The sequence below is a fragment of the Nostoc sp. JL34 genome (genome assembly GCF_017114945.1).
Taxonomy (GTDB): Bacteria; Cyanobacteriota; Cyanobacteriia; order Cyanobacteriales; family Nostocaceae; genus Nostoc.
The window spans coordinates 1-113,027 of the sequence record NZ_JABXKQ010000156.1; the positions used below are offsets into that span (position 1 = coordinate 1).

The 113,027-nt window shown below is 42.0% G+C and carries 123 protein-coding genes, 2 tRNA genes and 5 pseudogenes; 50 read left to right on the forward strand and 80 right to left on the reverse strand.

Annotation, left to right across the window (positions count from 1 at the left end; genetic code table 11):
• Positions 1-907: IS4 family transposase (locus tag HWQ44_RS28190; protein WP_292725285.1), on the forward strand; the 907-nt coding region annotated here is incomplete at its 5' end.
• 329 nt (positions 908-1,236) lie between these two features.
• Here HWQ44_RS28190 and HWQ44_RS28195 read toward each other — a convergent pair.
• The 6 genes from HWQ44_RS28195 to HWQ44_RS28220 all read right to left on the reverse strand — a co-directional run bounded on the left by HWQ44_RS28195 (position 1,237) and on the right by HWQ44_RS28220 (position 6,939).
• A complete protein-coding gene (locus HWQ44_RS28195; protein WP_292725286.1) occupies positions 1,237-2,694 on the reverse strand; it encodes a YcjF family protein in 1,458 nt (485 codons plus the stop codon).
• A gap of 103 nt (positions 2,695-2,797) precedes the next feature.
• Positions 2,798-2,874: transfer RNA gene (locus HWQ44_RS28200), tRNA-Met, on the reverse strand.
• Between the two features lie 46 nt (positions 2,875-2,920).
• Complete coding sequence (locus tag HWQ44_RS28205; RefSeq protein WP_292725287.1) at positions 2,921-3,874, reverse strand: asparaginase; 954 nt, start codon at positions 3,872-3,874, stop codon at positions 2,921-2,923.
• Positions 3,875-3,968: 94 nt separating this feature from the next.
• Positions 3,969-4,469 carry a CGLD27 family protein gene (locus tag HWQ44_RS28210; RefSeq protein WP_292725288.1) on the reverse strand — a complete coding sequence of 167 codons (501 nt, stop codon included), beginning with the start codon at positions 4,467-4,469 and terminating at the stop codon, positions 3,969-3,971.
• Positions 4,466-4,924, reverse strand: a complete 459-nt coding sequence (gene rsfS, locus HWQ44_RS28215; RefSeq protein ID WP_181928677.1) for a ribosome silencing factor — start codon at positions 4,922-4,924, stop codon at positions 4,466-4,468. The genes HWQ44_RS28210 and rsfS overlap by 4 nt, the downstream gene beginning before the upstream one ends.
• Before the next feature lie 740 nt (positions 4,925-5,664).
• Positions 5,665-6,939, reverse strand: coding sequence for a glycosyltransferase family 4 protein (locus HWQ44_RS28220; RefSeq protein WP_292725289.1), 1,275 nt, complete (start codon positions 6,937-6,939; stop codon positions 5,665-5,667).
• Between the two features lie 375 nt (positions 6,940-7,314).
• On the opposite strand from HWQ44_RS28220, the gene HWQ44_RS28225 reads away from it, so the two are divergent.
• From HWQ44_RS28225 to HWQ44_RS28250, 6 genes are all read left to right on the forward strand, one after another.
• Positions 7,315-8,493, forward strand: coding sequence for a DNA cytosine methyltransferase (locus HWQ44_RS28225; protein WP_292725290.1), 1,179 nt, complete (start codon positions 7,315-7,317; stop codon positions 8,491-8,493).
• A 170-nt stretch (positions 8,494-8,663) separates the two neighbouring features.
• Positions 8,664-9,344, forward strand: coding sequence for a deoxyribose-phosphate aldolase (deoC, locus tag HWQ44_RS28230; protein ID WP_292725291.1), 681 nt, complete (start codon positions 8,664-8,666; stop codon positions 9,342-9,344).
• A 76-nt stretch (positions 9,345-9,420) separates the two neighbouring features.
• Positions 9,421-10,413, forward strand: coding sequence for a DNA repair protein RecO (gene recO, locus HWQ44_RS28235; RefSeq protein ID WP_292725292.1), 993 nt, complete (start codon positions 9,421-9,423; stop codon positions 10,411-10,413).
• The gene (locus HWQ44_RS28240; RefSeq protein ID WP_292725374.1) at positions 10,400-12,052 is read left to right on the forward strand and encodes an MFS transporter; all 1,653 of its coding nucleotides are present in this window, start codon (positions 10,400-10,402) and stop codon (positions 12,050-12,052) included. Before recO ends, HWQ44_RS28240 begins: the two co-directional genes overlap by 14 nt.
• A gap of 356 nt (positions 12,053-12,408) precedes the next feature.
• On the forward strand, positions 12,409-13,557 hold the full coding sequence (locus HWQ44_RS28245) for a glycosyltransferase family 4 protein (protein ID WP_292725293.1): 1,149 nt from the start codon (positions 12,409-12,411) through the stop codon (positions 13,555-13,557).
• A 125-nt stretch (positions 13,558-13,682) separates the two neighbouring features.
• Positions 13,683-14,078, forward strand: coding sequence for a hypothetical protein (locus HWQ44_RS28250; protein WP_292725294.1), 396 nt, complete (start codon positions 13,683-13,685; stop codon positions 14,076-14,078).
• 15 nt (positions 14,079-14,093) lie between these two features.
• On the opposite strand, the gene HWQ44_RS28255 is transcribed toward HWQ44_RS28250, so the two are convergent.
• From HWQ44_RS28255 to HWQ44_RS28280, 6 genes are all read right to left on the reverse strand, one after another.
• The gene (locus HWQ44_RS28255) at positions 14,094-14,906 is read right to left on the reverse strand and encodes a peptidase (RefSeq protein ID WP_292725295.1); all 813 of its coding nucleotides are present in this window, start codon (positions 14,904-14,906) and stop codon (positions 14,094-14,096) included.
• Positions 14,907-14,916: 10 nt separating this feature from the next.
• Positions 14,917-15,150, reverse strand: coding sequence for a preprotein translocase subunit SecG (gene secG / locus HWQ44_RS28260; protein WP_109011945.1), 234 nt, complete (start codon positions 15,148-15,150; stop codon positions 14,917-14,919).
• Positions 15,151-15,262: 112 nt separating this feature from the next.
• The gene (gene gpmI, locus HWQ44_RS28265; RefSeq protein WP_292725296.1) at positions 15,263-16,861 is read right to left on the reverse strand and encodes a 2,3-bisphosphoglycerate-independent phosphoglycerate mutase; all 1,599 of its coding nucleotides are present in this window, start codon (positions 16,859-16,861) and stop codon (positions 15,263-15,265) included.
• Positions 16,862-17,082: 221 nt separating this feature from the next.
• On the reverse strand, positions 17,083-18,768 hold the full coding sequence (locus HWQ44_RS28270; RefSeq protein ID WP_292725297.1) for an ABC-F family ATP-binding cassette domain-containing protein: 1,686 nt from the start codon (positions 18,766-18,768) through the stop codon (positions 17,083-17,085).
• 167 nt (positions 18,769-18,935) lie between these two features.
• Positions 18,936-19,742, reverse strand: a complete 807-nt coding sequence (locus HWQ44_RS28275; RefSeq protein WP_292725298.1) for an Rpn family recombination-promoting nuclease/putative transposase — start codon at positions 19,740-19,742, stop codon at positions 18,936-18,938.
• Between the two features lie 34 nt (positions 19,743-19,776).
• On the reverse strand, positions 19,777-20,319 hold the full coding sequence (locus HWQ44_RS28280) for a hypothetical protein (RefSeq protein ID WP_334728243.1): 543 nt from the start codon (positions 20,317-20,319) through the stop codon (positions 19,777-19,779).
• Positions 20,320-20,600: 281 nt separating this feature from the next.
• Here HWQ44_RS28280 and HWQ44_RS28285 point away from each other — a divergent pair, with 281 nt between their 5' ends.
• On the forward strand, positions 20,601-21,614 hold the full coding sequence (locus HWQ44_RS28285; protein ID WP_292725299.1) for a HEPN domain-containing protein: 1,014 nt from the start codon (positions 20,601-20,603) through the stop codon (positions 21,612-21,614).
• Between the two features lie 161 nt (positions 21,615-21,775).
• Here the strand turns inward: HWQ44_RS28285 and HWQ44_RS28290 are convergent, their stop codons facing one another.
• Positions 21,776-22,234, reverse strand: coding sequence for a DUF29 domain-containing protein (locus tag HWQ44_RS28290; protein ID WP_292725300.1), 459 nt, complete (start codon positions 22,232-22,234; stop codon positions 21,776-21,778).
• 97 nt (positions 22,235-22,331) lie between these two features.
• Positions 22,332-22,694 (reverse strand): helix-turn-helix transcriptional regulator, encoded by a 363-nt coding sequence (locus tag HWQ44_RS28295; RefSeq protein ID WP_012410694.1) that lies wholly within the window; start codon positions 22,692-22,694, stop codon positions 22,332-22,334.
• 240 nt (positions 22,695-22,934) lie between these two features.
• On the opposite strand from HWQ44_RS28295, the gene HWQ44_RS28300 reads away from it, so the two are divergent.
• On the forward strand, positions 22,935-23,381 hold the full coding sequence (locus HWQ44_RS28300) for a hypothetical protein (protein ID WP_292725301.1): 447 nt from the start codon (positions 22,935-22,937) through the stop codon (positions 23,379-23,381).
• A gap of 106 nt (positions 23,382-23,487) precedes the next feature.
• Here the strand turns inward: HWQ44_RS28300 and prfA are convergent, their stop codons facing one another.
• From prfA to rplC, 32 genes are all read right to left on the reverse strand, one after another.
• Positions 23,488-24,585, reverse strand: a complete 1,098-nt coding sequence (gene prfA, locus HWQ44_RS28305) for a peptide chain release factor 1 (protein ID WP_292725302.1) — start codon at positions 24,583-24,585, stop codon at positions 23,488-23,490.
• A 104-nt stretch (positions 24,586-24,689) separates the two neighbouring features.
• Positions 24,690-24,932, reverse strand: coding sequence for a 50S ribosomal protein L31 (gene rpmE, locus HWQ44_RS28310; protein WP_109011936.1), 243 nt, complete (start codon positions 24,930-24,932; stop codon positions 24,690-24,692).
• Positions 24,933-25,070: 138 nt separating this feature from the next.
• Entirely contained in the window at positions 25,071-25,487 is a 417-nt protein-coding gene (gene rpsI, locus HWQ44_RS28315; RefSeq protein WP_229554269.1) for a 30S ribosomal protein S9, read from the reverse strand.
• The gene (gene rplM / locus HWQ44_RS28320) at positions 25,487-25,948 is read right to left on the reverse strand and encodes a 50S ribosomal protein L13 (protein ID WP_229497708.1); all 462 of its coding nucleotides are present in this window, start codon (positions 25,946-25,948) and stop codon (positions 25,487-25,489) included. Before rplM ends, rpsI begins: the two co-directional genes overlap by 1 nt.
• Before the next feature lie 109 nt (positions 25,949-26,057).
• Positions 26,058-26,906: a tRNA pseudouridine(38-40) synthase TruA gene (truA, locus tag HWQ44_RS28325; RefSeq protein ID WP_292725376.1), complete on the reverse strand. Its 849-nt coding sequence runs from the start codon at positions 26,904-26,906 to the stop codon at positions 26,058-26,060.
• An 88-nt stretch (positions 26,907-26,994) separates the two neighbouring features.
• Positions 26,995-27,345 carry a 50S ribosomal protein L17 gene (rplQ, locus tag HWQ44_RS28330; protein ID WP_094349105.1) on the reverse strand — a complete coding sequence of 117 codons (351 nt, stop codon included), beginning with the start codon at positions 27,343-27,345 and terminating at the stop codon, positions 26,995-26,997.
• A gap of 31 nt (positions 27,346-27,376) precedes the next feature.
• Complete coding sequence (locus tag HWQ44_RS28335) at positions 27,377-28,324, reverse strand: DNA-directed RNA polymerase subunit alpha (RefSeq protein WP_292725303.1); 948 nt, start codon at positions 28,322-28,324, stop codon at positions 27,377-27,379.
• On the reverse strand, positions 28,305-28,439 hold the full coding sequence (locus HWQ44_RS28340) for a hypothetical protein (RefSeq protein ID WP_292725304.1): 135 nt from the start codon (positions 28,437-28,439) through the stop codon (positions 28,305-28,307). The genes HWQ44_RS28335 and HWQ44_RS28340 overlap by 20 nt, the downstream gene beginning before the upstream one ends.
• A 278-nt stretch (positions 28,440-28,717) precedes the next feature.
• Complete coding sequence (gene rpsK, locus HWQ44_RS28345) at positions 28,718-29,113, reverse strand: 30S ribosomal protein S11 (protein ID WP_012410703.1); 396 nt, start codon at positions 29,111-29,113, stop codon at positions 28,718-28,720.
• A 54-nt stretch (positions 29,114-29,167) separates the two neighbouring features.
• Positions 29,168-29,548, reverse strand: a complete 381-nt coding sequence (gene rpsM / locus HWQ44_RS28350; RefSeq protein WP_069070762.1) for a 30S ribosomal protein S13 — start codon at positions 29,546-29,548, stop codon at positions 29,168-29,170.
• A gap of 115 nt (positions 29,549-29,663) precedes the next feature.
• Positions 29,664-29,777 carry a 50S ribosomal protein L36 gene (gene rpmJ, locus HWQ44_RS28355; protein ID WP_015129703.1) on the reverse strand — a complete coding sequence of 38 codons (114 nt, stop codon included), beginning with the start codon at positions 29,775-29,777 and terminating at the stop codon, positions 29,664-29,666.
• Between the two features lie 117 nt (positions 29,778-29,894).
• Positions 29,895-30,119, reverse strand: coding sequence for a translation initiation factor IF-1 (infA, locus tag HWQ44_RS28360; protein WP_006276978.1), 225 nt, complete (start codon positions 30,117-30,119; stop codon positions 29,895-29,897).
• A 206-nt stretch (positions 30,120-30,325) separates the two neighbouring features.
• Complete coding sequence (locus HWQ44_RS28365) at positions 30,326-30,880, reverse strand: adenylate kinase (RefSeq protein ID WP_292725305.1); 555 nt, start codon at positions 30,878-30,880, stop codon at positions 30,326-30,328.
• A gap of 2 nt (positions 30,881-30,882) precedes the next feature.
• Positions 30,883-32,193, reverse strand: coding sequence for a preprotein translocase subunit SecY (gene secY / locus HWQ44_RS28370; RefSeq protein ID WP_292725306.1), 1,311 nt, complete (start codon positions 32,191-32,193; stop codon positions 30,883-30,885).
• Between the two features lie 74 nt (positions 32,194-32,267).
• Positions 32,268-32,711, reverse strand: coding sequence for a 50S ribosomal protein L15 (gene rplO, locus HWQ44_RS28375; protein ID WP_069070765.1), 444 nt, complete (start codon positions 32,709-32,711; stop codon positions 32,268-32,270).
• An 89-nt stretch (positions 32,712-32,800) separates the two neighbouring features.
• Positions 32,801-33,328, reverse strand: a complete 528-nt coding sequence (rpsE, locus tag HWQ44_RS28380) for a 30S ribosomal protein S5 (protein ID WP_012410709.1) — start codon at positions 33,326-33,328, stop codon at positions 32,801-32,803.
• Positions 33,329-33,456: 128 nt separating this feature from the next.
• Positions 33,457-33,819: a 50S ribosomal protein L18 gene (rplR, locus tag HWQ44_RS28385; RefSeq protein ID WP_292725307.1), complete on the reverse strand. Its 363-nt coding sequence runs from the start codon at positions 33,817-33,819 to the stop codon at positions 33,457-33,459.
• Between the two features lie 2 nt (positions 33,820-33,821).
• Positions 33,822-34,370 carry a 50S ribosomal protein L6 gene (rplF, locus tag HWQ44_RS28390; RefSeq protein WP_292725308.1) on the reverse strand — a complete coding sequence of 183 codons (549 nt, stop codon included), beginning with the start codon at positions 34,368-34,370 and terminating at the stop codon, positions 33,822-33,824.
• An 86-nt stretch (positions 34,371-34,456) separates the two neighbouring features.
• On the reverse strand, positions 34,457-34,858 hold the full coding sequence (rpsH, locus tag HWQ44_RS28395; protein ID WP_012410712.1) for a 30S ribosomal protein S8: 402 nt from the start codon (positions 34,856-34,858) through the stop codon (positions 34,457-34,459).
• 20 nt (positions 34,859-34,878) lie between these two features.
• Complete coding sequence (rplE, locus tag HWQ44_RS28400) at positions 34,879-35,427, reverse strand: 50S ribosomal protein L5 (RefSeq protein ID WP_094349095.1); 549 nt, start codon at positions 35,425-35,427, stop codon at positions 34,879-34,881.
• 103 nt (positions 35,428-35,530) lie between these two features.
• Complete coding sequence (gene rplX / locus HWQ44_RS28405) at positions 35,531-35,884, reverse strand: 50S ribosomal protein L24 (RefSeq protein ID WP_179068335.1); 354 nt, start codon at positions 35,882-35,884, stop codon at positions 35,531-35,533.
• A complete protein-coding gene (gene rplN, locus HWQ44_RS28410) occupies positions 35,884-36,252 on the reverse strand; it encodes a 50S ribosomal protein L14 (RefSeq protein WP_069070772.1) in 369 nt (122 codons plus the stop codon). Before rplN ends, rplX begins: the two co-directional genes overlap by 1 nt.
• A gap of 46 nt (positions 36,253-36,298) precedes the next feature.
• Complete coding sequence (rpsQ, locus tag HWQ44_RS28415) at positions 36,299-36,547, reverse strand: 30S ribosomal protein S17 (RefSeq protein WP_069070773.1); 249 nt, start codon at positions 36,545-36,547, stop codon at positions 36,299-36,301.
• 6 nt (positions 36,548-36,553) lie between these two features.
• Positions 36,554-36,781: a 50S ribosomal protein L29 gene (gene rpmC / locus HWQ44_RS28420; RefSeq protein ID WP_179068334.1), complete on the reverse strand. Its 228-nt coding sequence runs from the start codon at positions 36,779-36,781 to the stop codon at positions 36,554-36,556.
• A 3-nt stretch (positions 36,782-36,784) separates the two neighbouring features.
• A complete protein-coding gene (gene rplP, locus HWQ44_RS28425) occupies positions 36,785-37,210 on the reverse strand; it encodes a 50S ribosomal protein L16 (protein ID WP_012410718.1) in 426 nt (141 codons plus the stop codon).
• Between the two features lie 104 nt (positions 37,211-37,314).
• Positions 37,315-38,094 (reverse strand): 30S ribosomal protein S3, encoded by a 780-nt coding sequence (gene rpsC, locus HWQ44_RS28430; protein WP_292725309.1) that lies wholly within the window; start codon positions 38,092-38,094, stop codon positions 37,315-37,317.
• Positions 38,095-38,147: 53 nt separating this feature from the next.
• Positions 38,148-38,504 (reverse strand): 50S ribosomal protein L22, encoded by a 357-nt coding sequence (gene rplV, locus HWQ44_RS28435; RefSeq protein WP_292725310.1) that lies wholly within the window; start codon positions 38,502-38,504, stop codon positions 38,148-38,150.
• Between the two features lie 196 nt (positions 38,505-38,700).
• The gene (rpsS, locus tag HWQ44_RS28440; protein WP_012410721.1) at positions 38,701-38,979 is read right to left on the reverse strand and encodes a 30S ribosomal protein S19; all 279 of its coding nucleotides are present in this window, start codon (positions 38,977-38,979) and stop codon (positions 38,701-38,703) included.
• A 142-nt stretch (positions 38,980-39,121) separates the two neighbouring features.
• Positions 39,122-39,985 carry a 50S ribosomal protein L2 gene (gene rplB / locus HWQ44_RS28445; protein WP_094349090.1) on the reverse strand — a complete coding sequence of 288 codons (864 nt, stop codon included), beginning with the start codon at positions 39,983-39,985 and terminating at the stop codon, positions 39,122-39,124.
• Between the two features lie 85 nt (positions 39,986-40,070).
• A complete protein-coding gene (locus HWQ44_RS28450; protein ID WP_094349089.1) occupies positions 40,071-40,385 on the reverse strand; it encodes a 50S ribosomal protein L23 in 315 nt (104 codons plus the stop codon).
• Positions 40,378-41,016: a 50S ribosomal protein L4 gene (gene rplD, locus HWQ44_RS28455; RefSeq protein WP_292725377.1), complete on the reverse strand. Its 639-nt coding sequence runs from the start codon at positions 41,014-41,016 to the stop codon at positions 40,378-40,380. Before rplD ends, HWQ44_RS28450 begins: the two co-directional genes overlap by 8 nt.
• Positions 41,017-41,119: 103 nt before the next feature.
• Positions 41,120-41,752, reverse strand: a complete 633-nt coding sequence (rplC, locus tag HWQ44_RS28460; protein WP_292725311.1) for a 50S ribosomal protein L3 — start codon at positions 41,750-41,752, stop codon at positions 41,120-41,122.
• A 284-nt stretch (positions 41,753-42,036) separates the two neighbouring features.
• On the opposite strand from rplC, the gene HWQ44_RS28465 reads away from it, so the two are divergent.
• Together HWQ44_RS28465 and HWQ44_RS28470 are read left to right on the forward strand one after the other, a co-directional pair.
• Positions 42,037-42,192 carry a hypothetical protein gene (locus HWQ44_RS28465; protein WP_292725312.1) on the forward strand — a complete coding sequence of 52 codons (156 nt, stop codon included), beginning with the start codon at positions 42,037-42,039 and terminating at the stop codon, positions 42,190-42,192.
• A gap of 527 nt (positions 42,193-42,719) precedes the next feature.
• Positions 42,720-43,196 carry an NAD(P)H-quinone oxidoreductase subunit N gene (locus tag HWQ44_RS28470; RefSeq protein WP_292725313.1) on the forward strand — a complete coding sequence of 159 codons (477 nt, stop codon included), beginning with the start codon at positions 42,720-42,722 and terminating at the stop codon, positions 43,194-43,196.
• Positions 43,197-43,261: 65 nt separating this feature from the next.
• Here the strand turns inward: HWQ44_RS28470 and HWQ44_RS28475 are convergent, their stop codons facing one another.
• Both HWQ44_RS28475 and HWQ44_RS28480 read right to left on the reverse strand, forming a co-directional pair.
• A complete protein-coding gene (locus tag HWQ44_RS28475; RefSeq protein WP_292725314.1) occupies positions 43,262-46,579 on the reverse strand; it encodes an efflux RND transporter permease subunit in 3,318 nt (1,105 codons plus the stop codon).
• Positions 46,580-46,653: 74 nt separating this feature from the next.
• Positions 46,654-48,168, reverse strand: a complete 1,515-nt coding sequence (locus HWQ44_RS28480; protein WP_292725315.1) for an efflux RND transporter periplasmic adaptor subunit — start codon at positions 48,166-48,168, stop codon at positions 46,654-46,656.
• A 527-nt stretch (positions 48,169-48,695) separates the two neighbouring features.
• On the opposite strand from HWQ44_RS28480, the gene HWQ44_RS28485 reads away from it, so the two are divergent.
• Positions 48,696-49,235: a phycobiliprotein lyase gene (locus tag HWQ44_RS28485; protein ID WP_292725316.1), complete on the forward strand. Its 540-nt coding sequence runs from the start codon at positions 48,696-48,698 to the stop codon at positions 49,233-49,235.
• A 264-nt stretch (positions 49,236-49,499) separates the two neighbouring features.
• Positions 49,500-49,820: an RNA-binding protein gene (locus tag HWQ44_RS28490; RefSeq protein WP_292725317.1), complete on the forward strand. Its 321-nt coding sequence runs from the start codon at positions 49,500-49,502 to the stop codon at positions 49,818-49,820.
• A gap of 755 nt (positions 49,821-50,575) precedes the next feature.
• Here HWQ44_RS28490 and HWQ44_RS28495 read toward each other — a convergent pair.
• The 9 genes and pseudogenes from HWQ44_RS28495 to HWQ44_RS28535 form a co-directional block, all read right to left on the reverse strand.
• On the reverse strand, positions 50,576-50,959 hold the full coding sequence (locus tag HWQ44_RS28495) for a DUF4440 domain-containing protein (RefSeq protein WP_292725318.1): 384 nt from the start codon (positions 50,957-50,959) through the stop codon (positions 50,576-50,578).
• 295 nt (positions 50,960-51,254) lie between these two features.
• Positions 51,255-51,434, reverse strand: a complete 180-nt coding sequence (locus HWQ44_RS28500) for a hypothetical protein (RefSeq protein WP_292725319.1) — start codon at positions 51,432-51,434, stop codon at positions 51,255-51,257.
• Positions 51,435-51,659: 225 nt separating this feature from the next.
• Entirely contained in the window at positions 51,660-52,418 is a 759-nt protein-coding gene (locus HWQ44_RS28505) for a YebC/PmpR family DNA-binding transcriptional regulator (protein WP_292725320.1), read from the reverse strand.
• Between the two features lie 330 nt (positions 52,419-52,748).
• The gene (locus tag HWQ44_RS28510; RefSeq protein WP_292725321.1) at positions 52,749-54,335 is read right to left on the reverse strand and encodes a metallophosphoesterase; all 1,587 of its coding nucleotides are present in this window, start codon (positions 54,333-54,335) and stop codon (positions 52,749-52,751) included.
• Positions 54,336-54,434: 99 nt separating this feature from the next.
• Positions 54,435-54,860, reverse strand: coding sequence for a type II toxin-antitoxin system VapC family toxin (locus tag HWQ44_RS28515; protein ID WP_292725322.1), 426 nt, complete (start codon positions 54,858-54,860; stop codon positions 54,435-54,437).
• 7 nt (positions 54,861-54,867) lie between these two features.
• Positions 54,868-55,083 carry a hypothetical protein gene (locus HWQ44_RS28520; protein ID WP_292725323.1) on the reverse strand — a complete coding sequence of 72 codons (216 nt, stop codon included), beginning with the start codon at positions 55,081-55,083 and terminating at the stop codon, positions 54,868-54,870.
• A gap of 302 nt (positions 55,084-55,385) precedes the next feature.
• A pseudogene (locus HWQ44_RS28525) lies at positions 55,386-55,670 on the reverse strand (ARMT1-like domain-containing protein); the annotation flags it as partial.
• A 331-nt stretch (positions 55,671-56,001) separates the two neighbouring features.
• Complete coding sequence (locus HWQ44_RS28530) at positions 56,002-56,406, reverse strand: hypothetical protein (protein ID WP_292725324.1); 405 nt, start codon at positions 56,404-56,406, stop codon at positions 56,002-56,004.
• 91 nt (positions 56,407-56,497) lie between these two features.
• A complete protein-coding gene (locus HWQ44_RS28535) occupies positions 56,498-56,719 on the reverse strand; it encodes a hypothetical protein (RefSeq protein ID WP_292725325.1) in 222 nt (73 codons plus the stop codon).
• A gap of 549 nt (positions 56,720-57,268) precedes the next feature.
• Between HWQ44_RS28535 and HWQ44_RS28540 the strand changes: the two genes are divergently transcribed.
• Complete coding sequence (locus tag HWQ44_RS28540) at positions 57,269-57,553, forward strand: DUF427 domain-containing protein (RefSeq protein WP_292725326.1); 285 nt, start codon at positions 57,269-57,271, stop codon at positions 57,551-57,553.
• A 128-nt stretch (positions 57,554-57,681) separates the two neighbouring features.
• Here HWQ44_RS28540 and HWQ44_RS28545 read toward each other — a convergent pair whose 3' ends face one another.
• The 6 genes from HWQ44_RS28545 to HWQ44_RS28570 all read right to left on the reverse strand — a co-directional run bounded on the left by HWQ44_RS28545 (position 57,682) and on the right by HWQ44_RS28570 (position 66,399).
• A complete protein-coding gene (locus HWQ44_RS28545) occupies positions 57,682-57,927 on the reverse strand; it encodes a PEP-CTERM sorting domain-containing protein (protein ID WP_292725327.1) in 246 nt (81 codons plus the stop codon).
• 270 nt (positions 57,928-58,197) lie between these two features.
• Positions 58,198-61,299, reverse strand: a complete 3,102-nt coding sequence (locus tag HWQ44_RS28550) for a hybrid sensor histidine kinase/response regulator (protein WP_292725328.1) — start codon at positions 61,297-61,299, stop codon at positions 58,198-58,200.
• A gap of 194 nt (positions 61,300-61,493) precedes the next feature.
• Positions 61,494-64,328: a methyl-accepting chemotaxis protein gene (locus tag HWQ44_RS28555; RefSeq protein ID WP_292725329.1), complete on the reverse strand. Its 2,835-nt coding sequence runs from the start codon at positions 64,326-64,328 to the stop codon at positions 61,494-61,496.
• A gap of 61 nt (positions 64,329-64,389) precedes the next feature.
• Positions 64,390-64,887, reverse strand: coding sequence for a chemotaxis protein CheW (locus HWQ44_RS28560; RefSeq protein ID WP_292725330.1), 498 nt, complete (start codon positions 64,885-64,887; stop codon positions 64,390-64,392).
• 4 nt (positions 64,888-64,891) lie between these two features.
• Complete coding sequence (locus HWQ44_RS28565; RefSeq protein ID WP_292725331.1) at positions 64,892-65,269, reverse strand: response regulator; 378 nt, start codon at positions 65,267-65,269, stop codon at positions 64,892-64,894.
• Between the two features lie 62 nt (positions 65,270-65,331).
• Positions 65,332-66,399, reverse strand: a complete 1,068-nt coding sequence (locus HWQ44_RS28570) for a response regulator (protein WP_292725332.1) — start codon at positions 66,397-66,399, stop codon at positions 65,332-65,334.
• A 523-nt stretch (positions 66,400-66,922) separates the two neighbouring features.
• Between HWQ44_RS28570 and HWQ44_RS28575 the strand changes: the two genes are divergently transcribed.
• Positions 66,923-67,084 (forward strand): hypothetical protein, encoded by a 162-nt coding sequence (locus tag HWQ44_RS28575; RefSeq protein ID WP_292725333.1) that lies wholly within the window; start codon positions 66,923-66,925, stop codon positions 67,082-67,084.
• A 109-nt stretch (positions 67,085-67,193) separates the two neighbouring features.
• Positions 67,194-67,877: an HAD family hydrolase gene (locus HWQ44_RS28580; RefSeq protein WP_292725334.1), complete on the forward strand. Its 684-nt coding sequence runs from the start codon at positions 67,194-67,196 to the stop codon at positions 67,875-67,877.
• An 85-nt stretch (positions 67,878-67,962) separates the two neighbouring features.
• Here the strand turns inward: HWQ44_RS28580 and HWQ44_RS28585 are convergent, their stop codons facing one another.
• The 3 genes from HWQ44_RS28585 to alr all read right to left on the reverse strand — a co-directional run bounded on the left by HWQ44_RS28585 (position 67,963) and on the right by alr (position 70,237).
• Positions 67,963-68,277 carry a hypothetical protein gene (locus HWQ44_RS28585; RefSeq protein ID WP_292725335.1) on the reverse strand — a complete coding sequence of 105 codons (315 nt, stop codon included), beginning with the start codon at positions 68,275-68,277 and terminating at the stop codon, positions 67,963-67,965.
• Positions 68,278-68,855: 578 nt separating this feature from the next.
• Positions 68,856-68,937, reverse strand: a tRNA-Leu gene (locus HWQ44_RS28590).
• 112 nt (positions 68,938-69,049) lie between these two features.
• Positions 69,050-70,237, reverse strand: a complete 1,188-nt coding sequence (gene alr / locus HWQ44_RS28595; RefSeq protein ID WP_292725336.1) for an alanine racemase — start codon at positions 70,235-70,237, stop codon at positions 69,050-69,052.
• 492 nt (positions 70,238-70,729) lie between these two features.
• Here alr and HWQ44_RS28600 point away from each other — a divergent pair, with 492 nt between their 5' ends.
• On the forward strand, positions 70,730-71,227 hold the full coding sequence (locus tag HWQ44_RS28600) for an HNH endonuclease (RefSeq protein WP_181928621.1): 498 nt from the start codon (positions 70,730-70,732) through the stop codon (positions 71,225-71,227).
• Between the two features lie 157 nt (positions 71,228-71,384).
• Here HWQ44_RS28600 and HWQ44_RS28605 read toward each other — a convergent pair whose 3' ends face one another.
• The gene (locus HWQ44_RS28605; RefSeq protein ID WP_292725337.1) at positions 71,385-71,549 is read right to left on the reverse strand and encodes a hypothetical protein; all 165 of its coding nucleotides are present in this window, start codon (positions 71,547-71,549) and stop codon (positions 71,385-71,387) included.
• Between the two features lie 344 nt (positions 71,550-71,893).
• Between HWQ44_RS28605 and HWQ44_RS28610 the strand changes: the two genes are divergently transcribed.
• The 13 genes and pseudogenes from HWQ44_RS28610 to HWQ44_RS28670 all read left to right on the forward strand — a co-directional run bounded on the left by HWQ44_RS28610 (position 71,894) and on the right by HWQ44_RS28670 (position 82,903).
• Positions 71,894-73,177, forward strand: a complete 1,284-nt coding sequence (locus HWQ44_RS28610) for a bifunctional oligoribonuclease/PAP phosphatase NrnA (RefSeq protein ID WP_292725338.1) — start codon at positions 71,894-71,896, stop codon at positions 73,175-73,177.
• A gap of 175 nt (positions 73,178-73,352) precedes the next feature.
• Positions 73,353-73,823 carry a DUF29 domain-containing protein gene (locus tag HWQ44_RS28615; RefSeq protein WP_292725339.1) on the forward strand — a complete coding sequence of 157 codons (471 nt, stop codon included), beginning with the start codon at positions 73,353-73,355 and terminating at the stop codon, positions 73,821-73,823.
• 240 nt (positions 73,824-74,063) lie between these two features.
• Positions 74,064-74,339, forward strand: a complete 276-nt coding sequence (locus tag HWQ44_RS28620) for a RusA family crossover junction endodeoxyribonuclease (protein WP_334728371.1) — start codon at positions 74,064-74,066, stop codon at positions 74,337-74,339.
• Positions 74,336-75,382 (forward strand): hypothetical protein, encoded by a 1,047-nt coding sequence (locus HWQ44_RS28625; protein ID WP_292725340.1) that lies wholly within the window; start codon positions 74,336-74,338, stop codon positions 75,380-75,382. The genes HWQ44_RS28620 and HWQ44_RS28625 overlap by 4 nt, the downstream gene beginning before the upstream one ends.
• Positions 75,379-75,635, forward strand: a pseudogene (locus HWQ44_RS28630) (hypothetical protein). Before HWQ44_RS28625 ends, HWQ44_RS28630 begins: the two are co-directional and overlap by 4 nt.
• Positions 75,636-75,686: 51 nt before the next feature.
• Positions 75,687-76,181 (forward strand): phosphohistidine phosphatase SixA, encoded by a 495-nt coding sequence (gene sixA / locus HWQ44_RS28635; RefSeq protein ID WP_292725341.1) that lies wholly within the window; start codon positions 75,687-75,689, stop codon positions 76,179-76,181.
• A gap of 108 nt (positions 76,182-76,289) precedes the next feature.
• Positions 76,290-77,426 (forward strand): citrate synthase, encoded by a 1,137-nt coding sequence (locus tag HWQ44_RS28640; RefSeq protein WP_292725342.1) that lies wholly within the window; start codon positions 76,290-76,292, stop codon positions 77,424-77,426.
• A gap of 348 nt (positions 77,427-77,774) precedes the next feature.
• On the forward strand, positions 77,775-78,893 hold the full coding sequence (gene nuoH, locus HWQ44_RS28645) for an NADH-quinone oxidoreductase subunit NuoH (protein ID WP_292725343.1): 1,119 nt from the start codon (positions 77,775-77,777) through the stop codon (positions 78,891-78,893).
• Positions 78,894-78,998: 105 nt separating this feature from the next.
• Positions 78,999-79,583, forward strand: coding sequence for an NAD(P)H-quinone oxidoreductase subunit I (gene ndhI, locus HWQ44_RS28650; RefSeq protein ID WP_179068289.1), 585 nt, complete (start codon positions 78,999-79,001; stop codon positions 79,581-79,583).
• A 261-nt stretch (positions 79,584-79,844) separates the two neighbouring features.
• Positions 79,845-80,462, forward strand: a complete 618-nt coding sequence (locus HWQ44_RS28655; protein ID WP_292725344.1) for an NADH-quinone oxidoreductase subunit J — start codon at positions 79,845-79,847, stop codon at positions 80,460-80,462.
• Positions 80,463-80,521: 59 nt separating this feature from the next.
• Positions 80,522-80,827: an NADH-quinone oxidoreductase subunit NuoK gene (gene nuoK, locus HWQ44_RS28660; RefSeq protein WP_006199065.1), complete on the forward strand. Its 306-nt coding sequence runs from the start codon at positions 80,522-80,524 to the stop codon at positions 80,825-80,827.
• Between the two features lie 6 nt (positions 80,828-80,833).
• The gene (locus tag HWQ44_RS28665) at positions 80,834-81,754 is read left to right on the forward strand and encodes an NAD(+) kinase (protein ID WP_292725345.1); all 921 of its coding nucleotides are present in this window, start codon (positions 80,834-80,836) and stop codon (positions 81,752-81,754) included.
• Positions 81,755-82,108: 354 nt separating this feature from the next.
• Positions 82,109-82,903, forward strand: a complete 795-nt coding sequence (locus tag HWQ44_RS28670) for a GNAT family N-acyltransferase (RefSeq protein ID WP_292725346.1) — start codon at positions 82,109-82,111, stop codon at positions 82,901-82,903.
• 62 nt (positions 82,904-82,965) lie between these two features.
• Here the strand turns inward: HWQ44_RS28670 and HWQ44_RS28675 are convergent, their stop codons facing one another.
• On the reverse strand, positions 82,966-83,364 hold the full coding sequence (locus tag HWQ44_RS28675; RefSeq protein WP_292725347.1) for a RidA family protein: 399 nt from the start codon (positions 83,362-83,364) through the stop codon (positions 82,966-82,968).
• Positions 83,365-83,647: 283 nt separating this feature from the next.
• On the opposite strand from HWQ44_RS28675, the gene HWQ44_RS28680 reads away from it, so the two are divergent.
• The 3 genes and pseudogenes from HWQ44_RS28680 (at position 83,648) to HWQ44_RS28690 (ending at position 88,175) form a co-directional block, all read left to right on the forward strand.
• Positions 83,648-85,303 carry a glycosyltransferase family 39 protein gene (locus HWQ44_RS28680; RefSeq protein ID WP_292725348.1) on the forward strand — a complete coding sequence of 552 codons (1,656 nt, stop codon included), beginning with the start codon at positions 83,648-83,650 and terminating at the stop codon, positions 85,301-85,303.
• A gap of 143 nt (positions 85,304-85,446) precedes the next feature.
• A complete protein-coding gene (locus HWQ44_RS28685; protein ID WP_292725349.1) occupies positions 85,447-87,039 on the forward strand; it encodes a glycosyltransferase family 39 protein in 1,593 nt (530 codons plus the stop codon).
• 416 nt (positions 87,040-87,455) lie between these two features.
• Positions 87,456-88,175 (forward strand): annotated as a pseudogene (locus HWQ44_RS28690) (DUF4079 domain-containing protein).
• A 97-nt stretch (positions 88,176-88,272) separates the two neighbouring features.
• Here HWQ44_RS28690 and HWQ44_RS28695 read toward each other — a convergent pair.
• The 5 genes and pseudogenes from HWQ44_RS28695 to HWQ44_RS28710 form a co-directional block, all read right to left on the reverse strand.
• The gene (locus HWQ44_RS28695) at positions 88,273-89,451 is read right to left on the reverse strand and encodes a hybrid sensor histidine kinase/response regulator (protein WP_292725350.1); all 1,179 of its coding nucleotides are present in this window, start codon (positions 89,449-89,451) and stop codon (positions 88,273-88,275) included.
• A 105-nt stretch (positions 89,452-89,556) separates the two neighbouring features.
• Entirely contained in the window at positions 89,557-90,003 is a 447-nt protein-coding gene (locus HWQ44_RS28700) for a response regulator (RefSeq protein WP_292725351.1), read from the reverse strand.
• 54 nt (positions 90,004-90,057) lie between these two features.
• A pseudogene (locus HWQ44_RS28705) lies at positions 90,058-90,267 on the reverse strand (ATP-binding protein); the annotation flags it as partial.
• A gap of 33 nt (positions 90,268-90,300) precedes the next feature.
• On the reverse strand, positions 90,301-90,417 hold the full coding sequence (locus HWQ44_RS33685) for a hypothetical protein (RefSeq protein ID WP_334852689.1): 117 nt from the start codon (positions 90,415-90,417) through the stop codon (positions 90,301-90,303).
• A 424-nt stretch (positions 90,418-90,841) separates the two neighbouring features.
• Positions 90,842-91,042, reverse strand: a complete 201-nt coding sequence (locus tag HWQ44_RS28710; protein ID WP_292725352.1) for a hypothetical protein — start codon at positions 91,040-91,042, stop codon at positions 90,842-90,844.
• Positions 91,043-91,364: 322 nt separating this feature from the next.
• On the opposite strand from HWQ44_RS28710, the gene HWQ44_RS28715 reads away from it, so the two are divergent.
• A complete protein-coding gene (locus HWQ44_RS28715; RefSeq protein WP_292725353.1) occupies positions 91,365-91,862 on the forward strand; it encodes a GNAT family N-acetyltransferase in 498 nt (165 codons plus the stop codon).
• Positions 91,863-92,000: 138 nt separating this feature from the next.
• Here the strand turns inward: HWQ44_RS28715 and HWQ44_RS28720 are convergent, their stop codons facing one another.
• Positions 92,001-92,618, reverse strand: a complete 618-nt coding sequence (locus HWQ44_RS28720) for a class I SAM-dependent methyltransferase (RefSeq protein ID WP_292725354.1) — start codon at positions 92,616-92,618, stop codon at positions 92,001-92,003.
• Positions 92,619-93,071: 453 nt separating this feature from the next.
• On the opposite strand from HWQ44_RS28720, the gene HWQ44_RS28725 reads away from it, so the two are divergent.
• The 10 genes from HWQ44_RS28725 to HWQ44_RS28770 all read left to right on the forward strand — a co-directional run bounded on the left by HWQ44_RS28725 (position 93,072) and on the right by HWQ44_RS28770 (position 101,545).
• Positions 93,072-93,359, forward strand: coding sequence for a Mo-dependent nitrogenase C-terminal domain-containing protein (locus tag HWQ44_RS28725; protein ID WP_292725355.1), 288 nt, complete (start codon positions 93,072-93,074; stop codon positions 93,357-93,359).
• Positions 93,360-93,552: 193 nt separating this feature from the next.
• On the forward strand, positions 93,553-94,227 hold the full coding sequence (locus HWQ44_RS28730) for a response regulator transcription factor (RefSeq protein WP_292725356.1): 675 nt from the start codon (positions 93,553-93,555) through the stop codon (positions 94,225-94,227).
• A gap of 183 nt (positions 94,228-94,410) precedes the next feature.
• Positions 94,411-95,379: an arsenosugar biosynthesis arsenite methyltransferase ArsM gene (arsM, locus tag HWQ44_RS28735; RefSeq protein WP_292725357.1), complete on the forward strand. Its 969-nt coding sequence runs from the start codon at positions 94,411-94,413 to the stop codon at positions 95,377-95,379.
• 15 nt (positions 95,380-95,394) lie between these two features.
• Complete coding sequence (locus tag HWQ44_RS28740; RefSeq protein WP_292725358.1) at positions 95,395-96,360, forward strand: inorganic phosphate transporter; 966 nt, start codon at positions 95,395-95,397, stop codon at positions 96,358-96,360.
• A gap of 42 nt (positions 96,361-96,402) precedes the next feature.
• Positions 96,403-97,410: an arsenosugar biosynthesis radical SAM (seleno)protein ArsS gene (gene arsS / locus HWQ44_RS28745; protein ID WP_292725359.1), complete on the forward strand. Its 1,008-nt coding sequence runs from the start codon at positions 96,403-96,405 to the stop codon at positions 97,408-97,410.
• 272 nt (positions 97,411-97,682) lie between these two features.
• A complete protein-coding gene (locus tag HWQ44_RS28750) occupies positions 97,683-98,453 on the forward strand; it encodes an SDR family NAD(P)-dependent oxidoreductase (RefSeq protein WP_292725360.1) in 771 nt (256 codons plus the stop codon).
• A 50-nt stretch (positions 98,454-98,503) separates the two neighbouring features.
• Positions 98,504-98,833: a hypothetical protein gene (locus HWQ44_RS28755; RefSeq protein ID WP_292725361.1), complete on the forward strand. Its 330-nt coding sequence runs from the start codon at positions 98,504-98,506 to the stop codon at positions 98,831-98,833.
• 69 nt (positions 98,834-98,902) lie between these two features.
• Complete coding sequence (locus HWQ44_RS28760) at positions 98,903-99,217, forward strand: hypothetical protein (RefSeq protein ID WP_292725362.1); 315 nt, start codon at positions 98,903-98,905, stop codon at positions 99,215-99,217.
• 2 nt (positions 99,218-99,219) lie between these two features.
• The gene (locus HWQ44_RS28765) at positions 99,220-99,663 is read left to right on the forward strand and encodes a type II toxin-antitoxin system VapC family toxin (RefSeq protein ID WP_292725363.1); all 444 of its coding nucleotides are present in this window, start codon (positions 99,220-99,222) and stop codon (positions 99,661-99,663) included.
• Between the two features lie 40 nt (positions 99,664-99,703).
• Positions 99,704-101,545 carry an RNA-binding domain-containing protein gene (locus HWQ44_RS28770; protein WP_292725364.1) on the forward strand — a complete coding sequence of 614 codons (1,842 nt, stop codon included), beginning with the start codon at positions 99,704-99,706 and terminating at the stop codon, positions 101,543-101,545.
• Between the two features lie 259 nt (positions 101,546-101,804).
• Here the strand turns inward: HWQ44_RS28770 and HWQ44_RS28775 are convergent, their stop codons facing one another.
• The 4 genes from HWQ44_RS28775 to HWQ44_RS28790 all read right to left on the reverse strand — a co-directional run bounded on the left by HWQ44_RS28775 (position 101,805) and on the right by HWQ44_RS28790 (position 106,226).
• Entirely contained in the window at positions 101,805-102,725 is a 921-nt protein-coding gene (locus tag HWQ44_RS28775; RefSeq protein ID WP_292725365.1) for an alpha/beta hydrolase, read from the reverse strand.
• A gap of 59 nt (positions 102,726-102,784) precedes the next feature.
• Complete coding sequence (locus HWQ44_RS28780) at positions 102,785-103,753, reverse strand: bifunctional 2-polyprenyl-6-hydroxyphenol methylase/3-demethylubiquinol 3-O-methyltransferase UbiG (protein WP_292725366.1); 969 nt, start codon at positions 103,751-103,753, stop codon at positions 102,785-102,787.
• A gap of 343 nt (positions 103,754-104,096) precedes the next feature.
• Positions 104,097-104,393: a hypothetical protein gene (locus HWQ44_RS28785; protein WP_292725367.1), complete on the reverse strand. Its 297-nt coding sequence runs from the start codon at positions 104,391-104,393 to the stop codon at positions 104,097-104,099.
• A gap of 174 nt (positions 104,394-104,567) precedes the next feature.
• A complete protein-coding gene (locus HWQ44_RS28790; RefSeq protein WP_292725368.1) occupies positions 104,568-106,226 on the reverse strand; it encodes a hypothetical protein in 1,659 nt (552 codons plus the stop codon).
• A gap of 87 nt (positions 106,227-106,313) precedes the next feature.
• Between HWQ44_RS28790 and HWQ44_RS28795 the strand changes: the two genes are divergently transcribed.
• Positions 106,314-109,673 carry an alpha-mannosidase gene (locus tag HWQ44_RS28795; protein WP_292725369.1) on the forward strand — a complete coding sequence of 1,120 codons (3,360 nt, stop codon included), beginning with the start codon at positions 106,314-106,316 and terminating at the stop codon, positions 109,671-109,673.
• Positions 109,674-109,770: 97 nt separating this feature from the next.
• On the opposite strand, the gene psbN is transcribed toward HWQ44_RS28795, so the two are convergent.
• Entirely contained in the window at positions 109,771-109,902 is a 132-nt protein-coding gene (gene psbN, locus HWQ44_RS28800) for a photosystem II reaction center protein PsbN (protein ID WP_094341799.1), read from the reverse strand.
• 85 nt (positions 109,903-109,987) lie between these two features.
• Here psbN and psbH point away from each other — a divergent pair, with 85 nt between their 5' ends.
• The 5 genes and pseudogenes from psbH (at position 109,988) to pth (ending at position 112,060) form a co-directional block, all read left to right on the forward strand.
• On the forward strand, positions 109,988-110,191 hold the full coding sequence (psbH, locus tag HWQ44_RS28805; protein WP_292725370.1) for a photosystem II reaction center protein PsbH: 204 nt from the start codon (positions 109,988-109,990) through the stop codon (positions 110,189-110,191).
• A 570-nt stretch (positions 110,192-110,761) separates the two neighbouring features.
• A pseudogene (locus tag HWQ44_RS28810) lies at positions 110,762-110,869 on the forward strand (formylglycine-generating enzyme family protein); the annotation flags it as partial.
• Between the two features lie 24 nt (positions 110,870-110,893).
• Positions 110,894-111,076, forward strand: coding sequence for a hypothetical protein (locus HWQ44_RS28815; RefSeq protein WP_292725371.1), 183 nt, complete (start codon positions 110,894-110,896; stop codon positions 111,074-111,076).
• Between the two features lie 36 nt (positions 111,077-111,112).
• Positions 111,113-111,385 carry a TatA/E family twin arginine-targeting protein translocase gene (locus HWQ44_RS28820; RefSeq protein WP_292725372.1) on the forward strand — a complete coding sequence of 91 codons (273 nt, stop codon included), beginning with the start codon at positions 111,113-111,115 and terminating at the stop codon, positions 111,383-111,385.
• Positions 111,386-111,418: 33 nt separating this feature from the next.
• Positions 111,419-112,060 (forward strand): aminoacyl-tRNA hydrolase, encoded by a 642-nt coding sequence (pth, locus tag HWQ44_RS28825; RefSeq protein ID WP_292725373.1) that lies wholly within the window; start codon positions 111,419-111,421, stop codon positions 112,058-112,060.
• Between the two features lie 270 nt (positions 112,061-112,330).
• On the opposite strand, the gene rpsU is transcribed toward pth, so the two are convergent.
• Positions 112,331-112,510, reverse strand: coding sequence for a 30S ribosomal protein S21 (gene rpsU, locus HWQ44_RS28830; RefSeq protein ID WP_069073049.1), 180 nt, complete (start codon positions 112,508-112,510; stop codon positions 112,331-112,333).
• Positions 112,511-113,027: the final 517 nt, after the last annotated feature.

The window sequence follows — 113,027 nt, forward strand, 5'->3', positions numbered from 1 at the left end:
GTGGGCATCTGTGGCATCATCGTTCGGTGCAGTCTGGATTGCAGATGCATCGACATTAGAAGCAGTCAAAAAACATTTGGGGCAACTTCAAGAAAAAACAGGTGCAGTATTGGGAGGGAAGATGTTGATGGTAGTGGAAGCATTTAGCCATCGCCCAGTTGCAGCATTTTTCGATGCCGATGCCAAACGCAATGAAACCAAGTGGTGGCAAGAACTACAAATGCGCTTACCAGTGGGTGGTTTACTGATAACAGATATGGGCTTCTACGGGTTTGAGTGGTTTGATACCCTGACTGAGCAAGGGAAATATGTCTTAACTAGACAGAAAGCCAAGGTACGCTATCAAGTAGTGCGTGTACTTTCGAGTAGTTCTCACTATAAAGACGAAATTATTAAAATGGGACTTCACCATACTGACCCATGTCATCATCAGATGCGACAAGTCTCTGTATTATGGGGTCAAACTTGGTATCATTACTTGACTAATGTTCTTGACCCACAACAACTTTCACCACAACAAGTTTGTGATTTGTATCGCCGACGTTGGCAAATCGAAGATGCATTTTTACTAACTAAACGCTTACTGGGTTTATCTTATCTGTGGGTCGGTGGCACTAATGGCGTACAGATGCAAGTGTATGCTACTTGGATTTTTTACACAGTACTCAATGATTTATGCGCTGATGTCGCTGTCGCTTTGCAACAGCCTATTGAACGTATTTCGGTGGAAATGGTTTTTCGTAGCTTGTATTTTTTCCAGCGCGCACTCCTACAAAACCCACAACTACAACTTATCTCTTGGTTGGTTGAGTATCAAGGCTCTATGGGCTTGGTCAAAGCCGTGCGTCGGCGACACCGACGCAACGCTGCAACCTCACTTGACATTTGGGCATCTGCCTTAACTTGACACCAATGGCAAGATGCCCACCCCACAAGATTGGATAATTTATTTCTTGGAAGTTCCTTATAATATCTGTAGTAGCACGTCAACCTTAAAACATTGGGTTTAAAAAAACTTAGAAAGTCCCAAATAAAACTATTCTATGATTACTCAACCCAACAAATTAAGCTTGCCGCGCTAGTAGGTTGGGTTGAGGAACGAAACCCAACATTTGATGTTAATGTTGAGTTTCACTCCCGTACCCCTAGGAGGAAGCGTTTAAATTTTGGATTTTGAATCATTCAATCCAAAATCCAAAATCCAAAATCTAAAATTTGGTAATTCTGTGTATGAGATTATCCCACTGCCCTTTGAATGCCAACGACTTCAACTTGTTGTAATTCTGGCAACAAACGCTTCACGCCTTGCTTAACAAACCCCTGCAAAAAACCAATCTGCTGATTTTGCTGAAATACCTTTTGCAATGTTTGCCGCAAATTATCCAAATTCAAACCAGTTCCAGAATCTATAGCTATTTCCTGCTGTTGGAAATACTCAACTAGACTTAACCCTGCGACTCTAGTCAGATAAGCTGCACTTACTCCCTGCACTACGCCACCAGCAACAAAGGTAAGGGCATTACTTTTCAGAACAGTACTAATCGCTTTTGTAGAAAGTTCAACTAAACCGAGTTTCAGCATCAAACTTCCCATTGTTCCAGCTACGGTTTGTGCCTGTTCTAGGGAGAATTTCTGCTGATAAATATTACCCAAATCCATTACCATTTGAGCATTAATTGCCGCAGTTGCCAGAATATCAAGGGCTGGTACTGGGTTAGCAAAGGCAGTAGCAGCAGCTATCCATTGATATTGTTCAATAATTGGGGTGGCGCGATCGCGTCTAGTTCCATTCAGCCAATTTTTCGCCTCAGCTTTCAACAATCCAGCTTTCCTCATGGTTGTCAACCAAACTAGCCGTTGTCCTTGCTGTGCCAAAACTTCACCCAACTGCTGAGTTAACTGCTGAATATCAGCTGCTGGTTGTTCCATCCACTCTTGCACAGAACCATCAGCCTCATGCTTTCGGACTTTGATGGCAACGGGAGAGGCCGCAGTTGCAACTACATTTCCCTGCATCCGCTGTTTCAATTGACTAAAGATGCTGGCGCTTTCATCGGTTAAATACTGGTCTTGTTTGTTGAAAACCAGCATATTAGGCTGATTTGCTGCTTTTAGCTGTTGTAAGGTTTGAAATTCTGAGTCTGTCAAATCACCGTTTGTGATAAATAGAACAAAATCAGATTTTGCTACTTCTGCCAAAATAGCCGCATCTGAATTTTCATCCACTTCTCTAAACAAAGGTGCTGTCTCTTGTAGAGATACCAAATTTGGTGTCTCTACATTTTGCTTTAGCACTTGAATTAAAGTGCTTTTACCTACGGATTTCCCGCCAGTCACAGCCACTTTTATTTCTTGTCTGTCTAATTCCAACAATAATTGGGCAACTTGTTCTCTGAGTGTCTCTAAGGCTGGATGGTTTTCTGATTCTTGTGCCAGTTGATTAATTACAGTTTCAGTTTTAGCGATCGCACTTTCCACTGTTGTCCGATCGACCAGCATACCATCTAGCTGCTCTAAACTATTTTTGGGGCGATTTTGCTGCAATAACCACAAACCACCGCCTACAGCTAAGGCACTCAACAAACCAAACTCACCCACCTGCACTATAGAATCGTGCCAACTGTCCAACATCCACAGGGAAAAGGAAAGTCCCAATCCTCCCACTAAAATTGGTCGCTGCAACTTCACAACCATGATTCTCCGCGCTTTTTGGATGGCTATTTCTTCCAGAATAGATCAAAATAAAACAAAACCCTGCAATCTTTACTGACTGTAGGGTTTTGTTTCACATTTTATTTGGTGGCGGGAAGTGGATTTGAACCACTGACCTTCGGGTTATGAGCCCGACGAGCTACCAGGCTGCTCTATCCCGCGTTGCTCTCGACTTATTTATAGTAACCTATAGTCAAGAGTTTGGCAACTACAAAAACGATAATTCTCCAATTACTTCTAAACGCTTGTATTTTCCCAAGGTGACAAACTTTTCTGAGAGGCTTTCGGCGGCGCTGGGACTAATCCAACCCATTTGCTGGAGTAAGTGAATAGCCACAGCGTATTTTGCGCGTTTTGCCCCATCCATGACTTTGATTGCCAATCCCAAGCCTTCACCGAGTCTACCAATGCACTGTACTCCTTCGGCACCAGTTTTGCTGACTAGTTCTCCTGGAGTTAAGCGCATCAGTTCCGTATCAAATTCTCCATCTCCTGCGACCATCGCGGGGTGATGAGTCATCGCACGGACAATGCGCTCCATATCCAAGTTGGTACTAGAGGCTAGCAGTGCATATAAAGATGCCATGTGACCGAGTTGCATCAGATAAGTTGGTGCGCCACAGTCATCATGAGCGCTGATAAATTCTGCTGCTGGCATTCGCAGCAGCTCTGCGACTTTGCCCAAAATTAACTGCTGTATTGGATGCTTGCGATCCAAGTAGTTATTCAAGGGCCAATGGCGTTGCTGACAAACAGCTAACATTCCCGCATGTTTTCCAGAGCAATTGTATTCCAGAGGACTCCGCTTACCTTCAGGAATTGGACACTGGAGTATAGTCGGGTCAAGATCAGCCCGCCAAAGGATGTTAAATACCTGTCGGACTTGATCTATTCTTCCTTTATGGGAACTTGTAATAATTGCTAAGTCGCGATCGCTGAGATCATAGCGTTCCAGTGTCCCTGTTGTCGTAACAGCGAGTGCCTGAAATGGTTTGAGGGCTGAACGGATAAATGCAGCAGTTTCAGAATTTCCGGCAACGGTTAGAACCCGTCCTCGTTCGTCGCAGACAACAGCTTGAACTATATGCCTGGATTCAATAATACCTTCCCGCAGCAACCGGACTTCCAGTGCTGTGGCTTGAGTTCGTTTTCCCATTGTCATGGGTTTATATTTATCACCTTTTTTAATTAATTAGTCATTGGTCATTAGTCATTAGTCCTTAGCTAATGACTAATGACCAATGACCAATGACTCTTTAAAACAAATGCCAACCTATACTACCAATAACGTACATTCCCGCCAAGCCAGCAAAGGTAAATTGTAACCGCCGCAAAATAGGTTTGATTTCGTATGCAACAATTAAGCGATCACGGTTGAGAATTTCCTGTGGTTTCGTCCAAGTTTGACCGTCATACCAGCCGGACTCTTCATAAAATACTGTGGGACTACAAAGGCGATCGCACACGTAGAACCAGCCTAAGTATAATCTTACCAGTATCAGCACTAATCCGACACTCGCTCCTGCTGCACCACAAAGGATAAAATGTGCAATATACTTGTGAGGGGAAAAACTTGCCGCAGCTATCGGCCCTGCAAAGAGCCAAGATAAACCCCAAACCCAAACAAGTTTCGTGATATACCCGCGCCAATCTAAAGTAGTATCACGAAACAGCCAGGAAGTTTTTAACTCTTCGTATTCATTGAGCGGTTGTTGGTCTATAGGAACTGGGCAATTAGAAACCGAAGACCTAATCATGTTGGCTTACCCTCACCCTCATCAGATTCTGGAAGGGAAATACGCTCTGCATGAATCCAGAACGCTTCTAAATTATAAAACTCCCGCTCCTTGGGCATCATGATGTGAACGATCACATCACCGTAGTCTTGTAGTACCCAACTCCCCTCGACTTTTCCTTCTGTCCTTAAGGGACGCCGTTGCAACTCAGTTTCGACTTTTCCTTCAATTGCTTGAGCGATCGCCCTGACTTGTACCTTAGAATAGCCAGTCATCATCACAAAGTAATCAGCCAGGTAAGATACTTCTGCTACTTTGAGCAATAAAATCTCACCTGCTTTGCGGTCTGATGCCGCAACAGCGATCGTTGCAGCTAATTTTTCGCTTGCCTCTTCGGTTTGGCCGTGGCTTATTACCGCACTCTTCGTCAGTGGGACAGATTGCAATGGGAAATTTCCTTGGAAATAATCAGTCATTAAACCTCAGGTGCTTTCTTCCTTTTGAAACAATTGTTGACATTTACTTACAAACAACAAACAATTGATCTGACAAATGTGTCAATAGGTTTTTTTGAATACTAACAAAAAAACAGGTGTCTATGGGCCTAGTTTGATAATTAGCTGTTTAGATTTCAACATCTGCAACTGCTGATTGCTGATGGTTATTGTGCAGCGATAAATCAACCAATAGCTTTCCAGCAAGAATTGACAGCGAAAATAATCGCAGATTCATCAGACAGCATAATATGCAATGTAAAGCTAGTAATTTGCAGTTAACACCATATCTAGAGTTTAGACTGTCTGCTAAAAACTACGATACAACACAGATCAATACTGCGTAGGTTTTGCTTAAAAAATAGAAATGTGTAGGTTTGGTTGAGGAACGAAACCCAACCTAAGAATATTTTTAACTGAGCAGTCTTGCAACACAGCCGACTCATGACTAGTCTATCAAAAGCGCGATATCACATACGCATAATATATTAGTGATTTAAAATACTAATATTTCTTGCTGTATGGGTAGAAAATTGGTGTACCCAAGGATTGAATGAAGTGAAGCCGTGGGATTTTTAGTTCTACAATGCACCTGAAAACCTGCTTATCTATATGCTGTATTTTCCTACTAATAGAATTAGCTACCCTCAAAATCTCTTCCTACTTAGATATGAGGGCATAATTGCAATTTCTACAGATGCAACATAACTTTGCTGCAAAGATTAGACTTCTTGTTTCGTAACTATGCCTCTAGAATGAATTGCTCTACGATCTGCTGCTAATGAGTAACACAAGGACTCATACTGATTTAAAGCTTGCTCAAAAGCATATTGCTCAACGGCATATTGGCGACTTTTGTAACCCAGAGTTTTGACTTTTTCGGGGTTTTGGTACAAATCTAAAATTGCCATCGCTAAAGCTTGGGGATCTTCTGGAGGAACGATAATTCCGCCGCCACTTTGCCTAATGGCTCTTGCTGCCGTACCATTGTCAGGGACAGAGGCAACTAAGGCCCCTCCACTAGCAAGTAGCACTTGAATTTTTGACGGCATATTGAAGGATACAACATTTTTCTTTTGCACCACTAAACCAACATCCGCAGCTGCTAACATTTGTGGCAAATCCTTGCGGGGTTGAAATGGTAGTAACAACACATTATCTGCGCCGCAGTCTAGACATTCCTGTTGCAATCGCTGTAAACCTTTTGCCTCTCCAACGACGACAAAGACAATATCTGGGATATGGCGCAAAACAGAAGCAGCTTTGACGACGCTTTCTAGTCCTTGGGTTAAGGCAATATTGCCAGAATAAAGGACTACAAATTTGCCATTCAGATTATGTGTTGCGCGGAAAGGGTTATCTTCTTTAGGCAAAGGGCGGATAAAATTTACATCAACCCAGTTGGGAATTTGCACAATTTTGTCAGCCTCTACGCCCTTAGATCGCAAATTCTCCACAAACCCATCAGCAATAACGCTAATTTTACTGGCACTGCGGTAAGCAAATTTTTCCAATAATGTAAACAACTGGATGAGTAATTTATTTTTCAGCAGACCAACGTGGACAGCTGCTTCTGGTAATATATCTTGTAGATTTAAGATTACAGGACAAGCACGTAACCATCCTAAAAGAGCAACTGGTACACAGCTTGGCAAGGATGGCGATGTTGAGAGGATCACATCAGGGCGCCAACCGATGAGGGCGGGTACAAAACTAGTGACGACGAAACTAGCATCTAGTAACACCCGATCTAATAGATTGGGTTGTGGACGAATCCAAACGTAACTGCGTTGAATTTGAACACCATTTTTGTATTCGTTGAGATACCACTTGCCCCGATATTCCTGGTAAATTTGCCGCTCAGGGTAGTTGGGCATAGCAGTGACTACGCGCACTTCATGCCCACGTTTCACTAGTCCCTCTGCTAATTCAGTCATCAGGGGGGCAATACCAATTGGCTCTGGATAGTAGTTGTAGGAGTAAATTAAAATCCGCATAAAAATTTAGTCCGAAGTACCCCGGTTTTTTATTTAATGACAAATATTTGTCTGAAACATCATTTGGAGCTTGGAAACTCCTATATTTCAATTGTGACTCCAGACTCTTTTTATGTCAGGGATTTTCCTTAAAGATTGAGTAAACTTTGATATAAAATACTTAGGGAAACTGTAAAATTTTTTCACTATTTAAGCAGCCTTAATATTGTTCATTTTTGATTGGTACGTACGTAGAAACCCTAAGTATATTAGGGTCTGCCAACCCTTAAGACAAAATTGGAATAGTTAGTATTAATTCTCCTATCAGTTACGGACACAACCCATTTTCCGAGAATCTGAATATTAATAAGACTTTTTTATCATACTAGTCATTCAATGAGCGATCGCCCTTGTATTTTCTCTTTTTTTGCTGGCTCAGGTTTTCTAGATTTAGGTTTTGAAACCAGCGGTTTTAATATTGTTTATGTCAATGAAATCTTCGCCCCATTCATCGCCGCCTATCGCCATTCACGGAAAGTTCTGAAAATGCGATCGCCTGAATATGGATATTATTACGGTGAAGTAGCAGATGTAACAAATCTTATCGCCGGAAAAGAAGCGCAACGCCTTCAAGAATTAGTCAAAGACTGCCGCAAATCTAATAATATAATTGGTTTCATCGGCGGGCCTCCCTGTCCTGATTTTTCTATTGGTGGGAAAAATAGAGGAGGTTTGGGAGATAATGGTAAGCTTTCAGCTTCTTATATTGAATTAATTTGTCGCAATCTTCCTGATTTCTTTTTATTTGAAAACGTTAAGGGGTTGTGGAGAACGACAAAGCACCGTTTATTCTTTGAATCGCTCAAGCAACAATTACAGGAAGCAGGCTATATATTAACAGAGCGGTTAATTAATGCTATTGAATATGGTGTACCTCAAGATAGAGAAAGAATTATTTTAATTGGTTTTAACAATAATTTTATTCAGGATATCGGAATAAAAATAGGTAGTGAAAAGTTACTACCTGAGGGATATTTTCCTTGGAATAATTACATTTTACATCCTCCAGAAAAAGTTTTTGCTTACCCCTGGTGTAAGTGTGAACCATTCAAAGAAAATTCTCTAATACCTTGTCCTGATGGCATACCTGAAGAACTGACAGTTGAATACTGGTTTAGAAAAAATAACGTTCTGAAGCATCCTAATACTGAACACTATTTTCAACCAAGGGCAGGGATCACAAAATTTGCTGCTGTTCAGGAAGGAGATAATTCCAGGAAGTCTTTCAAACGTCTACATAGATGGCGTTACTCTCCAACAGCTTGCTATGGAAACAATGAAGTACATTTACATCCTTATAAAGTTCGGCGGATTTCTGTAGCAGAAGCTTTAGCTATCCAATCTTTGCCTACAAATTTTGTACTTCCAGAAAACATATCACTTACGAATATGTTTAAAACGATTGGTAATGGCGTCCCATATTTGGCATCGAAGGCGTTAGCTCAAACTATTATTAACTTCTTAGGAACTGCTGTGAAAAACACTGTTAATACTGCTAACCTTACTACCACTTAACGTCAACTTAAATACTTACAGTAATTCCGGGTTATCTGTAAAGCCAAAATTTCAGACAAGTCAGCAGCTTGTTTTCAGGATAAACTCGTAATAAATGTGGTTTAATATATATATAAGAAATGTTTTAATTTTTTATAAAGTTTAATAATCAATCACTGGCAGAAGACACGATGGCAGCAGACTATCCAGACATTGATATTGCGCCATTTATCGATCACTCCCTGTTAATAGCGACAGCCACTCCAGAGCAGGTTGAGCAATGGTGTGAAGAAGCATACAGATTCAACTTTGCAGCGGTTTGTCTGTTCCCCTCTAATGTTAAGCAAGCAGTAGAACTCCTCCACGGTAAAAACCCCAAAGTCTGTACGGTGATTGGTTTTCCTTCTGGTGCAACGACTTCAGCCGTGAAACTGTATGAAGCTCAAGAAGCGGCGGATAGTGGCGCCACTGAGTTGGATGTAGTCATGAACTTGGGCTGGTTGAAAGCTGGCAAAACTGAAGAAGTCCACCGAGAGATTGCCGAAATTTGCGAAGAGACTGGGCAAACAGTCAAAGTGATTTTGGAAACTAACCTGTTGACAGATGCAGAGAAAAAAATAGCTGCTGAAATAGCTATGGAGGCGGGAGCAGCATTCTTAAAAACTAGTACAGGTTGGAATGGTGGTGCCACAGTGGCAGATGTGCGACTTTTGCAGGAATTGGCAAAAGAAAGAGTGGGAATTAAGGCTTCAGGTGGTATCCACACTATCAATCAAGCCCTAGACTTAATCGTAGCGGGTGCTACTAGATTAGGCACATCTCGCGGTATGGATTTGATCCGTCAGCGCGATAACCTGGGAAAGGGTGAATAGTCATTTGTCCTTTGTCATTTGTCCTAAGCTAATGACCAATGACTAATTACTAATGGCTAATAACTACTAATGACTAATGAGTAGAACCTACAAAGCAACTGGTATTAATCTTAAAACCCAGGCGCTAGGAGAATCGGATAAAATAGTGACGATTTTGACACGAGAATTCGGTTTGATTCGAGCCGTGGCTCCAGGGTCACGTAAGCACAACTCCAGCCTGGGCGGTAGGAGTGGAATGTTCGTTGTGAATGAACTATTGATTGCCAAAGGGCGATCGCTTGATAAAATTACTCAAGCACAGACGTTAAAAACTTATCCTGGTTTAGCTAAAGATTTGGGAAAACTGGCTGCCAGTCAATATTTAGCAGAAATAGTTCTGTGTGAAGCTTTGAGCGAACAACCCCAAGAAGAACTTTATGATTTGTTCAACGAACATCTCCATCGCTTAGAGGCGGTGTCTAGTGCAAATCTATCTGGTGTTTTGCCTCATCTGGCTCATGGTGTATTTCACCTTTTGGCCTTAGCAGGACTGACGCCGCAAGTGCAAATCTGTTGCCTATCTCAGCACCCCCTCAAACCAGACTTTACAGATCCCAACTGGCAGGTAGGATTTAGTATCCCTGCGGGTGGAACGGTTTCCTTAGAAGCTAGGGAACGTTTACGAAAAGAGGAGAGGGAGATGAGGGCAGAGGGGCAGAGGAGCAGAGGAGCAGAGGAGCGGGGGAAGATTAATAACCAATTCCCTATGCCTAATGCCCCATCCACAATGACGCCAGTTGCTTCAACGGAGGGAACCTCCGCAACGCACTGGCTCCCCAATGCCCAAACAATTGTTGTGCATCGGCAAGAAATACCTGTGATTTCTTGCCGTCTAAGTGCTATGGAACTGACTTTGCTTCAACATCTGTCACAACCAGAGATAATGCAAATTGATGGTGCTAGAGATCATGACTGGTTATCTGTTGAGCAGATTTTGCGCCAGTATGCTCAGTATCAATTAGGTCGCCCTATTCGCTCTGCTACCTTGATCGACTCTTATTTTGCTGCCAACCATGATGCAACCGTCTGATTTGGATAAGAAAATCCTGCCTTTGTCACCAAGCCTCGCCAAAAAACAGAATAGGGTATCAGATCCTACAGTCAGGAATCACTTGAGTGCTGTTCCTAAGTGTACACTTAGTCAAATAAATGACCAAGAAATGTCCCCAAAAGATGTTTCTCAAAACGATCAAAGTTGGACAGCGGAGATCCCAAAAACTGATCTTCCAAGCCAATCAGAAACACAATCAGAGGACAAATTAACCACTGCTGAGGTAGATAGCAATGGCGTTGGCAATGGGCATAATTTGCCAGTAGCCACTATCCCAGAAAAAGAATTACCTAAATTAGATGGATCTGGTTCAGGTGGGGAAGCTGTTGTAGGGAACGTAAAACAGCTAGGATTTTTACCTGTATTGAAAAATCCTAATTTCTTGGCTCTTTGGGGCGGTCAAGTTTTCTCCCAACTAGCAGATAAAGTTTATTTGGTGCTGATGATTGCCTTGATTAATACTCAGTTTCAAGGGAGCAATCAGAGTATTAGTGGTTGGGTATCAGTCTTGATGATGGCTTTTACTATTCCAGCCGTATTGTTTGGTTCCGTTGCTGGTGTGTTTGTCGATCGCTGGTCGAAAAAGGCTGTGCTGGTAGCAACGAATATTTGGCGCGGCATCCTAGTTTTGTCAATTCCCTTCTTGCTGTGGTTGACTCATGATTGGAAACCCATAGGATTGCTGCCAGTGGGTTTTGTAATCATCTTGGGTGTGACTTTTTTAGTTTCAACTTTAACGCAGTTTTTTGCCCCGGCAGAACAGGCGGCAATTCCCTTAATCGTAGAGGAACAGCATTTACTCTCGGCTAATTCGCTTTACACAACAACGATGATGGCATCGGTGATTGTTGGGTTTGCTGTTGGAGAACCATTGTTAGCGATCGCAGATGGACTTTGGCTGCAAATTGGTGGTAGTGGTAGTTTGGGCAAAGAACTTTTAGTAGGTGGCAGTTATGCGATCGCTGGACTAATTTTGTTCCTTCTGGCAACTAAGGAAAAACACCACCACCCCGATACAGAATTCCCTCACGTATTCTCTGATTTGCGGGACGGTTTTGCCTACCTCAAAGCAAATCATCGCGTCCGCAATGCTTTGCTTCAACTGATTATCTTGTTTTCTGTCTTTGCAGCATTAACTGTTCTAGCCGTTCGGATGGCAGAAATCATTCCCAACATGAAAGCTTCCCAGTTTGGCTTTTTACTAGCATCTGGGGGTGTTGGGATCGCTGGTGGAGCAACAATTCTCGGTCAATTTGGTCAACGCTTCTCCTATACTCAGCTAAGTCTGTGTGGTTGTATGGGTATGGCAGCATCCCTGATTGGTCTGTCAGTATTTACAACTCAACTGTGGCTTGTCTTGTTACTGGTAGCGCTCTTAGGTATCTTTGGGGCACTAGTGGGAATTCCCATGCAAACTGCCATCCAAACAGAAACACCTCCAGAAATGCGTGGTAAAGTTTTTGGCTTGCAGAACAATGTAATTAATATTGCCCTCTCCTTACCTTTAGCATTAGCTGGTGTCGCAGAAACCTTTCTGGGATTACAGGTAGTTTTTTTGGGATTAGCTGCGATCGTCTTTTCTGGAGGTATATTAACCTGGTATAACTCACACAAGTAGTTATCAGCTAACAGGAGTTATTATTAATTACCTCAAGGTAATGAATATTTACTTAAAGCTTTTGCGTTCATGGTAAACTGTGGTCAGTGAAAATTTATCACATACTTGCCGGATATGAATCTGACATTAGTCAGAATAAGTTGTTTAAATATCAGAAATTAACAACTTATAACTAAAATAAATAAAGCCATCAATCCACTGGTTTAATTAGCTGACAATAAGCTTTTTAAACTAGTAGAAAGTTTTGGGAATTTTTAATAAATAAGAAAACCAGCAAGTATAGCTAGATAAAAGAAAAATCACAAAGGACACACAAGTAATACATTAAACCCGCTTTTCTTACAGCTAAATAAAGAATGCGTATAGCCTGGATTGGAAAAAAATCACCCTTTTGTGGCAATGTCACCTACAGTCGAGAAATTACAAATGCCTTGCTAGATAGGGGACATCAAGTTAGCTTTCTTCACTTCGCCCAGGAAGAGTCTGAACCTGATAATTGGCCAAATCTTCGAGAGGTTTCCCTACCTTTCATTTACAAGTCCCAGGTTTACACGATTCCCACTTTTAAAGCGACCAAAGTTTTAACCGATTCACTGCGGGAAATCAAACCAGATGTAGTCCATGCTTCCTTGACCTTATCTCCTCTAGACTTTTTTCTACCAGAAATTTGTGAGGAACTGAGGTTGCCCCTAGTTGCCACTTTTCACACACCGTTTGCTGGCAAGGGAGCAAAGCTGGTATCGGGAACACAACTTTTGGCTTATCAGCTCTACGCGCCTTTTTTAGTTAACTACGATCGCGTGATTGTATTTTCTCAAATTCAGCGAGAATTATTGGCAGGGATGGGCGTAAGGGAAGAGAATATTGCCGTAATTCCCAACGGTGTTGATACCGCCAAGTATTCTCCAGGATTTTCTCAAATTAAAACAGAATTTAAAGCCGAACGCTTGTTTGTCTATCAGGGTCGCATAGCACCAGAGAAAAATGTCGAAGCTCTCCTCCGCGCTTGGAAGCAGTCGGCAATGGGGCCTGGTACGAAGTTACTAATTGTTGGCGATGGCCCTTTGAAGTCTTCCTTAGAGCCGTTTTATGGTTCAGAATACGGCATTATCTGGTTGGGATTTGTCGCTGATGAAGACCGACGCATCGAAATTTTGCGGGGCGCAGATGTATTTGTTTTGCCTTCATTGGTAGAGGGTTTGTCTCTATCTCTGTTAGAGGGAATGTCATGTGGGTTGGCTTGTTTAGCAACAGATGTGGGTGCAGATGGAGAAGTATTAGAAAAGGGCGCAGGTATAGTTATTAGTACCAAAACAGCGCGATCGCAATTGAGAACGCTCTTGCCAGTGTTGCAAGACCATCCAGAGTTAACAACCCTACTGGGGCAAAAAGCTAGACAGCGTGTATTAGACCGCTATACCCTTAGTAAAAATATTAGTCTGCTGGAAGAACTTTATAAAGGAGTTTTAGCACAGCGACCTCTACCACTTAGTCGTAGAGCGTAAGGAAAGGGAATAAACTGCGATCGCACTGGAAATTCTAAGATGCTAATGAGTGCGATCGAGCAAAATACTAATACCTGACTAAGAATTCTCTTACCAGTTTTACCAGACTATCTAGAGTTAACGAAATGAACTATGATGCAAGTCAGATAAAGTTGAAAAATATCCCTGACTTAGAGCAGCTAGAAGATGGAAAGTGCTGCCGAACATACGTTTATTGCTTCACAAATCCGTTGCCCGAACAAAACGTTATTGACCAAATTGCAAATAGTTTAGAGAAGAGATTCACCCTTTCAAAGGAAGTATATGAGATTCCTGAAGATGTTGAAATTTGTGCATCTATTTTCATAGAGCGTTTACAAGATAACGAAGCCAGAGTTCGTGTTTTGACAAATCAACCAGAAGAAGATTGCGTTTACATCTTTGGGACACACGCTCTGCCACGCAAAATTGAGGAAAGGTTTGGAATGGTACAGTCGATTCAGGGACAACAGCGAGAGGCTTGGATTACTGACAGACGTTAGGGTATTACTTATCGATCAATTAATCTTTGAATTATTCACTAAAGACCATCCCAAAGTAGTTGGCTGTTCATAAACCCGCTTTAGAGTATTTATATCTCTGGGAGAAATAGACGGCGGGTTACGAACTTGAGAAAAATATAGCGCATCAGTTAGTAGCGGACTATGACCCCAAATTCCCAGTGCATGACCGAATTCGTGACGGGTCGCTGCAATGAGATATTCACCTGTTTGAGTAGGACTTAGCAAGATGGTGAAGCGGTGGGATAAAATTTTGTTGCTGGTGTATAAGTCGTAAGTAGTTTGTGCCGATCGCGCACGGGGTATATTACTACCAGGCGAAATTTGTAGAGGTGGTGCTTTTCGCGCGATCGTAATATCAGCAATTTCTGGCTGTTCGACTATTGTTAAAGGTAAATAATTACTCCACTCCTGTACACCCTGCAAGACAGCGTTAACCCATGCTTGAGCTTGTTTTTCGCTGATGGCTTTTGGTGGTTCTATGTAAACTCGAACAGGAAATTGCGACCAGACTAAATAACCAACTTGGGTTGTTGTGACTTGGGAAAAGTAGTCACCACTGTTAGTGCTATCTTGCCACTGTGCAAGTGTGGGCGGTAAGGGATGGGATTTTGGAGAAGATGAGGAGAGAGAGATTATTAAGTTTGAAGATACATATTTTGGTATTATTGTAAACCCATCACTCGACTCGATATTAGTAAAAACGATTAACAGCCCTATGCCAATAAATAAGGCAAGAGCTGTAATTAACCGTCGTGAAATTAAATTTATTAGGGTGTTAAGTATCGGGTGTTGGGTTCTTCTCCCCATTTATTTATCCTTATTTAGGCAGCCAACCAGCACTTAAAACTACTGTTAAACCAAGAAAAATTACTGTCAATGCCCAAGTAATTCGGTTTAAGGTGTTTTCTGCACTTTTGGTGCTGCTAAATAGCTGGGCTTGTCCGCCAATGGCCCCAACGCCATCACCTTTAGGGCTATGCAGCAAAACTAAAATAATCAAACCAGTGGCGGAAAATGCCCAAATGCCTTGCACGATATTACTAACTGTCATGGTAGGAATCTCATTTATAAGAAGTTTCAAAAAACAGAATTCAGAATTCAAAAGTTAGGAGTTCACTAAAACTCCTAACTCTTGTAGAGACGCGATTAATCTCGTCTCTCTTTTATAGCCCTACTTGCACGGGGGTGCGAGTCCGTTGCAGCTCATAAGCTGCTGTTTTCAGCAGCGATCGCCCGGTCATTTCTGGTGGTTGAGGCAGCTGTAAAATCTCTAGAATTGTGGGGGCGATGTCGGATAGCTTGCCATCGCTTCGCAGTTCGACATTTGTACCATATCCAGGGATTTTGACTTTCTCTCCTTCCACCAAGATGAAGGGGACTGGGTTAGTGGTGTGGGCTGTCCAGGGATTACCCCCATGATCTAGCATATACTCAGCGTTGCCATGATCGGCAGTAATAATTGTTGTACCGCCGGCTTTAATAACGCTCTCTAACAAGCGACCCAAACAGCGATCGACTGTTTCAACTGCTGTAATAGTAGCGTCGATTTGACCAGTATGCCCTACCATGTCTGGGTTAGCATAGTTAATCACAACTAGGGAATACGTACCCTTTTGAATCGCTGCGATCGCCACATCTGTAACTGCTACTGCTGACATCGCTGGGGCGTGATCGTAAGTCGCTACCATCGGGCTGCTTACCAGTTCTCGATCTTCTCCGACAAAAGGTTCCTCCAGACCCCCATTAAAGAAATAGGTGACGTGGGCGTATTTTTCGGTTTCGGCGGTGCGGAACTGATTCAGACTGTGATTGGCTATGACTTCTCCCAGAATGTTACTGAGATTCTGAGGCTCAAAGGCTACAGCCACGGGTAAGTCTGAATCATACTGCGTAAACGTCACAAAAGACAGCGGTGTGATTTGCTGTCTTGCAAAACCGTTAAATGTGGGACTGACTAAAGCTTGAGTCAGTTGTCTAGAGCGATCAGGACGGAAGTTGAAAAATATCACCCCATCCCCTGGTTCTATTGCGCCGGGAGCAATTCGGATTGGGTTGACAAATTCATCTTTTATCCCTTGATCGTAAGATGCTTGCAAGACTTCCACAGCCTTGAGACCATTACCAACACTATCTTGTATCATCATGTCGTAGGCGCGTTTGACCCGATCCCAGCGGTGATCGCGATCCATCGCATAGTAGCGACCGCTGAGGGTGACTATGCGCCCAATTCCTGTGCGGTCTATATAATCTTGCAGCAGCGCGATCGCTCTTACACCATCAGTTGGTGCGGTGTCACGACCATCGGTGATAGCGTGAATACAAACTTCTGGAATTCGCTGGTCTTTGGCTAAGTCAAGTAGTCCGAATAGATGGGTGATATGCGAATGTACCCCTCCCTCAGAACAAAGCCCGACTAGATGCAGCTTACTATTCCGAGAACGAACTTCCTGGCAAATTTTGACAAGTGCTGGGTTAGAGGCAATAGAACCGTCTTCAACCGCATCGGAGATGCGTACCAGTTCTTGCGGTACAACTCGCCCAGCACCAATATTCAGATGACCAACTTCCGAGTTGCCCATTTGTCCCTCTGGCAACCCTACGGCTTTTCCTGATGTGCGGATGAGGGTATGCGGGTAAGCCGCCCATAAACTGTCCACAATGGGAGTTTTAGCAGCAACAATAGCGTTTCCTCGCTTTTCCTCGCAGTAGCCCCATCCGTCTAAAATGACTAGCACCACAGGAGCAACAGGTGCTTTGGTCATAGTAAAATTGCCCTTTACTTTTTGTAATACCCGAATGATACCACTGCTAATCCACGCCGCAAGTGAATTTTTGCTTATTAACTTCTTTTACGAAGGACTTGCAGTTTTTTGAAATAGTTTTTAACTTTTAGTAGTTTTTCTGTGATTTTTTTGAACGCTAATAACGAGTGATTACTTAGTAGTAGCGTTTTAGCACTACTACTAAGGTCTTATCCACTCCTTTATTTCCTTTTGGTGGAAGCTTTTGCAGCTTTTTTAGCCGCTTTTTGGGCTTCTATGGCAGCTAACTTTGCTTGTTCTTTTTCTTCGGCAATTTTCTGGAGATAATAATGATAATCTCCTAAGTAAACGCGGAATTCACCATCACGAATTTCGACGATTTTGTTTGCTACTTGAGAAATAAAGTAGCGATCGTGGGAAACTACAATTGCCGTACCATCATAATTTTTGAGCGCTTCTTCCAGCATTTCTTTCGCTGGAATATCTAAGTGGTTTGTCGGCTCATCTAAAATTAGTAAGTTCGCCGGACGTAAGAGCATTTTTGCTAACGCCAAACGAGCTTTTTCTCCTCCACTTAATGCCCCAACTGCCTTAAATACTGTGTCACCAGTGAATAAGAAGCGTCCTAAAAGCGTGCGGACTTCTTGATTATCCCAGTCGGGAACTTCATCATGGATAGTTTCCATGACAGTTTTTTTCAAGTCTAAGGCTTCGGCTTGATTTTGCTCAAAGTAACCGGGAATAACGTTGTGATCCCCTAAATGAACGCTACCTTCTGTGGGTGGTTCCATACCCATAATTACGCGCAGAAGGGTAGATTTTCCAGCACCGTTGGGGCCAAGAAAAGCAATGCGATCGCCTCTTTCAATTAGCAGATTTGCTGCCAAAAACAAGATTTTATCACCATAAAGATGAGTTAAATCTTTAATGTCCACTACTTCGCGTCCACTGCGGGGTGCTGGAGGAAAACGGAAGTGTAGAGTTCTTACCCCAGCAATGGGTGCTTCAATGCGCTCAATTTTATCGAGTTGCTTTTCCCGGCTTTTTGCCTGGGTACTGCGGGTAGCACTGGCGCGAAATCTATCAACAAAGGTTTGCTGTTTCTCTAATTCTTTTTGCTGACGTTCGTAAGCACTAAGCTGTGCTGATTGACTTTCGGCTTTTTGTTCCAAATATGCCGAGTAGTTACCAAGGTAAGTACTGGAAACGCCACGTTCAGTTTCCACAATTTGGGTGCAGAGGCGGTCAAGGAACTCTCGGTCATGGGAGACTATTACCATAGGGGTAATCAGTCCTCTGAGGTAATTTTCCAACCACTCAATGGTTTCTAAATCTAGGTGGTTAGTCGGTTCATCCAGCAGCAACAAGTCGGGTTTTTGCAGCAGGATTTTACCTAAACTCATCCGCATTTGCCAACCACCACTGAAGGCACTGACGAGGCGATCGCCATCTTCTAGCCCAAACCCCATCTCTGGTAAAATTTTCCCGATGCGTGCATCTAAGTTGTAGCCATCTAAGGCTTCAAATTTGCGCTGCAAGCGATCCAACTTGTCGATCAGTCGATCTAGTTCCTCTGGGCTAGCCGTTTCCATCTCTTGTGGGATGTGCGCCAGAGATAACTGGACTTCGTTGGCTTCTTTGAAGACAGTCCAAAATTCTTCTCTAACGGTGCGGGTGGGGTCTACTTCAAACTCTTGGTTAAGATAAGCTATGTGTAAGCTATTAGGACGGATAATTTCGCCTGCGGTAGGTTCAATTTCCCCAGAGATGATTTTGAGTTGGGTAGATTTTCCAGCACCGTTGACACCGACTAAGCCAATGCGATCGCCTGGTTTAACTTCCCAGTTGATATCTTTGAGAACTTCGCCTGTGGGATAAATTTTACTTATATGTTCTAGTCGCAGCATTAAGTTTCTCTCAGGTAGGGAGTGGGTGGTTGAGGACGAAGTACTAACACCGCCTCTAATATTAACAAAAATTAACTATAAAATCGTCGCGATCGAGTTTGGAAGCCACAAACCAAATTTGGCTTGAGCTACGGATAAAATTTACCACATCCATCTCAAGGCTGGCTTTATACTACTTGTCTAACTTCTTCGACACTCAAATCTAACGCCTGTGCTACTTGTTCTACAGTCAAACCTGCTGCCAACATTGCTGGTACTGCTTTTAGTTTCCCTTTAATCTCACCTCTAACCTCACCTTCTTCAATACCTTGTTCAACACCTTCCTGAAAGGCTTCCTGATAAAATCTGGTTTGCTTTAACTCGCTTAAGCCAAACATTTCCTCCATCTCCTCCCTACTCATTGTGGGAAACTTGTAAGCCAAAATAGTCTCTATAAATTGTAATAATTGCTGCTGTTTTGGTGGTGAATTTATCTCGGACTTGGTTCTGTCTATCAACTCCCTTGCTTGTGCGATCGCTATGTCGTTGGTTGCAATTACTAATTTAGCAGTTGCAATACCAATTGGAAGCGATGCGGCTTCACCTAATTCATCCAAATAAATGCGTCTGACGCGCCCACTTGTGAAAAACTCACGGTAATGTTTGATATTGCCTGTATCTACATTCCTGTTTGGGTATAAAACCACAGCACCCCAGTCATTTGATGGTTGATTTTGACGGAGGTATAAACATATTTCTGCAATTAGCCGGGAATAAATTTCCCCATCAGCTTGAAATTGCACTTCTACAAAGTAAATCGTGTTCTCGCTTCCTTGTGTAGGTAGAAACACACCATCTATTCTGAAGGCTGTTTGTTTGATTTCAACTGATGAAAATTGATAAACGCTAGCTGATTCTGGAGGATTACCAATAAGTTCAAAAAAGATATCAGGGAATTCTTGAAACAGCCGATAAAAGATGATGTCTGTTTTCACAATTTTATATTATTTGAAAATTTTGATTTGCTGTTTATGTGTTGCTTGATTCTTCACAACCATCTCGCACTTTCAGCAATTGCTCTTTTGCCATGCCTAATATACGTGAAAGGGGCGCTAGTAAACTATCATCAAATGCTTGTCCAGCATAAATATTATTCAGTTCAGTAGGGGATAATTTAAAGGTATCGCAGAACTTAGCAAACTCCTGGTTACTCAAGTCAAGCTCTTTTTGCCTATCTTGAAGTAAAACTGCGATCGCTCTAGTTCCATGCTTCGGACGCTCACTACTTTTTACATATTTTTCCATTAAATAATTGACTTTTCTGGTATCACCACCGATTTTTTTAATTAAATCAGTACAAGCCATTTTTAGCGCTTTCTTTAAAACTTCTTCTTCATTTAAAATTTTAATAACTTCACTGGCATATTCTGGCTTAAAAAATCCCACCAAATTACCTTGATGATAAACTGGTATATAAGGATTATTCGTTTCAAGTTGCCAATCTAAAGGCTCATTGCGTAGCGACATAGCTGCACCCCTAAATATTTTAATATTGCACCATTTTAAAACCATTTATTAGTTACCCGCCAGTGGTTATATTTTGGTCATATATAAAAATATGGTTTTATTCTTGCTAAGTCAGGACTTACGTAAGGACTATGGTTTTACGTCATGACGAGTGTTCGCGTTAGCGTCTCGAAGAGAAACGAAGTAATCGCAAAGGCTTAGTTTTTCGTCACGAGTGTGTAAGTCCTACAAGTATACTTAATCTGGTATTATCCTTGACTAAGTATTATAATTCAAGTTATAGTATTGCAGAGCTTATAAGATTATCTAATAAAACCTGATTTAGAATGAAAACAGATGATATAAATGCTCGAATAGCGAGAATAGATTACAAGTTAAGAACTCAGAAAAAATCTGTTGCTGAAAGAATTGGTCTAGTACAAGGTGAATTATGCCCTGATATAAATGATTTAACAGACAGATTCATCAACAATAGATTCCCAGCATTAAGTAATAACGAATTAGAACGATTTCTTCCTACATTGAATGTTGATAATTGGTATCGAGAAAATTATGGATTTAAAATAACACCTGATTATTTAAATCTCAAAGAAATTCCATTTGTTATGCAAGGCAACATTTATTACTTTATATATCCTGAAAAAACTGAAAATTGCAATATAATTGACTGCACAAATTTACCGCAAATAGTAAAACAAGATTTAACAGAAGTAGAAATTGAATATTTACAAAATTCCTTTAAATGTGGGAGAAGAAAATTATTAGCTGTAGAATATCTAGAAGATGTTGTTCAGTATCGTGATAAAAAGAAGAGTAGCGAAAATGATTTTTTTGCAATCCCTGACAAACTCAAGGATAATTTCTATTTGTCTACTGAAACAATAGATTTTATTCGTTTTGCTATTGAGGATTTAAATCTTGCTATCGTTACTTTAAAAAATACCAGAAGTTATCAATTTATAATTTTTCCAGCTTCACAAGCAATTGAAAAACTATTAAAAGCTTGTATATTATCAGAAAAATTAATCCTGGCAAAAGAAGTGCCAGAATTATTGAATACGTTAAGAAAGAAAAAGTATGGACATAAACTATTCAACATAATTGGAGATGAAGATTTCAATAAATGTTTTCCTTCCCCTGAAAAAATAAAATCAGAAATACAAAATTTTCCAGAAGCAGAAAAAATGTTTAAAGACCCAACTATAAATCCTAGATATGATCCAATGGAAGTTTCTTCCGAGAAAGCTGTGAAGATTATAGACGCTACATTAAATATTTTTGAATTAGTAAGCGAGAAGTTTGTTACACCTTTACACAGAGTAATGTATTATCCAGAATGAGAGGAGTATTATCCTCAATTAAAGGAATATTATGATCGATTAGAGGATGATGATTCCTTTCTTGACGAATGACGAATAGAGTTTAAATTTTCGATTGGTGATTGCTTTAAGTAGTTTTGGCAATTTCCATGTTATGAATTAATCAAGAGAAATGGTAAGAATTATCCTTCCCAGTCTTGACGAGTATCGCACAGAAAATTGTCTGCGATCGCATCATCAAATGAACACGGGCAATGCTCTGGAAAAGTTCGTAATGGTAAGTTAGTTTCTCGTAGCGCCAAATCGACTCCCCCTTCAAAGCCATCTAACAAAGCTTCTTCTATTCGAGACTTTAAGCTAGGGTTCTGCCGCAGATGCCTATGGATAGCGCGGCGCTGTTCTCGAATTGTTAAAAACCAACTGCGAGAGCGTTGTTCGGGTTGATACTCCCACTTCAAGAGATGACCAAGTAATACACTCAGAAGGCTCACGAGTTCCCGATATTCCTGTCTCCCCAAAGCTTGAATTTCCTCTTGCAGGTGTTGCCAGTCTAGTTCCATAACTAGCCTCTGCTCTAACGCTTTAGCCTGCTGCTGTGTCCAGCCATAAAAGTCTTGGTCATACAAAAAAGGTTTGTCCATAGAGTTGAATTTTGACAGCAAGAAACCACGAGCTAGCTAAAAAAACTTAATTACGAATTACGAATTACGAATTACGAATTACGAATTATTTTAATATTCAACTTGCTTTTGCCTCATCCCCAGATGCTTCAGCCACAGCCGCCAATCTATCTGCCGCAGCTTGCACAATTTGAGCCACTTGGGCCAAAGGCATGTGCTGGATTTGTCTAAGAATCAGACTCAAATCTGAGGTTTCTGGAATTGGCTTGCCATCTATGCAGCTGATTAACTCTTCCATTGTGTAGCCTGCTTTCGATGCGATTCGAGCCAAATTTTCTGTATCTGGCACCTTCACACCTTTTTCCCACATCTGAACAGCAGTGGCAGATACTCCCAAAAGCTTACCAAAGGCTCGCTGACTCATTGAACCGCGAGCTAGTTTAATGATTTCAATCAGTTTTTGTTTGCTTTCGATCTTCACTGCTTATATAGCTAGCCAACTGTATTTATAAGTCTACTTTCAATATTACAATTTTACTTTTATATTGACAGCCTTGTGTTTTAGTACTAAACTATATCTCTGGTTGTAAATCAGCAACTACAGGCATCAAGCTAGTAGACCAACCCATCTATCTTTAATCAACCCAAAAAACTTAGTTTGCTACGGCAGTTGTGCTAGTAGCTAGACTTTGCTGCGAAGAAATAATATCGAAGGTGCATCATGTTTCGCCAGCCACGCAAAATTAATCAATATCGCCGCAAAGGCAAAAACCTTATAGCCACTAATAAAATTAAACCAGAACAGTGGAACATTTCTGACGCAGAAACCAAAGAAGCTTTAAAAGTTAAAGGCTACGATGTTAAGCAAATCAAAAAAATCCACCTTCTGAAACATCAAGTGTGTATTTCCTACTGGGATGCAAAAGGCAATATATGCAGCAGCTTTTTTAGCTACCGGATTTTTGCACGTTGGCAAGAAGAAGTGGAAAAGCTAATTTATACCTGTGAAACCATGAAGGAATGGGCAAAGTTAAATTACCTTATGAAGTACGAATTTGCCTATTACAATTATCCCAGTGAAATAGAAGATACACTCCACGCGATATTAGAAAACCACCTGTTTGTGTTAAAAGCAACAGTACAACAAGTGGTTTTACAGGATATTTAACCAATACAGTTCAGATAAGCCCAAAACCCTCATGTAGTCTTCAAAGACCAATTACCTACACCAATAACTCTTAACTGAACCGTATTGGGATATTTAACAACAAAAATTAGTTAGCGGCAGCAGTCGCTAACTCCGCCAGACGTTCCTGTTGGTCTAGAGATATACAAGATTGGATAAGCGTCTCTAAATCACCATCCAAAACAGGGTTAAGGGAATAATTCTGACCTAACCGATGATCGGTAGCGCGGTTATCTTTATAATTATAGGTGCGAATTTTTTCTGATCGCGATCCAGTACCAACCTGCGATCGCCGCATGGAAGTTACAGCTTCTTGTTGTTCGCGTAACTTCATCTCATATAACTTCGCCCGCAGAATTTGCATCGCCCGTTCTTTGTTTTGCAACTGGCTGCGTTCTTCTGTACAGAAAATGCGTATTCCCGTCGGTTTGTGCATCAAGTCAGCGGCTGTTTCCACCTTGTTGACGTTTTGCCCACCAGCACCACCAGAACGGGCTGTAGTCATTTCAATATCTTTCGGGTCAATGTGAATTTCCACATCATCCACCTCTGGCATAATCGCCACGGTAGCTGTGGAAGTATGAACCCGTCCCCCAGATTCAGTTGCCGGCACGCGCTGCACACGATGCACTCCAGCTTCAAATTTTAACTGGCTGTAAACGTCATTACCTTTGATTTCGAGAATGACCTCTTTCCAGCCACCCATTTCTCCACGAGATTCGCTTACTAGAGAAACTTTCCAACCTTGAGTCTGAGCATAGCGGGTGTACATCTGCATCAAATCACCAGCCCAAATACTTGCTTCATCACCACCAGTACCAGCGCGAATTTCCAACATGATATTCTTTTCATCATTGGGGTCGCGTGGTAGCAGTAAAACTTTCAAGCGAGACTCTAAATATTCTATTTTTTCTTCAAGTTCCTTTACTTCCAGTGCTGCCATTTCTTGCAACTCTGGATCACTCGCAGATTCTTTGTAAACCTGACGCGCTCCGGTCAAGTCTTCTTGGGCTGTTTTCCAAATTTCATAAGTATTAACTACCTCTTCCAAAGAAGAACGAGACTTAGCAATTTCTTGATACTCATCAGGATTGCTAGCTGTATCGGGGTCGCCAAGACGACGTGTTAACTCATTAAAAGTTTGTTCAACGGATTTTAGTTTGTCCAGTAAGTATGATTCAGCCATGACAAGTGCGATCGCTCCTTAAAAAAATAACAAATTGGCTCGAGCATATAAATGAAAATCGACCCAGCTGATGCAGGGCCGTCGTTAACAGCAGAGCCAACTCGCTACTTTTTGTTTTGGTCGTCCCCAGATGTTTGAGTGCTGCTCATACCGTACTTACGGAGGAAGCGCTCTACTCGACCCTCAGTGTCAATAATCTTCTGAGTGCCGGTGTAAAATGGGTGATTTCCAGACCAAACATCTACGTGCAATTCTGGCTTGGTAGAGCCAATGGTCATAACAACTTGACCGTTGCAGTAAACTTTAGCATCTGGATACCACTTGGGGTGAATATCAGCTTTAGCCATTGTTCTTTTTGTGATGAATCTTATATTAATTATAACTTTCAGCGTTCAATTGAAGCTAGGGATTGGGGAGTGGGGAGATGAGGGAGTCGGAGAAACCAATGCCCAATGCCCAATGCCCAATGCCCAATGCCCAATTCCCTAACGCTTAGAGTACTGAGGCGCTTTCCGAGCTTTATGTAAACCATATTTCTTCCGCTCTTTTGCTCTCGGATCGCGAGTCAAATAACCTTCGGTTTTCAAAGGTGGGCGGTTATCTGGGTCTAGTTGGCACAAAGCACGAGCAACTCCCAAACGAACAGAATCAGCCTGTCCGGTCAAGCCGCCGCCTTCTGCTTTCACCAAAATGTCATATTCGTTTTCTAGTCCCAGAGTTTCCAGGGGTGCTTTGATCACTCCCAGGTAGTTGGGGTTAAATTGGAAATATAAGTTTCCATCTTTACCATTCACAGTCAGTTGACCGCTGCCTGGAACCAAGCGTACCCGTGCTACTGCGTTCTTACGACGGCCAGTACCCCAGTATACGGCGCGACCGCTATTAGCATCTGCTACTACCATTAATTTTCTTCTCCAGGAATTGTACTAACTTTTAGTTCTTTGGGTTTTTGAGCATCATGGGGATGCGTAGGCCCAGCGTAAACTTTCAGCTTGGTGAACAACTGCTTACCCAGGCTATTTTTAGGTAGCATACCTTTAACAGCTTGTTCTAAAATTCGCTCTGGTATGCGCTGTTGCAGTTTAGCGAAAGTTTCGGTTTTCATCCCACCGGGACGACCAGAATGGCGACGGTAAAGCTTTTGAGTGCGCTTTTTGCCTGTGACTGCTACTTTTTCGGCATTGATGACGATTACGAAGTCACCTGTATCTAGGTGGGGTGTATATTCGGGTTTCTTTTTGCCTCTCAATACCTGGGCGATTTCGCTGGCGAGGCGACCGAGGCGTTTATCGGTGGCATCTACTATGTACCACTCACGCTCAAGAGACGCTTGAGAAGGAAGGTATGTTTTACTCGTTGTCATTTGTCATTTGTCCTTTGTCATTTTTAATTTGTCATTAGTCATTAGTCATTAGTCATTAGTCCTTTGTTATTCACTAATGACCATTGTACAGACGCGATTAATCGCATCTCTACTGACCAATGACTAATGACTCTTGACTAGTGACGAACTTTGGCAAGGTGTCGTACCAAATCTCTTTTGGAAAGGGAAAATCGGGATAGCCGACTCGCAACAAGCACAAGCCTTGAGGCGGTGCGGCGTGTTTCACTTCTTCCCGGCGTTGTTCTTTCCAGAGTTCGGTGAAGCTAGAAAGTGTTCGTTGTTCAGAACCTACTTGTACCAGCATCCCTACCAACAGCCTTACCATGCCATACAAAAATCCATCTGCCTGTATTTCAATATGGATAAATGGCCCACTGCGACGACACTCTGCTGCTTGCACCTCTACCCAGGAATGCGATCGCTTTGAGCCTGCACGGTGAAAAGCAGCTAAGTGATGCTTTCCCAAGAGAGGTTTCAAGGCAGCTTGAATTAAAGATTCATCCAGGGGTGCATAATAATAATGCCAACTGAAGGGTCTTACAAACAAGTTAAGCCGATCTTCAGTATATATTGTGTAGCGATACCGTCGATAGGCTGCACTAAAGCGAGCGTGCCAACGGTTATCGACACTAGCTGAAGCCCTGATTAATATATCTGGCGGCAGGTAGCTGTTGAGGATTGTTGCCCACTTGTGAGGCGGAATTAAACCTGTTGCTTCAAAATGGGCTACTTGAGCAGCAGCGTGAACTCCTGAATCGGTTCGTCCAGCCCCATGTAGTGTTACATGGTACCCAAGAATAGTCGCGATCGCAATTTCGATCTCTTCTTGAACTGTCCGGTGTTGTTTTTGCCGTTGCCAGCCATGAAAATGAGTGCCCAGGTATTGGATTACCAAGGCTACTCGATGAGTTTGTGTAGGCTGGTGGCTTTCTAACATACAGATTTTGCCCTTTGTCATTTGTCTTTTGTCAGTTGTCCTTTGTTATTCACTAATGACCAATGACTAATGACCAATGACTAATGACTTAAACCAATTCAATTATTGCCATTTTTGCATTATCACCCCGACGCGGTACGGTACGCAGGATGCGGGTATAACCGCCCTGGCGATCGCCATATCGAGTTGGAGCTTGCTCAAACAGAGCATGAACCAGTTGTTTGTCGAAGATATAGCCAAGAGCTTCCCGACGTGCTGACAAGGAGCCATTTTTGGCTAGGGTAATCATTTTTTCCACTTCACTTCTTAGAACTTTCGCTCTAATTAAAGTGGTGGTGATCTTACCATGACGGATCAGCTCGGTGGCGAGCGATCGCAGTAAAGCACGGCGTTGATCGGCTGGTTTACTGAGTTTTTTGACGCGACAACGGTGACGCATAATTATGCACTATGAATTATGAAGGTTTTTCTTAAGGGTGTTTAGAGCCTCTTTCCATTGGCAGGGTGATGCCCAAGCGTCGCTGCAAAGCTTCCACAACTTCTTCTGCTGATTTCTGCCCAAAGTTCTTAATTTCTAAGAGGTCTTCTTGGGTATAATCCAGCAAATCTGCCACAGAGTTAACTTGTGCCCGTTTGAGACAGTTATATGCCCGCACAGAAAGTTGCAACTCTTCAATGGGTATCTGGGCAGTTGGATCGTCTGGAATATCTGAACCTGTGTCTGTTGGTTCTAGGGAGATATCTTTCAACGGGTTGAATAAATCTACCAAGATCGCAGCAGCCGAAGATAGTGCTTCTTGGGGGGAAATACTGCCATTCGTCCAAACTTCCAACAGGAGTCGGTCTTTTGGAATCAAGTCTTCCCCACGAGATTCTTCAACACTATAGTTGACTTTTCGCACTGGCATAAATATGGAGTCGATTTGCAGAAAATCCAACGATGTGGCTTCCTCACGTCCTCGCTCTACGGTGCGATAGCCTTTGCCCTTCTCGATCCGAAATTCCATTTCTAGCTTTCCACCCTCAGCGATGGTGGCTACGTACTGGGTAGGATCGATGACTTCTACTTCACTGGGCAAATCAAAATGTGCCGCAGTGATTGTTGTTGGGCCGGTAACGAGTAATCTCCCAATCTGAGGCTGCGAAGAATAGTTTTTGAGGATAACTTCCTTCATTTTCATGAGGATTTCCAGAACATCTTCCCGCACGCCCGGAACTGTGGCGAACTCATGTGAAACGCCTGCAATCCGCACTGCTGTAACTGCTGTACCTTCTAGATTAGACAGTAAAACCCGCCGCAGTGCGTTGCCAACAGTTGTTCCTTGACCGCGTTCGAGAGGTTCCAATACAAATTTACTGTAATGGTTCCGACTTTCTTCGGTATTCGACTCTACACATTCAATTTGAAACTGCGCCACGGATGAGCCTCCCTTTTTCTAAGGTGCTGCTAGCAGACAAATCAATTGCCTCCAGAATTGATTGCCAATTTTCGATTTTGGACTTTGGATTTTGGATTGTGCTTCTTTCGTTCATGCTCCGCCTCTGATTGGCGCAACAAATCTTAAATCATCAACTTAAAATCCACGAGGCCCAGCACCCTTATAGTCGGGTTCAATCTAAAATCGCAAATCTAAAATCCAAAATTGATTAATAATATTTTGGGTAGCCCGAAGCTTAACAGCTTTCCCAGCGGGAAAATCTGACACGCTTCTGGTTGCCCAAGCTTTCACCTAATTACAGTTTGCACGTTAGACGCTCAAGCGGTCATTGCTGGCTGTAACTTTTCGTCCTCACTGCCCAAGTTTTGGTGTTTAAACTCGACGGCGCTTGGGTGGACGACAACCATTGTGAGGAATCGGGGTAATATCCCGAATCAGTGTAATTTCCAGTCCTGCTCCTTGAAGCGCCCGGATAGCGGTTTCTCTACCTGCTCCTGGCCCACTGACCATTACCTCAATTTGGCGCATTCCTTGATCGATAGCTCGACGGGCTGCACTTTCAGCAGCGGTTTGCGCTGCAAAGGGAGTTCCCTTTTTTGCTCCCTTAAAACCGCTAGAACCAGCACTGGCCCAGGAGATGACATCTCCATTTTGATCAGTAATGGTGACAATGCTATTGTTGAAAGTAGACTGGATGTAGGCCATCCCACTGGGCACATTCCGTTTCTGCTTCTTGCTCCCGGATTTTTTAGTTGGTTGTCTCGCCATACTTGTTTAGTTGATTTAAGGTAAAACTTGCTCGGATTAGCAAGCGTTGCAAAATTATTTCCCTGGAGCCTTCTTCTTCCCGGCCACTGTCTGCCTTCTGCCTCGACGGGTTCTGGCATTTGTGCGAGTTCTTTGGCCTCTAACTGGTAAGCCCATGCGATGACGACGACCTCTGTAGGTACCAATGTCAACTAAGCGCTTGATGTTCAAAGACTCCAAGCGCCGCAAGTCGCCTTCAACTTGATAGTTGCTTTCTATTTCCCCTCGTAGGGCTGTCACATCAGCATCACTTAAGTCCTTAACGCGGGTGTCTGGGTTCACACCAGTTGCCGCTATAATTTCTTGAGAGCGTGATAATCCAATTCCGTAGATGTAAGTCAGACCGATCTCGACGCGTTTATCGCGTGGAAGGTCTACTCCGGCAATACGTGCCACAATGAACTCTCCCTATTGTTCTCGCAATTACTGTTGGTTGGAAAAACGTGATTAATCGCGTCTTTTCGTTTTAATGATGATATGCGTGTTACAACTCACTCTGTTGGTAAGAGTATTATCCTTGACGTTGCTTGTGCTTGGGGTTCACGCAAATCACCATAACGCGACCACGACGTTTGATCACGTTACATTTTTCACAAATTTTCTTGACTGAGGCTCTAACTTTCATGCCTTTTATTCTTTGACTCCAAATATAAAATTATAGCATTTCTAGGGAAATTAATCCAGTTAAATGACTGGTAAACAGTCAAAAAAATGGTTTTATGGTAAAATTCTCTACATATACTTACTTCTTTCGTAGTCGATAGGTAATTCTGCCTTTGGTCAAATCGTAGGGGGTTAACTCCACCTTGACGCGATCGCCGGGCAAAATCTTGATATAATTTCGGCGAATTTTGCCGGAAATGTGTGCTAGCACGTTAAAGCCATTGTCCAAGTCAACGCGAAACATCGCATTGGGCAAGGACTCTGTAACCGTGCCTTCCATTTCAATCAAATCTTGCTTAGACAATTTGTTTTTTCCTCAACTCAACAATTTCGTGTTCAGTTGCAGCGCTTCATCTGCAAATAAACACATTTTAAGAAATATATCAACAGTCTATTAATATATCTTAGCTAAAATTGATCTTTTTATTGATAGGGTGTATGTGGCATTGAGCATAGGGGAAAGAATTACTGTAGCTCTTTCCCTGCTCCCTCATCCCCTCCCCCTCTTTTTCAGGAAGCGATTACCTTTTGTAGTTCACTAGTGACATCTTCTTGGGACTGATTGCCATTGACTGTTAAGAGTTTTTTGCGATCGCCATAATAATCAATTAAAGGTGCAGTTTCAGCGCGGTACACTTCTAAACGACGACGAATCACCTCTTCGGTATCATCTTTTCGTCCTCTAGCTAGCAAACGTTCGATGACAATTTCATCTGGTGCATCTAAATTGACTACCCTTTCGCCACCTTGATGTATTGCTTCCAGTAACTTCTCCAGAAAAGCTGCTTGGGTCACTTTTCGGGGAAATCCATCTAGAATCCAACCATTTTTGGCATCTGGTTGACTGAGGCGCTCCTGTACCAAGTACTCCACTAGCTGGTCGGGTACTAACTCGCCGCTATCAACATAACTTTGAGCTTTGATTCCTAAAGGAGTCTGCTCTTTCATGGCTTGTCTTAATATTTCACCCGTAGAAATATGGGGAATATTCAAGTGTTCAGCCAAGGTTTGAGCTTGTGTTCCTTTACCCGCTCCAGGTGGCCCCAAGAAGATTAATCGCGTCACTATTATTTCACCATTCCTTCATAGCGCTGAGAGATGACATAAGTTTGGACTTGTTTGGCTGTCTCAATTGCCACACCAACTAAAATTAACAACGAGGTTGCACCTATTCCCCGGAAAGTTTTCACATTCAAAGCGCTTTCTACGGCTGTGGGGATAATAGCAACGAAGCCCAAAAAGATTGCACCCAAAAAAGTGAGTCGGTTGGATACGCGTTCGATATACTCGCTAGTTGCCTTGCCAGGACGAATCCCAGGAATACTAGAACCCATTTTCTTCAAGTTCTGCGCCACGTCTACCGGGTTGAGAATCAACGAAGAATAGAAGTAGCTAAAGAAAACAATGGAAACCATGTAGACCAAAGCATAGACCCAGGAGCTAGAACCGCTTGGACTCAAATAAGTGTTAACTATATTCGCCAAATCGGCATTTTTAGTAAAATTGGCGATTAGCAGTGGCAAACTGAGGATGGCAGCAGCAAAAATAATTGGCATTACGCCGCCTTGATTTAGCCGCAGGGGCAGATAACTCCGCTGTTCTGCCAAAACTCTTCGACCTACTTGACGACGAGCCGAAATAATTGGGATGCGGCGCATTCCTTCCTGCACAATCACAATCCCAACAATTGTTGCGAGGAAAACTAATATCAGCACGATCACCCGACCAACTGCTTCCCGACCGCCGACTTGCACCAAGTCGATGGTATCACCTAAAGCCTTTGGTAATGATGCAACAATGTTGACAAAAATCAATAATGATGCTCCATTGCCAATACCCCGTTCTGTAATCAGTTCTGATGCCCACATCACGAACATAGAACCAGCAGTCAGAGCGATCGCAGTTTCAGCGACAAATATAGGCCCTGGCTTGAGGGCGAATTGCTGGAGGAATAATGCCGAAAAAGCTGTACTTTGAAGGATTGCCCAACCTACAGTTACATAGCGGGTGATTTGCGATATTTTTCGCCGACCAGCTTCCCCTTCATTTTTCTGTAAATTTTCTAAAGTTGGAATCGCCGCCGTGAGTAATTGGATGATAATAGACGCATTAATGAAGGGCAAAATTCCTAAAGCAAAGACTCCCAAAGTCGAAAGTCCCCGCCCGGAAAATATATCCAATAAGCCGAATATGGAATTACTGCCCGATATGGCTTCGGCAAATCTCGGTCTATCAATACCTGGGACGGGTAAGAAAATACCCAGGCGAACCAAAATTAAAATACCGACGGTGACAAGCAGCCTACCTCTGAGGCCAGCTGCCTGTGCCATCTGCATAAAAGTTTCTTGAGCCGTTGGGGCTTTATCTCGACTGATCATAGAGTGCTACCTTTATAGTGAACCAAGCACTGGCAGCGAGTTGGCTTGCATTTAAGTGCGCTGTTCCGGCTCACTCATAAGACTTCACAACTACCACCAGCTGCCTCAATTTTGCTACGAGCTGAAACTGTAAAAGCTGCCGCTTGTACTTTGAGCGGAATGCTCAATTCCCCGTTACCTAAAACTTTTAATGGCCCTTTGACAGCAGTCAGAATACCTGCGGCTTTCAATGAGGTCAAAGTTACTTCCGTATTCGCGGGAAGGGAGGCTAGCTTCTCTACATTAATCGTAGTGTAAATCTTCTGATTAACAATCGGAAAGCCCTTCAGCTTAGGTAAGCGGCGGTACAATGGCTGTTGACCACCTTCAAAACCTGGTCGAGTCCCGCTACCAGAACGAGATTTTTGACCCCGCATACCTAAACCAGCACTAGCGCCTTGACCGGCAGAAATACCTCTAGCTACACGCTTCTTGCGTTTCTTTGAGCCTTTTTGCGGCTTAACATCATGGAGTCTCATAATTTATCAAGTTCTCATTTGTCGTTTGTCATTTGTCATTTGTCATTTGCCCTTTGTTATTCACTAATGACCAATGACTAATGACTAAATTAGATGTAGAGATTTTGAATAGGAATACCGCGATCTTCGGCGACTTCAGAAAGGGTACGCAGTGTAGATAAGGCATTAACTGCGGCTCTAGCATTATTGAGTGGATTGTTGGAGCCTAGTTGCTTGGCTAAAACGTTACGAACTCCTGCCAATTCCAACACAGTTCGCACAGCACCACCCGCAATTACTCCAGTACCAGGTGCGGCTGGACGCATAATCACTTTTGCCCCGCCACCGACGCCATCAATGGGATGGGGGATGGAGTTGGATTTGGTGATTGGGATATCAATCAGGTGTTTTTTGCCATCGGCTACGCCTTTTTTGACGGCGCCAATTACATCTGAAGCTTTGCCTACTCCGACTCCAACCTGACCGCGTTCGTTACCAACGACAACGATCGCTCGGAAGCTGAGTTTTTTACCACCTTTGACCACTTTACTTACGCGGCGGATTTGGATAACCCGCTCTTGCCAAGTGGTTTCTTCTTTTTTGGCACGCTTTGTTCTACTTTTACGCTCTGTTGCCATAATTTATGCTCTGGTGAACGTCATTTGTCTTTTGTCTTTTGTCCTTTGTCATTTGTCCTTTGTCATTTGTCCTTTGTTTATTCACTAATGACCAATGACTAATGACTAATGACCAATGACTAATGACTTTAGAAATCTAAACCAGCTTCTCGGGCTGCATCAGCTAGTGCTTTGACACGACCATGATATAAGTTACCACCGCGATCGAAGACTACTTTGGTAATGCCTTTTTCTAGCGACCGCACTGCGATCAACTTACCAACTTGCGCCGATGCGTCGCGGTTTGCACATGACCCTAAACTAGATTTCAAATCTGGTTCTACAGTCGATGCGGACACGATAGTTTGATGCTGAGTATCATCAATTAGCTGGGCATAAATATGCTCATTAGAACGAAACACCGCTAAACGTGGACGTTCTGGGGAGCCAATAACTTTGCCACGAACACGTCGATGACGACGGTTTTTTGATTCTCTACGAGTAAGTTTCATTTCTACTTCTTACCACCCTTACCAGTCTTACCAGCTTTCCGTCTGACCACTTCACCGGCATAGCGAATGCCTTTACCTTTGTAAGGTTCTGGTGGACGAACGGCGCGAATTTTGGCGGCTGTGTTGCCGACGATTTCTTTGTCATAGCCGCTGACAATGACGTTAGTGGTACCTTCTACTGCAAACTGAATTCCTTCTGGTGGTTCAATTTGCACTTGATGGCTATAACCCATATTCAAAACTAGGTTACGACCTTGAATTTGTGCCCTGTAACCAACGCCTTGAATTTCCAAGCGGCGCTGAAAACCTTGGGAGACTCCCTCAACCATGTTGGCAACTAAAGTCCGGCTCAAGCCGTGCAATTGCTTTGAGGTGCGAGTTTCATCCCGACGATTTACGTGTAATATTTCCCCCTCTTGAGAGAGTGAGACATTATCTCTGAGAGTGCGAGAAAGTTCTCCCTTCGGGCCTTTCACCACAATAGTTGTACCATCGATCGCCACTTGAACTTTGGCGGGAATAGTAATTGGACGTTTACCAATACGAGACATGACTTTTTGTCCTTTGTTATTTGTCCTTTGCCTTTTGTCCTTTGTCTTTCACTAATGACTAATGACAAATGACTAATGACCAATGACTACCAAACGTAACAAAGCACTTCGCCACCCAAGTTCTGACGCCGCGCTTCGCGGTCAGTCATAATGCCACTGGATGTAGAAATAATGGCAATGCCAATGCCGCCTAGTACCCTTGGTAATTCTTTTCGATTTGAATAAACACGCAAGCCAGGTTTGCTGACCCGCTTTAAGGCGGTGATCAGAGGCTGACGGTTTTTACCTTTGTATTTCAGGGAAATCACCAGATTGTGTTTTACCCCTTCTTCTGCTTCTTCGATTTCAGCAATAAAGCCTTCCTCCCGTAGCACTTTGGCAATGCTCCGGGTCATTTTCGTCGCTGGCACTTGTGTAGTTTGATGCCGCGCCAGGTTGGCATTGCGGATGCGCGTCAGCATATCTGCAATTGTGTCGTTAGCCGCCATCGTTCCCTCTATAGATGAACTTATTGATCGCGAAAGGGCATTCCTAATTCTTTAAGTAAGGCGCGTCCCTCTTCGTCGTTTTTTGCTGTGGTGATGATGGAAATATCCATCCCACGGACTTGATCGATGCTGTCGTATTCGACTTCTGGAAAAATTAGCTGTTCTCTTACACCCAAAGTGTAGTTACCGCGTCCGTCAAAGCTTTTAGGGCTAACGCCGCGAAAATCCCGAATTCTGGGTAGTGACAGGCTAACTAACCGATCGAAAAAGGCATACATCCGTTCGGCTCTGAGTGTCACCATGATCCCCACAGGCATCCCTTGACGAATCTTAAAGCCAGCGATTGCCTTTTTTGCCCGTGTCACCACTGGTTTTTGACCTGTTACCAGGGCAATTTCGTTGATGGATGCTTCTAGGGACTTTGCATTTTGAGCTGCTTCACCCAAACCTCGGTTAATCGTAACCTTTACCAACTTCGGTACTTGATGAACGTTGGTATATTGAAACTGATTAATCAGTTTGGGGACGATTGTCTCTTGATATAAGGTTTTGAGTCTTGTTGTCGGCATAGTTTTTTGTCCTGATATCCCTGGGCTTGGTCAGGGAAGCTTTAATTTTTGATTTTAGATTTTTGATTAAATTTAAAATCTAAAATCTCAAGTTGACTAATTCTTATTTATCGAGAATTTCGCCAGTTTTCTTGAGTTTTCTGACCTTTTTGCCTTCTGAGGTAAAGGTGTAACCAACACGACTGGCAACGTTTTGCTTGGTGGAATAAAGCATCACGTTGGAGCTATGAATTGGGAATTCTTGGGTAATAATTCGCCCTGATTCCCCTTCTTGCTGGGGTTTAACGTGCTTTGTTTTAATGTTGACACCTTTGACGATAACTTTACTCAGTTGGGGAAGTGCCTGAGTAATTTCGCCAATTTTTCCTTTATCTTTGCCAGCAATCACTTGTACAGTGTCGCCAGTTTTGACGTGCATTTTGTGGAATACTTTGGGCGTACCCTGTTTGGTTGCCATTAAAGCACCTCCGGAGCCAGAGAAACAATTTTGGTAAAGTTTTTATCGCGTAGTTCCCGTGCAACTGGGCCAAAAACCCGTGTGCCTCTGGGATTACCGTCTTTATTGATGATTACAGCGGCGTTATCATCAAAGCGAATACTCATGCCGCTGTCACGACTTACGGCTTTACGAGTCCTCACAATTACTGCTTCCACAACATCAGACTTTTTTACAGCCATGTTGGGTGTAGCATCTTTGACAACGGCGATAATTTTATCACCGATAAAACCATAACGACGATTGCCTCCGCCTAAGATGCGGATGCACATTAGTTTACGGGCGCCGCTATTATCTGCGACATTCAGGTAAGTCTGGGGTTGAATCACAATTATTCTCCCTTGTAATGTTGTTAGTTTCTAACAACGATGAGGTTTAAGCAGGCTTGACGTTCAGGACTTCTGTGATTTTCCAGCGCTTGGTTTTACTCAGGGGTCTAGTTTCCTGAATGCGAACGCGATCGCCTACTTTACACTGATTTTCTTCATCGTGAACTTTATATCGTTGGGTGTTAACCACAATCTTGCCGTACTTGGGGTGAGGAGCGCGGTTTTCTATGGCGACTACCACAGTTTTTTGCATTTTATCGCTCACTACCAAGCCAACTCGTTCTTTAACTGCCATAATCTCCTACTTTTTTTCTTTAGCCGATTGACTTGCTGCCCGTTTGCGTTCTGTTTCTAGCGTCAGCAATTGGGCTAGGCGGTGGCGCAATTGTCGAAACTGGTGGGGCTTTTCTAGTTGTCTGGTGGCTTTTTGCAAGCGCAACTGAAATAGTTGTCTTTTGATCGCGACAATTTCATCAGAGAGCTTCTCGTCGCTTAATTCTCTAGCTTCTGAAATCTTGGGAAGAGGCATAAGCTACTCCTGCTCCTGTGGTTGAGAGCGCACAATAAATTTAGTTTTGATGGGCAGTTTAAATGAAGCCAAACGCATAGCTTCACGGGCGATTTCTTCAGAAACCCCACCGATTTCAAACAAAATTCGTCCTGGCTTGACTACAGCTACCCAAAACTCTGGATTACCTTTACCAGAACCCATCCGGGTTTCAGCAGGACGCATGGTTACAGGTTTATCAGGGAAAATCCGAATCCAGATTTGTCCACCCCGACGAATATAACGAGTCATTGCCCGACGGGAAGCCTCGATTTGACGCGAGGTAATCCAAGCAGGTTCTTGGGCTTGGAGTGCAAAATCACCGAAGTTGAGGGTACTACCACGGGTGGCTAGTCCTTCCATCCGTCCGCGCTGTTGCTTGCGGAATTTAGTTCTTCTAGGGCTTAACATGATTGGCTACTGGGTACTAGGTACTGGGGATTAGGGATTGGGAATTAGGGATTGGGGATTGAGAATTCTTACCCAGTCCCCAGTCCCCATTCCCTAGTCCCCGTTTACCCTTCATTTGAGCGGTCTTCAAATTGCTGGCGACGACGTTGTTGTTGACGACGACGGGGTTCACGATCGCGATCACCACGATCGCGGGGATCGCGGGTTGCGGGTGGTAGCGGAGCTGGTTCCTGTCCAGGAATAATTTCTCCTTTAAACACCCATACCTTGATACCCAAAATGCCGTAAACAGTTTTTGCTGTGCAATAAGAGTAGTCAATGTCAGCCCGTAAGGTATGTAAAGGTACTCTACCTTCACGAGTCCACTCTGTCCGGGCAATTTCTGCACCGTTGAGCCGACCGCTGACCTGGATTTTAATTCCTTGCACACCAGCGCGTTGGGCACGCTGAATGGATTGTCGCACTACCCGCCGAAAGGAAACCCGACGTTCCAATTGTTGAGCAATGTATTCGGCAATTAGGTAGGCATCAGCATCAACTCGTTGGACTTCAACTACGTTAATGCGAATTTGGCGATTGCTACCCAACAGTCCTTGGAGTCCGGTACGTAAGGATTCAATGCCTTGACCACCACGACCTACTACTACGCCTGGTCTAGCTGTGCGTACTTCTAAGTCGATTTGGTCGGCTTTGCGCTCAATCCGTACTTCGGAAATTCCGGCGTTGTTTTGAGCCAGTCTACCCAGCTTTTGTTCTATGTATTGACGGAGTTTGTAGTCTTCTTGTAGAAGTTCTGGATAGCGATCAGGAACAGCAAACCAACGGGATTGATGTTCATGTGTAATACCCAGGCGAAAACCAACTGGATGAATCTTCTGTCCCACGAATGCTTCCTCTAAAATTTCTTACTTTACGCAATTTATTCGTGTAAAAAAGCTTATTTTTCTGGGGCGGCTGCAACAGCCACAGTAATATGACACGTCGGCTTGCGAATTTGGTAAGCTCGACCTTGCGCCCTCGGCTGAAACCGCTTCAATGGCGGTCCTTGATCGGCATAAGCCTGAGTAATCACAAGTTGAGTCCGATCTAACCCAGCGTTGTGTTCGGCATTGGCAGCAGCGCTTCTGAGAACCTTCAATATGGGATCAGTGGCGCGATAGGGCATGAATTCCAGGATGATTAACGCTTCTCGGTACGATCGCCCCCGGATTTGATCGAGTACCCGACGGACTTTGTAAGCCGAGATGCGGATAAAACGAGCGATCGCTTTTACTTCAGTAGTATCATTAGCCATAATTTTCTCCAATTTTGTCCTTCGTCCTTTATCCTTTGTCCTTTGTCTTTTGTCGAAAGCTAATAACTAATGACCCTTCGGGTGACGCTCCTGCGTCGCTATCGCTTCGCTAACGCCAGTTGCTCATGCGGGAAACCCCCAAGACCGCACTGGCTCACCAATGACTAATGACAAATGATCAATGACTAATAACTACCTACCTACCTGCTTTTTTGTCGCTTTTCCCATGACCCCTGTAGGTGCGTGTCGGGGCAAATTCACCCAACTTGTGTCCTACCATCTGTTCATTTACAAAAACGGGAACGTGTTGGCGTCCGTTGTGAACAGCTATGGTATGACCTACCATTAGAGGCAAAATTGTCGAAGCTCGTGACCAAGTTTTAATAACTTCTTTTCTGTTATTGTCGTTGAGCTTTTCAATTTTCTTGAGGAGATGATCCGCAACGAAAGGACCTTTTTTTAGAGAACGACCCATAGTTCAATTTTGGAATTAGGATTTAGGAATTAGGAATTAGAATTTCGGATTTTGGATAGTTAGGTGTCTGGTCAAGTTTCACAAATTTTCAATGTTCACAAGCAGACCCCAATCTAAAATCCAAAATCTAAAATCTAAAATTCTATGATTCACGACCACCGCGACCGCGTTTAGAAGACTTCCGGCGACGACGCACAATCAACTTGCTGCTAAGTTTCTTGCGATTGCGTGTCTTCGCACCCAATGTGGGTTTACCCCAAGGTGTAACAGGCCCCGATCTACCGATAGGCGCTCTACCTTCACCACCTCCATGTGGGTGATCCACTGGGTTCATGACGCTACCTCTAACCTTAGGACGGCGACCTTTCCAGCGATTTCGTCCGGCTTTACCTGCACTCAGGTTTCTTGCATCGGTGTTGCCTACTTGCCCAATGGTGGCGTAGCATTCGCGTCGAATCAAGCGGACTTCTCCTGAAGGCAACTTAAGAGTTACGTAATTACCTTCTTTTGCCACAACTTGGGCGCTAGCACCAGCAGCACGGACAATTTGACCACCTTTACCAGGTGTAAATTCTACGTTGTGAACACTAGTACCTAAGGGAATCTTCCAGAGCGGTAAAGCATTACCATCTTCAAAGGGAGAATCAGGCCCAGAAACAATTATTGTTCCAACTTTCAACCCGTTGGGGTGAAGGATGTACCGTTTTTCGCCGTCTTGGTAATACAAAAGGGCAATTCTGGCATTGCGGTTAGGATCGTATTCAATTGCTGCGACTTTGGCAGGAATATTATGTTTATCCCTTTTAAAATCGATGATCCGGTAAAGCTGTTTGTGTCCGCCGCCCCGGCGACGACTAGTAATCCGTCCGTGATTATTCCGACCTTTGGCGCGATGCTTCGAGGTTGTTAAGGATTTTTCTGGCTCGGTTCTGGTAATTTCCGCAAAGTCAGAGATCGTAACTTGGCGAGTGCTGGGGGTATAAGGGCGATAAGAACGAGTACCCATATTTTTAAGTGCTGAGTGCTGAGTGCTGAGTTTTAAGTTTTAAGTTTTGAGTTCAGTAACTCCTAACTCCTAACTCACAACTTTTTTAGACTTCTGGGAATAGAACTTGTCTAATCTTGTCTTCATCCCCAGGTGCGACGGTGACAATGGCTCGCTTATATTGGGGCTTATAACCAATAAATTTACCAACACGGCGCTTTTTACGCGGTGGTAGGATGGTGTTGACTTTTACAACCTTGACCTGAAATAAATCTTCGATCGCAGCCTTAATTTCTGGCTTTGATGCCTTGGGAATTACTTCAAAGGTGTACTTGTTTTGCTCCATCAAGATGGTCGCTTTTTCGGTGACGATTGGGCGACGCACTAAGTCGGCAAGATCACGGGGGTCAAAGCTAGGCACTGTAGACCTCCTGAATTTTTTCTAGGGCTGATGCCGTAACTACAATCTTGTCAGCGTGCAGTAAATCAAAAACATTTAGCTGGTCAGCTGCAATTAGTTTTAAATTTTCAATGTTGCGGGCTGACAGATAAACGTTATCTGTATCCGCAATCTCAGACAAAATTAACAGTGCCTTACTTTCTGGTACTACTCCCCAACGGGCAAGCGCTGCCACTAATTCTTTAGTCTTGGGGCGAGATAGCTCAGTGCTAAATTCTTCTACTACGATCAAGTCGTCAATGCGGCTGACAAATGCTGTCCGCAGTGCCAAACGTCGCTCTTTGCGGTTCAATTTAAGGTTGAAGTCTCTGGGTTTTGGCCCAAAGATCACACCACCACCACGCCACAATGGTGAACGAATAGACCCTGCACGAGCGCGACCAGTACCTTTTTGTCGCCAAGGTTTCCGACCGCCACCTCTGACTTCAGCACGAGTTTTTGTGCTGGCATTTCCTTGACGAGCATTGGTCAATTGCCGTACTAAGGCGCGATGCACAATATGAGACGCTGTTTGTTCCTTGGCAACGCGCAACTCGAAGGTCGTCTCGCCGACCTGTTCTCCTTGCCAATTTTTAACTACGCTTTCAACCATTTTTGTTATCTGTCCTTTGTCCTTTGTCATTGGTCATTTGTCTTTTATCACTTGTCCTTAGCCAATGACTTTTGACTAATGACTTTTGACTAATGACTTTTGACTATCCCACTATTTTTGCAGGCACAACACTGACGAGAGCGCCTGGTTTACCAGGAATAGCTCCCTTAATTAGTAATAAGTTGCGTTCTGGGTCAACTCGCACTATGGTCAACTTGCGGATTGTGATGCGTTTTCCACCTAAACGACCTGCCATCCGCTTACCTGGATAGACACGACCTGGTGTTGTACCAGCACCGATTGAACCGGGCGCTCTGTGGTTTTTAGAACCGTGTGACATTGGCCCGCGAGCAAAGTTGTTGCGCTTCTGGTTTCCCGCAAAGCCGCGACCGATGCTTGTGCCGACTACATCGACAATTTGACCTGCGCTAAAAATATCTGCTTTAATCTGTTGACCTAAAGCATAATCACTAGAGCTATCGGTGTGATATTCATTTAAATGACGCAATGCTGGGGCAGATGATTTAGCTAAATGACCCAGTAGTGGTCTGTTAAGTGCCTTTGGTTTGACTTCGCCATAACCAACTTGAATGGCAAAGTAACCGTCGGTTTGTTTCGTTTTAACTTGTGTAACGGTGCATGGCCCTGCTTGAATGACAGTCACAGGAATAGCTACTCCTGCTTCGTCAAATATTTGGGTCATGCCCAGCTTGGTGCCGAGAATACCTACAGACACAGTAACTGGTTCTCCTTTCTACTTGCTGACCTTGGAATTGGACTCTAGAGGACACGCTTTGTACGCATCAGTTTAGGCTGGATTAGCCTGCGAATTTTGGAATGGCTTATTTACATAAACCGCTCCAAAAGCTTTCGGACACAACAAACCGTGTCCGTACTGCTTGGTGAATCTGTTTAGCTTCACTCACTAGATCACCAGAACAGCCACAAGTCCCTTCCCATTGGGAAGGAGTAACTTCTGGAATCAATGCAAGGCGCTACAGCTTTTAGCTGTGTGCAGCAATGCTTTCGTCCAAGCAATTGCTCTGGCACTTTCTGGAGGCAGCGCTGTCGGCGGGTTTTCCGATTTGTACACGCCCGAAGGGCGGCTTCCCGGAGATTGGCTACTGCCGTGTTGCAGTTGGACTTAAGCAGTTTTTACCACCCAGTATCCGTTAACTGAGACTGACGTAATGCCATGAAACCAACATTGCTGCTCAGTTTTACTTCCTTAAACACCTTAAACTATTGTTTAAGACTTTGCCTACTTTTTCAGAGGGGCAGGAGTAAACTTACCTTGGAGCCTACATAAGCTCCAATGTTGACCTGAAAGCTTTCTTAGTTTACCAGTCTATGATCAATCTGAGTTAGATAATCCAATTTTGGATTAAGTCATTAGTTTTTGATGCTAACACTACTTCAGAATGACAGTAAAAAGTTAACTTATTTGCGTGTTTGGTCACAATCTAATAATATAAATTATTTATTTATGTTTGTCTAGTAGTTTATAGAGTTATTTTTGGAGAGTGGGGAAGAAGCAAGGGAGTAGGGCGCAGGTGGCAAAGGGGAGAATAAAGAATTACCTCTTTCCCCTTTGCTCCCTGCTCCCTACCCCTCTGCCTCTTTTCAATGCCCAAAAAAATGCTTTTAATCTATCGGTTCAGGGTAAATAATAGAGATATCTAAGTGGGATAAGACGAAAATCTATGGCACTAATTACCACTGGCAATGGTTTAATCCGCGATTTGGAAAAATTTGGCGCTCTTGGAGTGTATGTACCTCTAGAAGGGGGTTATGAAGGTCGATATCAGCGCCGATTACGTGCAGCTGGCTATACCACCCTCCACATTACTGCTAAAGGACTGGGTGATGTAGCTGCGTATCTCACAAGAATTCATGGAGTCAGACCTCCTCATCTTGGGAAAAAAAGCACTGGTAGTGGTGCAGCAGTGGGTCAGGTGTACTATCTGCCGCCAATTCTGAATTCTCATCTAGAACAACTACCACCAAAGTCAAAAGGGCTAGTCTTGTGGATTATTGAAGGGCATATTCTTTCCAATGAGGAAGTTGAGTATTTAACGAATTTGCCTCAGCTAGAACCACGAGTGAAAGTAGTCATGGAGAGAGGTGGCGATCGCACTTTCCGTTGGACTTCTCTAGAAAAAACTCTGTTAGCTAGTTAGTTCTTTGTCATTAGTCATTAGTCATTTGTTTATGACTAATGACTCAATTCAATCAGCAATGCTCATTAGCTGATAAGTTTTTTTGTAAATCCACGTAACCGGATTAACACTGGCTTTGCCCAATTTCCACCTAGCAAATCGTGCAGCAGAATATAAAAACAGGGGATGATAAACAACGTCAACATTGTTGCGATCGCCATCCCAAAGAAAACTACAATCCCTAAAGGCTGCAAAAACTCAGAACCTTCGCCAATACCCAATGCCAAAGGAAACAATCCCAAGATAGTGGTGACTGTGGTCATGATAATTGGGCGCAAGCGTTGAGGAGCAGCTTTCATAATCGCAATTTGGCGACTACAACCAACTTCATCCCGAATTTGGTTTGCTAGTTCTACCATGAGAATCCCTGCGTTCACCACAATTCCCACCAGCAGTACGACACCAACAATTACAGTTGCGCCAATTGCAGTATGGGTAATGTAAAGTCCAAAAATTCCCCCAGCTAAGGCTAGTGGTACGGTGAACATAATTACCAATGGGTCAATCAGCGAATTGTATTGTACCGCCATAACTACAAAGATTAAGAACGTTGCCAACGCCCCCAAAGTTTTTAAAGCATCTTGAAGTTGCTGATTAGTTTCTTGGGCAGAACTAGGCACAATTGAAACACCATCAGGTAAGTCTACATCTTTGAGTACCTCGTTTACTTCTGCGATCGCTTCACCAAGACTAGCTCCCTCGCTGAGATTTCCTGCGACAATAAAAGCTTGGCGCTGATTAATCCGTTGCACCTCACCAGGCGCTTGACCTTCTTGAATGTTCGCCACATCCGAAAGCCGGATTAGTTGATTGTTTTCTGTAAATAGCGGTAATTGCTCTAGCTGAGAAGGACGCTGAATTGCTTCTTTATTTAGCTGCACCCGCACATCAACTAAACGATTACCGCGTTGAATTTGCGTGGGAACTGAACCTTCAATTGCTGTTTGAACTGTTGCACCAATTTGTCCGGCGCTCAACCCTAAAGCTGAAACCCGTTCCCAGTCGGGGCGAATTTGAATTTCCGGTTGTCGGGGGTCGGCATCTGGTCGGAATGTCGCTAATTTTGCCCTTTCCTGCAATGCTTGCAGCACTTGGGCCCCTGCTTGCGTTAAGTTTTCTTCATTCTCACCTTGCAGAATCACGTCAACTTCTGACCCTTGCACTGGAGAATTACTCAAGATTAAACCCCGCACCTGGCCAGGATTGAGACGCAGTAGAATTCCGGCTAAGTTGAGTTTGTTAAATTCTTGAGTTACTTTTTTGACGAAAGCTTCGACATCCGTGCCTGGTTTCAGATTGATGGTGCTACTGGCACGTAAAGGATTTTCTGTAGTATTGCTGCCAAATAAATTACCACCCACAGTTGTGAAAGCAGACTCGGTTTCTGGTTGTTTAAGCAAAATGTCATCGACAATTTGCATAACTTTTTCAGAAGTTGCTAAAGGTGTACCAGGAGGAAACTGCGCTCTCAAGTTAGCTTGACCAGTACTGATGCGGGGTAAAATTTCTTGGGGAATTTGACCAAACATAAAGAAGCTACTGCCGCCTAAAATTAGCAAAGCAGCGGTCACTACGAGAAGCCGATAGCGTAAAACTTTGGTTAAGAAGTTTCCGTATCCGCGTGTCGCATCTTCAAATCGGTGATTAAACTGCCTAAGCAGCCAAAATTCGCTGATCCGACTAGACCAGCGAATTCCCAAGAGTCGGGAAGACAGCATCGGCACTATTGTAATTGCAACGACAAGGGAGGCTGCGACTGCGAAGCTAATTGTCAGAATCAGTTCATTAAATAGCAGTGCAATAAAGCCGCCAATTAAGAGAAATGGCACTACAGAAACTAAGTTGGCACCTGTAGCAGCAACTAAAGCAGATTCTACTTCTTGAGAAGCTGCGATCGCACTGTCAATAAAGAATTTTTTATTGAGGTTTCTCCCTCTTGCCTCTTCTCCCCCTTTCTCTTTGTCCATCTCTCTCTGATTGGGAGTCATGCCTGCTTTTTCAGAAATGTTCTCTAAGATCACAACCGATGTGTCAATTGCTTGGCCGACTCCTAATGTCAGACCTGCCAAACTAAAAACATTCAAGGTCAAACCAAAGATTTTCATCAAAGCGATCGCCGCTAGAGTACACAGCGGAATCGTCAAACTGATAATAAATGTTTGCCTGAAAGATCCCAAAAATAACAATACTGCTGCTGCTGCTAACAATGCCCCAGAAATCCCCGAAAAGATGACATCATTTAAAGAATTGCGGATGAAGACAGATTCATCTGTGGTGGGACTCAAAGTCATGTCTGCTGGAATTAAACCCGATTGCCGTAATTGTTCAATTCGCCGCTTAACAGCATCTACAACTGTGATTGTATTGGCCTCAGGCTGCTTTTGAATCGAAAATTTCACCGCAGGCTGACGGTTGAGGTAAACAAATACTCGTTGTTCTTCTGTATCGTCAATTACCTCTGCAAAGTCTCGCAAATAAACGCGGCGGGAAGGTGTAGGTGTAGGTGTAGTAGTGGTACTGGTAGTGGTATTACTACTATTAGTGGTATTAGCACTAGCAGGAGAAGAAACTTCCAAGGAAAGGTTTTCAATTTCTTTGGCATTTTGGAAGCGTCCGACAGTGCGAGTCAATGGCTCAGAATTTTGCCCCAGAATCCGACCACCAGAAGTATCTTGGTTACGGGCTGTTAATTCGTCTAAGACATCATTTAACCCCACACCCAAAGCTTGCAATCGGTTTAAGTCAACAAGCACTCGGACTTCTTCCTCTGCACCGCCAGATACGTCAACTGAGGCGACTCCTGGCACGACACTGAGTTCCCGGTTCAACTCTTCATCAGCAAATACCCGTAAATCTTTCCCTTGCAACGAAGCAGATGTCAGCGCCAATTCATAAACTGGCAATTGAGAGGGATCGACTTTGAATAAGCGCGGCTCCTCTATCGTATCTGGCAGTTGTCCTCGCCCTCGGTTAAAAGCAGCAGTAGCATCGTTTAAGGCTTGGTCAATATCGCCTCCTGGTTGGAAGTATAAATCGAGGCTTACCTGTCCCTCACGAGTCCGGGAAAAAACTTGTACTACATTCTCGGTTGCTGCTAAGGCTTCTTCTAAGGGTCTGGTGATTTCATCTACTGCTACTTCTGGGGAAATACCAGGGGCTTCTAGCCGAACCCCAATTCGGGGATAGGTAATCGACGGTAGAAGATCGACTTGGATCGTTGTGAGAAAAAATACCCCAATGACAATTACTGCCACAGTGAGCATGAGTGTGCCAATGTGTTGGCGAATAGCGATCGCACTGAGGCTAAATCCACCATTGCCATTATGATTATTTACCTGTTGCATGATACTAAGTGATAAGTGCTAAGTGCTGACTACTGTGTACTTTTTCATTCGGATGGTGGTTATTGCTCACCCTACTATTGCTTTTCTGAAAGAATTGAAAGACTTACAGTGTCACCTTCTTTTAACGGCTTACCACTACGAACAACATAGCGCTCTCCCGGTTGCAAACCGGATAAAATTTCCACTCTGCCATCGGCTCTTTTTCCCAACATTACGGCTCGTGCTGTTACCTTCGTTTTGCCTTCTGTGTCTTTGACAACAAATATTTCTCCACTTCGGTCTTGTGACTTTGCCTCTGCTATACCAGATGGGTTCGGTGGAGAAGAGTTTTGCGGTACATTTGTTTGCGTCTCCCCCGTACCCTTGGAGTTCTTACTGCCTGCTTGTTTCTGAATAGCTGTTTGCGGCACTACAACCCGCTGTTGTGTCTGGTTTTCAAAGTTGACTCGCGCCAGTAGTCCGCTGCCAATCTTGCCTTGAGTGTTGGGAATCACTACCTCTACAGGTATCAAGCGAGCTGTGGCATCGGCAGCTGGGGAAATGCGCGTAACTCTGCCAATTAATGTTTCGTTGGGGAAGGCATCTAAGCGCACTTGTACGGACTGTCCAACCTGAATTTGTGACAGTTCTAATTCGGAAACTTGTACAACGACTTTGACACGGTTAAAGTCTCCAATTTTCAAGACTTCGCTACCTGCTTGCAGAAGGTTGCCTGGTTCTGTCACCTTTTGTGTGACTACACCAGTGATGGGGGATGTCAGGCGAGCGTAAGACCTGCGCTCTTTGGTTTGAGCAACCAATGCCTGTTGGGCAAGTACTCTGCCTTGGGCAGCGGCGACGGCTTGCTGTTCTGTACGAACCTGCTCTTGGGCAGCCCGCAATGCCTGGGCGGCTGTTTTTGCCTGGGTACGTGCTTGCTGGGCAGTTTGTTCGGCGATCGCTCCAGCTTTGAATAAATTCTGTTGGCGCTCTGAATCTGCCTGAGCTTGTACCACTTCTAGCCGCGCCCGTTCAACCTCAGCACGAGCATTGCTTACCTGATTGCTTGCCCTAGCTACTTCTGATTTGAGGGCTGCTAGCTCTGCTTCTGTTTGCTTTAATTGGGTTGAAAGGATGGCATCATCTAACTGCCCGACGTTTTGCCCAAGCTTTACCGTATCGCCGACATCAAGATTCAAAGCCAACAATCGGGCTTCTACTTGCGATCGCACTGATACAATTCGGAAGGGTGTTGTATTACCTGTATACTCTGGTTGTTTTTGCAGCAAGTCAGTTCGAGCGATCGCCGCATCTATAGCCGTTGCACCACCACGTTGTCCATTACCAGGACTCTGAGATTGGGCATCAGCTGGTTCTTCCTTGGGTAGCGCTCCACAATTCGCACTCAATAGTCCTATGCCCAGCAAACAGGGAATCAATAATATGGATGCGAAAGGGGAAGACCCCTTTGTATCAACGCTACTCTTTGTATCTACAACAGCCATATCAGTTTTGACAACTGAATCTAACTGGGCATTAATTACCTGGTTAGCGGCTGCCAAAGGTGAGATTTTCACCTGCTTGTGCGGCTTTTTTCTGTCCAAAATCATTTATTTTTCTCGTATTTGGGGAGCTTTTTGGGTTTAAACAGCCGTGCATTACCAAGTAATTTTGAGACATTATGAATAGTGAAAAGCGGCGAGAGTCAACTAGCTATCTTCTTGCAGAATTTTGTATCAAAAATTACTTTTTTTCAAAAAAATTCTCACCACTTTAACTCATTACATTCAGTCGGCAGCTTTTTAGCTGTCGATGCAATTCTTAACTCAGTATAAATATTTTTAAATTTCTTGCAATCTGCCCCTAGTAGAAAACTTGCGTTTCCTGAATCAATCAGACTTTTACGCCCCTACTTTTAAAATCAGCAGTATCAAATAACTATATTTAAGCTTACATACTCAAACTTAGACATAGCAAAATCCCTAGTAATTTTTACGCTCTATCCAATATATTAAGAATAGTAAACATAAATTGCTTTTTTTGACGCTGTAATATTCTGGTCAAGCACTTGCATATACAGCAAAGAAAAGGGCGATATCTACTACAGCCACCAAATATTAGGTCAGGAAAGTTACAAGTGACACCATTGCTAAAAATTGCCCAAACTGCTGACGAATCCCAGATTTCCGAATTTTTCCAGGAATCAGCGGGTAAGTGGCGATCGCAACGCCGCTACTATACCCTCCCAGAGGGAGAAACTAAGGAGATGGAGAGTATAGTTACGATCAATTTTCTCGATCAGGGTTGTGATGAATTGCAAAAGCTAGCTCAGATGCACGATTTACCTGATACAGGTAGCTTGATCTGTGGTGCAGCAGTTACATGGGAAAGTACGGATCTGCTGAAGGACAGGAAAGAGTCGCAAGGTTCAACGATATTTGGGGTTATGGGAAACACTTTGTATCGCGATCGCGGTTTTGCCATATCCAAACCAGTCACTGCCCAGTATTATTTCTCCAACCCTAAAACACTGTGTTTGCGAACTGAGTACAACGGTTCAGTATTTGAAGAAGAGTTAAAGTTAATTGGCAGCAAGTACCGCACCAGACAAACCATTATCTCCCGTGCTGGTGATCAGTTGATGATTGGTCAATATTTAGAAAAGAGAGTGGATTAGTTTATCGCGTGGGTGCGGTTCACTATCGCTTCACCCATTTTAGAATTAGCCACCACCTAGCTACCAACTAAAAATATAACTTTTTATAACAGTTTTTCAAACTTTTACCCAGAAAGTTAGTTGCTATGTCATCATGGGAAGTGAAATGAGAATTAATTCGGCGACAGTGTTTGTTTTTAGTATTGACAGGCTTTTCCCTTTTGGTATTACAGACTTCTCTCCGAAATCTAAATCTCTACAAACTTATGATTTTGGAGACATTTAATGTCAATTTACGTAGGTAACCTCTCCTATGATGTTACACAAGATGCGCTAAGTGCTGTATTTGCAGAATATGGTGCTGTAAAGCGTGTTCAACTACCCACCGACCGTGAAACAGGTCGTTTACGCGGCTTTGCTTTCGTGGAAATGAGTTCAGAAGATGAAGAAGCAAAAGCCATTGAAGCTCTTGATGGTGCTGAATGGCTTGGTCGTGACCTGAAAGTAAATAAAGCCAAGCCCAGAGAAGACAGGGGTGGTGGTGGTTCCTTCGGTGGTGGTAACCGTGGCGGCGGCGGTGGCGGCTACAACCGTAATCGTTACTAAGCTGAATAGACGAAAGTAACTTAATTGAATCTAGAAAAGGCTCAGGCAGCATTGCTTGAGCCTTTTCTGTGGAAAACTTTGACTCTAAATAATTTTGGGCAATTACTTAGGAACTTCCAAGAAATAAATTATCCAATCTTGTGGGGTGGGCATCTTGCCATTAGTGTCAAGTTAAGCTCAAACTTCCTATGTCAATAAGTATTTATGCTTAACAATTTGGTTTGAAAGGGACAAAAAACGAACTTTTTCAGGGACTATTAATGCTTTGTTTATTAGCATCACTCCCAGCTTGCGTATAAAATTCAGAAAAAAGTTCACCTTTATACTTCGTTCCTAACAAAACCTATCGTTGACAAATGGGTTTTAACCTTAAGTTGACACTAATGGCATCTTGCCCGCCTTCGACTACGGGCGGGCGAGACGCCATTAGTGTCAACTTAAGCTCAAACTTCCTATGTCAATAAGCATTTAGGCTTAAAAATTCGGTTTGAAAGGGACAAAAAACGAACTTTTTCATGGACTATTAATGCTTTGTTTATTAGCATCACTACCAGCTTGCGTATAAAATTCAGAAAAAAGTTCACCTTTATACTTCGTTCCTAACAAAACCTATCGTTGACAAATGGGTTTTAACCTTAAGTTGACACTAATGGCGAGACGCCCACCCCACAATAAATAGTTGTACTAAAGGCGGCAAGATACCACCTTAAAAGATTGAATAATTTATTTCTTGGAAGTCCCCGATCATACCGCACCTATGATTCTCTAAGCAGAGTACCCTGATGAAAGATCATTTTCCATCGATGATTGTTCAATTTCCAGATGGAACTTCGCAGCGAATGAACAGACTGTTCGCCAGATATATGTCTGACTAGACGATAAGTTACTAAAACAACCCCTGTTGCTAAAACTAAGGTTTTGAATTCTGTGATCGATCTTCGAGTCAGGGGTTCGATGGGTTCATTCTGCAAGCTTTTGATAATTTGCTGTTTATCGAAAACATGCCCTGAGCTTCCAAACTCAATGAATTCATCAGCAAGTAAATCCATAATATCTTTAGCTGACTTTCGTACATCGGGTTGAAGCAAATGCTCCTCAAACTCACGAAAAAGCGATTCTTCTAAATAGTCTGCTTTCATAAGTGTTCTGAAGACTAAATTGGATGGTGGTAAATAGCATTAAGCGATTGCTCTCAACTACTTTTATTTTGCGATCGCCTTCGTGGCACTTGAACACTATTTGGCAGCAGAGTTTCTGATTTAATCTCAAATCTTAACTTTGATTTTTACGCGATCGCGCCCCTTAAAAAAGTTAAAAAAAACCCCGCTGATTGGTAGGGATTCCAGCGGGGTTAAATAATACAATTATTTTTTCAGAGAAACCAACACTAAACTTTATTACAGAGCTACTAGCAACTTTTATGACTAATAGTAACTATTTATAAGTTTTATGAGCTAGGTTTTTAGCATGATGCCTGTGATGTCTAGTGTGATGAACTTTACCAGATTTTACGCTAGCATGATGGATAGTTTTAGCTTGAGCTTGAGATGCAAAAACGGTTACAGGGGCAGCAAAGATTAGAGCCAAAAGTAAAGCTTTAGCGAACTTATTCACTTCAAAATCCTCATCAGGTAATCAACAATTTAACTATCCAATAGGTGTATGTCATAAGTTTGTAATTGATATGAACCTTTCATGTCTATTTTTACATCCGTAAAATATAGGACTTACGTGGAATACTTAGCTAAAAATACTTGCTGGCATTTCCAACCTAGATGTAACATTTTGGACATCATCCAAATAATTGGAATTTGGCAATGATGTCTGTGTTAATTTTAATTAAGAAATGCTGACAGCCATCAATTCTTCTGATACGTCAAAGTTAGCTGTGACATTTTGCACGTCATCCAAGCTTTCTAGAGTGTCAATTAATTTGAAAAGCGATCGCGCCTGATCCGGATCAGTAACTTCTACACTATTACTGGGAATCCAACGCAACTCGGCATCAATTACCTTAATGCCTTGATCTTTGAGTGTCTGGCTAAGGGTTTCTAAACTTGCAATGTCAGTAAATACCTCAGCCATCTCATCTTCAGTCATCTCATAAGACTCAGCACCACCTTCGAGAGATGCTTCTAAAAGCTGTTCTTCGTTAACCACACCCTGCACGACACAAACGCCTTTTTGGTGAAACATCCAGCTAACACAACCTGTTTCACCAAGATTGCCACCATTTTTACTAAAAGCTACACGCAAGTCAGCAGCAGTGCGATTGCGATTATCTGTGAGGGCTTCAATTAAAATCGCTACACCACAAGGGCCATAACCTTCGTAGCGAATCGCTTCAAAGGTAGCATTATCGCCGCCAAAAGTGCCTGCACCTTTAGCGATCGCTCGTTCAATATTATCATTGGGGATACTCGCAGCCTTTGCCTTGTCAATTGCCGTGCGAAGTTGAAAATTCAGCGCTGGATCTGGTACGCCGCTTCTAGCCGCAACGATAATCGCCCTGGATAACTGAGTGAAGGTTTTTCCCTTTTTTGCATCTACTACGGCCTTTTGGCGCTTAATATTTGCCCATTTACTGTGTCCTGCCATAATCTGAAATTATCAAAACTCTATTCAAGATTAGGATATACCTAGCTTTTGCCCTGATGCAAAGGTGCATTTGATAAAAGGGAGTGGGGAAGTAGTAGTACTGAGTGCAGGTTCTCACTTCTTTAATCATCACTGAGAACTCAGAACGGGCTAAAACTAGCTATCCGCTAACGGAACTGTTTTGCCCCATGCCCAATTTAATCAACATCATGCACGATTTTTTTCCCCTCCTCGCCATGCCAAGCGAAAAAGCAAGAAAGTGTCACACTACTTTCGGAGCTTATCAGAGCTTACTACTTGTAGTTTACTGCCGTAGGCATCGCATCCCGTTTAAATCACAAAAGGTTCAAGTTCACTGTTATACCACTCTTCTTTAACCCGTTCAGTAATCAGCGGTCTGATGATAAACTTGGGTGGGCGACCATCCAGAACATCAATCCGCACGCATGAATAAGGCAATCGATTCTGGAAATTGTAGTCATGACGACCCACAAAAAGCATTGAATCTGCAACTTTCCGAGTGGGTTTACCTGGAATCTCAGCAAAAGTCTCCATCAATTCAGTCCCCCCTCGCCGTTGATAACGGGGACGATGACCGCTACCACCAGAGATAATGCAGTTAATGTGGGAGTCAGCAAATCCGGTATCAGTTGTGCAAAGATGCTCCAAACAGTGAGCGTGACCGTTTAAAATCAAATCGACTATGGGACGTTCTTTAATTAGAGAACCAAGAGTTTCTGCCACTTGTTCAAACACCCAGCGCAAGCTGTGGCGAACCGCCAAGGTTTGTGCTTGATTCCACTTAGTAGCTTCTGTAACGTAGGGAGGATGGTGGAAAAAGATTACACGTCCGCGCACTTCAGAGGTGTTCCAAGATTCGATTAGTCTGCTTCGCAACCATTCAAGTTGTTCAAAGTCGTTCGCAGGCATTTTATGAGATGCTAATTGTTTCTCAATATCGATTTTGATCTCATTTATTTGGTCTAATTTGGCACTAAGCTCATCGAGTTGTTCCGCTTCGCTGGGTTTATCCGGGTTGAGGCGTAGCTTGCCGCCGTAGGCATCGCATATTTTCAAAATCTGCAATTCTTCTCGATCTATCTCATGACGACGCTTTCGCAATTCCTGACGATAAATTTCCCCTTCTTGAGTTGCAGGTAAAGGTGACGGTGTATTAAAGGTATTAGAATCCAGTGCGAAAAAGTCAATCCCACCGTAACGAAAGGTGTAATAGCGATTGGGTAAGCGGGTAAACTGTCCAGGTTCATAACGCAAACAGCGTCCTGTGTCGGTCTTAGCAGTGTAATGGCGATCTAAATGACGTTCTAACTCTGGTGGGGACATCGCCGCCGTGTAGTCCATAAATGCTCGTGCGTATGCATTCCCTTGATACGATCCATGCCAGCCAATCTCGATATCTTTGTAGCGGAACAGGCGACGTAGTGACGATGTTGTGCCAGTAAATAGACGGTACATCAATGGCACATCGTAGTAATCATGATTACCAAGTACTGGCAAGAACGGCAGATTAAACACCATCCGATCGTAGGGAATGCCTTTCGGGTTGTCGCCACCTACAAGAAATTCCCGATAAGGCTCAATAAAGTTTGTTGAATAATACTCTTGAGAACCCACCACATAGATTACATCGCCTGTGTGCAACACAAAACTGCAATCATCGCGGTGAGGAAGCATTAGTTCGGCAACTTTTCGTTGGGGGTGGTGTCGAGAATGGGATTTGGTACCGGAATCACCGAGAACCATAAAGGAAAATTCTGGATTATCCTGCCTGCGATCGTCAATAACTATACTGGTTTGGTCAATTCCCCGTTGCACAAAACTTGGATGCATCCACCGCACCCGTTCCTTCATCTTTTGAATTTTTACAGGAATCGGTGGATCGGAAATCAATTTCATGGCTGATAACTCTTGAATGCTTAACGCACACGCCGATTGTAACGAAATATTTATTTGTCATTTGTCATTTGTGAATAACCAATGCCCAATGAACAATCCTTACGGCAAATTTTCTCGCAGTAATGCTCGAAAACCTGCTTGTTGAAAATGCTCATCAGCAGTCAGTGCTTCAGTGATTCCGCTATATTCCATCACAATAAAAGATACGCAATCGACAAATCCCCATTCTTTCTCTGTTTGTTCGCGATATAGCTGAAAAGCACGTTCGTAGAGTTCTTGGGAGAGGGGGACAATTTCTACTTTGGAGTCTGCTACTAGAGAATTTAATAATATGATTGCCGCCTGACGATAAGGTTGTTGGGATAAGGCATTGCCAATTTCCAACATTACCGCCTGTGTTGTCACCAAACGAGTTTCTGCTGCTTGTAACATTTTAGCCAGATGTAAGGCTCGGTCGTGCAAGCGATCGCTCGGTGCAGATAAGGCAATGGCAAATGATGTATCAAGAAAGACTTCAGAATGCATGAAAAGTTTATTTACTGTACAAATATTTATCTATATTGGCAGACCAATCAGGTGGCCCATCTAAATTGAGCGATCGCGCCGTTTGCAAAAATGATACCGTTTCATGTTCACTTGGCGATAAAATTTCAATACTGATTCGCACGCGGGTATTGATTGGCAGTGCGATCGGTTCAGCCGGATAGAACACTTTGCCATTAAACACGGCTGTGATTTTTTCTACCATTTTCCTCAAAAATTGCTTCTAGTCTATCCTAAGCTGGTTGTAGTGATACGGGTAGGGTAGACAACGCTATAACTAGTGAAGATACGTATACTTCTCTTACAAATTATCTCGATTTTTCAACGGGTCGCGCCCAAAATTCCCCAATTTCAGCTTTAGCTTGTTGGGTAGGAATGGGCGATCTGGGACTGGGTACTGGGTACTGCAAGAAAATTTGCCAATACGATTTAGGCATTGGGAAGAAACTTGTTCAAAAATTCCCCCTTGTCCCTATTCATCTTTCCCAGTCCCCAATTCAAAATTGTCTAAGCCACTAACTGAACCACGCCCCACTGTCCATTTGTCAACCAAGAAGAGTCAGATTTTGCTACTTCCTCAATAACTTCTGGTTTTAAATCGACTGCTATTTCTGATTTCAGGGTGCGTAGAGCTACCATTGGCAGGGGTAAGTAGCAGACTATATCTGCAATGTTAGTGGTAAAGTCCCAGTGGCGTAGGTGCAGCGCGTCGTAGACATCGCCTAATAATTGGCGATAATTTGCATCTCCTTTGACTATAACCAAACTCGCATTGGCTAACTCATTTTTGAGGAGCATGAAAATAAAGTCTAAAAGCTGGGAATCCTGTTGCACAAGATCCTAGACACCTGCCAATTGAGGAACGTCATGCTAATGGTATTGACCTTTTAGCACAAAGTATTGACGAAGTTCTAGACCACCTAAAATAGAATAATATTCTTTTAAATGCTTGGAATTCAGACTGATCGCAAGCATTTTTAGCAGTGCGTTAAGCTGAGTGGTGAGCTATGAAAGATTGGGAATTGGAGACAGAAGTAAAGCTTTTATTAGAGAAATGCTAAAGTTATTGAAATACCGACCTAATTCTGCTGTAAATCCGTTACTAACTTGGCAAACCTATATTTTAGTTACATGAATCATTAGTATTGCCCAATGATGTCATTTGTAACTCTACCGCGTTGACGTAACTTGGATCATTCAAAACTTGCGCTGGTACTTTATTAGCCTTGACAGCAGCCTGAACCACATCTTTCGCAGTCAAGTTTCCGCTTTGGTATCTGAATAACAAAGTGCCTCCACTGGGAATACCCTGCTCTTTTAAATAACCTTGATAAGCTAGAAAAGCAATATTGAAGGGTTGCAGATATTTGGCATCTGTGGAATTTTTGCGTAAAGTATTAGAGTTGGCATCTGTATTTATTTGTCCGCCACCATTGTTAGGATTAGGTGTTTGAGCGCCAGCAATTCCAGGTGCAAAAGCAATAGAAGCAATGATAAATGCAGAGTTGAACAAGGTTGTGAGTTTCATAATTTTATCCTCAGTATTACTAGTTTAATTAGCGGTGAAACTGTAAAAAATATAAGTTACAGTTCAAAAGCACAAAAGTAACTTAGAATATTCAAAGATTACCAAAACCCATCATGTAATAGGCGATAAAAGCAGTATCAAAGGGTTTGAGATAATTGACATTCGGGGAATGTTTGGGGTAAGTGTCAGAAGTGATGGCTGTGTTGATTAATGGGCTATTGTGATTCTTGGCTTTATGAAGGCTAGTGATTTTAGGCATAGAACTAATCCCAGCAACAATATGTGCAAAATTTATCAAATTTATGAGTTTCATAGAGTTATCTCAATTAGAGCAAAGGGCAATCAGTATTCTCTAGTAATAGAGTCCACTGTTTTATTAGTCTCAACCTTTGATGGTCAGTTCATCTGATGGGTTGATTTGTTAATTATCCAGAGGGATGAGTCAAATTCACCCAAATTGGGGAAATTGGGAATTTGGATAAGGTTTAGTAAGAACTTAAAAAGCGCAAAGATGTACTAGATAAAATCCTTGACTAGTCAGCATTTATAGAAGTGCGATCGTTCTCTCAGATATCTAGATATTTTTTCCTTGAGGCTATAATCCGAAATCTAACTTTGTTTTGGCTAATTAACTTTCCATACCAATATGCTAGAAAATATTTCCGATATAAGCAAATGTTTTTAATTTTCAAATTAATAAATAAAAGTGATTCCAATTAATATCTAGAGGGAAATACCGACAACGCATTGCCTCTTCGTGACCTCTGAACTCTCTCAGCAGCGTCACAGGTTACATAAATTCACTACAAATAAGCTGATAGTGTCAAAATGTTATGTGTATAGTTTATTTACAAAGTCATTTATGCCGAAAGCAATTTGGAATGGAACTGTTTTAGCCGAGAGTGATAATACTGTAGTTGTGGAAGGCAACCATTATTTCCCTGTTGACACCATTAACAAGCAGTACTTCACCGAAAGTAATACCCACACTACTTGTCCTTGGAAAGGTGTCGCCAGTTACTACAGTATCGATGTTGATGGGCAAATCAATAAAGATGCCGCTTGGTACTATCCCAGCGCTAAGGAGAAGGCTAAGAATATTGAAGGCTATATCGCTTTCTGGAAGGGTGTAAAAGTCGAGGCTTAATAAAGGTTCCTGGAGTTATTTTAGCTTCAGGTAATTGATATTACGTCCGACTAATTGCTCATAAAATACTTAGCCTGCACAGGCGGGCTAAGTATTTAAACTACTTACGAATTTATTCTAGTACGTAATTATACCTTCGCCTTGCGAAATGCTGCTTGCTTTCTCTTCGCCAACCAACCCAGACTACTAGCAAATATAGTACCAGTGATCGCACTGGGTTCAGGTACTGGTCTTGAGATAAGAATATTATCGGTCATGAGAATTATACTGCCTCCATTATTGCTACCACCGCTAATTTGCCCAGAATTGCGGTTGGTGGTGCTATCAGGAATCGTTGCATTACTATCATTGATTATCGTCAGTTCACTAAACATTAATATCAATACTATTGTTGCTGCTGATAGTGCTATTGATAAATGTTAGCCTACCAATACCAGTATCTATTTTAACATTGTTGCAGGCTCAAAATCTAATTAAAAAATTTTCAGAAGGCTGTGAAATCTTGCCTTTATCGCTAGAAATGCTTCAATATGTAGCTAAATTGCGCTTAGGCATAGCCCGTCGTAGACATAACTACTTGTTCTCATTTTGAGATAGATAGTGTTATCGTTGCCAGTGGCATTCTAATTATGAATTATCAATTTTTAATTAGAAGCTGCCTTTCCGGCTACTGGAGAAATTATTTCCTCCAGCGTTTGAAGTAACTCTTGCTCGTTATAAGGTTTAGAAAAGTAAGCTCGCGCCCCCAATTGCATAGCTAGTTGCCGATGTTTATTACTGCTACGAGAAGTCAGCATCGCAACTGGAATATTTTTTGTATCAACGTCTGAATTTACCTTACCTAAAAAGCCATAACCATCAAGGCGAGGCATTTCAATATCACAAATAACTGCCTCAACTCTCAATCCACTATGGAGTTTTTCTAAAGCATCTTGACCATCTTTAGCTTGCTCTACTTGATACCCTCCTTTTTCCAGGGTCAGAGCTAAAAAGCGGCGAACATTAATCGAGTCATCTACGATTAAAATTGTGCCTTTCTGCTTAACAGATGCTGCTGATATTTTCTCTTCATCAAATATGAGGAACGGTGTTTTTAACCTTGCTGATGGTAATTGAGTACCTCTAGGAGTCCGCCGATTTGTAGCAATCCAATACAGTAACTCATTGACATTAACTAGTGGCACTACTCGACCATCACCGAGAATTGTGCAGTTACTAAAACCTTCAGGCAAAGGTATATTTCCCTCAACTTGGCGAATAGCAACTTCTTGTTCACCCCAGCAACGGTCTATTTGGATTGCTACTGGCTGATTATTGCCTTTTACGACTAAGACGCTGTTAGTATTAATGGCTGCTGGAGTTTCCAACTCTGGGCTATCATAGCGTAGGCAATTAAACTCTAAATAGCGAGTCAGGCGAATCAGTGGCAGCATGGTTCCTTGCCAATTTAGAACTTCGCTACCTGCCATTTGGAAAACTCGCTCGTCTTGGAGTAAAGATATTTCTGAAATGACATCTGTGGGAAATGCCAATAGAATCTTGTTGATTTCTACTAGCAGAACTCGGGCAACGGAAAGTGTAAAAGGTACTGATAAGGTGAAGGTAGTACCAACTCCTGGTTCTGTATCAACTTTGACATCTCCTCGAATTAGTTTGAGGTTGTTCCGAACCACGTCCATACCAACACCGCGACCAGATAATGCTGTGACTTGCTCGGAGGTGGTAAAACCTGGTTCAAAAATTAGTGATAACAGTTCTTCATCACTAGCATTAGCGAGTAGAGAAGCATCCAATCCCATCGCTAGGGCGCGGGTGCGAATTTTCTCCAGAGAAATGCCCCAACCATCATCACGGATAGTAATCAGCGTGCGATTACTGCGGTGAGTAGCTGTAATTTCAATCAATCCTTGTTCTGGTTTACCCAAAAGGCGACGCGTGGTAGAGTCTTCGATACCATGATCGAAGGCATTCCTTAACAGGTGCATTAAAGGTTCGTTTAAGGCTTCTAAAATGCTGCGTTCAATTAAAGTGTTGCCACCTTCAATTTTTAACTGGACATTTTTCCCATACTCTACATTTAAATCGCGTAAAGCTCTAGGAAAACGTTCGACTAAATCGGATAGTGGCCGCATCCTGATGTGATTTAGCTTTGTCTGTAACTGTTTCGATGTTTTGTTGAGTTTACGAGCAATATGGTCTGTATCATCTACACTAAGTTGCACATCTGTTGTGACTTCCTGTACCTGAACAATGGTTTCCATAACTTCCTGCGATCGCAGGTTTAAATCGTTATAGCGATCCATTTCTAAGGCATCAAATTCCCTGTCTGCGTCTTGTGTTTGGTGGCTATTTTCATCTTGCATTCGCACCCCAGTAAACATCGCAGCTTGAGTGGAAATTTTGTCGGATACTATACGTAATTCCTGGTTTTCGCGGTCGAGAACTTGGACTCGCTGGTTGAGGTTACGAACGAGTTTGCGTAATCTTTCTAGTTGCGAGTTTAACCCATTCCGCTGAACAATCAGTTCACTAAATAAATCATTAATCTGCTCTAGTTGTTTGCTAGGAACTCGGACGGTATTTTCATGAATTTCCCGATCTTTTGTAACGCCAACTGGCTCTCCTTTACTTTCACCAAATTTAGTATCAGGAGGATTATCTTCTCTAGCAAATATTGTATTGTGCTCGGTGACATTGACAGCATTTACATCATCGGCAAATTCTGCATCCACAAATGTAAATTTGGCTGCGATACTTGCGCTGGGCTGTGCCAACGCTTCATCCTTAATCCAAGTTTCTGGAGTTATTTCTCCTTGCCAAACAGCTGTTGGCACTACTTCTGTATCGAGGATATCTGTGGGGAGAAGTTGTGGTATTACTTCTGCTGGTAATAGTGGCTGGGATTGCGTATAACTACCCAAGTCAATTTCTGTAGGCAAGTTATCTAGCTGATTTGTCAGCACCAAAGCTTGCGATCGCCGCCATGCTTGCAATGCTAGGCGGGCAATTTCGGGAATGTGTTCCCCGAAGGGGTTGTCGTTGGCGTTCGTCGCAGACAAGCCTCTCGTAGAGAAGACATTGCTACTAACAGTTTCCAAATGCTGCGTTACTGACTCACAAAGCTTGGTAAAAGCTGGCAACTGGAGCATTTCCCCCAAACCACCCAATTCAGCTGCCATGATCACAACTTCTTCATGTAAACCGGGCTGTTCGCTATCTGCCAATATAGATTCTAAACGCTGCAAACACTCTTCTACTTCTGTTGCAAATAGCAAGGGGATAACGTCTTGCCCGTCCTCTGGGGATAGCATGGTTGAGGCATCCTCAGGGGTGGGGTCGCCCAAGCGATCGTGCAACTCATCAAAAATTGGGTAACAAAAGGTTGCTAACCACTGATCTTCGACAACATTCCCTTCTGCAAGCAATTCTACAATCTGACGCAGCCAGTCAACTCCAGATAGCAATAAACTTTGTAACTGAGTATCAATTTCTAGAGAATTTTTTTTAGTTTTTAAAACTTTAAAGGAATCTTCCAGACGATGAGATAAATCACTTAGCGATCTAAATCCCATCATCCCCGCGCCACCTTTGATAGAATGAGCGGCCCGGAGTGCAGCATTGATTTTATCCAAATCGATGCGGTTACTAGTATCGATTTCTAGTAATACAGTTTCTAAGGTATTTAAGTAATCAGTTGCTTCTTCCAGAAATTGCATCTGGATTTCTAGTTCTTTATCTTGTAGCATGGTTTTTGTCCTTAGTCATTGGTCATTGGTGAGCCAGTGTGGTCTTGGGGGTTTCCCCCATGAGCAACTGGCGAACCCGAAGGGTCATTGGTCATTGGTCATTAGTAAAAGGACAAATGACAACAGAAAAATAACAAAAGTCATTCGTCATTGGTCACTAGCAAAGGACAAAAGACAAATGACAAATGACAAACTTAACTAACTTTGAAAGCCTCGACAGTCTCTTGCAACTGCTGTGAAATCTCCACAGTTTGTTGCAGAGATTCGGAAACTTGTCGAGAAGAATCGCTGGTGCGTTGTGATATAGCAGCGATATCTTTCATCAATTGGCTAACACTTTGCGATGTTTCAACCTGAGATGCAGTTGCAGTAGAAATTGACTGCACCAAGGAGTCAATTTGAGACGATACATTCAAAATTTCACTCAGACTTTGTTTAGCATCTTCCACAATTCGAGTCCCTTCTACCACTTGGGTGGTTCCTATTTCCATCGCCTGCACCACTTCACTGGTTTCTCGTTGGATATTTTCAACAATTTGTTCAATTTCTTGGGTTGCTGCGGCACTCCTGACTGCTAATTCGCCGACTTCTTCAGCAACAACAGCAAAACCTTGACCTTCTTCACCCGCACGTGCTGCTTCAATACCGGCGTTGATGGCAAGCAAGTTGGTTTGAATAGCGATTTGGTTAATCAAAGAAACCACGCGAGAAATTTGTTGCGAAGACTCTCCCAAACGTTTCACTTTCTTAGCAGTTTCACCCACGGTTTCCCGTAAAGAGAGGATGTTTTGTACTGTTAAATCCATCGCGTGTCCACTCTTGGTGGCCGTGTGGGCGGCATGGTTAGCAATGAAAGCGGCTTTTTCGGCACTTTCGGCTACGGCTTGCATGGATTGGGTCATTTGGTCAACAGCATCAAGGGTGCGGTTGATTTCGGCAGCTTGGGTAAGTGCTTCTTCTGCTAGGTGGCGGATGGCTCCTTCGTTAGAGCCAATGGCACTATTCACATGGATGGCAGCTTGTTTAACTTGGGTAACAATATCCCGCAAGCTTTCGACAATGGAGTTGAAAAAGTCGGCAACAGTGCCTATTTCCCCAGCAGTTACGTCTGCACGCACTGTCAGGTCGCCTCTGGCTGCACCTTCTACGTCGTTGAGTAGTTGTAAAAGTTGTTGTTGCAGTGTTTCTTTTTCTTGCCGTTCTTCGTCTGACCCGGTTACAGGAACATTTCTGACTTGTTCTATCTCTTCTAATAACTTGGCTTGTTCTAAGGCATAGCCGACTTGAGTTGCTATCTGTTGAAACAAGTCAATTTCCGGCTGTTGCCAAACACGAGGAGTTTCGCAATGATGAGCAATTAATAAGCCTAAAAGTTTTCCTTGGGCAAGAATCGGTACGATTAAATGACCTTTGACGGCAAATTTTTCCAAAAGTTGGATGTAACCATCGGCATTTTTCAGGCTTTGGTCTTGATGAATATTGGCGACTGCTTGCACCTCTCCATCGTGGTCACTTTCTAGATAACGTTCTCGAAAATAGGGGTCATCAATTTGCACTCCCAGCATTTCCGGCCAATTACCAGTTACTGATTCTGCAACGACAACGCCAGCCAAAGTACCTGGATTCAGACTATAAATGATTACCCGGTCTGTTTTTAGGATTTGTTGAACTTCTTTGACTGCGGCGTGATAAATATCTTCAGTTTTGAGAACTTTCCGAATCCGTAGGGTAATATCTGCTAGTAATTTTGCCCCTTCAACGTCTAGTTCCTGTTGCTGTTCCTTAACTAAGACCTGCAATTGTTCGGCCATCAGGTTGATATTTGCACTCAATACCCCTAATTCGTCTTCTCTTTCAATTTCCAGACGGGTATTAAATTTACCTTGACCTAACTTTGCTAATGCCGCAGTGGCATTGAGAATTGGCTGTGTAGTCAGTTTCGCTAACCGAGATGCGATCGCACCCACAATCAATGCTGTCAGTGCTGTGCCGATGGCTATAGTCCACAGTAATTGTCTTTGCGGCTCAAATACAATTGCGGTATCTGTAGCTAAAAGTACCTGCCAGTTTAAATTTGGTAAACCATCTAGTGTACTAGCTGGTACATAGCTAACTAGTTCTTGTTTTTTGTAAGTTTTGGGAACTTCTATAAAACTATCTACCTTTTTGGCTGCTAGCAGTTTAGGTAAATTAGAATACTCTCCCTTGGCCTGTTTCCCTAATAATTCCTTTTGGGGACTTAAGAAAACTATTCCTGAAGCATCGAGCAAATGGTATTGTTGTCCGTTAGCTACGTAGTTTTTGATGACTTCCTCTAAAGATTTTACGGGCATACGTGCTTGTACCACGCCAATAGTTTGGCCCGTCCTTGTCTCTTTCACAGGTGCAGCTAGATAAATACTCACTACACCAGTATTTTTTGCCGCTTCCGGTTTGCTGATGACAGGAGTATCTTTTTGCAAAGCATCTTGAAAATAGGTACGGTCTTTTTGATTTTCCAGGGTTTCGCCTGTGGACTGCACAATCAAGTTACCTTGGCGATCAAAAACAGCAATACTGTCATAAGCTTTGTAAGCTTCGACAACCCGATCTAGAACTGCTTGCTTTTCTTGAGTAGTGATGCTGACACCAGCTTGGGGACTTGTCAAAAATAGCAAGTTTGATATTACCTGAATATCTCCGTAGCGTCCCAGCATGAAGCGGTTAACTTTATCGCTTAAGCCAGTGGCTTCGGCTTGTTGAGATTGGGTAATTTGCTTAGTAATGGATTTGTTAGCAAAACCAAAAGCGATCGCACCGATGCCCAAAACTGGTATTGTACCGATTGCGATCGCTAAAATAGTCGCTTTCTTAACCAATCCCAGCCTTGTAAAATAGGCAATACCCTGATTCAAAGAAGAATTATTAGCACTTTCAGTAGTCAGCTTAGTTGGTAGTTTTACTACAGTTCCAATAGCTTTTTGAGATGAAATCAATGATGCTCGATTTTGAGCGCTATTACCTTGATTCGTGTTGGTTTTATTAAACATAAAAGTAGTTCTCCTAAGTATGTGAATAAGAACACTAAAAAGCTGTTTTTAGTAGTACACTCTAATCACTGCGGAGAATGGAAGACTGCACAATCGCCTGTGCATCTAATACTAGTAATATTTCTTCTTGTTGCACAACGCACCCACATAAATAAGGAACTAAACTGGATGCCACTTGTCCTATAGGAGAATGAATATCATCAACTATGAACTTGGTTGTACCTTTTATTTCTTGTACAACTAAGCCCAACACTAATGATTCCACTTTAATAACGATCACATTGTACTGCCGCAGTCGATAATCTAGGGATTCTAAATTGAGTATTCTGGGCAAATCAACCACCCAAATTATCCGACTCCGCCAATTCATTAATCCTAATATGCAGGACGGCATATTGGGCATTGACGTAATAGATTCAACAGGCACAAGAATTGCTTCTTGCGTATGCTTCATTGATAAAACAGCAGTTGTTTGTTGATTTAGCTGAAACTTCAGATAACCATCTGCTAAATTATTTGGAATCGGTTTTGAAGAAAGAGTAATGTTTGTACTAGTCATTGATTCAAATTACCACTGATTTAATAGTACGTAGGAGATGTTCGCGGGTGTAAGGTTTAGTTATATAGGCATCTGCACCTTGTCTCATCGCCCACAAACGGTCAATTTCTTGATTTTTAGAACTACAAACCACAATCGGCACTTTTGCAGTAATTGGATTTCTTCTTAGATAACGACACAATTCAAATCCACTCATTTCTGGCATTACGACATCAGTAACGATCGCATCTGGTTTTGCTAACACAGCTTTTTCTAAACCTTCTTTTGCACCACTTGCTTTAATTACGTTGTAACCACTTTCTTTGAGATAATGGCTCATTAATTCCAATTCGCTGGGAGAATCTTCTACAATCAGAATTGTGCCAAGCAAAGTCAGGCTCACTATTAAATCTCCTAAAAAAATAAATTAAGCATATTTTATTATTTTTATTTACCTTGTTTAAATCAACCAAGATGTTTAAAAACCATTTTTAGCAATTCTGATTGCGTAAAAGGCTTGGTCAAATATCCTGATGATCTGACCATTTTAGCCTTTGCCCTGTCGATAAATCCTGTTCTACCTGTTACCATAATGATCGGTGTATTTTTAAAAGCTGAATGTTTACGTAATAAGGAACATAGCTCGTAACCATCTAAACTTGGCATTTCAACATCTAGCAAAATCAGATCGGGTTTACTCCGCAAAATTTGCATTAAAGCTTTTACCGGATCGTTGATCATCACAACTGAAAATGTGTTTTCATCCAAAAAGTGTTTGATGGAATTCAAAACTGTTTGGCTATCATCAATGCAGGCAATTGTATATAGTTTTTTGCCAACAGATGGCTGAGTAGTTTTATTATTCTCAGGAATATCAAAATTGATTGGTATCGGCAACTTTTGCCCAAGTTTTATTTGCAGTTGTGCCTGAACTTGAGACGGTTGTGTTGTAGACAAAACTTGGGAACCCCCACCAGCCGGAATTGATGACTGGATATTTTGCCGATTTCGTAACTGCTTTTGACAGTGTTCGACGAGTAACCGTAAGTCTAGGCGACAAAACTTTGGTAGTTCATCCAAAGAGCTTTCTGGACTGAATTCATAGCTACCTTCTTTTAAACACAGAAAGGATTCCATTACTTCTTTTGCCAATTCGTCTATCAGGCTTCCTGCTTGCACAGAGGTGATATAGTCCTGATTGACTAACCAACAAATAGCTTGGTAATCCGTATTTGGTATTGCTTGATGTTCATTCTTCGTCTCGAACATCAGCCGCATCTGCACGCGAGTGGCGCTGTTGAGAGCAGGAATTTGCTGGCTCAAGCGCCGCAAGTGACTGTCAAGGCGCTCAAACACTTTATCTGAATAGGAGGCATAAGTAAGTTTACCGTCCTCTAGATAGATTGACCAAGAAACTATCCCGGTAAATACGCTTAAGCAACCGGTAGCACGCCGACTAGTTAATTGTGCCAACAGAGATAGCGGATGTAGTTTCTGGAACAACCTGTAGCTACCTATAGGAGTTGTGCTCATTTTGCTTTTACTCAGCTAAATTCGATCCGTGTAAGCTAAATTCGTGCAGAGTTCTTCCACAATAAAAATTAAGTAAAAGGCTTCAAGATTTTGTATTTTAAAGTACACAATTTTGACCTCTAGGATTTGTGGTAAAACTCAACGAAAGCTGCGTTATTTTCAAATGCTCAAATCTCAGTAAATTCGTAAATTGTTATTAATTTACTTCCAGTTACTGAGATTTATAGACATTCTGGAAAAATAAGACATAGAAATGTCAAGACTAGATGAAGCCACTTTCCATTGAGTAACCCCATTCTGACCACAGGAATAATACTGATTTTCTTAAAATAATATCTTTGAACTTCTGTATTTACACTTAAGTAAAATATAGTCTTTAAGCATATAAGTACTAAAGAAAGCCACTTTTCATTAAGTAAACCCATTGTGACCACAGGAATAATACTGATTTTGTTGACAAAAATAAAACAAAAATCTAAAATCAGGAGTCAAAATGGTTTAAGTAAAATTTTATACTAAAAAGTTGTTTTATTGCTTTGGCACAACTGTTTGTCCAAAAAATTTGCGCTTAATTGTTGATGAATGCGATCGCGCACCTGAAGCACCTTGTCAAAAGATTCAATGCCAGTTTCAGATAACAGGAGGATGCGATCGCTCCCGGATTAGCATTCTGGAACTGTCATAAACTCCTTGATTCATCCGCTAGTCGCATAGAATTTATTCTGAATTCTTTCTTGATAAAAAACCTGCCATTCACAGGCAATACAATACAATGACAAAAATTGAGTAACATTATGCGTTATTCTGTATTGGCCACTGACTACGACGGTACACTAGCAACTGACAATCATGTAAATGAAAATACTTTGGCAGCACTTTCACGTCTGCGGAGTTTTGGTTACAAACTCATCTTAGTGACAGGTAGACAGCTAGACGAATTGCTGCAAGTTTTTGCACAAGTAGATTTATTTGATTATGTAGTAGCAGAAAACGGCGCTTTGCTGTACTCACCAGCCAACCGTCAGGAGAAACTATTAGGTTCGCAACCACCAGCAGAATTTATTAATGCATTGCGCGATCGCCAAGTCAAGTCCCTGTCAGTTGGTCGGGTAATTGTCGCCACTTGGCATCCCCAAGAAACCATAGTTTTAGAAACTATCCGCCACATGGGATTAGAATTACAAGTCATATTGAATAAAGGTGCAGTGATGGTGCTACCTTCAGGAATTAATAAAGCCACAGGGTTAGCAGCTGCTTTGGCTGAGATGCAGTTATCACTTGAAAATGTAGTCGGGATTGGTGATGCAGAAAATGACTATGATTTCCTGAGTGTTTGTGGTTGTTCAGTCGCAGTTGCCAATGCTTTACCCATGCTCAAAGAGCGTGTGGATTTTGTTACTAATGGTAGTCGTGGGGATGGTGTTACAGAACTAATTGAAAAACTCATCAACTCAAATTTAGCTGAATTGAAGCATTAATTTGAGCAGATTTATGCAAAAAAAGGAGAGTATTCCTACTCTCCTAACGTAATATGAGTAATATGAGTAAGTGAAAATTTTCAGCTTAGTGATGAAACCTCGCTTGACGTTCACGCAGTTCACGGGCTTGGCGTTCACGCAGTTCACGGGCTTGGCGTTCACGCAATTCACGGGCTTGGCGTTCACGCAATTCACGGGCTTGACGTTCACGTAATTCGCGAGCGCGTTGTTCACGGATTTGACGTTCGTGTTCGACTTTATTGTTATGAAAAGCTACAGTATTACCATTCAAATGATTGCGATCAGATTTAAATTCAGCAGCATTAGCATTTTGAGAAACAGCAGCAATTGAAGCAGCTGCTAATAAGCTTCCAAGAAGAATAGATTTAAAGCGGTTCATATATCCTTTTATCTGCCTTGCATTACTTGATTTGTACATTCTCAATGTAATCGGAATAATTAGGTACATGCCTGTATACAAAGTCATGTTTAAATAGTTACTTTTGTCATTCCTCAAACCAAATTCCAGTTTAAAATCCAAAAATCGAGCAGTATTGAAATAGGCGATGCCTGCCGCAGGCTACCCCAACGCACTCATTAAAAGATATTTTTAGAGGAAAGTGCGATCGCATAGCCTTGCCGTTAGCCATCACACTTTCCAGCAGATGGTAAAAATACTTGGAGAAAGCCCAAACTAAGAAATTCCTTGCTGGAGTTTATTACTAATAATAGTCAAGCACAGTGATAATAAGGCTTTTGAGAGCCAATACTCTTCACCCTTATTGCGCGATCAGGGGTCAGAAAATTCCGATTCATACAAAAAACCCCAATTTAGGATTGGCACAGTAGTCCCTAATCCCAATTTAAGCCACTCTGTTTTTTTAAAAAACTGACTTTTCTGCTTGCAATCGAGTATGAATTAATTCATCGATTTGCTACATGAACTTGTAGGCTCATGTAGCTTTCGGCGATTCAAAGTGCGGATGAAAGGACTTGAACCTTCACTCCTTTCGGAACTAGAACCTAAATCTAGCGCGTCTGCCAATTCCGCCACATCCGCATCATCAGTTTATAATCTTACCATAAGAAATTATTTTTGGGAATAGGGAATTGGGGAGAAGGCGAACCAAGGTCAGGAGAAGAATAACAATGCCTTATACCCAATGCCCAATTTACATAACTGCAACACGAGGCAGACGATGCTTGAATCCACAGAGAATTTCCCAAGAAATAGTATTTAATTGTTTTGCCCAGTCGTCGGCTGAAATTTGTTCTTTTCCCTGTTCCCCTAGCAAGGTGACTACTTCTCCTTCTTGGATATTGGGTATAGCACTCACATCCAGCATTAACTGATCCATTGTAATTGTCCCGATTTGCGACACCCGTTGACCGCGAATTAATGCCTGCATTTTGTTGGAGAGACTGCGAGGAACACCGTCAGCATAGCCAATTCCCACGACGGCGAGGCGAAGTTCACGTGGGGCAATAAATTGATGGCCGTAACTAACAGCTGTTCCTGCGGCAATTGTTTTAACTTGGGTGACTCGTGCCTTAAGTTGCAAAACTGGCTTGAGGTCGATCGCATTTTGTAAATGCGGCGCTGGATAGAGTCCGTAAACGGCTAAACCTACTCGCACAATGTCGTAGTGCAATGATGAATCTGTGAGTGTAGCGGCTGAGTTGGCCAAGTGCAAGCAGGGTATTTGAATTCCCATTGCTTTGATTTGAGCGATCGCTTCCTCAAATCGTTTATGCTGTTCTTCCATTACCGTCGGATCAAGATCATCTGCTGTTGCCAAGTGGGAATAAATACTGGCAATGGAAAGATGTGGTAAGCGCTGTACTAATTGCACAAATTCGCCAGCTTGCTGCCAATTAGTTCCCAACCTGGACATTCCCGTATCTAATTTGATATGTACGGGCACTGGAGAACCATGATTCATCGATTCCAGAGTATCAGAAAATACTAAAGCTTGTTTAGGGCTACACAGTGTAGGCTGAAGTTTCCATTGGGCGATCGCATGAATTTGTTCTGGTGTATGAGTTGCCCCTAAAATCAAAATGGGCGCTTGAATCCCGCCTTCTCGCAATTGAATAGCTTCTGGAACTGTAGCGACTCCCAGCCAACTAGCTCCCGATTGAATTACGGTTTGAGCGACTGTTACAGCTCCATGTCCATAGGCATCAGCTTTTACTACTGCCATCAACTGGGTATGCGGCGATAAAAACTGTACCAATTGCTGTACATTGTACGACAATGCCCCTAAATCAATTTCTACCCAAGCTCGTTGTGAAAACCACGCGTAGGTGTCGCACTGCTGATTAGAAACTACACCAGGGATTTGTTTGCCACTAAACATTTCTACTGACTCCTATCCCACCACGGCTAAACTTTCAAGTTATCTATCTTTACACGCTGCTAAAAGCCAGATCAGATTAAATAGGAAGTTTAACCTTCATATTGGAATTGATACAAGATGTTGCAGCACTAAAGCAAAAGTTAAGAGTTATGAGTGAAGAGTTAATGGAGTTTAGGACTTATACAAAAACGTTCTAAAAAAATGGCACTAAAATAAGCGCAAACACTTAATATAATTGGCTTTTGGGTCTAAAGGTTCCATCTAAAAAAGCGTGCCATTCAGCTAATGACCATCTACCCAGATGGAAACATCGTTCTTTACGTCAGGTTAGAAGTTTTACTTCCAAACTCCTAACTTCTCACTCCTAACTCCTAACTTTTCACTCATAACTTAATTTCCGAGTTCTCCCGAAAGTATAATTTATTCTCATCTCCCTAGCAGGGTGTATTTGTGTTAATATTTATGTAAAGCTAATACCCTGAGCGCAGATAAATGGGGAAGGTTTTAGTCTTAAACGCCTCTTACGAACCTCTCAATATAACGAGCTGGCGTCGCGCTGCGGTTCTGTTAATCAAGGGCAAAGCAGAACGCGTGGAACACAACGGTAAATTCCTTTACTCGGATTTCCCGCTGCCGACCGTGATCCGGTTGCGTCATTACGTACGTGTTCCTTATAAAGAAATTCCTCTGACTCGCCGAAATATATTGCACCGTGATGGTCATGCCTGTCAATACTGTGGTTACACAGGAGATGAGCTGACCCTAGACCATGTAATACCGCGATCGCGCGGGGGCGGCGATACCTGGGAGAATATTGTTACCGCTTGTGTCCGTTGCAATGTCAAAAAAGGCAGTCGGACTCCCCACGAAGCTCACATGCCTTTGCGTCATCCTCCCCGCCAACCTTATAGCAGCCTCTATTTTGAGGTCAGCAAACATCTTAAGAGTGGACTGCACACAGAGTGGCAAAAGTATGTTATAGGTCTTTGAACAAAAAAGCAGAGGAGTCGAGGAGAAAGAAGAAACACTCTTTTTCTTTGGGACATAACCAATAACTTTAGTTATGGAGTGTTAGAAAAATTGGCGGAATATGGCTGGCTTGCAACGAAGGCGAGTGCGTCAATGCTCAAGCCTCTACTTATTTATTTTAACCCTTTACTCCTTGTCTTCCCTGCCTTCTGCCTTCTTCTACCAGGCTTCGCTCTAAATTATCAGAATTATCAGAATTTTCAAAGGGGATACGAAACACCCATTGTTCATCAAAAATAATTGTTAATTGCTCAATAGTCACAATAATGAGAATATTAAGCATAAGAATATTTCAAATATCAAGGACTAATCCTAAAGTATTAAGATAGAAAGTATGCCCTAAGTCAGATAAAAATCCCGCTGATTCAATTTACGGAAGAGAAAAAAAGCTCCTAAAACAGATTTATGCTGCCAGATACAGCCCGATATCATAAACTTCTTTGCTGTATGCCCTTTAGTGGAAGTTAGTTGATTGTTAAGCGCTGTTACTGACAAAAAATATACTTAGATGTATAGTGCAATGTCTTGAGATTTTTGCGAAGATCATAATAATGTGGCTGAATTCAGGGAATTGCTGCTCGTAGTATTTCTGAATTAAAGGAGCCTCACACTTTAAAAAAGTTCCCTATGTACTTTAATTCTCCCGTTACTCAGTTTGAGAGTTTGTCATTGACCACAGAGCCAAACCCAGAGGAACCTGAAATCGAGAAAGCGCCAGTGGAAGTTGCATTTAAAAGTCCATCATTACCGCCATCGGTAGGTGATGGAGCTATATATCTCAGTCACCGTGGTAATTCTCTGGCACAACAAAAGTCAGAAGAATTGCAAAAAACCCTTTTGGCACACCGACACGATCGCCAACTGGTAATTCTGCAAGATTTTCCTGACCCTGATGCCCTTTCCTGTGCCTGGGCTTATCAGTTAATTGCCCAGCAATATGATATCAAATGTGAAATCATTTATGCTGGCGCATTGAGCCATCAAGAAAATATTGCCTTGGTAAGGCTGACTAATTTACCTATCCAACGCTGGACAACGCAAACCTTGAAAACAAAAGACTTGTCATCTTATCAAGGTTTTGTGCTAATTGACAACCAGGGAACCACTTCGCAACTACTGTCAGCGGTGCAGCAGGCTGGAATTCCTTTAGTGGTACTCATCGACCATCACAGTATCCAAGGCGATTTGCAATCAGAGTTTGAGGATATTCGTCCTTATGTAAGAGCAACGGCAACAATTTTTACTCAATACCTGCAAACAGGATTATTAGCATTAGATAGCAGCATAAATCAACACGTCAAATGCGCTACTGCCTTGATGCATGGCTTGCGATCGGATACAAATCGGCTCATGCAAGCGCAAGAAGAAGATTTTATGGCAGCGGCGTATTTAAGCCGATTTTATGACGCCCAACTGCTGAATGCCATTTTACAGGCCAACCGTTCCAAGCGGGTAATGGATGTGATCGAGCGATCGCTAAAAAATCGCATCGTCCAAAATAACTTTTCCATTGCTGGTGTTGGTTATCTACGCTACGAAGACCGTGATGCCATCCCCCAAGCGGCTGATTTTCTCGTCACCGAAGAAAACGTTCACACTGCCGTAGTTTATGGCATTGTTCACGATGAAGACGAAGAATTAGAAATAGTCATTGGCTCCCTGAGAACCAGCAAACTCACCCTTGACCCCGATGAATTCATTAAAGAAGCCTTTGGACAAGATAGTGCAGGGCGCTTTTTCGGCGGTGGAAGAACAAGCGCAGGTGGCTTTGAAATTCCAATGGGCTTCTTATCTGGCAGCAACGAAAATTCTGCTTATGCGAAAATGAAATGGGAAGTCTTCGACGCTCAAATTAAGCAAAAACTGTTGAGGTTAGTTAATCCGAGAGATAACCCGATTCAGTCGGAGTAGAGGGAACTCAAGAAGACAGGGAAAACTCCTAACCAATGCAGCAGTCAAAGTGTTTGGTCACATAGCATCCATTCCCGATTTTTGATAAAAGTCGGGAATTTGGGTTTTATGACAAATTCTGAACTAAATCAAAGTTAACTTGCGCCTACCTATTTATTCGCCAAGGAGAAGCGCCATGAAGATTATAGAACTGCAAATGTTACAAACTCTGTATGAGCAAGATTATTGTGCTTGGGTAGAGCAGATAGCAGAGCTTTTGCGATCGCATCAGTGGGACACGCTGGATTTAGAACACTTGATTGAGGAAGTGGTGGACTTGGGTAAGAGTCAACAGCGAGCGTTGCAAAGTGCGTTGCGGTTAATCTTATCGCATTTGTTGAAGTGGAAGTATCAACCCGAACGTCGTAGTCAGAGTTGGCAAGTGACCATTACCCGTGAGCGACTGAATATAGATGAATTGCTGCAAGAAAGTCCCAGCTTGCGCCGTTTTTTAAATGATTCCGAGTGGATAAATACTACCTATCAAAGAGCGCGGCGAGAGGCAATGGTGGAAACAAGTTTATCAGAAGATAACTTTGCGATCGCTTGTCCCTTTTCTGTTGATGAGATTTTAGACTTAGACTTTTATCCTAACCCTGACGAATAACCATGTAGAATTTTTGTATAAATGTAGATATGCTCAATATGATGAGTAATCATCTGTGAAAATTGCTGTAAATTTGTTAACTAATTATAAAAATATGCACTTGGGATGCGAATAATACCTTTTGAATTTCTCATTCCCAGACGACCTGTTTCGTTACAGACAAAGAAAAAATAAAACCTTCAGGCATGGAAGAATTTTGTACGCGTTGAAGCTCAAAAACTTTGGAAAAATCGCAGCGTCATTAAACAAGGTGATCTACAACTAACGCTAGTTTATCTTTGTGATGAGTTCCCGGCTGACACTGATAACATTATCAAGCCAATTCAGGATGCACTTGTAAACTTAGTTTTTGAAGATGATAATTTAGTATCAGATGTAGATAGTCATCGTCGATTTATATCTGACCCGATTGATATTAGAAATCTACCTTCCCTATTACAGCGTGCTGTAATCACAGGTAAAGAGTGTGTTTATGTAAAAGTGAGTGAATCTCAACCACTGGAAAAATACTTATGATTAACAATACTAAAACTCTATATGATGAAAAAGTAAAATCTTTGGCAGAGAAGTACGAAAGCCAAGGATTTCGTGTTTCCATTGAACCTAAAACAGATGAATTACCATTCGAGTTGGGTAACTACCAGCCAGATATGATTGCTATTAAAGACGACTCAGGTTTGGTAATTGAAGTAAAAACCAGCCTCAGCCGAATGTCAGTTGATCGTTTACAGGCTTTAGCAGAGGAAGTGAGTAAACATCCAGGCTGGCGTTTTTTATTGCTAACACTTGAAGACATAGAAGCTAAATCATTACCTGGAACATCCGAACAATTTCCTTCATGGCAAGAGCTAACTAATCGGTTTATCCAAGCACATAAGCTTATTGAAAATGATGAAACTGAGCCTGCTTTTCTTTTGATGTGGAGTCTATTTGAGGGGGCTTTAAGAAAGCGAGCAGTCGATGTGTCAATTCCTATTGAACGTTTCCCAGTTATAGGATTACTAAGACATCTGTACTCTTTGGGAGAGTTATCAATCTCTCAATTCGAGCTTGCTCAAGCTTGTTTTGAAGTTTGGAATCGGCTTGCTCACGGATATATTGAAAACCTAAATTTGCCAGTTGTACATAATTTTGACAATTTGGTTCGTGAATTATTAGGAAAATGGACAGTCGAACTCGCTATTAGTCAACTTTCATCAGAGAATCTAGCTGCTTTTCGTGCCTGGTTTGGGGAATTCGATGCAGCATCCTTGGATAAACGAGAAGAATTAAGGAGAAATTTAATCAATCAGACAAGCCTTCTTTTAGCGCAAGAATTAATAAGAAATGAGAAACTAAAGAAGGAATTAAACGTAAACGACGAACAGGTTATAAACGTCGAATTCGCTGTTAGTCTACTTTCACCAGCGGATCTCGCCGCATTTCGTACATGGTTTGCGGAATTCGATGCAGCAGCCTGGGATAAACAGATTGAAAAAGATGTGGCTGCTGGTCGGTTAGATGCATTGGCACAGAAAGCACTCAAACATCTGCGAGAAGGGCGTTGTACTGACCTGTGAAACATCGAGCAACCCCTGATTTTTGGTATTACTATCGCCAGTTACCAATTGATATCCAAGAACTTGCCGATCGATGTTATAAGTTTCTTCGGGAAAATCCCAAATATCCATCATTGCATTTCAAAAAAGTCGGTCAGTTTTGGTCAGTGCGTATTGGTATTATCGGGCGCTTGCTGTAAAAGAAGATGATAATTTTGTATGGTTTTGGATTGGATCACATCCAGAGTATGACAGATTGCTAAGTGGTGGATAGCGTTCTAACATTGCATAAGAGCAGCCTAATTGATAACTCATAATACAAAGTATGGAACTATACTTAATTCGTCATGGCATCGCCGAAGACAAGGAATTAGGCATCAAAGATGAGGAGCGCAGCCTAACCAAAGAAGGGCGGCAAAAAACTGAGAAAGTTGCCCAGAAACTTGTTAAATTAGGTTTAAACTTTGATTTAATTCTCACCAGTCCCTTAGTGCGGGCGCGCCAAACGGCTGAAATCCTCATAGCAGAAAAACTAAGCTCCCAGTTAGAGGAATCTAGCCACCTCGCACCCGATGGTCAAATTTCTAGTTGGCTCAAAGACTGGTTAGAACCAAGAAATTATTCCCAAAATACCCAACTAGCACTGGTTGGACACGAACCTAATTTGAGCAATTGGGCAGAAATTCTCCTGTGGGGAGAAGTCAAAGCAAGCTTAGTCTTGAAAAAAGCAGGTATGATTGGGATAAAACTACCAGAAACAGGTTCTCCTCTGGGTCGGAGTCAGATGTTTTGGTTGACACCACCCAAGTACCTGCTATAACAGTTTTTCAACATTTCCAATTGTTGTTAGAACGGCTACTGTTATGGCGACAATAAATTTCTGGTAAGTTAGCTTGATCAGATATTTCACAAAGCGAATGGTGTTGCCATGATGGTGTGCGAATACAAGCCTGGTTTAGAAGGCATTCCCGCCGCTCAATCAAGTATCAGCTATGTTGATGGGCAAAAGGGAATACTAGAATATCGTGGCATTAGGATTGAGGAACTAGCAGAAAAAAGTACATTCTTAGAAACTGCTTATCTCTTAATCTGGGGTAAACTGCCAAGCAAGGAAGAACTGGAAACATTTGAGCATGAAGTTCGTTACCACCGACGGATTAAGTACCGCATTCGGGACATGATGAAATGCTTTCCAGAAAGTGGCCACCCAATGGATGCCCTACAAGCTTCTGCTGCTGCTTTAGGCTTGTTTTATTCGCTCCGCGATTTGCACAATCCTGTCTACATTCGAGATTCAGTGGTGCGCCTGATAGCAACCATTCCCACGATGGTGGCGGCGTTCCAACTGATGCGGAAAGGCAATGATCCTGTGCGTCCCCGTGATGACTTAGACTATTCAGCCAACTTTTTATACATGCTCGATGAGCGAGAACCCGATCCTCTGATGGCGCGAGTTTTTGATATCTGCTTGATACTTCAAGTCGAGCATACAATGAATGCTTCTACTTTCAGTGCCAGGGTGACAGCTTCCACCTTGACTGATCCTTATGCTGTGGTTGCTAGTGCTGTGGGAACTTTGGGTGGGCCTCTGCATGGGGGAGCCAATGAAGAAGTAATTCAGATGTTGGAAAAAATTGGCTCTGTAGAAAATGTCCGTCCCTACATAGAGCATTGTCTGGAAACTAAATCTAAAATTATGGGCTTTGGACATCGTGTGTATAAAGTGAAAGACCCACGAGCCATAATTTTACAAGGACTAGCAGAGCAATTGTTTGAAAAGTTTGGCCATGACAAATTTTATGACATTGCTCAAGAAATGGAACGAGTGGTAGAGGAAAAACTTGGTAGCAAGGGAATTTATCCCAATATTGACTTTTATTCCGGTTTGGTGTATAGGAAGATGGGAATTCCCACCGACTTGTTTACGCCAATATTTGCGATCGCTCGTGTTGCCGGTTGGCTAGCCCACTGGAAAGAACAACTAGCAGAAAACCGGATTTTCCGTCCTACCCAGGTTTACAACGGTCTGCACGAAGTTACTTATACCCCCATTGACAAACGGTAAATGGGCATAGGGCATGGGGCATTGGGCATTGGGTACAAGAGGCAGAGGTGCGGAGGGGCAGAGGGGCAGAGGGGAAAGACTTACTGCAACTTCTCCTCTGCTCCCCTGCCCCCTTGCTCCCCTGCTCCCCCATCCCTCAATAGCCAATCTCAATGCCAACCATAAGTAGAAATTCTCATCTCGCTTCAGGGTGGTCAAACCATCCAACGATATACTAGGCATGGGAATTGGCAACAAATCTTCAATCGGGCGTCATCTGGGCAAAAATTAAAAATGGGTGAATTTACAGGTATTAATTTAACTAATAGTTGTAACTCACCATGACTCGATGTCTTAAAGAGCGGAAACATGAATTCAGGAATTGACCTCCAAGGAACTTTTATTGAATCCCTCCGGGATTTAGGCATACCAGCAGGAACAGCCAAAGCGATTTGGATGCCCTTGCCAATGATACTGATGCTGATTGGGGCAACAGTGGGGGTATTAGTTGCTACTTGGCTAGAACGGAAAATTTCTGCCTCCGCACAGCAGCGAATTGGGCCAGAATACCAGGGGCCTTTTGGGTTGCTGGTGCCTGTAGCGGATGGTCTGAAGTTGTTATTTAAAGAAGATATAGTACCAGCCAAATCTGACCCTTGGCTGTTTACCCTCGGGCCAATTATTGTTGTAATTCCGGTATTTCTGTCGTTCCTGATCGTTCCCTTTGGGCAGAATATCGTAGTTAGTAATGTGGGTATGGGCGTATTCTTGTGGATTGCCTTGTCAAGCATTCAACCCATTGGCTTGTTGATGGCTGGCTACGCATCTAATAATAAATACTCCCTCTTAGGGGGCTTGCGGGCAGCAGCGCAATCTATTAGTTATGAAATTCCCTTGGCGTTGGCGGTGTTAGCGATCGCTATGATGTCTAACAGCCTCAGCACCGTTGATATTGTCAATCAACAATCTGGCTACGGCATCCTGGGCTGGAACATTTGGCGACAACCAATCGGTTTTCTGATCTTTTGGATAGCCGCCCTAGCTGAATGCGAACGATTACCCTTTGACTTACCCGAAGCGGAAGAAGAAATCGTTGCAGGATATCAGACTGAATACTCAGGCATGAAATTCGGTCTGTTCTACCTGGGTTCCTACGTTAACTTGATCCTTTCTTCCCTACTAGTAGCAATTCTCTACCTGGGCGGTTGGGACTTTCCTATTCCTCTTAACCTCATCGCTGATTGGCTTGGAGTCAGTGAAGTAAATCCCGTGTTCCAGATAGTAACTGCTTCTTTGGGGATAACGATGACCGTCTTCAAAGCCTATCTACTAGTATTTGTCGCCATCCTGTTGCGCTGGACAGTGCCACGGGTACGGATTGACCAACTGTTAGATTTAGGATGGAAGTTTTTGTTACCAGTCGGCTTGGTTAATCTCCTATTAACCGCCGCCCTGAAACTAGCCTTTCCCTTCGCTTTTGGTGGTTAGTCATTAGTCATTAGTCGTTAGTCATTAGTACAAATGACTAATGACCAAGGACAAAGGACAAGGGACAAATAACGCTGATAGCTTAAAAAGAGAGAGTGAAACACAATGCTCAAGTTCCTAAAACAAGTTGGTGATTACGCCAAAGAAACGGTACAAGCTGCGCGTTATATTGGTCAGGGGCTTTCTGTCACCTTCGATCACATGCGGCGGCGTCCAATTACTGTCCAGTACCCTTACGAGAAACTGATTCCTGGTGAACGGTTTCGCGGTAGAATTCACTTTGAATTTGATAAGTGTATCGCTTGCGAAGTCTGTGTTCGCGTTTGTCCAATTAACTTGCCTGTAGTAGATTGGGAATTCGACAAAGCCAGCAAAAAGAAAAAACTCAACCACTACAGCATTGACTTTGGAGTTTGTATCTTTTGCGGTAATTGTGTGGAATTTTGCCCCACTAACTGTCTATCCATGACAGAAGAGTATGAGCTTGCTACTTACGATCGCCATGAATTGAACTATGACAACGTGGCGTTAGGTCGTCTGCCTTATAAGGTGACAGATGATCCAATGGTTACACCACTGCGCGAACTAGTTTACCTACCCAAAGGCGTCCTCGAACCACATGGACTGCCCGCAGATGCGCCACGTGCGGGTGCGCGTCCAGAAGACCTCGTAGAACAAACAGAAAAATAAATGTCATTTGTAATTTGTCCATTGTCATTTGTCCTTTGTTATTTGACCAATACTTCTCTACTAGAGGCTGTACCAACGGCAAAGCTCAGTACAAATGACCAATGACTAATGACCAATGACTAATGACCAATGACTAATGATCAATGACCCTTCGGGTGACGCTCCTGCGTCGCTATCGCTTCGCTAACGCCAGTTGCTCATGGGGGAAAGCCCCAAGACCGCACTGGCTCACCAATGACCAATGACTAAGGACAAAAAACAGTGAATCTAGCAGAAGGAGTACAGTTAGTATCACTTGGCATACTGAGCGTGATGATGATTGGGGCAGCCATTGGTGTGGTGCTGTTCTCTAACATTGTCTATTCTGCCTTTATGTTGGGGGGTGTGTTCATCAGCATAGCGGGAATCTACCTGTTGCTAAATGCTGATTTTGTTGCAGCTGCACAAATACTAATTTACGTTGGGGCGGTTAACGTGTTGATTTTGTTTGCCATTATGTTGGTGAACAAGCGAGAGAATTTTGTCGCATTTCCCAACTCTTGGGTGCGAAAAGTCCTAACAGGTATAGTTAGTGTAGGATTGTTTGGTCTTTTAAGTACGATGGTACTAGCTACTCCTTGGGTCTACTCAACAACTGCTCCTGTGGTGGGTGGTGAAAGTTCTATTATTTTGATTGGAGAGCATTTCTTCACTGACTTTTTACTACCTTTTGAACTGGCTTCCATTTTGCTGCTGATAGCGATGGTAGGAGCAATTATTTTGGCACGTCGCGAGTATTTGCCAGACCCACTGACACCATCCGATCTGCGGCAGACTGTTTTGACTTTGCAAGAACGCCCCAGAGAACTAGTATCAACAACTAGCGAAACAAAAGAGTAATATTTGCAACCTCAGTCGTAGATAGACAGCCAGCTTTTCCAGTAGGGATACTTAGATTCATGCAACTCCAGTACTTTTTGTTACTAGCAGCAGCTTTATTCTGCATCGGCATTTACGGTTTAATTACCAGCCGCAACGCTGTGCGGGTGCTGATGTCAATTGAATTACTGCTCAATGCTGTTAATCTGAATTTAATGGCATTTTCCAACTTCCTCGACTCAACATTAATTAAGGGTCAGGTTTTCACAGTATTTGTGATTACCGTGGCCGCAGCCGAGGCGGCGGTGGGTTTAGCGATCGTGCTGGCCATTTATCGCAACCGCGATACCGTCGATATGGAGCAGTTTAATCTCCTGAAATGGTAATTGTGCGTGCAACTCAAGCAGGTAATCATTGCTTATAAAGCGCGGGATGCCCGGAGTAAACAATGGGCAGAAATCTGTGCGAAACAACTAGAAAGTCGCGATTGCCAAGTGTTGATGGGGCCTAGCGGGCCGAAAGACAACCCCTATCCAGTCTTTTTGGCTTCAGCGGGTCAACCAATCGATCTCGCTTTGGTACTCGGCGGCGATGGTACTGTTTTAACTGGTGCCAGACATTTAGCCCCAGCTGGTATCCCAATTCTGGGAGTGAATGTGGGAGGACATCTGGGGTTTTTAACTGAGTCAGTGGAAGAGTTTCAGGATACAGAGAAAGTTTGGGATCGGCTGTTTGAGGATCGCTATGCTATCCAACGACGGATGATGTTACAAGCTGCGGTGTATGAGGGTCATGGGTCTAATTTAGAACCAGTGAGTGAGCATTACCTGGCTTTGAATGAATTTTGTGTCAAACCCGCCTCCGCTGACCGAATGATCACCTCAATTCTGGAAATGGAAATCGATGGTGAGGTAGTTGATCAATACGTCGGGGATGGGTTGATTATTTCCACTCCTACAGGTTCCACAGGTTACACCGTTTCTGCTAATGGGCCAATTATGCACGATGGTATGGAGGCGATTACCGTCACTCCCATTTGTGCAATGAGCCTTTCTAGTCGCTCCCTGGTTTTACCTCCTGGTTCTGTGGTGAGTATTTGGCCTTTGGGTGATTACGATTTGAGTACCAAGCTGTGGACAGATGGGGTTTTAGGGACTTCAATTTGGCCCGGACACCGTGTTGATGTGCGGATGGCAGATTGTCGGGCTAAATTTATTATTTTGCGCGAGAACAATTCCTACTATCAGACGCTACGGGAAAAGTTGCTGTGGGCAGGTACAAGGGTTCACTACAGCAATAATCACCGTAATTAATTAAGTATTTTAGAGTGCATTTACCGCAGATTGCGATCAGGCATCGCAACCAAAATTATCCAAGCCCCTGGATTCATCCGGGGGCTTTCTGCCTGATTTTGATTCTTTTAACTGACTTGCATTTATAGCGTATATCAAAGGAAAATTTTGTATCTTATTGCCAGATTTTTTAGGAATTAATGTCCATAATAAAAACACTCTACCTCTAATCCCAGAAAGTAAAAAAGTTCTCTAAAGGATCTTTTATCGAAAACCCTCTCAATCACCCTTCGACACATTAATGCATAATGTGAGCTACTTGTATAGCCCCTAAATCCTGGAAGGATATTTTCGCAAATCTAAGTAGGAAGATAGATGGAAGTTTCTGGACGCAACATCAATTACCCACTGAATCCTCTTCCCCCTCTTGAAGATTTTCCCGTCCTTAAAACTGAAAAATATATCCTACGACTTGCTTCAACTGAAGAAGAATTAGAATCAATTTTTCGGTTACGTTTTGAAGTTTTTAATCTGGAACTAGGCTTAGGATTCTCTACTTCCAACTTTACCCAGATGGATATAGATAAGTTTGATGCGATTTGCCATCATTTAATCCTGATCTCCAAGCAGACGGGTAAAACGATTGGAACATATCGGATGCAAACCTATACAATGGCTTCTCAAAGACTGGGCTTTGATGCTGCCGATATATTTAATCTTAATGGAATTCCTAATTCTGTGCTTCAAGTATCAGTAGAAGTTGGACGTGCATGTATAGCTAAAGAATATCGCAATAGTCAGGCACTTTTATTACTCTGGGAAGGGCTGGCAAATTATCTCATCTGGAGTAAAAACCAATATTTCTTTGGCTGTGCATCATTACTAACGCAATGTCCCTGGCAAGCTACTTGCGCTTATGATTATTTTCGGCAGAATGGCTTGATGCATCCAAGTATTTTGGTTTATCCAAATTCACAATCTTATCTAGAATTACCTCAAGATTGTCCAGATTCATATAATTTAGAAATTCCTAAAATTTTACAGGCATACTTGAATATTGGAGCGAAAATATGCAGTGTTCCAGCTATTGATTCACAGTTTAAAACTATTGATTTTTTAACTATATCTAATAGCAAAGACTTTGCTAGATGGCGTTACCAAATTTTGTGAAAATTCTCTTTTAAGCTAACAACAGTCAGTCGCAGGTAGCTAGAGGAACTAAAATTTGATGTTCATGACTCTAAATCTGGAGCGATCGCATCAACTTCAACTTCAATTAACATCCCTGGATCAACTAAGGATTTAACTTCTACCATAGTTGAAGCTGGTGGATTTTCTCCAAAGAATTCTTGATGTGCTCGTCCAAATTCAGCCCAACAGCTAATGTTTGTAACGAACATCCGAGTCCGCACAACATTGCTTTGATCGGCATCTAAGTCTTGTAAAGCTTTTTGGATAATTTCAAAACAGCGCTTTGCCTGTGCATAAGCATCGCCAGGAGCAAAAACACCTCCTGTGGTATCAACTGGTGCAGTACCAGAAATATAAATGTGGTTTCCGACTCTTATGCCTCGACAGTAACCTACTTTTGACTCCCAAGATGCATTAGAAAATGTCCGCTTGAGTTGCATGGTAACCCTAATTTATTACAAATTTATGATATTTTACTCCACATCTGCATCTCAGTTTCATAACCAAAGTGATTTTGGCGGTATTTGATACAACCTTGTGTAACTGTTTTCAGAGTTAATAGAAGAGAGATATTTATTGTCAATCTTTCAAATCATAATTACTCTCACTCAAAGTACTTTGGCTATGTCTGATGAACAAACTCAGATATAATTTTTAGCGATCGCACCTCGTTTCAGTCAGCCTGATTGGATTATTTTAGACAAATTCTTAGGAAAAATACTTATGCGCCATCTCAAATTTGCTCCGAGTTGGTTGCGATTTTTAATTATTTTTTTATTGACAATGAGTATATTGTTTCGCTTTTTTAATCTTGATAGTAAAGTTTTCTGGCATGATGAAACTTATGCCTTATTGCGAATTTCTGGTTACACAATTAATGAAGCAAAACAGCAACTTTTTAATAATCGTGTCATTGGTGGAGAAAGTTTTGCCCAGTTTCAAGGTGCAAATCCAGAAAAAAGCTTAAATGACACAATTATGTCTTTGGCAAAACAAGACTCTCAGCATCCACCGTTATATTACATAATAGCCAGATTGTGGATGGAAATCTTTGGTAATTCCGTGACGGCGATTAGAAGTTTATCTGCCTGCATCAGTTTGCTGGTTTTTCCTTGTGTTTATTGGCTATGCCGAGAATTATTTAATGTGCCATTATCGGTTTCTGGTGTTGCGATCGCACTCATGGCCATCTCTCCAATTCACCTAGTGTACGCCCAAGAAGCACAAGAATATATTCTTTGGTTAGTCACCATATTACTATCCAGTGCATCTCTGCTGCGAGCCATACGGCTAGAAGATGAGCTAGCAAAAGAACGACAACGACCAGATATATTCGCTATCTGGAGCATTTATGCAGTAACTTTAGCCATCAGTCTTTATACATTTCTCTGGAGTGCATTTATCGCAATTGCTCACGGAATTTATGTAATAATCACTGCCAAATTTCAGTTTACGGAAACTGTTAGAACTTATCTGCTAGCATCACTTGTAGGTTTTTTAGCCTTCATGCCTTGGATAACAGTTGTGATCGGTGACTTTTTTCAATTTTTGATTTCAGCAGATAAAACAACCACACAGTCATCTTTAATCCCTATATTTCCATTTTTGCTAATGCAGTTAAGCCGGATATTTTTTGATATAGACCTTAGTTCAGAAAATTATCTAGGCTATTTAATTACGCCATTTTTTTTAACTTTGGTAGGATATTCAATTTATTTTGTGTGTCGAACAACTAACTATAAAGTCTGGTCTTTTATCATCACATTGATTGTAGTACCAGCACTACCCCTAATAATGCCAGATTTTATTGCTGGAGGTATACGATCATCTACCGAACCATATTTAATCCCATCTTATTTAGGAATCCAAGTAGCTGTTGCTTATCTACTAGCTACACAAGTATATAATGGTAACGGGTCACGCCGGAGAATTTGGCACATAATCATGGCATTAGTGATTATTTCTGGGCTAATTTCTTCTAAGGTAAGTTCCCAGGCAGAAACTTGGTGGAATAAGGGTATGAACTATGGCAATCCACAAGTTGCCCAAATCATCAATCAAACGACTCGTCCACTTTTGATTAGTGATGCTTTGGGCAATAATTATGGCAATGTCTTTTCTTTAAGCTATCTTTTGGAACCAAAAGTGCGATTTCTGTTGGTGAATAATCAAAAAAATCCTAAAATTCCTGATAGCTTTACTGATGTGTTTTTACTTAATCCTTCAGATACTTGGCGCGAAACAATAGAAAAAAAGTATAAATCAAAGACAGACATTGTTTATAGTGATAACTATTATTCAATCTGGAAATTGGCTAAAACTCGTAATTTGCGCCGACGTAATATCTCACCTAATAATAAATTATCTCCTAGTTTATAGGATAATAGACTTTATATTATAAGCCTCAGTTAGATGGGCATATAAAGAGAATAGAATTATAACTTTTGGTGACAAAGAGTAACTATCATGTAGTTGTTTAGTTAAAGTGCATAATTGTGAACAAGTTATTATGAAATCTACTTATGCCGGATCTCAAACTTGCTCCAAATAGGTTGCGGTTTCTCATTATCCTTCTGTTAATGGTGGGTATATTTTTTCGCTTTTTTAACATTGATGGCAAAGTTTATTGGCACGATGAGACTTTCACTTCATTGCGGATTTCTGGTTATACGGCAAATGAAGTAAGGCAGCAAATATTTAATGGTCGCATAATTAATAAGGAAAGTTTTGCCAAATTCCAAAGTCTCAATGTGGAGAAAGGCTTAAATGACACAATTATGTCTTTGGAAACAGAAGATCCACAGCATCCACCACTGTACTATGTAATCGCTCGGTTTTGGGTGAGAATCTTTGGCAATTCGGTGGCGGTAATCAGAAGTTTATCTGCCTTTATCAGCTTGTTGATTTTTCCCAGTATTTATTGGCTATGTCGAGAATTATTTAAAGCATCGGTGTGGGTATCAGAGGTTGCGATCGCACTCATGGCAATCTCCCCTATTCACCTAGTATACGCCCAAGAAGCACGAGAATATATTCTCTGGATAGTGACTATATTAATATGCAGCGCCTCATTGCTACGAGCATTACGGCTGGAATCAAAAGATAAAGCACCACGCCGCATATTAACCTGGGGAATGTATGCAGTAACTTTAGCGCTCAGTCTTTATACATTTTTGTTGAGTGGATTTGTAGCAGTTGCTCATGGAATTTATGTAATTGCCACTGCAAAATTTAGGTTAAATCGGACAGTGAAAGCTTATCTATTAGCATCTTTAACAGGATTTTTGGCCTTCACACCTTGGATGCTGGTTGTGATAGATAACTTTTTGCAATTTGACAGTTCAACAGCCTGGACAAAGATGCAATTGCCCCTAGATATTTTAATTAAATCTTGGCTTTTACAGTTGAGCCGGATTTTTCTTGATTTAAACTTTGGCTTTGAAAATCTGTTTAGCTATGTAATTACGCCAATTTTTTTAACACTTGTTGGATATTCTATTTATTTTATTTGCCGAACAACTCACTATAAAGTCTGGCTGTTTATTGTAACGTTGATTGTGATTCCTGCACTACCTTTAGTGCTACCAGATTTAATTTTTGGGGGTATACGCTCACTTTCGGAACGTTATTTATTGCCTTCTTATTTGGGTATTCAGCTAGCTGTTACTTATTTACTGGCTACGCAGCTACATAATGCGAGTCTTGTACGCCGGAAAATCTGGCAAATAATCATAGGACTAGTTATTATTTGTGGGCTAGTTTCTTATGGAGTGAGTTCCCAGGCAGAAACTTGGTGGAGTAAGGTTATTAGCTATGGTAATCCACAAGTTGCAAAAATTATCAATCAGGTTGCTCATCCACTTTTGATTAGTAATGATTCTGGTATTAATTATGGGAATGTTTTTTCCCTCAGCTATCTTCTACAGCCAAAAGTACAGTTTCAATTAGTAAGAGACCAAAGTATCCCTAATATTCCTGATGATCTCACTGATATTTTTTTACTAAATCCTTCAGATAGCTGGCGCAGGCAAATAGAAAGAAGTTATCTATATAAAACAAATATTTTATATAGTGATAATCATTACTTGCTTTGGAAAGTAGAAAATCCTCACTAATTGCACTAACATGATATATCGCTATAAGAGAAATTATCCAGTTATTGATAAAATCTTGGCGAATTAGATTTACTACTTCAATAGTACTTACTTAAGCTCGTCTTTTTTAACCTAAAACTATTCTGAGAAAAAGTATTTTACCCGATTTTTGCGACGTATTCTTTTGAAAAATGCAACAAAATATTTCTCATAATATTTTATCTTAACAATCTATTATGTATTATTATATACATCAAACCCTTGTTGGTTAGAATCATTATATCTTATAAGATATTCAAATATTTGCTTTCTTAAAATAAGATAAAAATAAAAAAATAAATATTAAACAGATTCTTATCTAAAATTAATTTAAGTAATGGTACGATGCTTTAAATTGTCCTTTGTGATGAATTCGATGATTCATTGAAAGGTGTTCTATGCAATTAACAGATTTTCTTAGTCTTGTACATCCAGCGATCGCAATCATATTCGTCTTTCCACTCATTGGTACAGTGGTTAATTTTGCTTGGCAAACACGCCAACGAAGGTTGCAAACTTTAGTCGGAAGTAAGAGCAAAATTCCCCCAGTTGTGGGTGCAGAACATAAACAGTTAGGTGAAAGGTTAACAAGTGCAGTTGTCGGATTAACTTTAATCGGATTAAGCTACCCTATTGGCAAAAATATTATCACAAATCAATTATGGTAGAAAACGCCTTTTCAAGTTGTTTTTATGCTGTTAATATTTGCTGCAACCATTGCCTCTCTAGTATTTCTTTATCGGGCAAAGCAGCGGGGGTGGCGGGCACTTTTTGCAACTTTAACTGGTGCCGGTTTAGTAATTATAGGTTGTCAAGATGGAGTATATCGCCGCACGAATGAGTGGTATTGGTCACATTATTATATTGGGATTGCCGCAGCACTACTGATGATTTTTTCATTAGCAATTGTTCAAGATATTTATCAAGATAAGTCAAATCGCTGGCGTACCATCCATACGATTTTAAACTGCATTGCTTTGTTGCTATTTATTGGACAAGGCATGACAGGAACACGAGACTTATTAGAAATTCCCCTGAGTTGGCAAGAACCCTATATTTATCAGTGTGATTTTGCTAAAAAAACTTGCCCAACGCCAAATCCACAAGTGGCAAAATAGGCTGGGGAGTGGCGAGGTAAGGAAACAAGGGAGACAATGGGAATAACCTATGCCCAATACCCAACTCTTATGATAGTGCTTGAATTTACTTGCCTAATCATTGCAGTGGCAGAGTTACAATTACCGTTGTCCCAACATCCTGCTCACTTTTTAATTGAATATGACCACCATGTAGCTCTACACATTTTTTAACTATAGTGAGTCCTAGTCCTGTTCCTTGAATTACACCCACATTACTGGCGCGATAGAAAGTTTGAAATAGACGGGTTTGGTCTTTGAGGGGAATGCCCATCCCCCGATCTGTTACCTGGAAAGTTGCAAGGCGATCTTTGCAAATCAAATCAAACCAAATAGTGCTATTTTGAGGGGAATATTTGATGGCATTGGAAATCAAATTAGTTAAAATGCAATTCAGTAGGTCTTCATCCATTTGGGCTTGAGTCGATTCCCCTTGAAAAGTAAAGATAATACTATGCTGACTACCTGCATTAAGTTGAAGAATATCTGTGAGTTCGCTACAGAAATTTTCTAAATTTAAAAATGTAGGTTTGTATTCAAGTTTGGCTGCTTCCGTTTTACTTAAGAACAATATCTCATCTAAAAGATGAAGCATCTGGTTGATAGCATTTTGTATTCGATCAAAATATTTAGTTCTCCGCGCATAAGTTAGTTTATCGCTGTTGTATTCAAGGATATCTACAGCCGTCCGAATCGTAGTCATAGGGGTGCGGAACTCGTGGGAAACCATTGCTACAAAGTTCGACTTTAACTCGTTGAGTTCCTGTTCCTTTGCTAGCGCTAGACGGGTGCGTTCTTCACTCTCTCGTAGTTGGTTGATAATTTCACTCCTTTCAATGGCATAGCGAATGGCACGCACTAACCTTTGTATAGTCATTTGGTCTTTAACTAAATAGTCTTGTGCGCCTTCTGCTAATGCTTGCAGTGCTAAATCTTCATCATCAAGTCCTGTTAACACCACAACAGGGATATCGGGTACTGCTGTCCGAAATCCTTTCAACGTGTCCAGCCCAATAGAGTCTGGGAGGCTGAGGTCTAACAAAACTAGGTCGAATCTGCGTTGCCTTCGACTCACTATCTGAGAATTATCAAGAGTGGACGCAGAGTTTTCCTTGCTAGCATCTATTGCCTCAGATAGCCGTTCAACATGTAACATCTGCCATGGTTCTTGATCTGCATGTAAAAACATCCGGCGTAGCAGATGAGCATCACTGGCACTATCTTCTACCAATAGAATATGAATTGTGAGCTTTTCCATAGTACAGGGTTATATCAATTTTTTAGATAATCACCTGATTTTCTATTTGTCAGACAGGGCTTACTTCTCTAGTGTTGTAAGCAACAATCGAAATTTCCAACCCCATCATTCTCCTGGTGATGTTACTGCTATCAGCCAGAAATCTTTGCTCAACTGCACAACCTGAATGAACTGATAGATATCAATGGGTTTTGTTACATAGCAATTAGCACTGATATTATAAGAGTGGAGGATATCCTGCTCATCACTTGAAGTAGTAATTATGACAACAGGAATGCACTTAAGATTTGGGTCTGATTTGATTTCTGTTAACACTTCGCGCCCATCCATTCCTGGAAGATTAAGATCGAGTAAGATTAAATCTGGATGGGGAGCATTAGTAAACTCTTCTTGCTCCTGCAAGTAGTTCATAGCACTTTCACCATCTTCAACCCAGTGCAAGTTATTGGCGATTTGAGCATTTAAAAAGCCTTTGATGGTTAGATTAGCATCACTAGGAGAGTTTTCAACTAGCAAAACTTCAATGCGTCGTAATGCCTGATGATTAATCATGCGGTTATTAGAAAGCTATTAGGCAGTTGTTAAGTATATATATTTAAAGATACCTTAATTTGCGTTGAGGGTAAGATAAAATACTGTTCCTATACCCGGTTCTGACTTAGCCCAGATGCGACCACCATACCGCTCGACGGTTTTTTTGCAGATAGCTAGACCAATGCCTCTACCAGGAAATTATCGACGAGTATGAAGACGGGGGAAAACCTCAAAAATCCGCTCAAGATATTGAGACTTAATACCGATGCCATTATCCTGTAACCTAGATGAGCCATTTTGAGTGCTGAGTGAAGATTATTCGCCGATCTCTATGCTCCGATCAGCGATCGCTATTTGAGTTGACTTATGTAAACTTTTTTGCCCAACCAAATCGATGGATTGCTGAAGCAGGGAAAATTTCTGTGTAATCAGGGGTTCAAGTGGATCAAGCCGCTCTTGTTGGCTAGGATTATCGCTACTTAGCTGTCAGATGACTTTAAACACCTGATAGACGTTCTGCTTCTCCCCTTGATAAATTTCTTGGTAAACTGTGTTTTTCGTGAGAATGTATAGCGGCTGGCGACCCTTGATTGAAGAAGTACTGTGTTATTACGTAGATGTAAAATTATACATCTTGAAAGTTATGTTTATGCTGCCAGATACATTGGGGTTTCAGATTGCGATACCTGCGGTAAGCTACGCTAATGCACCTACGTAAAGATGATGCAGCTTCTCAAACAAAAAAATAAGTGGACAATTGTGGCTGTTACACCGCATATCCACTCGAAACTTACTGTATGAGAGTTACAATAAAATACCCCACGAGATGATTAAAACTTGGCAAAGTTCAAATCAATTAACGTGACTCAGTTCCTTGATTGGGGCTACCTGCTATACCATCCTCTCCTGGTGCTTCTGGAGTAGCTGTCGGTTTAGCATCACTCTTTTCAGCATCGCCAGTTTTGCGGGTACTTTCCTCAATGGTGGTTTGGTAACCGCCAGAAGAACTGGGCGTAGTTTCTTGATTATCAGATTTTTGTTTTTGTTCTTCAGCCATGACTACATTCCTATTTATTTAATCTTGGGATTATCTTAAGAAGATTAGAGGTGTTAGTGTATCTATCTAGAATATAGTTATGGCTGATTCTCACCTCTATCGGAAGTATTGTTTAGTACTAATCATGTATGCTTACAAAATTCCATAAATATAGGATTTGCTAACCTGAGAACGCTTGCTGTTGTTAAGGGAGAACTTGGAAGGGGTTTGATGTCCAAGATGCTTTTGAAATTGCTTTATTGATAGTTGACAGGAAATGGCAAATGATCTAAGTGAATAATATGATGTGATGATTGTGATACAAACTATCAATGTGTAATTAATGAACCAGAGCAATCTATCATTACCATTTGGGTGTATCCTTCGCAAGGCAACCTATGGGGATCAGTGGTCGATTAGATTGCTGGTGTTCTCAGCGAAACTCGATCCCACTCAATTAGATTGGCAGCAATTTTGGGTAATTGAATGCGATCAGAATCTTGTAGCTTGCGGACAGCTACGTAATTTTTCAGGGGCACAAGAACTTGGTAGTTTGGTCGTCGCATCAGCTTGGAGAGGTCGCGGTTTGGGTACTTTGCTAACCCAGCATTTGATTAATACAGCAACACAACCACTTTATCTTGAATGTTTAGGTGAGCGACTGGCGCAGTTTTACAGTCGCTTTGACTTTGTGCCAATATCTTTTGAAGACTTGCCACAATTTCCCAGGACAAAAGGCTTGTCTCCGCTCAAGGGTAAATTTAGATTCTCGCAATTAGCTAAAAGGCTGTTGAGAGTTCCTGTGGTGTTCATGGAATATCGAGGTCAGACTAATTCGTAATACTCGCCATTCGCGTAGCGTCTCGTAGAGAAGGCGAGAAGCAAGCTACGTAATTTTTAATTAAGATATGTTGCGGAACAAGGCTTGATACAAAATGTTTTCAAGACTTTACTCTCCGCCATTCCCTATTCCCTATTTTCAAATCGGAGGTTTAGCAAAAATCGTTAGTAAGACAGGCCCTAGTAAATAGTGGTGGTTCAAACACAATAACCCAGCAGAGGAGCCAAGAAGTTGACGTTGATTAGGGCTGTAGAGTCTAATTCCACGGGGAGAGATTGGCAATAATTGAGGTTCTGTCTCTTTTTTAGAAGTAATGTCAACCAAATAAAAGCGTCCACCGGGAGAAAGTACCCGTGCAATCTCACTAACCACCTGTTTAGGTTCCAAATAGTGTAAGAAGCTGATAGTGCTGAAAACAGCATCAAATTGACCATCAGCAAAGGGAAGAGACTCAGCTTTACCCTCGATATAAATTAATCGTGGACGGTGGCGGTTGCTCTGTCTTGCTACCCGCAACATATTAGCAGATAAATCCAATCCGGTGGCTCGTAGGTCGGGAAAATGAGTGGCAAGGCGCTCAAGTAAGCGTCCAGTACCACAGCCTATATCGAGTACATTTGCTGGCTCTGGTAAATCGACAAACTCCAACAAGCGTTTGTGGACGGCTCGATAAAACACTGAAGGAAAGAGCCAATCGTAACTTGGTGCCCATCGGTCAAAAAGGAACTTTTTGTTACTAAAAAAGTCATTAGTCATTAGTTTTCGCAGTTTCCCTGAAGCTAAATGCTTTTTTAAGGTAAGTGGCTGCGCCTCCAAGAAGTTATATCATGTTCGGGTAAAGACTTATCATTTAGACCGCAGGGGGGCAGGGGGCAGGGAGCAGGGAGAAAGAGGTTTTCCTGATTTTTGCACGGATGCGGTAATCATAAGTAATTAACCGCACTTGATATTAGTTAACTATAGTTTTGCAGTCCGGCAATATCTAGCCTAACGTTTGGCAAAAAAATACTTTTCCTCACTTTGGCAAATTATCTGGAATTTTGGCAGTTGAATATGTAGTTAAAAGCGTTCCTAAAGACTCATTATATCTTTGTAGAGAACCAAATAACGAGCAATGAGTGCATAAAACTATAGAACCCAACTGTATCTATTTATAGAGGTTCAAATACAACAAACTCAATCTAGTTTAAATTATCAAGGTAAAAAATTATGACAAGCTTTATTCAAGTCCAGTTACACAATGATCTACTGCACCCAGTCCGCGAGTGGTTGGAAACGATAGAAATTCATAACTCCAAATTGGCTCATTTCCTCTGCAAAGCTATTCCTGCTCAATGTCCCTTTGAGCGAGACATCACGCTATTTGGTCGGAAGCTATTTCACATTCCACCAATGTGTAAATTAAATCCTCTATACGAAGAAGTTGTTTGTTTGCGTTTTAAAGCGCTCTGTTATCTTGCTGATGAATGCGGTGAAGATGTCACAGTCTATTGCTAATAGCTAATTGGAGCGTTTTTTGATCGAGATGCCATCGGTAATTGCATACTTACGGTTGTTACTTACTCAGCTTTATACTAAGCTAACGTACACCTAATTAGATGTTTGGCTATTAAGTAGCTGACACCTCGAAGACAGTGTTTCCAGACCGTATTATTACTTACCGTACCCTGCTGAAATCATTAACATCATCATGACGCACATCTTACTGGTTGAAGATGAAGTCAAACTGGCACGATTTGTCGAATTGGAATTGAATTATGAAGGCTATCAAGTCAGTATTGCCTACGATGGATTAACTGCACTCACCGCAGCGCGTGAGTTACATCTAGATTTAGTAATTTTAGACTGGATGTTGCCGGGTTTGTCGGGGTTGGAAATTTGCCGTCGCCTGCGAAGTATTATTGATAAAGTGCCAATAATCTTATTAACCGTCAAAGATGAAGTGAGCGATCGCATTGCAGGCTTAGACGCTGGTGCTGATGATTACCTCGTTAAACCCTTCAGCGTTGATGAATTATTAGCCAGAGTTGGCGCTCACCTGCGAAGAAACCACCAAGCAGTTGCCGCAGATGTTTTAGAATTTAAAGACCTGAGTTTAAATCGTCGCACGCGGGAAGTGTACCGAGATCAGCGGTTAATTGAGTTAACTGCTAAGGAATTTGATTTACTAGAATATTTACTGGCCCATCCGCGACAGGTAATTACCTGCGATCGCATTTTAGAGGAAGTCTGGGGTTACGACTTCATAGGCGATGCCAATATTATTGAAGCTTACATCCGCTACTTGCGCCTGAAACTTGAAGCCAACAACGAAAAATGTCTCATTCAAACTGTGAGTGGTGTTGGCTACACATTGCATGATTGAATTTGGGCATTGGACATGGGGCATTGGGCAAAATAGTTGTCAAATAATTTCAAACCACAAAGGTTTCCATCTTAGGAAGATTTGGGGTTTTTGGCAATATCAGCAAAAACTCATCCAACTCAGAGTCAACTATACTAGGATGCACAAAGCTGTCATCATCTAAAATCTAAAATCCAAAATGGTATGACCTATCTAGAAACAGCAGCGCAATTCTACCGCGAAGTTGCTCAAACCCCCCAAGTTGGACTTTGTTGTGTGCAAAGTACGCCCCTGCAACTACCAGGATTGAAAATTCCTTTGCCAATGCAGGAAATGAACTATGGTTGTGGCACTACTGTTCACCCCACGGAACTAGGAAACCAACCGACTGTGCTGTATGTCGGTGTTGGTGGCGGCTTAGAGGCGTTGCAATTCGCTTATTTTTCTCGCCATGCAAGTGCTGTCATTGCTGTTGAACCAGTTGAGGCAATGCGGGAAGCAGCCGCACGTAATCTGGCAATTGCTGCTCAAGAAAACCCTTGGTTTGACACCAGCTTTGTAGAAATCCGCGAAGGTGATGCTTTTAATTTACCTGTTGCTGATGCTAGCGTTGATATCGTGGCACAGAATTGCCTTTTCAACATCTTTGAACCAGAAGATTTAACTCGTGCTTTAAAAGAAGCATATCGGGTATTAAAACCAGGTGGACGCTTGCAGATGAGCGATCCAATTGCTACTCGTCCAATTCCAGCACATCTTCAACAAGATGAGCGACTGAGAGCTATGTGTTTATCAGGTGCGCTCACATATCAAAAGTATACTGAACGAATTATAAATGCTGGTTTTGGTCAAATTGAAATTCGTGCCCGTCGTCCTTATCGCTTACTAGATTCCCAGACTTATAATTTAGAAGAAAGTCTACTTTTAGAAAGTTTAGATTCTGTCTCTTTTAAAGTTTTCATTCCAGAAGATGGTGCTTGCATTTTTACTGGTAAAACAGCAATTTATGCTGGTTCTGAACCTTTCTTTGATGATTCAGCAGGTCATCTACTTCAGTTAGGTATTCCCGCTGCGGTATGTGATAAAACCGCTGCTAAACTTGCTGCTATCAACCCATTAGAAATAATCGTTACCAATTCAACCTGGCATTATGGCGGTGGTGGTTGCTGTTAATTTATAAACCCCAAAATGTTGTTACTTAGTCTATTTTTAGCTACGCTTTTTTTAGCCTATTCAAATGGTGCAAATGATAATTTTAAAGGTGTAGCAACGCTGTTTGGTAGCAGAACTTGCAGCTATCAAACAGCAATTTTGTGGGCAACTTTTACAACTTTTGCTGGTGCAGTAGCTGCGACTTTTTTAGCAGGAGGATTAATAAAAAACTTCTCTGGAAAAGGATTATTGCCTGATGCGATCGCTAATGCCCCAGAGTTTCATCTTGCAGTAGCGATCGCGACTGGTTTAACTGTACTCATTGCCACCCTCATGGGGTTTCCCATTTCCACAACTCACAGTTTGACAGGTGCGATAGTTGGTGCTGGATTAGTAGTGTTCGGACTACAAGTTAATTTTGCCGCTTTGGGGACTTCCTTTATTTTGCCTTTATTACTCAGTCCAATCATTGCTATTCCCTTAGGAGCAGGAATTTACAGCTTATCTGGCTATATTAATTCCAAATGGTATCTACCAGTCAATCAGAAAATGATTGATACGTGCCATTTTCTCAGCGCTGGAATTGTCAGTTTTGCTAGAGGATTAAATGATACTCCTAAGATTGTTTCACTCCTTCTAATTATTGAGTATTTCTCGATTCAAGGAGGAATGATCACAATAGCGATCGCAATGGCACTTGGTGGTTTACTCAACTCCCAAAAAGTTGCAGTAACCATGAGTGAAAAGATTACCTCAATAAATCATACTCAAGGCTTATCAGCAAACATAGTAACTGGAGTTCTAGTCATTGCAGCTACTCGGTTTGGTCTTCCAGTTTCCACCACTCAAGTTTCAGTCGGTTCTATTTTTGGTGTGGGATTAATTAGCAAAAAATCTAAATCTAATCCGCGTGTTTTTTATCAGATTCTACTATCGTGGATTTTAACTTTACCAACTGCTGCAATTATTAGTGCAATAACCTACAGATTATTGCAAGGTTAGAAAAAATAAAATATTTGTGTAATTTTTTAGGAGTAGTAACTAATGCAAACTCAAACAAAAATTCTACTAGATACAGCAGTTACAGCTTTTAAGGACAAACTCAATTCACCTTTGACAAAAAAAGGTATCACAGTTTTACAAATTAATCTAGGTAGGCGTTGTAATCTTGCCTGTACACACTGTCATGTCGAAGCTGGGCCAAAACGTACAGAAGAACTTTCTCCTGAAATTTGTGAACAATTGATTTCACTAATCCATAAATTTCCCGAAATTAAAATTGTGGATTTGACTGGTGGCGCACCAGAAATGAATTATGGATTTAAGCCATTAGTAGAAGCAGCAAGAACAACTGGCAAACAAGTGATTGTCCGGTCTAATTTGACAATTTATTTTGAAGATGGATTTGGTGATTTACCAGAATACTTTGCTAAACACCAAGTGAGAATTGTGGCTTCCCTACCCTGTTACCTAGCAGATAATGTTGATAGAATGCGTGGTACTGGCGTTTTTGATAGTTCAATCAAAGCTTTGCAGTGGCTTAACCAACTCGGTTATGGTAAAGACGAAAATCTAATTTTGGACTTGGTATTTAATCCCCAGTTACCCAACGGGGAAAATTTTTCCTTAGCTCCTGAACAGAGCAATCTAGAAAAAGATTACAAAATGTTCTTACAAGAACATTTTAATATTGGGTTTAACAACCTCTTCACCATTACCAATCTACCAGTTGGTAGAACTAAAATGCATTTAGAACGGAGAAAACTATATACCAATTATTTGCAGTTTTTAGAGTTGCATTTTAATCCCAGCACAGTTGAACATTTAATGTGTCGGGATGAACTTTCAATTGACTATCTGGGCAATGTATATGATTGTGACTTTAACCAAATGATGAATTTGCCTGCAAAAACTCGCAATGGTAAAACTTTGACAGTTGGTAAATTGTTAGAAGCTGGCAATTTAGACCTGATTAGTGAGGTACAAACTGCTGCTTATTGCTATGGTTGTACCGCTGGGTGTGGTTCTAGTTGTGGTGGCGCTTTGCTCTAAGAACTAAAGCATTTACTTTTCTGGCCCGACATCTCTCAGAAAGAGTCAGCATTTGTACATCGCTTTGCAGTTTGACACTGCTGGCTTGGGCTGTTGAACATGCACAAACACTTAGTAAACGTTATTTACGTCTAGATTGCGATGATTCGTGTCCGCGCCTGAGAGCAGTATATAAAGGCTTTGGTTTCTGTTATCACAGCTAGAGACAAGTTGGTGCTTATTTTGTCTCTCGCTATGAATATCAAATATCTCCACAAGTTATCTAAATTGATATGTCTTTTATCGATGAAATTAATCCTGTCAATGCTTTGATTGTGGGAGCCAGCCAAGGTATTGGTTTGGGTTTTGTGAAAAAATTGCTACAAGATCACAGAATAGCTAAAATTTATGCAACTTCTCGTCAACCGGAATCGGCCTCAGAATTAATAGCTCTTGTAGACAAATATCCTGAGCGATTAATTTATTTAGAGATGGATATTACTGACGAGTTACAGATTATTGAAGCTGTTCAAAAAATACATACTCAAGTTGATAAACTGCATTTGGTAGTCAACTGTGTAGGACTGTTACATGAAGATACTTTACAACCTGAAAAAAGCTTAAGACAGATCAATTCAGAAAATTTGCTGCGCTACTTTCAGATAAATAGTATTGGTGCTGTCTTACTGGCTAAACATTTATTGCCTCTATTTCGTCATGGAGAACGCAGCGTGTTCGCCACTATTTCTGCTAAATTGGGCAGTATTGGCGATAACCAACTTGGTGGATGGTATGGCTATCGCGCTTCTAAAGCAGCACTCAATATGTTGATGCGAACTGCGGCAATTGAGTATAAAAGAAGTTGTCCGAAAGCATTAATAGTAACATTGCATCCTGGTACAACTGATACCCGCCTTTCTCGTCCTTTCCAGGGAAATGTACCTGCGGAAAAATTATTTTCAGTGGAACGCACTGTTACCCAATTATTGGCTGTCATCGAACAGCTTCAAGAAGGCGATAGTGGACACTTTTTCTCGTGGGATGGGAGCAGATTGCCTTGGTAACTGCGTTACGCTGATGCTAATGAAACCTACGTTATTTGTAACCTCAGCCTATGAAGTTTTTTGTCCCAGTAGCCAAGGATGATATCAAAGCAGAGCAAGTGTATAGTGCTCTTGCTCAGTCTCTTCAAGCACCAATAACCGAAAAGCGTATTTGGAAGTTACAGTGGCGCGATCGCAAAATTGATATGGAATGCGAGGTAGGTAAACCTTTATCATCCTCTTACCAAACAGGGAAAGAGCTAGTTCTGGCAATCTTTGAGTGTGAAAACCTTTATAAGATTTGTACTCTTACCCGTGGGGGAGTAAAGGGAGAACCTATTTTGGTTGGAAAAAACTCTCAATCCTCAGCAATATATTTTTCGGATAATACAAACAATTGACTATACATTTGAAGGTGCGATCGCAATGCTAACGTAGTAGATAAAATCGCCCACCAGATATCTCAAGCTATGACTAACATTCAGATTTTCTTACCTGAGTCAATGAAAGTCTTTGTCGAGGAACAAGCAGCTAAGGGCGGTTATAGTTCAGCCAGTGAATATCTTCAAGAGCTAATCTTTCAAGATCAACAGCGCAAAGGTCAAGAACGAAAACACGCTCAGTTGATGGCAAAGCTTCAGACACAGGATCAACTGAACAATGAGGAGTTTGAAGTCGTTGCAGATAAGTTAGCTGACGAATTTGCGCTATGTGTTGGGTCAAATTTACCAGTGCTGTCAGATTATGCTGTAACTCGTGAGAGTATTTATGAGGATCATCCTTAGCAGTGGTATACCTCATAGACACTAACATCCTACTGCGTTTTGTAGATCGCACTCACCCACAACATCCAATGATACGAACTGCGATCCGAAAACTGCGACGCGATGGACATACACTGCAAATCACCGTGCAAAACTGCGTTGAGTTTTGGAATGTTGCTACAAGACCAGCCACAAAAAACGGATTTGGCTTAACACCAACAGATGCAGATCGCCTGCTGCGGCTGATTGAACGCCTTTTTCCATTGTTGCCTGATATGCCTGCTATTTACCCTGAGTGGCGTAAGCTTGTTGTTGCATTCAGTGTGTCAGGTGTCCAAGTGCATGATGCTCGTCTCGTTGCTAATATGAAGGCAAATAGTGTGACGCATATTTTGACATTCAATACTAAAGATTTCGTTCGTTATGCGTCTGAAGGAATTGTAGCGGTTGATCCAACAACACTGTAGTTGTTATTTTTCAATATGCGATCGCTAGGATACTATAGCCATGATAACTCCAGAAATACTCATAAAACTCATAGGTGATGGCGAAACTCTGACTGTAGAGTTTAAGAGCGATCGCAAACCACTACCTGAGAACGAATTGGTAGATGCTGTAGTATGCCTTGCTAACAAGCATGGTGGCAAACTAGTTATTGGTGTGGAGGATGATGGCTGTATAACAGGCTTAAATCAAAAGCTTGCAGAATCTTCTCCAGGTTTGTTGTCTGCTTTGATAGCAAGTAAAACAACACCATCGGTGTCGGTAGAAACGGCAATGATTGATTTGCCTGAAGGACGCGTGGCTGTAATAAACGTACCCACTGCACCGCAATTGGTATCAACAAGCAATGGTCGAACGTTGATACGTCGATTAGATACGCGTGGAAAACCTCAATGCCAACCACTTTATGCGAGTGAAATAGATACTTGGTATGCTGACCGAGGTCAGCGTGATGTGACAGCACGGCTGATAACTGGAACTACCTGGAATGACCTCGATCCACTTGAGTTTGTTCGTCTCCGGCGATTGCTAACTGAATATCGTGGCGATATATCGCTTCAAGATTTATCTGACCGGGAATTAGCACAAGCTTTGGGTTTTGTACGGGGAGATGATTTAGTACCAACACTTGCGGGTTTACTTGTTATTGGACGAGAAAGTGTCTTGAGTGAGCAGGTTCCGACCCACGAAGTAGCTTTTCAAGTGTTAAGGGGTCAAGATGTTGCAATCAATGAATTTTATCGCTGGCCCTTATTGCGCGTTTTTGAGCGCATTATGGAAGCATTTAGCTTGCGAAATGAAGAAAATGAATTAACAGTTGACCTCTTTCGTGTAGGTGTTCCAGCTTATGATCCACGTGCATTTCGAGAAGCTGTTAATAATGCACTTACCCACCGCGATTACAATCGTATAGGAGCAGTTCATATTCAGACACACGATGATGCATTAGTTATTAGAAATCCAGGAGGTTTTGTTGAAGGCATTCAATTGGATTCTTTATTAGTTAGCGGCCCTTTACCAAGAAATCCATTACTCGCTGATATCTTCAAGCGAATAGGTTTGGTAGAACGTACTGGTCGTGGTATTGGACTTATATATTCTGGTCAATTACGCACTGGACATCCACTGCCAGATTATTCCGCTACTACCAATTCAAATGTCATCGTTCGGCTACCTGGTGGAAAAGCTGATTTAGATTTTGTAAAAATTATTTTAGCTGAGGAGAGGCGACTAAAACGGCTGCTTATCTTGGATGAACTAATACTCCTCAATTATCTTAGGCAAGAAGGAGAAATAAATATCGTTGAAGCAGGGCGTCTGACTCAAAAAGGAGAGTCCAATGCTCGCCGCGTCCTTGAAGAATTGATGGAGAATGGTTTGGTAGAGCGAATCAAGACTGCACGGCAGCGAGAGTACCATCTTAGTGCCTCAGTTTATCGCCAAATGGGTCGTCCAGCAGCATACGTTCGCCGTCGTGGTTTTGAAGAACTACAGATGGAACAGATGATTGTGCAATACATAAGTAAGCATGAACGTATTACACGAACACAAATAGCTGATTTATGCCGCATCAATGGTAGTCAAGCGAGTTACTTACTGAGTAAACTTGTCCGTCGAGGACTGCTACACCAAATGGGGATTGGAGGACGTAGTGCTTACTATATCTTGAACAAAGATGCCAACGTAACTCTAGACTCAATTGAAGATGCTAAACCACATACAACCTTGACCCAAAATATAGATATACCTACAAGTGATGACTCAAAAGTAACTTCTTTAAAACCCTCTGATGCAAAACCGCAGCCTGAGCAGAAAGAGCCAATACAGCTTAAGCTTGATTTGTAAATAATACCAACTCCAACTTCACCGTATTTGCGATAAAAATATCTTGAACCTTGAAAATTTTTAGACTTTTGTTGAATTCTAATTCATCATCTTGGGTCAACAATCTTACAACAATATTCGTATCAACTGCGACTATGCAATAAATTCTCTACACCTTGGCATACATATTGCATTATTCATATCCTTAAGCTTTGGGGCTACGACGCGCTACGCCTATGCATTGCTTAACGATAGAGTAATCAAGCCTCTGTACTGAAAGCTAAAAACTGGGAAACTCTAACTCACCACTTCCCCTTCCTAACTGTGCTGTTTCAGGTGCTAGATGTCGCTCTAACCAATCTTCCAAATCAGCCATTACCTCGCGGTAATTTATGTCACTCTGAATCTCGTGATAGGCTTCTGGATACTCAATTCTCAGCTTATCTGTGCAATTTACCCGTTGGTAAAAAATGTCGCTTCCTGCTGGCAAAGCCACTCGGTCTGCGCCACCGTGGAGAATCAATAATGGTAATTGCCAATCACCTGCATGAGCATTAATCCAATCAACTGTTGCAAAGAATTCTGTGGCTAGACGGGCAGTAGCACGAGTATGTCGCAGTGTGTCTTGGGCAAATGCGGCTAAAACCTGCTGATCTCGTGAACCAGCGCTGATGTCAATACCTGTATTTAAGGTGAAACGGGGCCAAATTCGTGAGAGCATTTTTCCTAAAAGTACCCGAATCGGTGAAACCCCAACTTTCCCCAAAGTTGGCGCGAGAGCGATCGCACCCTGCAATACTGATGCTTGTTGGGCATAGCGCAGAATGTAATCTAAGACAATCACCGCACCTAAACTGTGACCCAAGATAAAAACTGGACATCCAGGATTCTGAGTCTGAATTAACTGTAAAAAGGCTCCCAAGTCTTCGCGAAATTCACTCCAAGTGTTGATATAGCCTCGTTGACCCGGTGAGCGTCCATGACCACGCAAGTCTAAGGTGTAGACAGCATATTGCTTGGGTATCAACTGCTCAATTACATTACCATAGCGATCGCTGTGCGCTCCGAGTCCATGCGAAATTGCTAAGATTGCCCGCACTTTCCCCTCTGGATGCCAGCTTTGGTAATACAGATTAATTCCTCCAACACCTTGGAATGTGCCTTCTTGATGAGAAAGTATGCGATCGCTACGGTCAATCATAGGGTTAATTTTTTACGTATTTTCACAACAAGCTGTAGGAATCCTATATATTAAATAATTTATATACTAATTTTTGAAGATAGCTGGAATTCTACTAATACAATATCTGCTGCGATATTTCCATTAACTCGATAACGCATTAATTGCTCAAAGAATATTTTCAAAAATACAGTAGGGTTTTTTATTATTTCTTGGAATAATCTCAACTTAGATACTGTTTGATTTTTTCCAAATTTAGATAAACTAAAATTATTTGTTGTTCTTGCCATAACAGAATTTGCAGATGGCATATAAAATTTTATCTCACAGCCTAGTTGATGTGCTAGTTCTTCGTAAGATTTTTTACTCCAACGTAGCAGATGATGTGGTGGGTGATTTAATATATCAAACCAATCTGATTCAACCGACATAGGTGAATAAGGAGTACTGATAAATATACTACCCATCGGTTTAAGAACAGAAAGCATTGATGCAATAAATTGCTTTGGTTGACTAATATGTTCTAAGCAATGAAAAGACAATACATAGTTAAACGTTTCACTAGAAAATTTATTATAAAAACTCTCAATTGTTTCACAGTAAACTTCAAATCCTCTTGCCTGACATTGCTCAACAGATTCTGGAGTTGTATCCAAGCCAACTACACGAGTATTTGAAAGTTTTTTGGCAATTTCAATAAAATTTCCTCCTCCACAGCCCACATCTAAGATAGAAATCGAATTTTGTCTTTCTTGCTTATTTATTTGCTCTATTACCGCAAACCATTCCCATCTAGATTTTGTATAATAACCTGTTCTAGTAGTAACCCATTGGTAAAATGACTGACTACCTGCTTCTAGAGGTAAAGCATATTCCAGTGAGCAATTTTTACATTGCTGGATCTCATAGTCTATTATTTCAATTTTTTCTGGAGGTTTTTCAGCAAAATAATCTTCTAATTCGCTCATAATATTATTTTTAGATAATGAACGAATATGGATGCCTTCATGACTACAAATAGGACATTTGTTTGAGAGATTTTCAGTCATAATAAAGATTTAATTATCTATTTTTTATGTGTTCAGTTAAAGTCTACTATGTTTTTTATACTTTAGAGCAACCTTCTGCTGTTGAACAAGACTACGATGAAATCCGGTCGGGTGTACAAGTATAAAAAAACAATAATAAACCAGCATTTACAAACTGTCATACTCGGACTGAGAGCATCCCGGTAACAGTCAGCAGAGGGAATAGTAATTCATGCGATCCTTTCTGGTACTTCAGCTACGCGAACTACAAGATTTTATCGCTCTGCGTCCAAATGCGCTGAAAATAGCTTCTAGCTATAGAGTAATTACAATGAATTGATTTATCCTCTATTGTGGTGATAGATTATTGTTCTAAAAAGTTTGTAACTTTGAAATTTGATGTTCCCTCCCAACAGTGGTTTAAAAATGCGTTTACTTGAGCATCTGCTGAATCAACCGATTCCCTAGAAGCGTTAAATTGCACTGCTGTCACAATGTACTCAAAGATAATTACAAACTGCTTTTGGGGTGAAATTCTTTCGACTACAATTGTTTCACCTATCTTAGGAATCTGAGGCAAATTTACCACAAATGTCTCAATCTTCGGTTTATCTAGTGGATTTTTGAAATTGAAGTATTTACAGTAAACAATAATTTTCACTTAGACAACCACCAATAACTTTATAGATAATCAAAATTATCCTTTAATTGAAAAATTGTAAATATTATAATAGGTTATTAAAAAATATCTATTAGCTTATATCAATTCTCCAAAATTAGCCTACAGATGTAAAGCTGTAAACCAAAATAATATTTTACGAATTACGAATTAGTATTATTTCCCCTGCCATAGCCGCCGCAACGACTGAAAAATATTTACAATTCTCTCTTCTAGCCAGAGCATAACATAATCAAGCCATTCCAGAAGTTGCTCTAAGGGGTGCTTTTCATAGCCAGTTAAGGTTGCTTTGGTTTCTATCCAGTCTGGCTGTGCCTCAACTTGACTGCTTTGGTGAAACTGCTGTTGCAATATTTCCCCTTTACGACTCTCGCTTTTTGTTTGGGAAATGCGAGTTTGGGTTTGTTTAGCAGCAGCGACTTTTCCAGATGTTTTTTGACTAGAGGCGAGATTACTAGTTGGTTGTTTTCTTCGCACCAAGCCAGAACCGATTTTAGGTTGTTTAACACTCAAATTATGTTGTGGAAAATGCCTTACTGATAAACTTGGGGCTAAAGCAGGATTTTTCCTTTGAAAAAGTGGAACTGGCTTGTCAGTAGCATTTTCGGTGTCCCCAAATAAATCACTCCACGTTAGCCAAGGATCATCTGTTAAATGCTGGTTCTGCAACTGAGGGCTTTTAGACAAGGCTTTTCTTAGGTGTGATGAGAATAGTTTACCTGGCAATCGCTCATCACTGGTTGTTGGCTCAAGTGTTTTTCTACTACCAACACCAAAGAAGTAATTAAGCGCCGCCTCAATCAAAGCCTGAAGATTCAATGTATGAGTTTCTAACCCATCAGCATTGGCTGCAATTTCTCCCCTAGCAGCTAATTGCTCTTTGCCATAAAGAAATATGTTTAACTGAGTTTGGGCAACTTGGACAATTTCCTGGCTACGTTCTTGTGCTGGGACTAAAGCATTTGATTCCAACTTAGCAACGGCTATATCTAAAAATGCTAATAATTTATCTGTATTAATATTAAGTAAATCTTTTGGTATCCCCTCAGCTAAAACTGGTATTTTGGGTGGATTTCCGTCAGTAAGTTTTGCTAATAATCGGTCAATTTGTGGTAATAGCTGCGCTTCTTTTTTAGCTGTAATCAACCGCCAATATTCCCAGTATTTAGCAACTTCGTTAATAACTCGGTCTTCTAATTTTGCCTGCTGTTGGCGTGTCAAAATATCTAGAATTTCATTATCGGCAGTAACAAGTACTAAATTCCGATTCATCAAATTTGTGGCAATTCCTCGCACTATTGGAAGATGTTGTTCAAGGGCATTTTCTAACTGTGAAGGGTTGAGACTTCCGGCTTGATTCTTTGTAATATTTGATGATTGAGTCAGATTAGCGTTATTTGTAAAATTATTCTCAGCGGATTTCAGCCGAAAAACTCCCAAAACAGTCAATAAATTGAAAGGTTTAACTGTTTTTGCAGGGGTAGAGGCGGCTTCATCAGATGACAGATAATAGACTGCTTCTAGTACATGTTGAATGGGGCTATCAACATTTGGCAGAGTTTCGGGCTGAAAATCGGTATCATTTGGTTGTAACTTTAGTCTAGTTTGTGGTTCTTTGGTGTGTAGCGTTTTCCCGGATGATTCCGATGACTGTAACAGTAGATACACTGGGTAAAGTAATACCCCCACACCCCACTTAGTGGCAACTTGTAAATGTCGGAAGGTGTGTTCCCACTGTTGTGTCACCCGCCGAGATTGCTGGTGGACAAAGTTAAATAGTCTGCTTTGATAACGACCAGAGGAACCAGAAGACATAGTAGTAATTTTTTAGTTCAAGTCTTGTTAAGTTGTGAGACTCACGCCAAATAATAAAAACGACCAACACCTCATCTTAGCGAAAATATGACCCCGACTGTCTCTCAATCCCAGACAAAATTTCTCTCACAAGCAATTGAGCAATTGCGCTCTTTTTGTCAAGTTAATCTTCAGTCTAGGTGGCTATACGAGGAATCTGACCTGATTATTACTGATGTTGTAGCTGCTGATTTGTCTCATTGGCAACCTGTCCAGTTGAATGCTAAAGAACATATTGCTTGGACAGGCGGGAAAAAAGTGCTCTGGCTAGTGCAAAAATTGGTGGTTCCCCAAAATTTACAGGGTTATCCCTTAGCTGGGTTATCTTTGCGGCTAGCGTTGCTTTGGTGGGCAGATTCTGCTGAGATTTATGTGAATGGGGAGTTAGTGCTGGAGGGTGATTTATTTGATTGTTCGCCTAGAGTGCTTCTCAGTCGAGGGGTAACGCCAGGGGAAGAATTTACTGTGGCTTTGCGGTTAGTGAGTCCGGGACATTGTGATGGTGCTTTAGTGCGATCGCTCCTAGTTTATGAGTCTATTGTTGATAATAATCCCGATCCGGGTTTTGTGGCTGATGAGTTAGCTGTGGTGCAACTTTATTTGGAAAGGTTTGCGCCGGAGAAACTGGATGTTTTGGCGGCGATGGTGGGGGAAGTTACAAACCGCAGAGGCACAGTAGAAACGGAGGAAGAGAAGGGAGAGTTAGCAAAGTCGTTTTTATCTCTACGCCAAAACCTAATTCAATCTGACATTTTAGCCCCCCTTTTGAAGGGGGAGCAAAAATCTAAAATTTTTCTGTTGGGTCATGCTCATTTAGATTTAGCATGGCTATGGCCTGTGAGTGAAACTTGGAATGCGGCGCAAAACACTTTTGAGTCGGTTTTGAAGTTGCAAGAAGATTTTCCTGAGTTAATTTTCTGTCATTCGACTCCTGCACTTTATATTTGGATTGAAGAACATCGCCCGGATTTGTTTCAGGCTATTCAAGCACAGGTAGCTGCTGGACGTTGGGAAGTTGTTGGCGGAATGTGGGTGGAACCAGAACTCAACCTCATTGCTGGTGAATCAATAGTCCGTCAGCTATTGTATGGTCAACGCTACATCCAGGAGAAATTTGGCAAGCTTTCAACTGTGGAGTGGGTTCCAGATTCTTTTGGTTTCTGTGCAACTTTACCGCAGTTTTTCGCTAATGCCGGAATCGAGTATTTTGTGACGCAGAAGTTGCGGTGGAATGATACTACTAAATTTGATTATGGGGCTTTTTGGTGGCGATCGCCTGACGGGTGTGAAGTCTTTAGTTTGATGTCTGCACTCATCGGTCAAAGCATTGACCCAGTTAAAATGGCATCCTATGCTCTTGAATGGCAAACCCAAACTGGTTTATCAGAATCTCTCTGGCTTCCCGGTGTCGGCGACCACGGCGGCGGCCCCACCCGTGATATGTTAGAAACCGCCCAACGCTGGCAAAAGTCACCTTTCTTCCCAGATTTAGAATTCACGACGGCTGAAAAGTATTTACAGGAAATCAGTAAAGCAGGCAGAAGGCAGGAGGCAGAAAGTACTAGTTATAATTCTCCCCTATCCTCCCCTGCCTCCCCTGCCTCCCCTGCCCCCCCTGCCTCCCCTGCCTCCCCTGCCTCCCCTGCTTCTCCTGCCCCCTCATTCCCTACTTGGAATGACGAACTATACTTAGAATTTCATCGCGGTTGCTACACTACCCACGCAGATCAAAAACGTTGGAATCGTCGTTGTGAAAATTTATTGTATCAAGCTGAACTATTTGCTACCTTGGCAACTGTAAGCTGTGGTGTGACATATCCTAAAGCAGAAATTGAAGCAGCTTGGAAGCAAGTATTATTTCAACAGTTTCATGATATTTTACCTGGTTCTTCAATTACCCAAGTTTATTTAGATGCGTTGCCCCAGTGGCAGCAAGTGGAACAAGTAGGAACGAAGATATTACAGTCATCACTTTTAGCGATCGCATCTCACATTACCCGATCAGAACCACCAAAACCCAATAGTTTGCCTATTTTCGTTTTTAATTCTCTCAATTGGCAGCGTTCTGAGGTAATCTCTGTAGCCTTACCCACGCCAGAGGAATGGCAGATTTACGATACTTCTGGAAAGCAGCTTGTCTCCCAATTATCTGAACCATCAACGCTACTATTTCTCGCCACCGAAATTCCACCCGTAGGCTACCGCATATTTTGGCTTTCCCCTTCATCTCCCACCTTACAGGAAGCTACATCTCCCTCATCTCCCCCACTCCTGGCAGACTGGATTTTAGAAAATGAATTCTTGCGAGTTGTTATAGATCCTGATACTGGAGATTTATCAAGTGTTTTTGATAAAACTTATCAACGAGAAGTTTTGAGTGGGGCGGGGAATCAACTACAAGCTTTTAAAGACAGTGGTCAATATTGGGATGCATGGAATATAGACCCCAATTACGCTCAACATCCGTTACCCTCAACAAATCTTCAATCTATTCAGTGGTTAGAACAAGGGCCAGTGCAAAGTCGTCTGCGTGTGGTGCGTCAGTTGGGTGAATCAGAATTTTGCCAAGACTACATTCTGCAAGCTGGTTCACCTCTGCTAAAGATAGCTACTACCGTTAATTGGCAAGAAAATCATGTATTGGTGAAAGCTGCTTTTCCTCTGAATCTGGAAGCAGACTTTGCTACCTATGAAATTCCCTGTGGCGCGATTCGCCGCCCAACTAAACCAGAAACCCCCGCAGAACAGGCAAAATGGGAAGTTCCTGCTTTACGTTGGGCTGATTTGACAGCAGAAGATACAATCCCAAATCGTTATGGTGTCAGTTTGCTGAATGATTGTAAATACGGTTACGACAGCAAGCCAAATCAACTCCGCCTAACACTGCTACGCAGTCCTAATTGGCCAGACTCAGAGGCTGACCGAGGTTTTCACGAGTTCACATATACCTTGTATCCTCATGCAGGTAGCTGGGAATCAGCCCATACGGTACGACGTGGCTATGAATTGAATATCCCATTGCAAGTGATATTGAATCCACCCAGCACTGACAAAGGGCTAAACCCTAGCTATCCGCTAACAGCACAGGATAAACGCCCCGCTACGGCTAACAGCACTATTGAAGGGGTAAGCTTCCTAGATTTATCAGCTGAAAATTTAATCTTGATGGCCTTAAAGCCATCTGAGGATGACCCACAGCAATTAATTCTGCGGTGTTATGAATGTCACGGAGAAACAGTCGAGTTATCTTTGCAAAGTGATTTAGGGTTGAATCTAGGAGATAGAGTAGATTTGTTAGAGCGTTCCTCTGCTATTGAATTCTCATCTCAGCAACAAATCTTGACGATACAGCCTTGGAAAATCGCCAGTTTCAAGATGATACCAGCGATTAGTTCCAGGCTGGAGTGAGCCACTATTGCTGTGTCACTGGTCAATTATGGTTTTCCACAGACCAGTGACAAATGACAAATGACAAATGACAAATGACTAATGACTAATGACTCTTTTAATCTTCGTGGTCATCAAAGGGATCGTTCAATTGCTTGCTAGGAGGGCCAAAGGAGGTATAAATCGACAGTCCGGTGATGGCAACCACCACGGCAGCCACGGAAATGCTAAGAACTATTGCGGGTTCCATAATTGAGGGATAGATTATGAGTGCTATTCTTATAGAATATTACAGAAGATTAAAAAAAGCTTTGGCAAGTAATCTTAGGTGAACTATGGCACAAAGGACTAGGTTGGGAGATATCCTGAAACCACTTAACTCTGAGTATGGGAAAGTGGCTCCAGGTTGGGGTACTACCCCTGTGATGGCAGTTTTTATTTTGCTATTTTTCGTGTTTCTGCTGATTATTCTGCAACTTTACAATAGATCACTATTGGTTCAGGATGTATTTGTCGATTGGCGGAGTTTAGCACGCTAACGGATAGACAGCGATCAAGTTTGGATAACAAGTTAAGTTACACCCGGTTCTTCCGGGTTTTTTTGTCAGTTGCGATTTGCGACTGGGCAAGAAAGGGCGTAATATCAAGTCCGGTTAATTACTTATGATTACCGCATCTGTGCAAAAATCAGGAAAATCTCTTTCTCCCTGCTCCCTGCTCCCTGCTCCCTGCCCCCTGCACCCCTGCCCCCTGCACCCCTGCACCCCTGCACCCCTGCGGTCTAAATGATAAGTCTTTACCCGAACATGATATAAATCCTTGCGCCCCTTCTTGAAATAATTTGGGATAATTTATTTTTTGCAAGTCCCTTGAGGAACATAGCAAAATCCCGCAGGCTAAAGAGCTTAGATTTGCTTAAGCTGAACTACTATCGCAAATTCACTGGCACTGCTAATATCAACTATAGTTTTGTATAAACACTACTTAGAATAAGTATTACAGCAGATTTAAACCAACTTGTTCAAGTACAAAATCTAAGTCTGATAGCATTGCGTTCAGCCTATTTTACTTCTCAATTCTGAGATAATCTTTATTATAAGCAGGGATATGCTGTACTGCGGGGCGGTTCCTGGATCAACAATCCTAAAAACTGCCGTTCCGCGTCCCGCAACAACAACAATAGGGCGGAGCGCGACAACATCAACAACAATATTGGTTTTCGTGTTGTCTGCGCGGTTGGGATGTCTCTTCACCGCGAGAGTCGGCAGGTGGGAATCTGTCGAGAGTGCAACCGAAGAGTCCAGCCTACACCTGTGATGTCGGTGACGATATCCGAAAATCAAACTGGGTTGAGTAGCTTGGTAGGTGCAAACCGAACAGTTGCTCAACTCTCAATATTGAGTAGACTACATAATAATATGTGAGTTTCTGTAGTAGTTCCATAGTTTACAGGAGACAAAATGAATATATTTGGTATTGGTCTGCCGGAAATGGGTGTAATTATGGTAGTGGCGCTGTTAATCTTTGGCCCAAAGAAGTTGCCAGAGATTGGTCGGAGTGTCGGTAAAACAATTCGTAGTTTCCAAGAAGCTTCTAAGGAGTTTCAAACGGAGTTTCAAAAAGAAGCAGAACAGTTAGAAGAAGCTGTAAAGACTACTGCTGAATTGGAACCTAAGCAAATCTACCCTGCTAAATCTGAGCAGGATACCGCTAGTTCTTCCCAACTTAGCTAGGGGACTGGTGCATATCAATTGACTGTAGGCAAAATGACAGAAGCTGTTACGCAACAAGCTTTGGTGATTCCCCAGCTAATTGTTGGGTTGGGGAATCCAGAAAGCAAGTACGACCAAACACGCCATAATATCGGCTTTGCTGCTGTAGAAACTCTCTCCCGTTCTTGGCGCATTCCCTTAGCAGAAAACCGCAAGTTTCAGGGTGAATATGGCGAGGGTATGGCCCCAGGTGGAGGTAAGATTCGCTTGCTGAAGCCGTTAACTTATATGAATCGCTCAGGACAAGCAATACAAGCGGTGACAAGTTGGTATAAATTGCCGCCTGAGTCGGTGCTGGTGATTTATGACGATATGGATTTGCCCTTGGGAAAAACTCGTCTGCGCTTATCTGGTTCGGCTGGGGGACATAACGGCATGAAAAGTGCGATCGCACATCTTAGTACCCAAAACTTTCCCCGTTTGCGAATTGGTATTGGTAAACCCAAAGATGCAGCTAATAACGATGATTCCGGTGCTATCTCTCATGTACTAGGAAGATTTTCTGCTGCCGAAAATCAGCAGATGTCTCTTGTACTTCAGTTCGTAGTTGAATGTCTTGAACTAAGTCTCAAACAGGGAGTAGAAAAGGCGATGAATGTTTGTAATAGCCGCACCATTAATAATTCTGAGTCTTAGGGTTGGATGAATACTGCCCTATCAGCTTGCCAAAGGCAGCTAACCGATGTTTAAAGGCGCTTATTTTGGTTGATGGTTAGCGATTTTAGCTTCTTCCATCCAACCAAGATAAAGCCCTTAACGCTCTCTATGTATAGGAAAAGTAACTCATCTCCACCCTAATTGGCGGTGCGGCAGACTTTGCTTAATTTGTGTAAGAATAATGGCGCTCGATCTGTTGCCTGTTTGCGGTCAGAACCTCAAGCAACGTCAGTACCAAACCAAATAGGTTTATTTAAAACGTCTTGTGCGTCTAGCTGCTACTGCCTTACGTTTGCGTTTCTCTATCGGTGTTTCAAAGTGCCGATGATATTTCACATCAGCTAATATCCCAGCTTTGGAAACCTGGCGTTTAAACCGACGCAAAGCTGAGTCTATTCCTTCGTTCTCTCCTAGAACCACCTGGGTCATTCTTGGCTTTTCCTCATCATCAATAGTTTCCATTCTAATATTACCGTCAACCTGAGTAAAACCCCTCTGAGCTAAAGTCATGATTAAGAGGCTATTCGTCTGGCTGAGGCGGGTTATGTGTGCTTATCGCTCGTGAAGTCGGCACTTAACTAAAAGTTAATCTAAGTAGCATAATGCACTCTCAGAGGCAATAGAGAAGATGGGAAAATTATAATAGTAAATTTTTCTGGCTGTACGATGAACTGGTGAATAATGTAATCTTAGCTACTAATGTAGATGAGAAAATATGATTATATTTGCAGATTTTAAAAGTTGATTCTACCCTCGTTAAATAATTTATATCCGACTGTTAATGAGGCGAAAGCAACAAATAAATTCCATAAGCTAAGTAGGTGGGCATAAAAAAACCAGACTATGTAAAGATAAGTAAATACAGAGAATGCATCGACATGAGGTGACTTATATATGGGCGCTCGTTTAAGAGTATTTCTAACTCGTGAGCAAGATCAAACTCTGT

Excerpts from the sequence above, each read along its gene's own strand:
- HWQ44_RS28270 (WP_292725297.1), bottom strand. The coding sequence starts at position 18,768 with ATGCTGCGACTAGAACATATAAGTAAAATTTATCCCACAGGCGAAGTT.
- rplF (WP_292725308.1), bottom strand. The coding sequence starts at position 34,370 with ATGTCTCGTATTGGTAAACGTCCAATTACTATTCCCGCCAAAGTTCAA.
- rpsU (WP_069073049.1), bottom strand. The coding sequence starts at position 112,510 with ATGACCCAGGTGGTTCTAGGAGAGAACGAAGGAATAGACTCAGCTTTG.
- HWQ44_RS28675 (WP_292725347.1), bottom strand. The coding sequence starts at position 83,364 with ATGCAACTCAAGCGGACATTTTCTAATGCATCTTGGGAGTCAAAAGTA.
- rplR (WP_292725307.1), bottom strand. The coding sequence starts at position 33,819 with ATGAAACTTACTCGTAGAGAATCAAAAAACCGTCGTCATCGACGTGTT.
- HWQ44_RS28530 (WP_292725324.1), bottom strand. The coding sequence starts at position 56,406 with ATGAAACTCACAACCTTGTTCAACTCTGCATTTATCATTGCTTCTATT.
- HWQ44_RS28600 (WP_181928621.1), top strand. The coding sequence starts at position 70,730 with ATGGGGAAGGTTTTAGTCTTAAACGCCTCTTACGAACCTCTCAATATA.
- recO (WP_292725292.1), top strand. The coding sequence starts at position 9,421 with ATGAGTAGAACCTACAAAGCAACTGGTATTAATCTTAAAACCCAGGCG.
- HWQ44_RS28490 (WP_292725317.1), top strand. The coding sequence starts at position 49,500 with ATGTCAATTTACGTAGGTAACCTCTCCTATGATGTTACACAAGATGCG.
- HWQ44_RS28520 (WP_292725323.1), bottom strand. The coding sequence starts at position 55,083 with ATGGTAGAAAAAATCACAGCCGTGTTTAATGGCAAAGTGTTCTATCCG.
- rplO (WP_069070765.1), bottom strand. The coding sequence starts at position 32,711 with ATGAGACTCCATGATGTTAAGCCGCAAAAAGGCTCAAAGAAACGCAAG.
- ndhI (WP_179068289.1), top strand. The coding sequence starts at position 78,999 with ATGCTCAAGTTCCTAAAACAAGTTGGTGATTACGCCAAAGAAACGGTA.
- secG (WP_109011945.1), bottom strand. The coding sequence starts at position 15,150 with ATGACAGTTAGTAATATCGTGCAAGGCATTTGGGCATTTTCCGCCACT.
- HWQ44_RS28560 (WP_292725330.1), bottom strand. The coding sequence starts at position 64,887 with ATGACTAGTACAAACATTACTCTTTCTTCAAAACCGATTCCAAATAAT.
- HWQ44_RS28790 (WP_292725368.1), bottom strand. The coding sequence starts at position 106,226 with ATGTCTTCTGGTTCCTCTGGTCGTTATCAAAGCAGACTATTTAACTTT.
- HWQ44_RS28220 (WP_292725289.1), bottom strand. The coding sequence starts at position 6,939 with ATGCGGATTTTAATTTACTCCTACAACTACTATCCAGAGCCAATTGGT.
- HWQ44_RS28515 (WP_292725322.1), bottom strand. The coding sequence starts at position 54,860 with ATGCATTCTGAAGTCTTTCTTGATACATCATTTGCCATTGCCTTATCT.
- HWQ44_RS28550 (WP_292725328.1), bottom strand. The coding sequence starts at position 61,299 with ATGCTACAAGATAAAGAACTAGAAATCCAGATGCAATTTCTGGAAGAA.
- rplE (WP_094349095.1), bottom strand. The coding sequence starts at position 35,427 with ATGCCGACAACAAGACTCAAAACCTTATATCAAGAGACAATCGTCCCC.
- rplV (WP_292725310.1), bottom strand. The coding sequence starts at position 38,504 with ATGGCTAATGATACTACTGAAGTAAAAGCGATCGCTCGTTTTATCCGC.
- arsS (WP_292725359.1), top strand. The coding sequence starts at position 96,403 with ATGCAAACTCAAACAAAAATTCTACTAGATACAGCAGTTACAGCTTTT.
- rplD (WP_292725377.1), bottom strand. The coding sequence starts at position 41,016 with ATGGTTGAAAGCGTAGTTAAAAATTGGCAAGGAGAACAGGTCGGCGAG.
- HWQ44_RS28685 (WP_292725349.1), top strand. The coding sequence starts at position 85,447 with ATGCCGGATCTCAAACTTGCTCCAAATAGGTTGCGGTTTCTCATTATC.
- HWQ44_RS28240 (WP_292725374.1), top strand. The coding sequence starts at position 10,400 with ATGCAACCGTCTGATTTGGATAAGAAAATCCTGCCTTTGTCACCAAGC.
- HWQ44_RS28640 (WP_292725342.1), top strand. The coding sequence starts at position 76,290 with ATGATGGTGTGCGAATACAAGCCTGGTTTAGAAGGCATTCCCGCCGCT.
- HWQ44_RS28680 (WP_292725348.1), top strand. The coding sequence starts at position 83,648 with ATGCGCCATCTCAAATTTGCTCCGAGTTGGTTGCGATTTTTAATTATT.
- psbN (WP_094341799.1), bottom strand. The coding sequence starts at position 109,902 with ATGGAACCCGCAATAGTTCTTAGCATTTCCGTGGCTGCCGTGGTGGTT.
- HWQ44_RS28225 (WP_292725290.1), top strand. The coding sequence starts at position 7,315 with ATGAGCGATCGCCCTTGTATTTTCTCTTTTTTTGCTGGCTCAGGTTTT.
- HWQ44_RS28715 (WP_292725353.1), top strand. The coding sequence starts at position 91,365 with ATGAACCAGAGCAATCTATCATTACCATTTGGGTGTATCCTTCGCAAG.
- rplB (WP_094349090.1), bottom strand. The coding sequence starts at position 39,985 with ATGGGTACTCGTTCTTATCGCCCTTATACCCCCAGCACTCGCCAAGTT.
- HWQ44_RS28570 (WP_292725332.1), bottom strand. The coding sequence starts at position 66,399 with ATGAGCACAACTCCTATAGGTAGCTACAGGTTGTTCCAGAAACTACAT.
- HWQ44_RS28580 (WP_292725334.1), top strand. The coding sequence starts at position 67,194 with ATGCGTTATTCTGTATTGGCCACTGACTACGACGGTACACTAGCAACT.
- HWQ44_RS28695 (WP_292725350.1), bottom strand. The coding sequence starts at position 89,451 with ATGGAAAAGCTCACAATTCATATTCTATTGGTAGAAGATAGTGCCAGT.
- rpmC (WP_179068334.1), bottom strand. The coding sequence starts at position 36,781 with ATGCCTCTTCCCAAGATTTCAGAAGCTAGAGAATTAAGCGACGAGAAG.
- HWQ44_RS28725 (WP_292725355.1), top strand. The coding sequence starts at position 93,072 with ATGACAAGCTTTATTCAAGTCCAGTTACACAATGATCTACTGCACCCA.
- HWQ44_RS28245 (WP_292725293.1), top strand. The coding sequence starts at position 12,409 with ATGCGTATAGCCTGGATTGGAAAAAAATCACCCTTTTGTGGCAATGTC.
- HWQ44_RS28615 (WP_292725339.1), top strand. The coding sequence starts at position 73,353 with ATGAAGATTATAGAACTGCAAATGTTACAAACTCTGTATGAGCAAGAT.
- HWQ44_RS28585 (WP_292725335.1), bottom strand. The coding sequence starts at position 68,277 with ATGAACCGCTTTAAATCTATTCTTCTTGGAAGCTTATTAGCAGCTGCT.
- HWQ44_RS28510 (WP_292725321.1), bottom strand. The coding sequence starts at position 54,335 with ATGAAATTGATTTCCGATCCACCGATTCCTGTAAAAATTCAAAAGATG.
- rpmE (WP_109011936.1), bottom strand. The coding sequence starts at position 24,932 with ATGGCTAAAGCTGATATTCACCCCAAGTGGTATCCAGATGCTAAAGTT.
- HWQ44_RS28815 (WP_292725371.1), top strand. The coding sequence starts at position 110,894 with ATGTCTCTTCACCGCGAGAGTCGGCAGGTGGGAATCTGTCGAGAGTGC.
- HWQ44_RS28605 (WP_292725337.1), bottom strand. The coding sequence starts at position 71,549 with ATGCTTAATATTCTCATTATTGTGACTATTGAGCAATTAACAATTATT.
- HWQ44_RS28770 (WP_292725364.1), top strand. The coding sequence starts at position 99,704 with ATGATAACTCCAGAAATACTCATAAAACTCATAGGTGATGGCGAAACT.
- HWQ44_RS28470 (WP_292725313.1), top strand. The coding sequence starts at position 42,720 with ATGGCACTAATTACCACTGGCAATGGTTTAATCCGCGATTTGGAAAAA.
- HWQ44_RS28720 (WP_292725354.1), bottom strand. The coding sequence starts at position 92,618 with ATGACTAATGACTTTTTTAGTAACAAAAAGTTCCTTTTTGACCGATGG.
- psbH (WP_292725370.1), top strand. The coding sequence starts at position 109,988 with ATGGCACAAAGGACTAGGTTGGGAGATATCCTGAAACCACTTAACTCT.
- HWQ44_RS28340 (WP_292725304.1), bottom strand. The coding sequence starts at position 28,439 with ATGAACGAAAGAAGCACAATCCAAAATCCAAAGTCCAAAATCGAAAAT.
- HWQ44_RS28700 (WP_292725351.1), bottom strand. The coding sequence starts at position 90,003 with ATGATTAATCATCAGGCATTACGACGCATTGAAGTTTTGCTAGTTGAA.
- HWQ44_RS28775 (WP_292725365.1), bottom strand. The coding sequence starts at position 102,725 with ATGATTGACCGTAGCGATCGCATACTTTCTCATCAAGAAGGCACATTC.
- truA (WP_292725376.1), bottom strand. The coding sequence starts at position 26,906 with ATGTTAGAAAGCCACCAGCCTACACAAACTCATCGAGTAGCCTTGGTA.
- rplP (WP_012410718.1), bottom strand. The coding sequence starts at position 37,210 with ATGTTAAGCCCTAGAAGAACTAAATTCCGCAAGCAACAGCGCGGACGG.
- nuoK (WP_006199065.1), top strand. The coding sequence starts at position 80,522 with ATGCAACTCCAGTACTTTTTGTTACTAGCAGCAGCTTTATTCTGCATC.
- HWQ44_RS28205 (WP_292725287.1), bottom strand. The coding sequence starts at position 3,874 with ATGACAATGGGAAAACGAACTCAAGCCACAGCACTGGAAGTCCGGTTG.
- HWQ44_RS28795 (WP_292725369.1), top strand. The coding sequence starts at position 106,314 with ATGACCCCGACTGTCTCTCAATCCCAGACAAAATTTCTCTCACAAGCA.
- rsfS (WP_181928677.1), bottom strand. The coding sequence starts at position 4,924 with ATGACTGATTATTTCCAAGGAAATTTCCCATTGCAATCTGTCCCACTG.
- HWQ44_RS28535 (WP_292725325.1), bottom strand. The coding sequence starts at position 56,719 with ATGAAACTCATAAATTTGATAAATTTTGCACATATTGTTGCTGGGATT.
- gpmI (WP_292725296.1), bottom strand. The coding sequence starts at position 16,861 with ATGACCAAAGCACCTGTTGCTCCTGTGGTGCTAGTCATTTTAGACGGA.
- pth (WP_292725373.1), top strand. The coding sequence starts at position 111,419 with ATGACAGAAGCTGTTACGCAACAAGCTTTGGTGATTCCCCAGCTAATT.
- rpsK (WP_012410703.1), bottom strand. The coding sequence starts at position 29,113 with ATGGCGAGACAACCAACTAAAAAATCCGGGAGCAAGAAGCAGAAACGG.
- HWQ44_RS28820 (WP_292725372.1), top strand. The coding sequence starts at position 111,113 with ATGAATATATTTGGTATTGGTCTGCCGGAAATGGGTGTAATTATGGTA.
- HWQ44_RS28610 (WP_292725338.1), top strand. The coding sequence starts at position 71,894 with ATGTACTTTAATTCTCCCGTTACTCAGTTTGAGAGTTTGTCATTGACC.
- HWQ44_RS28255 (WP_292725295.1), bottom strand. The coding sequence starts at position 14,906 with ATGGGGAGAAGAACCCAACACCCGATACTTAACACCCTAATAAATTTA.
- rpsI (WP_229554269.1), bottom strand. The coding sequence starts at position 25,487 with ATGGTAGTAGCAGATGCTAATAGCGGTCGCGCCGTATACTGGGGTACT.
- rplX (WP_179068335.1), bottom strand. The coding sequence starts at position 35,884 with ATGGCAACCAAACAGGGTACGCCCAAAGTATTCCACAAAATGCACGTC.
- HWQ44_RS28740 (WP_292725358.1), top strand. The coding sequence starts at position 95,395 with ATGTTGTTACTTAGTCTATTTTTAGCTACGCTTTTTTTAGCCTATTCA.
- HWQ44_RS28555 (WP_292725329.1), bottom strand. The coding sequence starts at position 64,328 with ATGTTTAATAAAACCAACACGAATCAAGGTAATAGCGCTCAAAATCGA.
- HWQ44_RS28730 (WP_292725356.1), top strand. The coding sequence starts at position 93,553 with ATGACGCACATCTTACTGGTTGAAGATGAAGTCAAACTGGCACGATTT.
- HWQ44_RS28495 (WP_292725318.1), bottom strand. The coding sequence starts at position 50,959 with ATGAAAGCAGACTATTTAGAAGAATCGCTTTTTCGTGAGTTTGAGGAG.
- HWQ44_RS28625 (WP_292725340.1), top strand. The coding sequence starts at position 74,336 with ATGATTAACAATACTAAAACTCTATATGATGAAAAAGTAAAATCTTTG.
- HWQ44_RS28480 (WP_292725315.1), bottom strand. The coding sequence starts at position 48,168 with ATGATTTTGGACAGAAAAAAGCCGCACAAGCAGGTGAAAATCTCACCT.
- HWQ44_RS28195 (WP_292725286.1), bottom strand. The coding sequence starts at position 2,694 with ATGGTTGTGAAGTTGCAGCGACCAATTTTAGTGGGAGGATTGGGACTT.
- deoC (WP_292725291.1), top strand. The coding sequence starts at position 8,664 with ATGGCAGCAGACTATCCAGACATTGATATTGCGCCATTTATCGATCAC.
- HWQ44_RS28545 (WP_292725327.1), bottom strand. The coding sequence starts at position 57,927 with ATGTTTAGTGAACTGACGATAATCAATGATAGTAATGCAACGATTCCT.
- rpsQ (WP_069070773.1), bottom strand. The coding sequence starts at position 36,547 with ATGGCAGTTAAAGAACGAGTTGGCTTGGTAGTGAGCGATAAAATGCAA.
- HWQ44_RS28465 (WP_292725312.1), top strand. The coding sequence starts at position 42,037 with ATGCTTTCGTCCAAGCAATTGCTCTGGCACTTTCTGGAGGCAGCGCTG.
- HWQ44_RS28540 (WP_292725326.1), top strand. The coding sequence starts at position 57,269 with ATGCCGAAAGCAATTTGGAATGGAACTGTTTTAGCCGAGAGTGATAAT.
- arsM (WP_292725357.1), top strand. The coding sequence starts at position 94,411 with ATGACCTATCTAGAAACAGCAGCGCAATTCTACCGCGAAGTTGCTCAA.
- HWQ44_RS28285 (WP_292725299.1), top strand. The coding sequence starts at position 20,601 with ATGAAAACAGATGATATAAATGCTCGAATAGCGAGAATAGATTACAAG.
- sixA (WP_292725341.1), top strand. The coding sequence starts at position 75,687 with ATGGAACTATACTTAATTCGTCATGGCATCGCCGAAGACAAGGAATTA.
- HWQ44_RS28475 (WP_292725314.1), bottom strand. The coding sequence starts at position 46,579 with ATGCAACAGGTAAATAATCATAATGGCAATGGTGGATTTAGCCTCAGT.
- rpsS (WP_012410721.1), bottom strand. The coding sequence starts at position 38,979 with ATGGGTCGTTCTCTAAAAAAAGGTCCTTTCGTTGCGGATCATCTCCTC.
- prfA (WP_292725302.1), bottom strand. The coding sequence starts at position 24,585 with ATGGCTGAATCATACTTACTGGACAAACTAAAATCCGTTGAACAAACT.
- secY (WP_292725306.1), bottom strand. The coding sequence starts at position 32,193 with ATGATCAGTCGAGATAAAGCCCCAACGGCTCAAGAAACTTTTATGCAG.
- rplM (WP_229497708.1), bottom strand. The coding sequence starts at position 25,948 with ATGACAACGAGTAAAACATACCTTCCTTCTCAAGCGTCTCTTGAGCGT.
- alr (WP_292725336.1), bottom strand. The coding sequence starts at position 70,237 with ATGTTTAGTGGCAAACAAATCCCTGGTGTAGTTTCTAATCAGCAGTGC.
- HWQ44_RS28300 (WP_292725301.1), top strand. The coding sequence starts at position 22,935 with ATGTTTCGCCAGCCACGCAAAATTAATCAATATCGCCGCAAAGGCAAA.
- HWQ44_RS28750 (WP_292725360.1), top strand. The coding sequence starts at position 97,683 with ATGTCTTTTATCGATGAAATTAATCCTGTCAATGCTTTGATTGTGGGA.
- HWQ44_RS28760 (WP_292725362.1), top strand. The coding sequence starts at position 98,903 with ATGACTAACATTCAGATTTTCTTACCTGAGTCAATGAAAGTCTTTGTC.
- HWQ44_RS28290 (WP_292725300.1), bottom strand. The coding sequence starts at position 22,234 with ATGGACAAACCTTTTTTGTATGACCAAGACTTTTATGGCTGGACACAG.
- HWQ44_RS28210 (WP_292725288.1), bottom strand. The coding sequence starts at position 4,469 with ATGATTAGGTCTTCGGTTTCTAATTGCCCAGTTCCTATAGACCAACAA.
- HWQ44_RS28755 (WP_292725361.1), top strand. The coding sequence starts at position 98,504 with ATGAAGTTTTTTGTCCCAGTAGCCAAGGATGATATCAAAGCAGAGCAA.
- rplQ (WP_094349105.1), bottom strand. The coding sequence starts at position 27,345 with ATGCGTCACCGTTGTCGCGTCAAAAAACTCAGTAAACCAGCCGATCAA.
- HWQ44_RS28710 (WP_292725352.1), bottom strand. The coding sequence starts at position 91,042 with ATGGCTGAAGAACAAAAACAAAAATCTGATAATCAAGAAACTACGCCC.
- HWQ44_RS28250 (WP_292725294.1), top strand. The coding sequence starts at position 13,683 with ATGAACTATGATGCAAGTCAGATAAAGTTGAAAAATATCCCTGACTTA.
- HWQ44_RS28670 (WP_292725346.1), top strand. The coding sequence starts at position 82,109 with ATGGAAGTTTCTGGACGCAACATCAATTACCCACTGAATCCTCTTCCC.
- rpmJ (WP_015129703.1), bottom strand. The coding sequence starts at position 29,777 with ATGAAAGTTAGAGCCTCAGTCAAGAAAATTTGTGAAAAATGTAACGTG.
- HWQ44_RS28505 (WP_292725320.1), bottom strand. The coding sequence starts at position 52,418 with ATGGCAGGACACAGTAAATGGGCAAATATTAAGCGCCAAAAGGCCGTA.
- HWQ44_RS28780 (WP_292725366.1), bottom strand. The coding sequence starts at position 103,753 with ATGACTGAAAATCTCTCAAACAAATGTCCTATTTGTAGTCATGAAGGC.
- rpsE (WP_012410709.1), bottom strand. The coding sequence starts at position 33,328 with ATGGCAACAGAGCGTAAAAGTAGAACAAAGCGTGCCAAAAAAGAAGAA.
- nuoH (WP_292725343.1), top strand. The coding sequence starts at position 77,775 with ATGAATTCAGGAATTGACCTCCAAGGAACTTTTATTGAATCCCTCCGG.
- rpsH (WP_012410712.1), bottom strand. The coding sequence starts at position 34,858 with ATGGCGGCTAACGACACAATTGCAGATATGCTGACGCGCATCCGCAAT.
- HWQ44_RS28280 (WP_334728243.1), bottom strand. The coding sequence starts at position 20,319 with ATGGTTTTAAAATGGTGCAATATTAAAATATTTAGGGGTGCAGCTATG.